Source organism: Hamadaea tsunoensis DSM 44101, assembly GCF_000428945.1.
Classification (GTDB): domain Bacteria; phylum Actinomycetota; class Actinomycetes; order Mycobacteriales; family Micromonosporaceae; genus Hamadaea; species Hamadaea tsunoensis.
In genome coordinates, this window is sequence record NZ_KE386821.1 from 117001 (window position 1) to 230200 (window position 113200).

110 protein-coding genes and 1 riboswitch (2 of these 111 running past the window's edge) are annotated in these 113200 nt (G+C 71.4%); of the genes, 69 read left to right on the forward strand and 41 right to left on the reverse strand.

The features are described from left to right. The 4 genes in view from G401_RS0139595 to G401_RS0139610 are tightly spaced (each overlapping or abutting the next) and all read left to right on the forward strand, a layout consistent with a single transcriptional unit that may run on beyond the window. Positions 1–359, forward strand: the 3' end of a protein-coding gene (locus G401_RS0139595; protein ID WP_027346834.1) for a putative FMN-dependent luciferase-like monooxygenase. 652 nt of this gene lie to the left of the window's left edge; 359 of the gene's 1011 nt are visible here — the last part of the coding sequence; the start codon falls outside the window, past its left edge; its stop codon occupies positions 357–359. After that, positions 356–961: a CMD domain protein gene (locus tag G401_RS58135; RefSeq protein WP_245602075.1), complete on the forward strand. Its 606-nt coding sequence runs from the start codon at positions 356–358 to the stop codon at positions 959–961. The genes G401_RS0139595 and G401_RS58135 overlap by 4 nt, the downstream gene beginning before the upstream one ends. Then, positions 958–1569 (forward strand): alkylhydroperoxidase domain protein, encoded by a 612-nt coding sequence (locus G401_RS58140; protein WP_027346836.1) that lies wholly within the window; start codon positions 958–960, stop codon positions 1567–1569. Before G401_RS58135 ends, G401_RS58140 begins: the two co-directional genes overlap by 4 nt. Further along, positions 1569–2237 carry a VOC family protein gene (locus tag G401_RS0139610; RefSeq protein WP_027346837.1) on the forward strand — a complete coding sequence of 223 codons (669 nt, stop codon included), beginning with the start codon at positions 1569–1571 and terminating at the stop codon, positions 2235–2237. The genes G401_RS58140 and G401_RS0139610 overlap by 1 nt, the downstream gene beginning before the upstream one ends. 17 nt (positions 2238–2254) lie before the next feature. On the opposite strand, the gene G401_RS0139615 is transcribed toward G401_RS0139610, so the two are convergent. Continuing rightward, positions 2255–3205, reverse strand: coding sequence for an NADP-dependent oxidoreductase (locus G401_RS0139615; protein WP_027346838.1), 951 nt, complete (start codon positions 3203–3205; stop codon positions 2255–2257). 50 nt (positions 3206–3255) lie between these two features. Here G401_RS0139615 and G401_RS0139620 point away from each other — a divergent pair, with 50 nt between their 5' ends. Beyond that, positions 3256–3882: a TetR/AcrR family transcriptional regulator gene (locus tag G401_RS0139620; RefSeq protein WP_027346839.1), complete on the forward strand. Its 627-nt coding sequence runs from the start codon at positions 3256–3258 to the stop codon at positions 3880–3882. 165 nt (positions 3883–4047) lie between these two features. Here the strand turns inward: G401_RS0139620 and G401_RS0139625 are convergent, their stop codons facing one another. Next, complete coding sequence (locus tag G401_RS0139625) at positions 4048–4479, reverse strand: nucleoside deaminase (RefSeq protein ID WP_027346840.1); 432 nt, start codon at positions 4477–4479, stop codon at positions 4048–4050. Continuing rightward, a complete protein-coding gene (locus G401_RS0139630; RefSeq protein WP_027346841.1) occupies positions 4476–5267 on the reverse strand; it encodes an LLM class flavin-dependent oxidoreductase in 792 nt (263 codons plus the stop codon). Before G401_RS0139630 ends, G401_RS0139625 begins: the two co-directional genes overlap by 4 nt. A gap of 119 nt (positions 5268–5386) precedes the next feature. Here G401_RS0139630 and G401_RS0139635 point away from each other — a divergent pair, with 119 nt between their 5' ends. Both G401_RS0139635 and G401_RS0139640 read left to right on the forward strand, forming a co-directional pair. Then, entirely contained in the window at positions 5387–5827 is a 441-nt protein-coding gene (locus G401_RS0139635) for an Lrp/AsnC family transcriptional regulator (protein ID WP_034594528.1), read from the forward strand. A gap of 60 nt (positions 5828–5887) precedes the next feature. Next, positions 5888–6334 (forward strand): nitroreductase family deazaflavin-dependent oxidoreductase, encoded by a 447-nt coding sequence (locus G401_RS0139640; RefSeq protein ID WP_027346843.1) that lies wholly within the window; start codon positions 5888–5890, stop codon positions 6332–6334. A gap of 183 nt (positions 6335–6517) precedes the next feature. Here the strand turns inward: G401_RS0139640 and G401_RS0139645 are convergent, their stop codons facing one another. After that, positions 6518–7201, reverse strand: coding sequence for a class I SAM-dependent methyltransferase (locus G401_RS0139645; protein WP_027346844.1), 684 nt, complete (start codon positions 7199–7201; stop codon positions 6518–6520). 197 nt (positions 7202–7398) lie between these two features. On the opposite strand from G401_RS0139645, the gene G401_RS0139650 reads away from it, so the two are divergent. Next, positions 7399–8058 (forward strand): hypothetical protein, encoded by a 660-nt coding sequence (locus G401_RS0139650; protein WP_027346845.1) that lies wholly within the window; start codon positions 7399–7401, stop codon positions 8056–8058. 214 nt (positions 8059–8272) lie between these two features. Further along, positions 8273–8797: a hypothetical protein gene (locus tag G401_RS0139660; protein WP_027346847.1), complete on the forward strand. Its 525-nt coding sequence runs from the start codon at positions 8273–8275 to the stop codon at positions 8795–8797. A gap of 58 nt (positions 8798–8855) precedes the next feature. Here G401_RS0139660 and G401_RS0139665 read toward each other — a convergent pair whose 3' ends face one another. Then, a complete protein-coding gene (locus tag G401_RS0139665) occupies positions 8856–9698 on the reverse strand; it encodes a dihydrodipicolinate synthase family protein (protein ID WP_027346848.1) in 843 nt (280 codons plus the stop codon). Positions 9699–9768: 70 nt separating this feature from the next. Between G401_RS0139665 and G401_RS0139670 the strand changes: the two genes are divergently transcribed. From G401_RS0139670 to G401_RS51600, 4 genes are all read left to right on the forward strand, one after another. Continuing rightward, a complete protein-coding gene (locus G401_RS0139670; RefSeq protein ID WP_027346849.1) occupies positions 9769–10698 on the forward strand; it encodes a LysR substrate-binding domain-containing protein in 930 nt (309 codons plus the stop codon). Continuing rightward, positions 10695–13121: an aminopeptidase N gene (gene pepN / locus G401_RS0139675; RefSeq protein ID WP_027346850.1), complete on the forward strand. Its 2427-nt coding sequence runs from the start codon at positions 10695–10697 to the stop codon at positions 13119–13121. Before G401_RS0139670 ends, pepN begins: the two co-directional genes overlap by 4 nt. Positions 13122–13157: 36 nt before the next feature. Then, the gene (locus G401_RS51595; RefSeq protein ID WP_034594530.1) at positions 13158–13808 is read left to right on the forward strand and encodes a CG0192-related protein; all 651 of its coding nucleotides are present in this window, start codon (positions 13158–13160) and stop codon (positions 13806–13808) included. Between the two features lie 150 nt (positions 13809–13958). After that, on the forward strand, positions 13959–15161 hold the full coding sequence (locus G401_RS51600) for an epoxide hydrolase family protein (RefSeq protein WP_051367934.1): 1203 nt from the start codon (positions 13959–13961) through the stop codon (positions 15159–15161). Between the two features lie 83 nt (positions 15162–15244). On the opposite strand, the gene G401_RS0139690 is transcribed toward G401_RS51600, so the two are convergent. After that, entirely contained in the window at positions 15245–17965 is a 2721-nt protein-coding gene (locus G401_RS0139690; RefSeq protein WP_034594532.1) for a helix-turn-helix transcriptional regulator, read from the reverse strand. Positions 17966–18196: 231 nt separating this feature from the next. Here G401_RS0139690 and G401_RS0139695 point away from each other — a divergent pair, with 231 nt between their 5' ends. Then, positions 18197–18520 carry a hypothetical protein gene (locus G401_RS0139695; RefSeq protein WP_027346852.1) on the forward strand — a complete coding sequence of 108 codons (324 nt, stop codon included), beginning with the start codon at positions 18197–18199 and terminating at the stop codon, positions 18518–18520. A 38-nt stretch (positions 18521–18558) separates the two neighbouring features. On the opposite strand, the gene G401_RS0139700 is transcribed toward G401_RS0139695, so the two are convergent. Together G401_RS0139700 and G401_RS0139705 are read right to left on the reverse strand one after the other, a co-directional pair. After that, positions 18559–19008: a hypothetical protein gene (locus G401_RS0139700; RefSeq protein ID WP_027346853.1), complete on the reverse strand. Its 450-nt coding sequence runs from the start codon at positions 19006–19008 to the stop codon at positions 18559–18561. A gap of 28 nt (positions 19009–19036) precedes the next feature. Further along, positions 19037–20452 carry a family 2B encapsulin nanocompartment shell protein gene (locus G401_RS0139705; RefSeq protein WP_027346854.1) on the reverse strand — a complete coding sequence of 472 codons (1416 nt, stop codon included), beginning with the start codon at positions 20450–20452 and terminating at the stop codon, positions 19037–19039. A 160-nt stretch (positions 20453–20612) separates the two neighbouring features. Here G401_RS0139705 and G401_RS51605 point away from each other — a divergent pair, with 160 nt between their 5' ends. Both G401_RS51605 and G401_RS0139715 read left to right on the forward strand, forming a co-directional pair. Continuing rightward, entirely contained in the window at positions 20613–21695 is a 1083-nt protein-coding gene (locus G401_RS51605; protein ID WP_051367935.1) for a terpene synthase family protein, read from the forward strand. A gap of 59 nt (positions 21696–21754) precedes the next feature. Continuing rightward, entirely contained in the window at positions 21755–22609 is an 855-nt protein-coding gene (locus G401_RS0139715; RefSeq protein ID WP_027346855.1) for a geranyl diphosphate 2-C-methyltransferase, read from the forward strand. An 82-nt stretch (positions 22610–22691) separates the two neighbouring features. Here G401_RS0139715 and G401_RS0139720 read toward each other — a convergent pair whose 3' ends face one another. From G401_RS0139720 to G401_RS0139740, 5 genes are all read right to left on the reverse strand, one after another. Beyond that, entirely contained in the window at positions 22692–23165 is a 474-nt protein-coding gene (locus G401_RS0139720; RefSeq protein WP_027346856.1) for a macro domain-containing protein, read from the reverse strand. Beyond that, positions 23162–23854: an SMI1/KNR4 family protein gene (locus tag G401_RS0139725; protein WP_027346857.1), complete on the reverse strand. Its 693-nt coding sequence runs from the start codon at positions 23852–23854 to the stop codon at positions 23162–23164. Before G401_RS0139725 ends, G401_RS0139720 begins: the two co-directional genes overlap by 4 nt. 202 nt (positions 23855–24056) lie before the next feature. After that, the gene (locus G401_RS0139730) at positions 24057–24974 is read right to left on the reverse strand and encodes an ADP-ribosylglycohydrolase family protein (protein WP_027346858.1); all 918 of its coding nucleotides are present in this window, start codon (positions 24972–24974) and stop codon (positions 24057–24059) included. A 22-nt stretch (positions 24975–24996) separates the two neighbouring features. Next, positions 24997–25323: a winged helix-turn-helix domain-containing protein gene (locus G401_RS0139735; RefSeq protein ID WP_027346859.1), complete on the reverse strand. Its 327-nt coding sequence runs from the start codon at positions 25321–25323 to the stop codon at positions 24997–24999. Next, positions 25320–26012 carry a hypothetical protein gene (locus tag G401_RS0139740; RefSeq protein WP_027346860.1) on the reverse strand — a complete coding sequence of 231 codons (693 nt, stop codon included), beginning with the start codon at positions 26010–26012 and terminating at the stop codon, positions 25320–25322. The genes G401_RS0139735 and G401_RS0139740 overlap by 4 nt, the downstream gene beginning before the upstream one ends. Before the next feature lie 113 nt (positions 26013–26125). Between G401_RS0139740 and G401_RS0139745 the strand changes: the two genes are divergently transcribed. The 8 genes from G401_RS0139745 to G401_RS0139780 all read left to right on the forward strand — a co-directional run bounded on the left by G401_RS0139745 (position 26126) and on the right by G401_RS0139780 (position 33597). Then, positions 26126–28279 carry a PrsW family glutamic-type intramembrane protease gene (locus G401_RS0139745; protein ID WP_027346861.1) on the forward strand — a complete coding sequence of 718 codons (2154 nt, stop codon included), beginning with the start codon at positions 26126–26128 and terminating at the stop codon, positions 28277–28279. 60 nt (positions 28280–28339) lie between these two features. Continuing rightward, a complete protein-coding gene (locus G401_RS0139750) occupies positions 28340–28666 on the forward strand; it encodes an ArsR/SmtB family transcription factor (RefSeq protein ID WP_027346862.1) in 327 nt (108 codons plus the stop codon). Beyond that, positions 28663–29136 (forward strand): SRPBCC family protein, encoded by a 474-nt coding sequence (locus G401_RS0139755; protein WP_027346863.1) that lies wholly within the window; start codon positions 28663–28665, stop codon positions 29134–29136. Before G401_RS0139750 ends, G401_RS0139755 begins: the two co-directional genes overlap by 4 nt. A gap of 448 nt (positions 29137–29584) precedes the next feature. Further along, positions 29585–30145, forward strand: coding sequence for an RNA polymerase sigma factor (locus tag G401_RS51610; RefSeq protein ID WP_034594615.1), 561 nt, complete (start codon positions 29585–29587; stop codon positions 30143–30145). Next, positions 30145–30834, forward strand: a complete 690-nt coding sequence (locus G401_RS51615) for a hypothetical protein (protein WP_051367936.1) — start codon at positions 30145–30147, stop codon at positions 30832–30834. The genes G401_RS51610 and G401_RS51615 overlap by 1 nt, the downstream gene beginning before the upstream one ends. Continuing rightward, positions 30831–31577: an ATP-binding cassette domain-containing protein gene (locus tag G401_RS0139770; RefSeq protein ID WP_027346864.1), complete on the forward strand. Its 747-nt coding sequence runs from the start codon at positions 30831–30833 to the stop codon at positions 31575–31577. Before G401_RS51615 ends, G401_RS0139770 begins: the two co-directional genes overlap by 4 nt. After that, the gene (locus tag G401_RS0139775) at positions 31574–32992 is read left to right on the forward strand and encodes an ABC transporter permease (RefSeq protein ID WP_027346865.1); all 1419 of its coding nucleotides are present in this window, start codon (positions 31574–31576) and stop codon (positions 32990–32992) included. Before G401_RS0139770 ends, G401_RS0139775 begins: the two co-directional genes overlap by 4 nt. Next, positions 32989–33597 (forward strand): hypothetical protein, encoded by a 609-nt coding sequence (locus G401_RS0139780; RefSeq protein WP_027346866.1) that lies wholly within the window; start codon positions 32989–32991, stop codon positions 33595–33597. Before G401_RS0139775 ends, G401_RS0139780 begins: the two co-directional genes overlap by 4 nt. 4 nt (positions 33598–33601) lie before the next feature. Here G401_RS0139780 and G401_RS0139785 read toward each other — a convergent pair whose 3' ends face one another. The 3 genes from G401_RS0139785 to G401_RS0139795 all read right to left on the reverse strand — a co-directional run bounded on the left by G401_RS0139785 (position 33602) and on the right by G401_RS0139795 (position 37471). Next, on the reverse strand, positions 33602–35950 hold the full coding sequence (locus tag G401_RS0139785; protein WP_027346867.1) for a hypothetical protein: 2349 nt from the start codon (positions 35948–35950) through the stop codon (positions 33602–33604). Between the two features lie 116 nt (positions 35951–36066). Then, positions 36067–36564 carry a hypothetical protein gene (locus tag G401_RS0139790; protein ID WP_027346868.1) on the reverse strand — a complete coding sequence of 166 codons (498 nt, stop codon included), beginning with the start codon at positions 36562–36564 and terminating at the stop codon, positions 36067–36069. A gap of 97 nt (positions 36565–36661) precedes the next feature. Next, on the reverse strand, positions 36662–37471 hold the full coding sequence (locus tag G401_RS0139795) for an NAD(P)H-binding protein (RefSeq protein ID WP_027346869.1): 810 nt from the start codon (positions 37469–37471) through the stop codon (positions 36662–36664). 108 nt (positions 37472–37579) lie between these two features. Here G401_RS0139795 and ligA point away from each other — a divergent pair, with 108 nt between their 5' ends. From ligA to G401_RS53915, 4 genes are all read left to right on the forward strand, one after another. Next, positions 37580–39631 carry an NAD-dependent DNA ligase LigA gene (ligA, locus tag G401_RS0139800; protein ID WP_027346870.1) on the forward strand — a complete coding sequence of 684 codons (2052 nt, stop codon included), beginning with the start codon at positions 37580–37582 and terminating at the stop codon, positions 39629–39631. Positions 39632–39669: 38 nt separating this feature from the next. Then, positions 39670–40113 (forward strand): VOC family protein, encoded by a 444-nt coding sequence (locus G401_RS0139805; protein ID WP_027346871.1) that lies wholly within the window; start codon positions 39670–39672, stop codon positions 40111–40113. A gap of 83 nt (positions 40114–40196) precedes the next feature. Then, on the forward strand, positions 40197–40685 hold the full coding sequence (locus G401_RS0139810) for a GNAT family N-acetyltransferase (protein WP_027346872.1): 489 nt from the start codon (positions 40197–40199) through the stop codon (positions 40683–40685). A 294-nt stretch (positions 40686–40979) separates the two neighbouring features. Continuing rightward, positions 40980–41528 carry a hypothetical protein gene (locus tag G401_RS53915; protein ID WP_027346873.1) on the forward strand — a complete coding sequence of 183 codons (549 nt, stop codon included), beginning with the start codon at positions 40980–40982 and terminating at the stop codon, positions 41526–41528. Between the two features lie 16 nt (positions 41529–41544). On the opposite strand, the gene map is transcribed toward G401_RS53915, so the two are convergent. After that, the gene (gene map, locus G401_RS0139820) at positions 41545–42333 is read right to left on the reverse strand and encodes a type I methionyl aminopeptidase (RefSeq protein ID WP_027346874.1); all 789 of its coding nucleotides are present in this window, start codon (positions 42331–42333) and stop codon (positions 41545–41547) included. Between the two features lie 101 nt (positions 42334–42434). Between map and G401_RS0139825 the strand changes: the two genes are divergently transcribed. After that, complete coding sequence (locus G401_RS0139825; protein WP_027346875.1) at positions 42435–42701, forward strand: helix-turn-helix transcriptional regulator; 267 nt, start codon at positions 42435–42437, stop codon at positions 42699–42701. A gap of 56 nt (positions 42702–42757) precedes the next feature. Here G401_RS0139825 and G401_RS0139830 read toward each other — a convergent pair whose 3' ends face one another. Beyond that, positions 42758–43753, reverse strand: a complete 996-nt coding sequence (locus tag G401_RS0139830; RefSeq protein WP_027346876.1) for a S66 peptidase family protein — start codon at positions 43751–43753, stop codon at positions 42758–42760. A 206-nt stretch (positions 43754–43959) separates the two neighbouring features. Here G401_RS0139830 and G401_RS0139835 point away from each other — a divergent pair, with 206 nt between their 5' ends. Continuing rightward, positions 43960–45411 (forward strand): hypothetical protein, encoded by a 1452-nt coding sequence (locus tag G401_RS0139835; RefSeq protein ID WP_157546798.1) that lies wholly within the window; start codon positions 43960–43962, stop codon positions 45409–45411. Positions 45412–45477: 66 nt separating this feature from the next. Here G401_RS0139835 and G401_RS0139840 read toward each other — a convergent pair whose 3' ends face one another. Together G401_RS0139840 and eno are read right to left on the reverse strand one after the other, a co-directional pair. Continuing rightward, entirely contained in the window at positions 45478–46053 is a 576-nt protein-coding gene (locus G401_RS0139840; protein WP_027346878.1) for a hypothetical protein, read from the reverse strand. Between the two features lie 110 nt (positions 46054–46163). Next, positions 46164–47450, reverse strand: coding sequence for a phosphopyruvate hydratase (gene eno, locus G401_RS0139845; protein ID WP_027346879.1), 1287 nt, complete (start codon positions 47448–47450; stop codon positions 46164–46166). A 326-nt stretch (positions 47451–47776) separates the two neighbouring features. Between eno and G401_RS0139850 the strand changes: the two genes are divergently transcribed. Beyond that, positions 47777–48679, forward strand: a complete 903-nt coding sequence (locus G401_RS0139850; protein WP_027346880.1) for a hypothetical protein — start codon at positions 47777–47779, stop codon at positions 48677–48679. Between the two features lie 40 nt (positions 48680–48719). Then, positions 48720–49094, forward strand: a complete 375-nt coding sequence (locus G401_RS0139855) for a nuclear transport factor 2 family protein (RefSeq protein WP_027346881.1) — start codon at positions 48720–48722, stop codon at positions 49092–49094. Here the strand turns inward: G401_RS0139855 and G401_RS0139860 are convergent. Then, the gene (locus G401_RS0139860; RefSeq protein WP_034594536.1) at positions 49091–49681 is read right to left on the reverse strand and encodes a TetR/AcrR family transcriptional regulator; all 591 of its coding nucleotides are present in this window, start codon (positions 49679–49681) and stop codon (positions 49091–49093) included. The genes G401_RS0139855 and G401_RS0139860 overlap by 4 nt on opposite strands. Before the next feature lie 87 nt (positions 49682–49768). On the opposite strand from G401_RS0139860, the gene G401_RS51625 reads away from it, so the two are divergent. After that, a complete protein-coding gene (locus tag G401_RS51625) occupies positions 49769–50137 on the forward strand; it encodes an ester cyclase (RefSeq protein WP_034594538.1) in 369 nt (122 codons plus the stop codon). 49 nt (positions 50138–50186) lie between these two features. Here G401_RS51625 and G401_RS0139870 read toward each other — a convergent pair whose 3' ends face one another. Beyond that, positions 50187–50717 carry a hypothetical protein gene (locus G401_RS0139870; protein WP_157546799.1) on the reverse strand — a complete coding sequence of 177 codons (531 nt, stop codon included), beginning with the start codon at positions 50715–50717 and terminating at the stop codon, positions 50187–50189. Between the two features lie 239 nt (positions 50718–50956). Here G401_RS0139870 and G401_RS51630 point away from each other — a divergent pair, with 239 nt between their 5' ends. Beyond that, positions 50957–51511, forward strand: a complete 555-nt coding sequence (locus G401_RS51630; protein WP_211240966.1) for a DUF1990 family protein — start codon at positions 50957–50959, stop codon at positions 51509–51511. Positions 51512–51927: 416 nt separating this feature from the next. Here G401_RS51630 and G401_RS0139880 read toward each other — a convergent pair whose 3' ends face one another. The 9 genes from G401_RS0139880 to G401_RS0139920 form a co-directional block, all read right to left on the reverse strand. Beyond that, on the reverse strand, positions 51928–54681 hold the full coding sequence (locus G401_RS0139880; protein ID WP_027346884.1) for a tetratricopeptide repeat protein: 2754 nt from the start codon (positions 54679–54681) through the stop codon (positions 51928–51930). Positions 54682–54849: 168 nt separating this feature from the next. Further along, positions 54850–58506 carry a GDSL-type esterase/lipase family protein gene (locus tag G401_RS0139885; protein WP_169734311.1) on the reverse strand — a complete coding sequence of 1219 codons (3657 nt, stop codon included), beginning with the start codon at positions 58504–58506 and terminating at the stop codon, positions 54850–54852. Between the two features lie 96 nt (positions 58507–58602). Then, positions 58603–59004 (reverse strand): hypothetical protein, encoded by a 402-nt coding sequence (locus G401_RS0139890; protein WP_157546800.1) that lies wholly within the window; start codon positions 59002–59004, stop codon positions 58603–58605. A gap of 73 nt (positions 59005–59077) precedes the next feature. Then, complete coding sequence (locus tag G401_RS0139895) at positions 59078–59878, reverse strand: GNAT family N-acetyltransferase (protein ID WP_027346887.1); 801 nt, start codon at positions 59876–59878, stop codon at positions 59078–59080. 60 nt (positions 59879–59938) lie between these two features. Further along, a complete protein-coding gene (locus tag G401_RS53920; RefSeq protein WP_051367937.1) occupies positions 59939–60670 on the reverse strand; it encodes a hypothetical protein in 732 nt (243 codons plus the stop codon). Between the two features lie 16 nt (positions 60671–60686). Beyond that, positions 60687–61328, reverse strand: a complete 642-nt coding sequence (locus G401_RS0139905; protein ID WP_027346888.1) for an HAD family hydrolase — start codon at positions 61326–61328, stop codon at positions 60687–60689. Between the two features lie 54 nt (positions 61329–61382). After that, positions 61383–61886: a hypothetical protein gene (locus tag G401_RS0139910; RefSeq protein ID WP_157546801.1), complete on the reverse strand. Its 504-nt coding sequence runs from the start codon at positions 61884–61886 to the stop codon at positions 61383–61385. Then, the gene (locus tag G401_RS53925) at positions 61843–62799 is read right to left on the reverse strand and encodes a pentapeptide repeat-containing protein (RefSeq protein WP_051367938.1); all 957 of its coding nucleotides are present in this window, start codon (positions 62797–62799) and stop codon (positions 61843–61845) included. The genes G401_RS0139910 and G401_RS53925 overlap by 44 nt, the downstream gene beginning before the upstream one ends. Positions 62800–62843: 44 nt before the next feature. Beyond that, positions 62844–63341 (reverse strand): GNAT family N-acetyltransferase, encoded by a 498-nt coding sequence (locus G401_RS0139920; RefSeq protein ID WP_027346890.1) that lies wholly within the window; start codon positions 63339–63341, stop codon positions 62844–62846. A gap of 137 nt (positions 63342–63478) precedes the next feature. Here G401_RS0139920 and G401_RS0139925 point away from each other — a divergent pair, with 137 nt between their 5' ends. The 3 genes from G401_RS0139925 (at position 63479) to G401_RS0139935 (ending at position 66091) form a co-directional block, all read left to right on the forward strand. Beyond that, complete coding sequence (locus G401_RS0139925) at positions 63479–64633, forward strand: MFS transporter (protein WP_027346891.1); 1155 nt, start codon at positions 63479–63481, stop codon at positions 64631–64633. Between the two features lie 116 nt (positions 64634–64749). Then, complete coding sequence (locus G401_RS0139930; protein ID WP_157546803.1) at positions 64750–65283, forward strand: hypothetical protein; 534 nt, start codon at positions 64750–64752, stop codon at positions 65281–65283. A 217-nt stretch (positions 65284–65500) separates the two neighbouring features. Next, positions 65501–66091, forward strand: a complete 591-nt coding sequence (locus tag G401_RS0139935; protein WP_051367939.1) for a dihydrofolate reductase family protein — start codon at positions 65501–65503, stop codon at positions 66089–66091. Here G401_RS0139935 and G401_RS51645 read toward each other — a convergent pair. After that, complete coding sequence (locus tag G401_RS51645) at positions 66088–66492, reverse strand: hypothetical protein (protein ID WP_027346894.1); 405 nt, start codon at positions 66490–66492, stop codon at positions 66088–66090. The genes G401_RS0139935 and G401_RS51645 overlap by 4 nt on opposite strands. Positions 66493–66575: 83 nt before the next feature. On the opposite strand from G401_RS51645, the gene G401_RS58470 reads away from it, so the two are divergent. Further along, the gene (locus G401_RS58470) at positions 66576–69290 is read left to right on the forward strand and encodes an AfsR/SARP family transcriptional regulator (RefSeq protein ID WP_027346895.1); all 2715 of its coding nucleotides are present in this window, start codon (positions 66576–66578) and stop codon (positions 69288–69290) included. Positions 69291–69301: 11 nt separating this feature from the next. Here G401_RS58470 and G401_RS0139950 read toward each other — a convergent pair whose 3' ends face one another. Beyond that, positions 69302–69772: a hypothetical protein gene (locus tag G401_RS0139950; RefSeq protein WP_027346896.1), complete on the reverse strand. Its 471-nt coding sequence runs from the start codon at positions 69770–69772 to the stop codon at positions 69302–69304. A 92-nt stretch (positions 69773–69864) separates the two neighbouring features. On the opposite strand from G401_RS0139950, the gene G401_RS51650 reads away from it, so the two are divergent. Beyond that, a complete protein-coding gene (locus tag G401_RS51650) occupies positions 69865–70521 on the forward strand; it encodes a TetR/AcrR family transcriptional regulator C-terminal domain-containing protein (RefSeq protein WP_034594541.1) in 657 nt (218 codons plus the stop codon). Positions 70522–70605: 84 nt separating this feature from the next. Here G401_RS51650 and G401_RS0139960 read toward each other — a convergent pair whose 3' ends face one another. Further along, a complete protein-coding gene (locus G401_RS0139960) occupies positions 70606–71037 on the reverse strand; it encodes a DoxX family protein (protein WP_245602077.1) in 432 nt (143 codons plus the stop codon). A gap of 65 nt (positions 71038–71102) precedes the next feature. Here G401_RS0139960 and G401_RS51655 point away from each other — a divergent pair, with 65 nt between their 5' ends. Together G401_RS51655 and G401_RS51660 are read left to right on the forward strand one after the other, a co-directional pair. Then, the gene (locus G401_RS51655; RefSeq protein ID WP_034594543.1) at positions 71103–71984 is read left to right on the forward strand and encodes an RNA polymerase sigma-70 factor; all 882 of its coding nucleotides are present in this window, start codon (positions 71103–71105) and stop codon (positions 71982–71984) included. Positions 71985–72001: 17 nt separating this feature from the next. Further along, the gene (locus G401_RS51660; protein WP_051367940.1) at positions 72002–73075 is read left to right on the forward strand and encodes a hypothetical protein; all 1074 of its coding nucleotides are present in this window, start codon (positions 72002–72004) and stop codon (positions 73073–73075) included. Between the two features lie 95 nt (positions 73076–73170). Here the strand turns inward: G401_RS51660 and G401_RS0139975 are convergent, their stop codons facing one another. Then, complete coding sequence (locus G401_RS0139975) at positions 73171–73602, reverse strand: VOC family protein (RefSeq protein ID WP_027346898.1); 432 nt, start codon at positions 73600–73602, stop codon at positions 73171–73173. 65 nt (positions 73603–73667) lie between these two features. Between G401_RS0139975 and G401_RS0139980 the strand changes: the two genes are divergently transcribed. Then, a complete protein-coding gene (locus G401_RS0139980) occupies positions 73668–74291 on the forward strand; it encodes a TetR/AcrR family transcriptional regulator (RefSeq protein WP_064741964.1) in 624 nt (207 codons plus the stop codon). Between the two features lie 731 nt (positions 74292–75022). On the opposite strand, the gene G401_RS0139985 is transcribed toward G401_RS0139980, so the two are convergent. After that, entirely contained in the window at positions 75023–75610 is a 588-nt protein-coding gene (locus tag G401_RS0139985; protein ID WP_034594545.1) for a TetR/AcrR family transcriptional regulator, read from the reverse strand. Positions 75611–75706: 96 nt separating this feature from the next. Between G401_RS0139985 and G401_RS51665 the strand changes: the two genes are divergently transcribed. Further along, positions 75707–76669, forward strand: a complete 963-nt coding sequence (locus G401_RS51665; protein WP_051367941.1) for an oxidoreductase — start codon at positions 75707–75709, stop codon at positions 76667–76669. On the opposite strand, the gene G401_RS58155 is transcribed toward G401_RS51665, so the two are convergent. Beyond that, positions 76666–76860, reverse strand: coding sequence for a YciI family protein (locus tag G401_RS58155; RefSeq protein ID WP_245602078.1), 195 nt, complete (start codon positions 76858–76860; stop codon positions 76666–76668). The genes G401_RS51665 and G401_RS58155 overlap by 4 nt on opposite strands. A gap of 21 nt (positions 76861–76881) precedes the next feature. Here G401_RS58155 and G401_RS51675 point away from each other — a divergent pair, with 21 nt between their 5' ends. From G401_RS51675 to G401_RS0140015, 5 genes are all read left to right on the forward strand, one after another. Next, positions 76882–77364: a zinc-binding dehydrogenase gene (locus tag G401_RS51675; protein ID WP_245602079.1), complete on the forward strand. Its 483-nt coding sequence runs from the start codon at positions 76882–76884 to the stop codon at positions 77362–77364. An 81-nt stretch (positions 77365–77445) separates the two neighbouring features. Further along, positions 77446–77865, forward strand: a complete 420-nt coding sequence (locus G401_RS0140000; protein WP_027346901.1) for an SRPBCC family protein — start codon at positions 77446–77448, stop codon at positions 77863–77865. A 69-nt stretch (positions 77866–77934) separates the two neighbouring features. Continuing rightward, positions 77935–79398 carry a multicopper oxidase family protein gene (locus G401_RS0140005; RefSeq protein WP_027346902.1) on the forward strand — a complete coding sequence of 488 codons (1464 nt, stop codon included), beginning with the start codon at positions 77935–77937 and terminating at the stop codon, positions 79396–79398. A gap of 63 nt (positions 79399–79461) precedes the next feature. Continuing rightward, entirely contained in the window at positions 79462–80811 is a 1350-nt protein-coding gene (locus G401_RS0140010) for a hypothetical protein (RefSeq protein ID WP_027346903.1), read from the forward strand. 81 nt (positions 80812–80892) lie between these two features. Then, positions 80893–81414 (forward strand): Calx-beta domain-containing protein, encoded by a 522-nt coding sequence (locus G401_RS0140015; protein ID WP_157546804.1) that lies wholly within the window; start codon positions 80893–80895, stop codon positions 81412–81414. A gap of 46 nt (positions 81415–81460) precedes the next feature. Here G401_RS0140015 and G401_RS51680 read toward each other — a convergent pair whose 3' ends face one another. Beyond that, positions 81461–84424 (reverse strand): AfsR/SARP family transcriptional regulator, encoded by a 2964-nt coding sequence (locus G401_RS51680; protein WP_169734312.1) that lies wholly within the window; start codon positions 84422–84424, stop codon positions 81461–81463. Between the two features lie 130 nt (positions 84425–84554). Between G401_RS51680 and G401_RS0140025 the strand changes: the two genes are divergently transcribed. The 14 genes from G401_RS0140025 to G401_RS0140095 all read left to right on the forward strand — a co-directional run bounded on the left by G401_RS0140025 (position 84555) and on the right by G401_RS0140095 (position 100444). After that, positions 84555–85145, forward strand: a complete 591-nt coding sequence (locus tag G401_RS0140025) for a hypothetical protein (RefSeq protein ID WP_027346905.1) — start codon at positions 84555–84557, stop codon at positions 85143–85145. A gap of 254 nt (positions 85146–85399) precedes the next feature. After that, positions 85400–85511: riboswitch (SAM riboswitch) on the forward strand. Between the two features lie 47 nt (positions 85512–85558). Continuing rightward, positions 85559–86140, forward strand: a complete 582-nt coding sequence (locus G401_RS53930; RefSeq protein WP_281174233.1) for a thioredoxin family protein — start codon at positions 85559–85561, stop codon at positions 86138–86140. Positions 86141–86212: 72 nt separating this feature from the next. Next, entirely contained in the window at positions 86213–87874 is a 1662-nt protein-coding gene (locus tag G401_RS0140035) for an ABC transporter substrate-binding protein (protein ID WP_027346906.1), read from the forward strand. Further along, on the forward strand, positions 87871–88887 hold the full coding sequence (locus G401_RS51690) for an ABC transporter permease (protein WP_084558129.1): 1017 nt from the start codon (positions 87871–87873) through the stop codon (positions 88885–88887). The genes G401_RS0140035 and G401_RS51690 overlap by 4 nt, the downstream gene beginning before the upstream one ends. After that, positions 88887–89777: an ABC transporter permease gene (locus G401_RS0140045; protein ID WP_084558131.1), complete on the forward strand. Its 891-nt coding sequence runs from the start codon at positions 88887–88889 to the stop codon at positions 89775–89777. Before G401_RS51690 ends, G401_RS0140045 begins: the two co-directional genes overlap by 1 nt. Continuing rightward, complete coding sequence (locus G401_RS51695) at positions 89774–91450, forward strand: dipeptide ABC transporter ATP-binding protein (protein ID WP_051367943.1); 1677 nt, start codon at positions 89774–89776, stop codon at positions 91448–91450. The genes G401_RS0140045 and G401_RS51695 overlap by 4 nt, the downstream gene beginning before the upstream one ends. Further along, positions 91447–92559, forward strand: coding sequence for an FAD-dependent oxidoreductase (locus G401_RS0140055; protein WP_027346908.1), 1113 nt, complete (start codon positions 91447–91449; stop codon positions 92557–92559). The genes G401_RS51695 and G401_RS0140055 overlap by 4 nt, the downstream gene beginning before the upstream one ends. Positions 92560–92641: 82 nt before the next feature. After that, a complete protein-coding gene (locus tag G401_RS0140060; RefSeq protein ID WP_027346909.1) occupies positions 92642–93838 on the forward strand; it encodes an LLM class flavin-dependent oxidoreductase in 1197 nt (398 codons plus the stop codon). A gap of 23 nt (positions 93839–93861) precedes the next feature. Next, positions 93862–94572 (forward strand): GNAT family N-acetyltransferase, encoded by a 711-nt coding sequence (locus G401_RS0140065; RefSeq protein WP_027346910.1) that lies wholly within the window; start codon positions 93862–93864, stop codon positions 94570–94572. Then, positions 94569–95774 (forward strand): LLM class flavin-dependent oxidoreductase, encoded by a 1206-nt coding sequence (locus tag G401_RS0140070; protein WP_211240968.1) that lies wholly within the window; start codon positions 94569–94571, stop codon positions 95772–95774. Before G401_RS0140065 ends, G401_RS0140070 begins: the two co-directional genes overlap by 4 nt. Next, complete coding sequence (locus G401_RS0140075) at positions 95771–97135, forward strand: NtaA/DmoA family FMN-dependent monooxygenase (protein WP_027346911.1); 1365 nt, start codon at positions 95771–95773, stop codon at positions 97133–97135. Before G401_RS0140070 ends, G401_RS0140075 begins: the two co-directional genes overlap by 4 nt. Positions 97136–97273: 138 nt before the next feature. Continuing rightward, positions 97274–98344 (forward strand): peptidoglycan DD-metalloendopeptidase family protein, encoded by a 1071-nt coding sequence (locus G401_RS53935; RefSeq protein ID WP_064741965.1) that lies wholly within the window; start codon positions 97274–97276, stop codon positions 98342–98344. Positions 98345–98510: 166 nt separating this feature from the next. After that, positions 98511–99752 (forward strand): sensor histidine kinase, encoded by a 1242-nt coding sequence (locus G401_RS51710; RefSeq protein ID WP_245602080.1) that lies wholly within the window; start codon positions 98511–98513, stop codon positions 99750–99752. Then, positions 99749–100444 (forward strand): response regulator, encoded by a 696-nt coding sequence (locus G401_RS0140095; RefSeq protein ID WP_027346912.1) that lies wholly within the window; start codon positions 99749–99751, stop codon positions 100442–100444. Before G401_RS51710 ends, G401_RS0140095 begins: the two co-directional genes overlap by 4 nt. A 337-nt stretch (positions 100445–100781) precedes the next feature. Here G401_RS0140095 and G401_RS0140100 read toward each other — a convergent pair whose 3' ends face one another. Next, positions 100782–101954: an ArsR/SmtB family transcription factor gene (locus G401_RS0140100; protein WP_322787797.1), complete on the reverse strand. Its 1173-nt coding sequence runs from the start codon at positions 101952–101954 to the stop codon at positions 100782–100784. 70 nt (positions 101955–102024) lie between these two features. Between G401_RS0140100 and G401_RS51715 the strand changes: the two genes are divergently transcribed. Continuing rightward, on the forward strand, positions 102025–103347 hold the full coding sequence (locus G401_RS51715; protein WP_157546807.1) for a SagB/ThcOx family dehydrogenase: 1323 nt from the start codon (positions 102025–102027) through the stop codon (positions 103345–103347). On the opposite strand, the gene G401_RS0140110 is transcribed toward G401_RS51715, so the two are convergent. Then, positions 103337–104074, reverse strand: a complete 738-nt coding sequence (locus G401_RS0140110) for an ABC transporter permease (RefSeq protein ID WP_027346914.1) — start codon at positions 104072–104074, stop codon at positions 103337–103339. The genes G401_RS51715 and G401_RS0140110 overlap by 11 nt on opposite strands. Then, positions 104071–104982: an ABC transporter ATP-binding protein gene (locus G401_RS0140115; protein ID WP_027346915.1), complete on the reverse strand. Its 912-nt coding sequence runs from the start codon at positions 104980–104982 to the stop codon at positions 104071–104073. Before G401_RS0140115 ends, G401_RS0140110 begins: the two co-directional genes overlap by 4 nt. Before the next feature lie 405 nt (positions 104983–105387). On the opposite strand from G401_RS0140115, the gene G401_RS55425 reads away from it, so the two are divergent. The 6 genes from G401_RS55425 to G401_RS0140145 form a co-directional block, all read left to right on the forward strand. Then, the gene (locus G401_RS55425; protein ID WP_084558132.1) at positions 105388–105558 is read left to right on the forward strand and encodes a thiazolylpeptide-type bacteriocin; all 171 of its coding nucleotides are present in this window, start codon (positions 105388–105390) and stop codon (positions 105556–105558) included. Between the two features lie 97 nt (positions 105559–105655). Further along, complete coding sequence (locus G401_RS0140125) at positions 105656–108196, forward strand: lantibiotic dehydratase (protein ID WP_027346916.1); 2541 nt, start codon at positions 105656–105658, stop codon at positions 108194–108196. Next, positions 108193–109314 (forward strand): lantibiotic dehydratase C-terminal domain-containing protein, encoded by a 1122-nt coding sequence (locus G401_RS0140130; RefSeq protein WP_027346917.1) that lies wholly within the window; start codon positions 108193–108195, stop codon positions 109312–109314. Before G401_RS0140125 ends, G401_RS0140130 begins: the two co-directional genes overlap by 4 nt. Next, positions 109311–110792 (forward strand): hypothetical protein, encoded by a 1482-nt coding sequence (locus G401_RS56980; protein WP_027346918.1) that lies wholly within the window; start codon positions 109311–109313, stop codon positions 110790–110792. Before G401_RS0140130 ends, G401_RS56980 begins: the two co-directional genes overlap by 4 nt. Further along, entirely contained in the window at positions 110789–112585 is a 1797-nt protein-coding gene (locus G401_RS51720) for a TOMM precursor leader peptide-binding protein (protein ID WP_051367945.1), read from the forward strand. Before G401_RS56980 ends, G401_RS51720 begins: the two co-directional genes overlap by 4 nt. Further along, positions 112582–113200: the 5' end (the start) of a thiopeptide-type bacteriocin biosynthesis protein gene (locus tag G401_RS0140145; protein ID WP_027346919.1), read on the forward strand. It continues 989 nt past the right edge of the window; 619 of the gene's 1608 nt are visible here — the first part of the coding sequence; the start codon lies at positions 112582–112584; its stop codon lies beyond the right edge, outside the window. The genes G401_RS51720 and G401_RS0140145 overlap by 4 nt, the downstream gene beginning before the upstream one ends.

Sequence of the window (113200 nt, forward strand, 5' to 3'; positions counted from 1 at the left end):
CGCGCGTCTTCGGCTCGCGCGGGCTGGTCGTGGTCGACGACGAGGCGGACGGCCGGCGGCTGGCCGCCCGGGGCATCGAACGGTCGCTGCCCATGGCCAAGGCGCTCGGCTACCAGTTGCCCGCCGGTGCCACCCCGGACGAGCTGCTGAAGATCTTCGACATCCACGTCGGCACGCCCGAACAGGTCATCGCCGAGCTCGGCACCGACCACGTCCTGGCCGCCGCGACCGACATCGTCTTCCAGGTCCATCCGGTCGACCCCCCGCACGAGCTGACGCTGCGGTCGATCGAACTCATCGCGTCCGAGGTCGCGCCGGCGCTCGGCTGGACGCCCGCATCCACAGGAGACACTGCATGACCATCAGTTCCGAGCCGGCGGACGTCATCGACCGCCTGGTCGGCGTACGGGCCGGGGATCCGATCGACGTCTTGCGGGCCGAACGCCCCGCGGCCAAGGCGAACGCGCAGGCCAGCTACGAAGCGCTGTTCGCGCCCGCGCAGCCGGGCGACATCTCGCCGGCCGAACGGTTCGCGGTCGCGGCGTGGGTCGCGTACCTGAGCCAGGCCCCGGCCGTCGCCGACTTCTACCGCGGCCACCTCACGGCCGTCGCCCCGGCGATCGCCGCCGCCGTCGACGCGGCCGTCGCGGGCGCGGTGACCAGCGGACCGTACGGCACCTACCCGGCCGGGCCGCTGTCGGCCGAGGACGTGCAGGGTCCGCACTGGCAGCCCGACGCCGACCTGCGCGCCGCCGTCGGCGACCGGCTCGCCCGTGCGCTCGCCCACGCCCACCTGCTCACCTACCGGCCGCGGGACGCCAGCCCCGGTGCCCTGCAAGACCTCGTCGACGCCGGCTGGTCCACGACCGGCATCGTCACCCTGTCGCAGCTCATCGCCTTCGTCCACTTCCAGCTCCGCGTCGTCGCGGGGCTGACCGTCCTTGCGGGAGCCCGCCGATGACCGGCACCGTCCAGCGGCCCGAGATCGAGCGGCCGAACGCCTTCACCCAGGCGCACCTCGGGTGGACGCCGTGGCTCGAACCGCTGCCCGAGGAAGAGCTGACCGAGGCCCACTACGCCGCGCTGGTGGAGCGCTCGCGGGCGCAGAGCCCCTACTTCCGGCTGCTCGTCCGCGACCCGGAGATCCTCGCGGCGCGTACGCGCACCGACAACGACATCTTCTACAACACCCACGCGGGGCTGCCGAGGGCCGAGCGGGAGCTGTCGGCCACGGCGGCTTCGCGTACCAACGGATGCCTGTTCTGCGCGTCGGTGCACGCGCGGTTCGCCGCGCACCACTCGCACCGCCCCGACGACGTCCAGCGCCTGCTCGACGAGGGCATCGACGGCGAGCAGGATCCACGATGGACGGCCATCATCGCGGCGTCCGCGGCGCTGACCGCCACACCGGGCACGTTCGGCCCCGAGCACGTGGCGGCGCTGCGGGAGGCCGGCCTCGACGACCTGTCCATCGCCGACGTCGTGCACGGCGCGGCGTTCTTCAACTGGGCCAACCGGCTGATGCTGTCCCTCGGCGAACCGACGCCCCCGGCGGACGGCGGCCGCTGATGCCGATCCCGTCCACACTGGACCACATCATGGTGGTCGTGCCCGACCTCGCCGCCGGCGTCGAGGCGTTCCGGGAGCTGACCGGCGTCACCCCGGTGCCCGGCGGGCGGCATCCGATCGGCACGGCCAACGCGCTCGTCGGGCTGCGGCGTACCGACGGCGGCGACGAGCGCGTCTACCTGGAACTGCTCGGGCCCGACCCGGACGCGTCCGCGGCGGCCTTCGACTCCGGCGGCCGTTTCCTCGTCGGGGACGCGTCCGGGCTGGTCGGCCGGACCTGGCTGATCCACCCCGCGGATCTCGACGCGACCGTCGCCGCCGCCGAAGCCGCCGCCGTCGACCTCGGCGACGTACGCCCGCTCTCGCGCGAGACCCCGTCCGGCGAGACGCTCTCGTGGCGGCTGTCGGTCGCGTACCCGCTGCCGTCGGGTGGCGCCCAGCCCGCGCTGATCGACTGGGGCACCACCCCGCATCCCTCGACCCGGCTCGCGGCGGAGGTCGTGCTGGAATCGCTCGACGTGCTCTCGCCCGAGCCGGATCGCGTACGCGCCGGGTTGGCGGTGCTCGGCACCGACGCCGTCGTGGTGGAGGGCGAGACCCCTGGCGTGCGCATCGTGCTCGGTACGCCGCGCGGCCGGGTGGTCATCGGCCCGGCCGGGGTCGAGTAGCGGCGGCCGTGACCGTGTCAGTGCACGAGCACGATACGGCCGCGGGCGTGGCGGGTCTCGCTCAGTTCGTGCGCGGCCGCCGCCTCGGCCAGCGGGAACGCACGGGCGATCGGAATCCGCAGGCGTCCCCGGCCGGCGAGGTCGACAGCGCGGGCCAGACCGTGCACCGCGAGCGGATCGGCGCTGGAGTCCAGCCGCTCGCCGGTGCCGTCCGCCGGTGCCCCGTGCGACAGGTGTACGCCGTGCGCCGCCGCCGTGAAGTCCGCGATGGTGACCACGCGGGCCGGATCGCCGGCCAGGGCGACGAGGTCGGGCAGCGCGCCGCCGGCACAGTCGAAGACCGCGTCGATGCCTTGGGGCGCAAGGGATCGGACCCGCTCGACGAGGCCGGGACCGTAGGTCGTCGGCTGGACGCCCAGCGACCGCAGGAAGTCGTGGTTGTGCTCGCCGGCGGTGCCGATGACGGTGGCACCGCGCTCGGCCGCGAACTGCACGGCGACGGTCCCCACCGCGCCGGCCGCCCCCTGCACCAGCAGCGTCTGGCCGGCGGCGACGCCGAGCCGGTCGAGGACCCGGGTCGCGGTCTCGACGCTGCCCGCGGCCCCGCCGGCCTCCTGCCAGGTCCACGCGGCCGGCTTCGGCGCCCAGGCGGTCAGGACGGCGTGGTCCGCGTTGGCCGCGCGGCGGGTCATGGCGACCATGCCGAACACCTCGTCGCCCGGCCGGACCCCGGTCACCCCGGCGCCGATCTCGTCGACGACGCCCGCCGCGTCGAAACCGGTGCGGTAGGGGAACGTCACGGGCACCAGGTCGCGCAGCCGGCCGGCCCGGATCATCGTCTCGCCGGGGGAGACGCCGGACACGCGTACGCTGATCCGGATCTCGCCGGGCCCGGCGTGCGGCGGCTCGATCTCGGCGACGTGGACGACGCCGGCCGGCCCGTACTCAAGGAATTGAACGGCTCTCATGGATTCGGACCGTAACGGACCGCGCGGTCCGGCTGGCTAAAGTGAGAGCGGTGACGGGTGAAGTGAGGCAGCCGGCGCGGTCGGACGCGCGGGACAACCGGGAGCGGATCCTGGCGGCGGCGCGCCTGGCGTTCGCGGGCGAGGGGCTCGACGTGCCGATCCGGGAGATCGCGCGGCGCGCGCAGGTCGGTGCGGCGACCGTCTACCGCCATTTTCCCACCAAGGAGGCCCTGCTGAGCGCGGCGCTCGCGGACCGGATGACCCTCTGCTCCTCGGTCGTCGAAGAGGGGCTGGCCGCCGCGGACCCGTGGGACGGTTTCTGCCAGGTCGTCGACACGCTCATACGGGTGCACGCCGTCGACGACCGGGGATTCTCGCGGGCGGTCACCGCGCGGCTGCCGGCTGCCGCCGGTGCCGCGGCGGACCGCGATCGTACGCTGCGCCTGTTCGCCCGGCTGGTGGAGCGGGCGAAGAAGACGGGGTTCCTGCGGGCGGACTTCGAGCTGGAGGACCTCGTCTTCGCGCTGATGGCCAACGAGGGCATCCGTGCCGAGTCGCTGCGGACCCGGGAGGCGGCGTCCCGCCGGGTCGCCGCACTGATGATCCAGTCTTTCCAGGCGCATCCGGTGGCGGCGCCGCTGCCGCCCGCCGTCCGGCTACCGCTCACGGTCCGATGAGACAGAGACGTACGCCGATCTACTATTCCTATGGAATTAGTAGACATTGATCACCCGGGCGACTACGGTGAACACAATGGACGCAGTTGAGATCGACTGGCCGTGCGCCGGCGTGTCCGCCCGCCGACGGGCCCACCAGTCGCCTCCACCGGTGAACGCCGGTCCTCAGCGCAGGTAGAAGGCCTCGATCGGGATGCGGGCCTCCTCGTAGAGCGCCGGCCCCTCCGGTCGGACGTCGGGCCAGTTGGAACCGGGGTTGAGCCCGATGAGCTGGTCGGTGCTGAGGGCGTACACGACCCGGCCGAGGCCGGACCGGACGATGCCGCCGGTGCACATGCCGCACGGCTGGCAGCTGGTGTACATCGTGGTGCGGGCCGCGACGGCGGGATCGAGTTCCCGGGCGGCCCAGCGGGCGAGCTTCAGCTCAGGATGGGCCGCGATGTCGTTGTCGCGCCTCACGGTGTTGTGCTCCTCGGCCAGGATCAGCCCGTCGGGGTCGGCGAGCAGCGAGCCGTAGGGTGCGTCGCCGATGGTGACGGCGTGGGCCGCGAGGGCGATCGCCCGGCGCAGGAGTACCTCGTCGGCTTCGGTGATCATGGGGTGCTCCTCCGGTGTTCGGCCAGTGCGGTCAGTGCCTGCCAGGCGACCTCGGGCCGCCGGGTCTCCTCGGGGTCGCCGTTGTACGGGTCGAGCACCACGGTTTCCGCGCCCAGCAGGCGCAGCTGTTCGAGGTCGTCGAGGACCTGCTCGATCGTGCCGACGCCGGCGAGCCGGTCGGCCCCGTCGGCGGGTTCGCCGGTCAGGCGCAGCGCGATCCGCGGGGCGAATCCGGCCGGGGCGTGCTCGGCGACGGCGGCGCGCAACCAGCCGATGGTGTTGCGCAGCGGATGCCAGGCGTCGCCGAACCGGGCGGCCCGCCGGATCGCGGCGTCGCTGTTGCCGCCCACCCAGATCGGCACGGAGACGGTCTCGCGCAGCACGGTCAGATGGGCGTCGGTCAGCCGGCCCCGTTGCGCGAACGGTACGCCGAGCGCCGCGTACTCCTGCTGGGACCAGCCGATCCCGGCGCCGAGCACGAACCGGCCGCCGCTGAGCTGGTCGAGGTTGGTGACCATCCGGGCGACGAGGGCCGGGTGCCGGTAGGGCAGGACGAGCACCGTGGTTCCCAGACGGACCCGGGTCGTCTGTCCGGCCAGCCAGGACAGTGCGGTGAACGGCTCGTAGAACGGCTCCGGGTAGCGCTGCGACACCTCCGGGGTCACGACGACGTGGTCGGACATCATCAGCAGCTCGAATCCCAGACCTTCGACGACCCGCGCCCACTCGCGCAGCACGCCCGGATCGGTACCGGGGCCGAAGTTCGGCACGTTCACACCCAGTTGCATGCCCATACGCTATCCCGGTGATCATGTACGCGGAACGGCATCCCCCCGGTCCCGTGGCTGTTTCGCGGTGAGTTTCACGGTAGAGTCGAGGAATGGCCGATAATCTCACCGGTGTCGATATGGATGACGTGGACTGGGCCATCGTCGACCAGCTTCAGCAGGACGGCCGCATCAGCCTCAGCGAGCTGGGCCGCCGGGTGAACCTCAGCGCCTCGGCCACGACCGAACGGGTCCGGCAACTGGAGGCCTGCGGAGTGATCGCGGGCTACCGCGCCGTGGTGGACCTGACCCGGGTGGGCTATCCCGTGCTCGCGGTCGTGCGGCTGAAGTATCCGGGCAACCAGCACCAGCCGCTGCACAAGCTACTCGCCGAGCGCCGCGAGATCCTGGAGTGCCTGCGTACCACCGGGGACGACTGCTACACGCTCAAGATCGCCGCGACCTCGATGGGGCACCTGGAGCGGCTCGTCGACGAACTGGCGGGGCTGGGCAGCACCACGACCAGCGTGGTGTACGGGCAGACCATGCCCTTCCGCGGGCCTCGCCGGCCCGAACGCTGAAGCTTCGGCCGGTGCGCCGGGAGACGGAATCACCGGCCGCGGAAGATCGTTGAACAGCACATGACTCTCTCTGGTGACTACGAGCCGAGCGCCACCGCCTGGGTACGCAACCACGTCGATCAGATCCTCAAGACGGGCACGACCGACGGAGTGACGATCCGGGGCCTGCCGACCGTGCTGCTGACCTATCGCGGCAAGGCGTCCGGCAAGGTACGCAAGACGCCGGTGATGCGCGTCGAGCACGACGGCGTCTACGCGGCGGTCGCGTCGCAGGGCGGCGCCCCCAAGAACCCCCAGTGGTACGCGAGCATCGTCGCGGATCCGGTCATCGAGCTGCAGGACGGCACCGAGTCCGGCCGCTACCACGCCCGTGAGGTGTCCGGTAAGGAGAAGGAGGCGTGGTGGGCGCGGGCCGTGGCCGCGTATCCGGACTATGCCGACTATCAGCGAAAGACCGATCGACAGATTCCGGTCTTCGTCCTCGAACCGGCTGATGCCGCATCGTAGTTTCGTCATAACTATATGTAGATACGTTGTACCTCGGCGCGGGCGGGCGCCGGTAAGGTCCAGCCACAGCACCTCAGGCGTCCCGGGAAGGGGCGCCGTGAGCGTGTCGCGGTCCGCGCCGCATCGGCGGCGGTGCGGGCCGCGTCACCGGCCGGCTTCACCTCGCGCTGCGGTCCGCGCCGGTCAGTGCGCGGGCTTCACGGCCGCGAAGGCGAAGACGTCGGGCACCGCGTCCTGCGGCGACGCCTCGACGGTGTCGACGATCCGCAGGCCCGCCGCCACGACCGCGTTGAGCAGTCCGGCCAGTGGCAAATGCCAGGCACCGACCCTGTTGCGTACGCCCTGGGTCGTGAAGGAGTCGAAGCGCCGCTCCGTCCGGTGGTATCCGCCGTCGACGATGATGCGGGCCGGATCGGACCGGTCGGCGAAGGCGCCGGTGAAGCACGGGTGGATGCCGATGTGCACGAAAAGCCCGCCGGGCCGCAGGACGCGCCCGATCTCGTGGATCACCGCCGGGTAGTCCGGGACGTCGGAATGGCCGAGAATGCAGGTGGCGACGGGCACCGAGGTCGACCGGACCGGCAGCGCGGTCGCGTCGGCCTGCACGACCGGCATCACTTCCCGGCCCCGCCGCAGCTGTCCCTGGGACAGGTCCACGCCGACGGGCCGCCACCCCCGGGCGCGAATCGCCGCCACATATGCCCCGGTGCCGCAGCACACGTCGAGGCACGTCCCGCCGCCGGGTTCCGCCGGCGGCAGCAGGCGGGCCAGCGCCGCCGTCACCCGCTGGGCGTACGCCGAACCGGCACCGGCGGCGATGTAGTCGGCGTACCAGTCGGCGATGGCGTCGTACGCGGCGAGAGGCATGACCACGACGCTATGACCTCGCGTCCGGCGGGTCAGCCCGGTTCGCGGGGAGCGAACGCCGGACCGGCGCGCCCGGCGCCCGACCGGCGTACCGCCGATGAACGGCCAGGCACGTGCCGTGACCTGTGCGTATGGACCCGGCCGGCGGAGTCCTTGATCCGACAGAACGTCCGTGGCCTGTGTGTACTTCTTGACGCGTGAAGGAATCCTCGACCAAGTGGGCGATCGGCACGGGCATCGCCGCCCTGGCGCTGATCCTCGGCGTGTTCCAGTGGCTGTACCCGCACGGTCCCGCGGACGGGACGCCGTCGGCGGGCTCGTCGGCCGGCTCGGCGTCCGCGTCGCACAAGCCGCAGACCGATCTCGAGAAGACACCGATGATCGGCTACGAATTCTGGCAGAACGGCGCCCGGGCGATGATGCGCATCGGGCCGGAGTCGCCCGCGTACGTGACCTACGTGAACCTCGCCCGCGCGCCTTTCGAGATCCACCTGCCCAAGCCGCCGGGCGACGAGGCCGTCCGCATCGCCGCGTGGTCGGACAAGTCCATCTTCGACGTCCCGCAGAACACCGCGTACGCCGACGACCGGCTGTTCGGCATGGGCCGCGGAATGGCCAACGGCGGATTCTTCGACGGTAACCTGTTCCTCAGCGACGAGGGTATGAACTACCTCGTCGGGAACCGGCTCACCGAACTCAGCTCCACCATGGACAAGATCCTGGTGTCCGCTTTCGGGGACACCAGGGTTCAGGAGCGCGCCGACCCGGTGTATCTCACGATCTTCATCGACGACGACCACGACGGGATCTTCGACATCACCGAGTACGAGTACGTCGTCCTCACCTTCGACGCGTGAAGGAGCCGTTCATACGGACTGCCGCGCGGGTCGGCCCGGCCGTCTTCTTCCGATCGATCGGAGATCTGATGCGCGTCGCCCTCCTGACCACGACCCGGCATGGTCACCGGAACCCGTACGTTCCGGCGGTCAACGCGCTCCAGGCCGCGGACGCCGAGGACGCGTTGCAGCTGCGAAAGGAGTCTGTCGCATCGGCGCGATAGCGTTGCCGCCCATGAGCGAGGCGATACTCGTCGGCGACGAATTGATCGATCACTGCGCACGGTGCGGCGCGCGTACCGTGGGACTCGTCGACGAGGCGCTTGTGGGAGATCGGATCGTGTGGTCGGTGTCGCTCCGCTGCGACGGCTGCGACAACGTGATCGAGGCGGACTACAGCGGTCGGATCTACCCGATCGAACGCGCCGCGCTCATCGCGCGCGCCGGCCTGGTCCGGCTGTGCGTCGCCCCGGAGGCCGCTCAAGGCCTCCGCCTGCCGCTGCTCACTTTGTTCCGGCGGCAGGGCATGACGTACGCCGAAGCGGCCGCTGCCCACGCCGCACTGATCGGCGAAGGGGTCGTCGGTACGCCGGCGGAGATGCAACTCCTGGCGAACCGGCTGGCCGTCCTCGGTGTGGCCGGCACGCGTACCGTTCGTGCCGCCGTCAATCCGAACACCGCTGCGGCCGGGCCCAGGACCGCTCCAAGATCCTGTTTGGATCACGGTTGCCACCCGAATCATGGCCCAAGATTCGGGTGATTTCCCTGATCCAAGCGGGATCAACGGGTACGCGGCGTACGGGATCATGAGGAGCCGGTCAGTCGAGGAGTGCGAGGACGGCGTCCACGTTGGACGGTGCGGCGGGCAGGAGGGGAAGGCGGACGTCCGGGGTCGGGATGCGGCCCTGGGCGTGGAGCACTCCCTTCACGACGGTCGGGTTCGGCTCGGCGAACACCATGTGGGACAGGTGCGCCAGGGGCAGGCCGAGTTCCCGGGCGGTCGGCACGTCTCCGTCGCGCCAGGCGGCGACGAGGCGCGCGTACCGGTGGGTGGACAGGTGGGCGGAGGCGAGGATGCCGCCGTGGGCGCCCATCGCCAGCAGCGGGGCGAGGACCACGTCGTCTCCGGCGAGAACCGAGAAGCCGGTCGGCGCGCTCGCCAGCAGGGCCAGGGTGTCGGCGTCGACGCGGCCGGTCGCGTACTTGATGCCGGCGATGTTGGGCAGCTGGGCGATGCGGCGTAGGGCGGGCGGGGAAAGCTGCTGACCGGTGCGGTACGGGATGTGGTAGACGATCAGCGGGACCGCGCTGTCGGCGGCGAGCCGGGCGAAGTACGCCTCGACGCCCGCCTCCCCGGCCCGTACGAACGGGGGCACCATGACGAGCGCGGCGGCGACCGGGCGTCGGGTGGCGGCCGCGCGGCCGGCGCCGACGATCATCGGGGCCCCGCGCTCCTCGCAGACGCGGCCGATCGCGTCGACGACGGCGTCCTGTTCGGCGGGGGTGAGCGAGCCGGGTTCGGCGGTCGTGCCGAGCGCCACGAGGCCGGTCGCGCCGTCCTCCAGCGTCTCGTACGCGAGCCGGATGAGCGCGTCGACCGCCACGTCTCCGTGGGCGTCGAAGGGCGTGATGAGCGGGACGAAGACTCCGGTGAGATCCATGATCCCAGGGTCCGCCCGGCTGAGCATAACTTCCAGTTCAGCTTTCTACGGGCGAGCATAAGATGAACTGATGCTGGATCCGAGACGGCTGCGGCTGCTGCGCGACCTGGCCCGGCTGGGCACGATCAGCGCGGTCGCCGATGCCCACACGTACACCGCCTCCGCCGTGTCGCAGCAGCTGAGCGCGCTGGAGCGGGAGGCGGGCGTACCGCTGCTGGAGCGCAGTGGGCGGCGGGTCGAGCTGACGGCGGCCGGGCATGTGCTGGTGGAGCAGGCCGAACTCGTGCTCGGTGCGCTCGAGCAGGCGGCGGCGGCCGTCGCCACGGCGGGGTCGGCACTGTCCGGGCCGCTGCGGATCGGCGCGTTCCCTACGGCTGTGCGTACGCTGCTGCCGTCGGCCCTGGTCGCGCTGGGCGTACGCCACCCGGGGCTGGAACTGCACGTGGCCGAGCTGGATCCGGCCGCGGTGCCGGACGCGTTGCGGGAACGCCGGATCGACGTCGGGCTCGTCCAGGACTACGACATCGCCCCGGTGGCTCCGGATCCGGCGCTCGGCACAGCGGACCTGCTGGACGAGGAGGTCTACCTTGCCGTCTCCGCGACCGGCCGGATCCGGCGTATCGAGGACGCCGCCGCCGAGATGTGGATCATGGCGAGTCCGGGGACGCTGTGCCACACCGCGGGACTGCGGCTCGCCCAGTCGGCCGGGTACGCCGCCCGCGCCCGCCACCACGCCGACGACTTCACGACCGTGCTGGCCCTGGTGGCGGCCGATCAGGGGGTCGCCATCGTGCCCCAGTTGGCGGCGTACCCCGTGCCGGACGGCGTACGCCTGATCGCGCTGGACACCCGGCGGCGCACGCGGGTCGCGTACCGGCGGGGGTCGGCGGGGCACCCGGCGATCGTGGCGGCTCACGCGGCATTGGCCGAAGCCGCCGGAAACTGGCGTGCCGGTGTCCCTACGATCAACCAAAGCCCACGAGGAGGAGACCGCCGATGACCGTCAAGAGCCTGACCCAGGCCGAAGCGCAGGAACGCGCCGCACTGCTGTCCGTCGAGGCGTACGCGATCGAGGTGGATTTCACCGGCCTGATCGACGGCAGCCGGGTCGCGTGCGTCTCGACGGTGACCTTCACCTGCCGGGAGCCGGGCGCGACGACCTTCGTCGACTGCGCGGCCGAGGTGGTCGGCGGTGACCTCAACGGCGCGCCCCTGCCCCCGGCGCGGGACGGCCGGATCGAGCTGACCGGGCTCGCGGAGCACAATGTCCTGCGGGTGCACAGCGTGCAGGACAACACGCGCGACGGCGAAGGTGTCCACAAGGCGGTCGACCCGGCCGACGGGGAGGTGTACGTCTGGACGAGCTTCGAGCCGGACGAGGCCCGGCACGTGTGGGCCTGCTTCGACCAGCCCGACCTCAAGGCGACGCACGCGCTGACCGTGACCGCCCCGGCGCACTGGACGATCACGAGCAACAGCGGCAACCCCGCGGTGGAGCCGGTCGACGGCGGCCGCCGCTGGAGCTTCGCGGCCACGCCCGCGCTGTCGACCTACAACATCGTCGTCAACGGCGGCCCGTTCGCGACCGTGCGCCGCGAGGCCGGCGGCTACGACCTCGGCATCCACGCCCGCAAGTCGCTCGCGGCGGTGCTGGAGCGCGACGCCGACGAGGTCTTCCGCGTCACCGAGCAGGGGCTGGCGTTCTTCGGCCGCGTGTTCGGCATGCCGTTCCCGCAGAAGATCTACGACCAGGTCTTCATGCCCGAGTTCGGCGGCGCCATGGAGAACTACGGCTGCGTCACCTGGTCCGACATGTTCCTGCGCCGCTCCACGCCGACGTACGCGGAGAACGAGAGCTTCGCCCGGGTCCTGCTGCACGAGATGGCGCACATGTGGTTCGGCAACATCGTCACCATGCGCTGGTGGGACGACCTGTGGCTGAACGAGGCGTTCGCGGAGTTCGCGGCCTACTGGGCGGCGACCCGGGCGACCGAGTACACCGACGCGCGGGCCGGGTTCGCGGTGTCGGAGAAGCTGTCGGCGTACCTGGCGGACCAGGGGCCGACCTCGCACCCGATCCGGCTGCCGATCCACGACGTGGCCCAGGCGATGTCGATCTTCGACTCGATCACCTACCCGAAGGGCGCGTCCGTTCTCTACCAGCTGATGTGCTACGTCGGCGAGGAGAACTTCATCCAGGGCATGACGGCGTACTTCGCCCGGTACGCGTGGTCGAACACGACCCTGCAGGACCTCGTCGACAGCCTGTCCGCCCACAGTGGACGGGACCTGGACACCTGGCGGCGGGGCTGGCTGGAGACCGCCGGCACCGACCGGATCACGTTGCGGCGTACCGATTCCGGCCTCGTCCTCGACGCGACCGGCCCCGATGGCGGGCCCCGGCCGCAGGTGCTCGCGGTCGCCGCGTACGAGCGGGACGGGGAACGGCTGCGGCGGTCGGCGTACACGGAGGTGGAACTGACCGGCGTCGAGACCACTGTGGACCTCGCCCTGGACGCGGACTTCTACCTGGTCAACGACGACGACCTGACCTTCGCGACCACCCGGCCCGACGACCTGGGCGCGCTGGTCGCGACGGCGCCGCAGCTGCCTTCGGCGCTGTCGCGCGCGGTGGCCGGCAGCACCGTCTGGGACATGCTGACGACCGGTGACGCCGGCGCCGCCGACGCGGTGGCCTGCCTGACCGGGCTGCTGGACGTCGAGGCGTCCGACGCGGTCGTCGAGCGCTACCTCGTGCTCGCCACCGAGGCCGCCGAGCTGTGGGCCGCCGACCGCCAGCGCCCGGACCTGATGGCCGTGGTCGCCGCGGCCAGCCGGGATCTGGCCGACCGGCCGGCCGTGCGCCGCCCCGCGCTGCGCGCGTTCGCGCGCATGGCGCCCACCCTCGAGGACGTGGCCTGGCTGCGCGAGCAGGCCGGCGACGACGTGGACCTGCACTGGCGAGCCCTGGTACGCCAGGCGGAGCTCGGCGGTTCGGTCGCCACGGACATCGCCGAGCTGCGGGAGCGCGACACCGACCCGGACGCCTGGGTACGCGCGGTGGCGGTCGCAGCCGCCCTGCCGGACCCGGAGGAGAAGGCCAACGCGTGGTCGGCGATGATCGTCGAGCGCAGCCTGCCGATCGCGTCGACCCTGATGGTGTCCAACGCGTTCTGGCGGCCGGGCCAGGACGAGATCCTGCGCCCGTACCTCGACCGCTACATCGACGCGCTGCCCGAGATGCACAAGGGCGGCATGATCCCGGCGATGTACTTCACGGGCCGGCTGTTCCCCGTGTACGCGCTCGACGAGGCGTACCTGGACCGGGTCGCGTCCGAGGCCGCGTCGGCCGCGCCGGTGGTGGCCAAGACGGCCGCCGAGCGCGTCGACTTCATGCGGCGGGTGCTGCGCTCGCGGGCCTGACCGGCCGGTGGGTGCGGGTCTGGCAGGATCGCAGCCATGGCGACGATCCACCGCGCGGACCTGCACCCCTCCAAGCTCGACCTGGTCGCCGGCTGGTTGCCGAACCAGCCCTGGTACACCGGCCCGGCCGGCGACCTGGAACGCGTCGCGGCGTGCCGCTTCGACGACCCGGCCGGCCGGGTCGGCATCGAGACCTTCCTGGTCCGCCACGCCGACGGCCCGATCGTCCACACGCCGATGACCTACCGGGACGCGCCGCTGCCGGGCGCGGAGGCGTACCTGATGGGGACGTCGGAGCACTCCGTGCTCGGCACCCGCTGGGTCTACGACGCCTGCGGCGACCCGGTGTACGCGGCGGCCGTCGCGGCCGCGATCCACACCGGTGCCGGTGAGGCGGAGGAGCTGACGGTCGCCGAGGACGGCACCACACAGAGCCGGCCGCCGCTGATGACGGTGTCCGGCTCGGGCATCCCCGGTACGCCGCCCCCGGCCGTGACCCGGATCGTCGACGTGTCGGCCGGCGACCCGTCGATCATCACCACGGACTCGGTGTCGCTGGCCGTGGTACGCATCGTCCACGCCGGGCGGGAGGGCAACGGGCCGGCGCTGACCGGGCGGTGGGCGGCGTTGACCGGGAAATGGGCGGCCCAGGCGACACCGGTGACGCTGGCGACCGTCGTCGACTGACGGTCGCCGGCCACTCGTGAGCCGAGGGCTTCGGGCTCCACTGCTGGGGACGGCATGGCAGGACCAGGGATTGTGACGGGTTCGAGGCCGTACCGCCGTCCGGGAGGCTTCCCCCAGAACGGTTTGCCACCCATGCAAGGAGGCTGGACCATGACCACCACCGCGACGACCGCCGGGACGGCGATTCGCCCCTTCCTGGCCGAGATCGCCCAGGAGGACCTGGACGATCTTCGTCGGCGCATCCTGACGACACGCTGGCCGGACCGGGAGACCGTGCCGGACGCGACGCAGGGCGTACAGCTGGAGACGATGCGGAAACTCGCCGCCTATTGGGGCATGGAATACGACTTCGACCGCGTTCAGCGCAGGATCAACGCCTTCCCGCAGTTCATCACCGAGATCGACGGGCTGCCCATCCACTTCATCCATGTCCGGTCGCAGCACCCGGGGGCGCTGCCGATGATCATGACGCATGGCTGGCCGGGTTCGGTGGTCGAGATGCTCAACGTCATCGGCCCGCTCACCGACCCGACGGCGTACGGCGGCGACGCCGCGGACGCCTTCGACGTGGTGGTGCCGTCGCTGCCCGGCTACGGCTCCTCCGGCCACGCGGTCACGCCCGGCTGGGATCCCGTGCACATCGCGCGCGCGTGGGTCACCCTGATGAAGCGCCTGGGCTACAACCGGTTCGTGGCGCAGGGCGGGGACTGGGGCGCGCAGATCACCGACGTGATGGGCCGGCAGGCGGCACCGGAACTCGCCGGCATCCACTCCAACATGCCCGGCACCGTTCCCGTGGACCTCGCCGCCGCGGCCGCCGGGGGAGTCCCGGTCCCGGCGAATCTGGCCGGCGACCAGCGGCGCGCGTACGAGCAGCTGCTGGTCGTCTACACCAAGGGCATCGGCTACGCGACCCAGATGAAGCTGCGCCCGCAGACCCTGTACGGGCTGGCGGACTCGCCGATCGCACTGGCGGGATGGATGATCGACCACGATGCCGACAGCTATGCCGACATCGCCTCCGCCTTCGACGGATACCCGGTCGGCAACCTGACCCGGGACGAGATCCTCGACAACGTCACCGTCACCTGGCTGACCAACACCGGGATCTCCTCCGGGCGGTTGTACTGGGAGAACACGCTCGACTTCTTCGCGGTCAAGGGCGCGACGGTGCCGACCGCGATCAGCGTGTTCCCACGTGAGCTGTATCAGGCACCGCGCAGCTGGGCGGAGGACGCGTACCCGGGGCTGGTGTATTTCAACGAGGTCGACCGGGGTAACCATTTCGCCGCGTGGCAGGAACCGGAGCTGTTCGTCAGCGAAGTGCGGGCCGGCTTCCGGCTGATGCGCTGACCGGTACGCGATCCGGGCGGGGCCGGGCGACTCCGGCCCGCCCGGCGTGTCGCGGCCAGGCCGATCGGAGTCGATCGGCGGCGTCAGTCGGCGGCGTGGCCGGGCCGGGCGTCGTCGGCCGGATCGGTCAGCGCCAGGCGCAACTGGCGCCGCGACGAGATGCCGAGCTTGCCGAACACCTTGCGCAGATGCCATTCCACGGTCCGGGCGCTGATGAACAGCTCCACGCTGATCTCCGGATTGGACAGTCCGGCCCGCGCCAGGCGCGCGATGTGCAGTTCCTGTGCCGTGAGATCGCTGCCCGTCTCGGTCCGCTTGCGGACGTTCGCACCGGTGGCGCCGAGCTCGCGCCGGGCCCGGCGGCCGAAGCCGTCCACGCCCGCCTCGGCGAACAGCTCCACCGCGGTCCGCAACTGCTCCCGGGCGTCGACCCGGCGGTGCACGCGGCGCAGCCACTCGCCGTACACCAGATGCGCGCGGGCCAGGTCCACCCGCAGTCGCGTCCGGCCGAGGCGTTCGACGGCCTCCCTGAACAGGTGCTCCGGGTTTCCCCGCGTCAGCGATACGGCCCGGGACCGGGCCTCGATCCCCAGCGCCCAGTCGGTCCCGGTGAACCGCGCGAGGTCGGCCAGCCGGCGCAGGGCAGTCTGTCCATCATGGACTCTGCCGGTACGGGCGGCGGCCTCGGCGAGCTCCGCCCAGGCCCAAGCGGCCGGGCCGGGCGTACCCAGACCGGTGACCGACCGGGCGACGGCGCCTGCTTCCGCGTACCGGCCGAGGCTGTTGAGCCCGACCGCCGTCGCCCAGCCGGCCGCCGCGTCGCCGGCCGGTCGTCGCCGGTCGTTCGCCGCGGAAGCCGCCTGGTCGACGCCCTGAAAGACGGCCAGGCACCGCGCGGTGGACGCCGCCGACCCGCTGCCGATCAGCCCGGTGACGGCCGCGATCTCGTCGACCAGCACGGCCGCCTCGGCCGGCCGGCCGCTCAGCAGCTCGACCGGAACCCGGCCGATGAGGGCCGCGACCAGGTCCGCTCGGGCGCCGGTCTGCCGGGCGTCGCCGACGAGGCGGGCGGTGACGCGGTCCCACGCTTCGTCATCCCACAGATGCAGCGCGGCCGCGGTGGCCGCCGCGCCGGACGTTGCGCCGTCGGCCGCCTCCCATGCGGTCACCGCGTCGCGAAGATGAGGGACGGCGTGCGCGTACCCTCGACTGTGGAGCGTCGCGAACCCGCTGAGCAGGAGGTCGGATGCCGATGGCCCGCGGCGGACGGTGAGTGAGTGCAGCGCCGCCCGCGCCGCCTCGGGAACGGCGGGATCCACCGGCGGTTCGGAGGTCGCCGGCGCGGCGCTCAGCGCGTCGAGGTACGCCGTCCGCGCGGCGTCGGGGTCGTGGCGTTCGAGTCGCCGGGCGGCCCGGAACAACGACCGGGTGGCGTCCTCGTGGCCGGTGACCCGCTGGAGCCGGGCGCGGAGGTGGTCCCCGCGGGCTGTCCGCGAAGGATCGGACGGATCCGCGGTGACCGTGGCGAGCAGGTCCGACGCGGCGCCGAAGCCACCGGCCCGCAGCATGGCGTCCGCTGCCGTGAGCGTCCGCCCGGCCCGCAGGTCGGGATCGGTGGTCAGAGCGGCGGCGCGTTCGAGGAAGGCGGCCGCCGCGGGCAGGCCGCCGCGCGCGCCGGCTTGATGGGCCCAGCGCAGGAGTTCCGCGGCGACCCGGTCGTCGGGTCCGGCCGCGGCCTGTGCCCTGTGCCAGGCACGGCGGTCGGCATCGCCGGCCGCGGTCATCGCGTCGGCCAGCGCCCCGTGGGCGGCACGCCGTTCATAGAGGGTGGCGTGACGATAGGCCGCGAACCGCGCGAGCGGATGGCTGAAGCGCACCCGCGTGTCCACGTGGAGCAGCCCCGCGTCCACGGCGACCGTGGTGACATCGTCGGGCAGGCCACGGTGCTCGGCGGCCGCGCGGATGAGGCTCGGCTCACCGATGGGCTCCGCCGCCGCGATCACGAGCAGTTGCCGTGCCTGCGTGGGCATCGACTCCAGGCGTACCCGGAACTCGGCCGCCAACCGGGCGGACGGCCCGGACGGCGGCTCGGCCTGCAGGTCGGCGGTCAGGTACGACCGCGACCGGTGGGGCGGGGAGTGCAGCAGCGCCATCGGGTTGCCGCGGGCCTCGGCCAGTACCTGGTCGCGTACGCGTTGGTCGACCGGCTCCAGCAGGACCGACCGGAGCAGCTGATCCGCCTCCTGCTCGGGCAGGCCCCGCAGGCCCAGTTCGGGTAGTCCGTCGAAGTCGCCGCCCGGCTCGCGGGCGGCCAGCAGGAGCAGCGTGGCCTCCGGCTCGAACCGGCGCGCGGCGAAGGCCAGGGCGCGCGCGGACGCGCTGTCCCACCACTGCACATCATCGACCAGGCAGACCAATGAATCCGGCCGCGACCCGGCCGCCAGCAGTCCGTGCGTGGCCAGGCCGACCAGGAAAGGGTCCGGGGCCGGCCCGGTCGTCAAGCCGAAGCACACCCGCAACGCGTCGCGCTGCGCGGGCGGCAGATCGTCGAGATGGTCGAGAACCGGCGTACAGAGACGGCGCAGCGCGGCGAAGGCGAGGGTGCTCTCCCCGGGCACTCCGCTGTCGCGGACGACCCGCAGACCGGTCGCCGACGCGGCGGCGTAGTCCAGCATCGCGGATTTCCCGATTCCGGCGTCGCCGTGGACGACCAGAGCGCCGCCGTGGCCCGAGCGTACGGCGTCCACCAGGTGATCGACGGCTTCGCGTTCAGAACTCCGGCCGATCAGCCGCGCGATCCTCATGCCCCCTCCGAGCCGGCGACCGTCACGTCCACCGGCTTGCCTCACGGGCGGCTTCACTCACGGGCAGTTCCACTCACAGGTGGCGGCCCGCGAGGCCACGATCCCACGAGCCTAACGCGAAGGCCGCCCGGACAGGCCTCATCGGCCCAAGCCGCCACACCCGCCCGCGTACGCGGATAGCCAGGGCGTTCGACCGGTGCGAACCGGTGCCGTGCGTGGGACGGTGACGGGATGGAGTGGGGACTCGCGTCCGGGGTGTGGAACCTCTGGGCGCCCGGCGTCTGGGAACCGCCGCCGGCCGCGCCGACCGAGCTGGAGATCGACATCATCGAGGCGGTCGCGGCGACGCTGGCGCAGACGCAGGTATGCGGGGAATGCGCGGCTCGCCTGAGTCGTCACGTCCGCATCGTGCCGTGCGCCTCGTCCGCTGCGGCCACGGGAACGTGGTGCCTGCTGCTCGCGACCGGATGTCTGGGCTGGCGGCATCACGGCAACATCGCCGTGGTGACGCCCGGCCCGGCGGACCTGGAGTTCGGCCCGTTCCGCAGCCGCTGAACGGCGGCCTCACCCGGGCGGAGCACCCGCGTCGGGGTTCACCGGAGTTCCGCGCCGGCGCGGGTGTCGCGCAGCAGCCGGCGTACCAGGACGAGGTGCGCCCGGGAGCCGATGACGGCCAGCCGGTAGAGCGCACCCGTCCAGCCCGGGAAGACGGCGTACGTGGTGGCGGTGACCTTCGTGCGGCTCCCCTCCGGACGCAGTTCCAGCAGCAGGGCATAGGTCGAGAAGTGATGGCGGCCGGCCAGGCGTACGCGCTGCTGCGCGACCACCTCGGCGAGGGCGAAACCGGGGATCTCCGCGCCCTGCTCCGGAATCGTCCCGGTGCTGCGGGCCGGCCGGGCGCCGACCAGCCGGGCGAACGCCGACGGCGCGGCGAAGCCCGGGAGCCGGTCGACGAGGGCGGACCACACCTTCTCGGGCGCGGCGTCGATCACGATCGCGTGCTCGTCCACATAGGGCAGTCCGTCGAGTTCGGTACGCGTCATCGCCTCATCATCGCGTACCGGTCCACGGTCATCGGTCGTGGTAGTGGGCGACCTGAACGTTCTCCAGCACGCCGAGCGCGTCCGGGGTCAGGATCGCGGCCGAGTAGTAGGCGCTGACCAGGTAGGACATCACCGCCTGCTCGTCGATGCCCATGAAGCGCACGTTGAGGCCGTCGGCGTACTCGTCGGGGAGCGTGGCGGGGCGCAGGCCGATGACGCCCTGGTCGTCCTCGCCGGTACGCATCGCGAGGATGGCGGTGGTGTAGGTGTCGCTGACGGGGATCTTGCCGCAGGGATAGATCGGTACGCCCCGCCAGGCGAGCGACTTGCGCCCGTCGATGACGGGGGTGTCGGGGTAGATGCCGCGGTGGGTGCACTCGCGGAAGAACGCGGAGATCGCCTTGGGATGGGCGAAGATCAGGTTCGTGCCGCGCCGCATGGAGATCAGCTCGTCGAGGTCGTCCGGCGTCGGCGGCCCCGTACGCGTGTGGATGCGCTGCTTGAGGTCGGCGTTGTGCAGCAGCCCGAAGTCGTGGTTGTTGACGAGTTCGTGCTCCTGGCGTTCGCGCAGCGCCTCGACGGTGAGCCGCAGCTGCTGCTCGGTCTGGTTCATCGGGTCGTTGTAGAGGTCGGCGACCCGGGTGTGGACGCGAAGGACGGTCTGGGCGACGCTGAGCTCGTATTCGCGGGGGCTCTGCTCGTAGTCGACGAACGTGCCGGGCAGGGGCTGCTCGCCCACGTGCCCGGCGGCCAGCGCGATCTCGGCCTCGCCGTACCTGTTCTGGGGCCGCTGGTCGGCGCCGAGCATCTCCGCCACGTGGACGCCGAGCGGTTCGGCCTGGTCGCGGAACCGGGCGAACTCCTGCGCGGACAGGGTCAGCACGGTCACGGGGGTGATCGCGCGGGCGGTGTAGTCCCAGATCGCGTCCGGTCCGGCGAGGGCCTGCTCGCCGAGGAACTGGCCGTCCGCGAGGATCCCGAGGCGGACGGCTGCGTCGTAGGCCCCGACTCCGACCTTGTCGATCTTGCCGTGTGCAATGAGCAGCACCTCGTCGACGACGGAGCCGAACTCCGCGATCACCTCGCCCGCCTGGTACTCGCGCTGCACGAACCGGCCGGCCAGCGCCGCGAGGATCTCCTCATCGTCGAAGCCGCGCAGGATCGGCAGCTCGGTCAGCTCGGCCGGCACCACCCGGACGGCCGTCCCCACGTTCGTGAAGGTCAGCAGCCCGTCGCCGAGGGTGTAGATGAGCCGCCGGTTCACCCGGTACGTGCCGCCGGGGACGGTCACCCACGGCAGCTTGCGCTGCAGCCAGCGGGAGGAGATCTCCTGCATCTGCGGGACGGACTTGGTCGTCGTGGCCAGGTTGCGGGCGGCCCGCGTGCTCAGACTCGACGGGGTCCGCGGGGCGTCGCCGGCCTGAGGCTCCACTGTGCTCGTCATGGCTCATTCCTCCCATTGCGCCTGGAACGTGCATTGCGCGTCAGTGTAGTGAGAAACGGACGATGAGAACAAGGATGGACATTAGGGCTACTACCTCGCATACTCGGCAATGACGGTCGAGCGGTTCCGTCGCCGCCCCCGACATCCCCCGGAGTGAGTCATGACGTACTGGTCACCGCCGATCCCGACCGGGCTGGGCACCGCCGCGTTCCGGGCGCTGCTCGGCGCCGAGACCGCCGCAGCCGCGGTCTCGCCGTCGCGGGCGGCGGACCCGTTCCCGGACCTGCACTGCCCGGAGCCGGTCCGGATCGACGAGGCGCTCGGCGCACTGGTCAACGAGCGGGTGCTGACCTGGGCCGCGGCACTCGGATTCCCGCCGTCGGTGATGACGATGCTGCGGGTGGCCGACTTCGGGCGGTTCGCGATGCTCGCCCACCCCGACAGCGACGACGTCGACCGGCTGTTCGCCACCGCGTCGTGGACCGCGGCACTGACGGTGATGGACGACTACTACTGCGACGACGAGGCACTCGGCGCGGACCCGGCCCAGCTGGGCTCCCGGCTGACCCTGGCCCTCGCCGCGATCGACCGCGGCCAGTTGGCCGGCGGCTACCAGGTTGAGCTGGACGCCGCCGTCGCCGCCGAGCCGATCCTGGCCGCGCTGCGCTCCAGTGTGGAGGAACTGGCCCGCTTCGGTACGCCCGCGCAGGTCGGACGGGCGATCCTGGAGAACGACCATTTCTTCATCGGCACCACCGGCGAGATGAGCTGGCGGGTCACCGGCCGGATGCCGCCGGTCTGGCAGTACCTCGCCGCGCGCCAGATCAACAGCTTCCTGCCCTGCATCACGACCACGGACCTCGTCTCCGGGTACGAGTTGCCGTCCGGGCTGTACTTCGAGCCCCGGATCCGGCGGGCCACCAAACTGCTCGGACTGACGACGGTGATCGTCAACGACCTCTACTCCATGGCCAAGGAGAGTGCCCAGGACACGCCCGACGGGGGTCTGCCCCTGGTGGTGTCCGCCGAACGCGGTTGCAGCCTCGACGAGGCCGCCGCGATCAGCGTCGACATCCACAACGAGGTGATGGCCGCCTTCGACGAGGAGTGCCGCGAACTGGCCGCCGTCCCCTCCGTCGAGCTGCACCTCTTCCTGGCCGGAATGCGCAACTGGGCCGCCGGCAGCCGGGAGTGGCACCGCAGCAGCGTCCGGTTCCGCGACACCGACCACCCCACCGAATGATCCGCCCCGCAAGTGATCCGTCCCCGCGGATGATCCGCCCACAAGTGAGGAGAATCGTGATGGCCTCCAGCATCCAAGACCTGGCACTCAGCGACTACCAGAGGTCGGTGGCCGACTACTGGCGGGTGCACACCACCGACCCGGTCAACGAGGAGCTCGGCAAGGTCGACGGCCTCTACCATCACCACTACGGCATCGGCACGCCCGACCCGGCGGTGGCCAGGGCGCCGTGGGCGATCCGCGACCAGGAGATCATCAAGGAGCTGCACCGCCTGGAGACCGCCCAGGCCGACCTGCTCCTCGACCAGTTCGGCCAGATCGAACCCACCGACCGGCTCTTCGACGGCGGCTGCGGCCGCGGCGGCACCAGCATCATGGCGCACGCCCGGTTCGGCTGCGAGGTCGACGGGATGACCATCTCCGAGGTGCAGGCCGACTTCGCCAACAAGCAGGCCGTCGACCGGGGCATCGACGGCCACGTCCGGTTCCACCTGCACGACATGCTGCACACCGGGTTCGACGACGGTTCCGTCCGTGGCGTGTGGACCAACGAGACGACCATGTACGTCGACCTGTTCGACCTGTACCGCGAATTCGCCCGGATCCTGCGCCCCGGCGGCCGGTACGTCAACATCACCGGCTGCTACAACGACGTGCTCGGCGACAAGTCCGCGGCCGTGCGGACGATCGACGCCCACTATCTCTGCGACGTGCACGCCCGCAGCACCTACTTCAAGGCGCTCGCGGCCAACGGCCTCGTGCCGGTCAAGGTGGTCGACCTGACCCCGCTGACCATCCCGTACTGGGAGCTGCGCCTGCAATCCTCGGTACGCAGCGGCATCGAGCAGCCGTTCCTGTCGTCCTATCGCGACACGTCGTTCCAGTACCTCATGATCGTCGCCGACCGGATCTGAACCGGCGGAACGGCCCCGCCGTCCATGAGATCGCAACACCGTCTATAGAGGATGGACGCGGTCTCATGGTCGGCGCGGCTGCTTACCGGTCGTAGACCGTGACCGGGATGTCCTGGGCGCACAACGTCCGGAGGATGATGGGCTCGATCCGGTCCCAGGTCCCACCGGCCAGACCACAGCCGATCCGCGGCATGTGCACCGACGCCCGCAGACGCTGCGCCTCGGCGGCGAGCACCGCCAGGCACCGCTCCACCGCCTCGTAGCGGATCGGCGGCCCGTTGCTCCCGGTCTTCGTGCCGTGCTGACCGATCATGTTGGCTACCCACAGGCCCGCTCCCACCGGGACGACGCGTACGGCGCCGAGCCCGAAGTCGCTGTGAGCCCGGTCGCGGTACCAGGCCCGGTAGTCGCGCTCCGGCTCCGCCCACCGCTTCGACACGGCCAGCACGAAGCCCTTGCCCCAACCGCCGCGGTCGTTGCAGATGTGGGCGATCACCTTGGGGCCCTTGGCCTGCGGGCTCGTCGCGTCACCGGCGACGATCGTCAGCGGGGTCACGGCCCGATCTCCAGCTTCGCCTCGACACCCAGCTTCGCCTCGGCCTCGCCGAGCCACTCCAGGTACCAGCCGCGGAAGGTCTGCGGGCGGTCGTCGTCCAGAACCGGCGCGAGGTCCGCGTCGTCACACCGCGGATCGGACCACATCGTGCCGCGGGCCGGCCCGCTCACGACCAACCAATCCCGGTACGCGCAACCAAAATGACTGATGCAGACGGCCCCCATGGTCAACGTGGGGTCGTCGAGCAGACCGTAGAGCCGATCGTGCCACGCCTCCATCGCCTCGTCGAAGGCAGCCTCGTCCTCGAAGTCCTCGTCGTCCGGGGACTCGCCGAGTTCGCCGATGCGGTCGTTGAGCGTACGGACGACGGGGAAGGGCTCGGCCAGCCGCTCCCGGTCGGTCATGTCCGCGCCGTCGCCCTGCCAGGCCCAGCCGGAGTCTTGATTCCGGACGACGGGGAAGACGCCGTAGCCGGGTCCGGCGCCGCCCGCGCCTACCTCGACCAGGAAGCTGCGGTATTCGTCGGGAAGGGTCACGCCGAGCCAGGCTTCGAGCTCGTCCAGCTCGCCGGGGGAGAGGGCCAGAGCGAGATCGAAGGCGTGACCGTCGGCGCCGAAGATGCCCGCCTTGCCTGGATGGGCGCGCAGCGCGGCGATACGATCGCGTACGCCGGTCCAGGTCGTGGTCATCGCGGGGCCTCCGATTCCGTCGAGGAGGACATGATGTCAGCCGCGTACGACAACGCCGGAGCAGGTTCGGCGGACGGCCGACGGTCCGCCCGCCTTCGGGAGGCTATCGGCCAGAGCGCCGCTGTTGTTCTTGGGCTTCCCCAGGTCAGGGATCCGGCATCCGCGATTCCCTGTGATCAAGTGATCGCGGATGCCGGTTCGCTTACGCCATCTCGTTGAGCCAGGTCGGCAGTTCCTCGCGGGACGCCAGCCAGTCGGCCGGGATCCCGGCTGTCCCCGTGTACGCGGACACCACCCCGCCGACGATCGCGGCCGTGGTGTCGATGTCTCCACCGGCGACGGCGCAGGCTCTGATGGCGGCCGGATAGTCGTCGAGGTGGCGGGCGGCGGCCCAGAGGGTGAACGGGACCGTGTCCTGGGCGGTCACGTTGGAGCCGTTGCCCAGCCGGTACGCGACTTCCTCAATGGACAGATGGAATGCCTTGCGGGCCTTCGCGATGCCGTCGCGTACCGTGCTGTGCGGGGTGTGGGCCAGGACGCCGTCGAGGAACGGGCCGGGCTTCGGGCGTACACCGGAGAGGCGTCCGGCCACGGCGAGGCTGGCGGCGACGGCGACTGCTATCGCACCGGAGACGCCTTCGGGGTGGGCGTGGGTGACCCGGGCGGACAGAGCGGCCTGCGCGGCGGCCTGTTCCGGCGAGTCGGGGTGGTACGCGCCGACGGGCGCGACCCGCATCGCGGCGCCGTTGCCGCAGGAGCCCTGGCCGTCGAAGGCGGCCCCGGCCGCGGCCTGCCATGACTCGCCTTGGCGGATGGCGTGCAGGATGACGAAGCCCCCGGCTCCGTAGCCGCGGTTGGGCTCGCAGCGCTGGGCGAAGACCTCAGCCAGCAGATCCTGGTCGATCCGCTGCTTCTCCTGGAGGGTCCAGTAGACCGAGCAGGCCATCTCGGTGTCGTCGGTCCATTCCCAGACCGGGGGCGGGACGATGCCCCGCAGAAGATCGTCGACCTTGCGGCCGACCATGAAATACTGCGCTCCCAGCGCGTCGCCGACGGACAGGCCGGCCAGACTGTCGGCGGCGTACGCCAGCCGGGTCGATTCGGATAAGACAAACCGCATGATGCGGCGATCATGCCCGAGGCTACGGTCGGTCGGCAACCGTCTCGACGCGCTGGATGAGCTGCTTCAGCTGGGCGATCTCCTCGGCGAGCGCGGTGCGGCCGGCGGCGGTGAGGGTGATCCAGGTGCGGGCGCGCTTGCCGGCGTACCCCTTCTCGACGGCGACCAGGCCGGCGGATTCGAGGACGTCCATGTGCCGGGAGAGGTTGCCGGCCGTGAGTTCCAGCTGCGTACGCAGATATCCGAACTCCGCCCGCTGCGCCTCGTGCACGATGGTCAGGATGCCGAGGCGTACGCGCTGGTGGACGACGTCGTCGAGGCCGGTGGTCGGGTGCGCGGGGTCGATCACCGCTGCCGCCGGCGGGCCAGGGCGAAGCCGATCGCGCCGAGCAGCAGGACGCCGCCGTCGATGGTCAGGGTGGGCAGGAACGCCCAGACCTGGGTCGCGCCGCCGAGGCGCCAGCCGAAGGTGACCGGGATCAGCACGACGGCCAGGTAGGCGGCGGTGAACAGCAGCAGGGCGAGGCTTCGTTCGAGCCAGGCGAGGACCAGCAGGCCGATGCCGATCGCGCCGCTCATCCCGATCAGGCGGAACGCCGTGTTGACGTACTCCGGCAGTGCGTTCGGCGGAGTCACCGTCAGGTTGTGCATGATCCAGACCTCGATCAGGGTCATCGCGACGGCGATTGCGGCGCCGGTCACCGCGTACGGCCGGATGCGGGTGCCCACACCTCGTTCGCGTGCGACGCGGACGTAGCCCGCGGCGATCACGGCGTACGCGGCCAGCAGTGCGATGGGCCAGTAGATGGCGGCCGCCGGGTGGGTGACCTTGCAGACGCGCAGGTCGCCGGTCTGGGTGCAGTCGATGTGGTGGGTGCCGTAGCGCATGACGGGGATGGCCGCGAACGTGACGACGGCCAGGACGAGCAGCGGAAGCCAGGTCACGCGCTGATCGACGCGGACGCGCCGGGCCAGGTCACGCGCCTCGGCGAGCAGGCGGTGCGGGTCACCGTCGGCGGGCAGGGATTGACTGGTCATGCCAATAGGTTTGCATAACAAACTGATTGGCGCAAGGGGACCGGGTGGGTTGCGGCGTTCTCCTACGCTGCACGCGACATCGTTGCCTGCCGATTCGTCGACAAGGACCCCCCATGTTCCTGTTCATGATGGTCGCCGCCTGTTACGGCGTGTTCCAGCTGGCCGTGCTGGGCTCGCCGACGCGCTCGGTGCGGATGGCCAACCTGCTGCTGGCGGTCACCGTCGGCCTCTACGGCTGCGGAGCCGTCGCCGTCGTCCTCCAGCTGCTGTACACGCGGGGCGTCGAGGCCCTCACCGGTACGCCGCTGTCCGAAGTGGTGCGTACGGCCAGCTACACGATGGACCCGGTCATCGAGGAAGTCGTGAAGGTGCTGCCGCTCCTCGTTCTCGTGCTGTTCCGCCGCATCCGCGCACAGTGGAGCCTGACCGACTTCCTGCTCGTCGGCGCGGCCACCGGTGCGGGTTTCGCGCTGGTCGAGGCGACCATGCGGTGGGGCGCCCAGGCCGGCAGGGCCGTCGGGAACCTGGGCGACGGGTGGCTGGTGGGGATCGGGCTGTTCGGGGGGCAGCACATCCCCGGCCCGTTCTCGATCATCCCGTCCTGGCTGCCGGCGCCGGTCGGCGACGCGGACGCGTACCTGGCCACGGGGTCGGTCGGGACGAACATGCACCTTGTCTGGAGCGCGCTCGCCGGGTTCGGTCTCGGCCTGCTGGTCCGGGGCCGCGGCTGGCAGCGGTGGCTCGGCGTGCTGCCGTGGGCGTACTCGGCCGTGGACCACATGGCCTACAACCACCACCTGGTGCACCCGGACGAGGGCGGGCTCTGGCTGCTGACCGAACCCGTACGCTTCTTCGAGCACATCCTGTGGCTGCTTCCCCTCATCGTGCTGGGGATCGCCGTGCTCCTCGACTGGCGCGTCCTGCGGGCGGGCAAGGCTGCTCTGCCGGACGTGCTGCTGCCGGCGGAGCGTACCGGTCAACCGGCGTTCGCCGTGCTCGGCCGGTTCGCCGGGGCCGGGCTGCCGTGGACGCCGTTCATCGCGATGCGGTTCGTGCTCGTACGCCGGGCGCTGATCTACTCCCGCATCGGTGCAGCCGCGCCGGCCGACGAGTTGTACGCGCAGGTGCGTACCGTCCGGGAGCAGATCGAGCGGTCCGCCGATCCGGCCGTGTGGAAGCGGCTGTCCGCCCGGCGTACGCAGGCCGCCCCGGTCGTGCCGGACAAGAGCTGGCTGCGGCGGTACTGGCAGGTGGGGGTGTCGCTGATCCTCGTCCTGCCGTCGCTGGTGTTCCTCATCGCGGGCGGGTTCCCGGCGACCTCGGGCCTGCAGCGGCTGCTCGCCACGCCGCTGGTCTTCGCCGTGCTGACCCTGTTCTCGATCGCCACGCTGGCGATGGTGGCGTGGAGTCTCGTGCGCGGTCTCCGCGAGGCACCGGCCGCCTTCCGCCAGCCGTACGCCGACCCGGCGATGACCGTGACGTTCCGGTCCGGGGTCGCGGCGGGCTCGCTCGGCGTTGGCGTGCTGTCCCTGTCGAAGGTGCTCACCGGCGGCGGAGCCAACGGCCATCCGGTGTCCAATGTGCACATCCTGGACGCGATCAGTGCGCTGACCAACGTGCTCGGCTTCGCGCTCCTGGCGCTCTCGCTGCTCGCGCTGTTCGCCGCGTTCATGGGCGGCACCGGCGGGTTCGGGGGACTGGCCGTGGCCGCCCTGGCACGGATCGGCGTACAGGAGTTGTTGCAGATGATCGCGATTTCCGGGATCTCGGTGCTGGGCGCGCTCGGTCTGATCCTCGCGATGGCCGGCGGTGGCGGATCGGGCAGCAGCAGCGGCTCCGGAGAGGGTTCCGGCGAAGGCTCGGGCGAGGGCGAAGGGCAGGGCGAAGGCGAAGGGCAAGGCGAGGGTGAAGGGCAAGGCGAGGGTGAAGGGCAAGGCGAAGGCGAGGGCGAAGGCGAGTCGGAGAGCGAGCGCGACGCCCGCGAGCAGCGGGAGCGGCGCGAGCAGTACGAGGACCAGTACGGCGACGAGGGTGAGGGCGAAGGTCCGGGCAACGAGCGCATCAGCGACGGCAACAAGATGGAGCTGGAGGACTCGGGCTGGCTGAAGAAGGAGGTGCCCGATCCGGGTGTGCGGCGGCAGTTCATGGACTGGCTGGAGCGCGGCCACCAGCTGGGGGAGGAGCACGTCCACCTGCGGCCGGGCTCGCGTGAGGCGGCCCGGATGCTGGAGCAGTTCTTCCAGGAGCACCCCGAACTGCTGCCCTGACTCCGCTGACATCCGTCGGGCGGGCTTGACACCGCATTGGTAAGCGAGTACGAACGGTTCGTGGAGACTAACGTTTCCGACGTCCTCGGCGCCCTGGGCGATCCGTCCCGGCGCGCCATCGTCGAAGTACTCGTCACCGGCGAGCTGTCGGTCGGGCAGCTCGCCGAACGGATGCCGATCAGCCGGCCGGCGGTCAGCCAGCACCTCAAAGTGCTGAAGCAGGCCGGAGTCGTGGTCGACCGCGCCGTCGGGACCCAGCGCGTCTACGCGGTCGATCCGGCCGCGCTCGCGCTGGCCCGGGCGTACCTGACGGACTTCTGGCAGCAGGCCCTGGAGTCGTTCGGCCGCGCCGCCCGTGAACGCTCAGCAGAGGAGGGCCAATCATGATCAATGAAAAGCTGCTCGCGCCCGTGCGCCGGCAGATCACCGTTCCGCTCGCACCGGCCGAGGCGTTCGAGCTGTTCGCCGAGGGCATCGACCGCTGGTGGATCCGCGGTCACAAGATCGGGGCCGCCCCGCTGCGGGCCGTCGTGCTGGAGCCCCGCGCCGGCGGCCGCTGGTACGAGATCGGCGACGACGGCAGCGAATGCGACTGGGGCAAGGTGCTGGTCTGGGAACCGCCGCACCGGCTCGTGCTGGCGTGGCAGCTCGACGCCGACTGGGCGTACGACCCGGATCTCGTGACCGAGGTGGAGGTCACCTTCGCCGAGACCGGTACGCGTACCACCGCGGTCACGATCGAGCACCGCGACCTCGACCGGTTCGGTGCCACCGCACCGCAGGTACGCACGTCGCTGGACAGCCCGAACGGCTGGGCCGGCCTGCTCGACGCGTACGCGGGGGTGGCGGGGCGGTAATCAGCTGGGAAATCAAGATCTTTTTAGGATTTTGTCCCGGGTTCGTCGATCTCACCTCCGCTCCTCCCGCGGGAGACCGTTCCGCCCCTATCGCTACGCTCCGGGGACTCCACTGCCAGCTGAGTGGGGCGACGCATCATCCACCGCGGTCTGGTGACTTGTACGTGTAGGCCCGGTTCCTGCCGTTCATGGTCCGCGATGGTGAAGGATCCTCCGGCCCGTGAGCCGCGGTCGCCTCTCCTTGATGGAAACGGTGAGTGGGCGACGGTGATGGATGCTCGCCCCACTCACCTGGCAGTGGAGGCCCCCCAGGGCCGGAACGGTCTCCCGCGCGAGGAGCGGAGGTGAGATCGACGAGCCCGGGACGGAATCTTCAAAAGATCTTGATTCTGAGGGATTTTCGTTCCGGCGGTGAACCCGGGAGCCCCCGAGCGCAACAGAGATGGTGATGGACGACGACGAGTTGATCGCCGCGGTGGCCCGGGGCGACGATACGGCGCTGCGGCAGCTGTTCCTGCGGCACGCGCCGTGGCTGGCCGCCCGGCTGCGGGCGGTGCTGCCGGCCGCCGACGTCGAGGACGTCCTGCAGGAGACGTTCCTCGCCGTGTGGCGGGGGGCTGCCGGCTGCCGGGGCGAGGCCGTCGGCGGCTGGATCTGGGGGATCGGCCGGCGGCAGGCCGCGCTGTGGCTGCGCCGGCGGGGGCGGGTCGAACTGCTGCCGCTCATCGATGGCGGGGCCTGGACCGAGGGCGAGGAGTTGTCGGCGGATCCGGCGGACCTGGTTGCCGCCCGGTCGGAGCTCGCCGACGCGCTCGGTGCCCTGGGCCCTGCGGGCAGCCCGCAACGCGAGACGTGGCGGCTGATGTATGTCGAGGACAGGACGGTGGCGGAAGTGGCCGAGCTGACCGGTGTTCCGGCGGGGACGGTGAAGAGCCGGGCCCATCATGCGCGCCGGCTGCTGCGCGCGGCGCTGGGGCTGGGCGGGGCGACGGCGGATGGAGGCCGGTGATGGGCGTACCCGATGATGTCGACCTCGACCGCGTCTGGGTCGGTGTGGCCGCTCAAGTCTGGCGCCGCCGGCCGCACCGGATCGAACGCCTTGCCGCGATCGTGCTGCGGTCACCGGGCCTGGCCCGGGCGTTGACCACCACTCCGTCGCTGCTGCCCGGCAGCCTCATCGCCACGGCGTTGATCCTGGCCGTCGGCAGTCTCGCCGCCCGGGAGACCGGTACGCCGTACGCGGCGCTCCTCGCTCCCGTGGCGGCGGCAGCGGGGATCGCGTACTCCTATGGGGCCGGCACGGATCCGGCGTGGGAGCTGATCCGGGCGACGGCGGTCAGCGACCGGATGATCCTGCTGGTACGCGCCCTGGCGGTGTTCGCGGTGAACGCGGTGCTGGGGTTGCTGGCATCCCTCGCGTCGGGCGCGGCCACGGTGCTGACGTTCGGCTGGCTGCTGCCCATGACGGCGGTGTGCGCGCTGGCGCTGGCGGCGGCGACGCTGGCCCGCTCGGCAACGGCGGGCCTGGCCGTCGGGACGGCCGCGTGGCTGGTGGACGTCGCGTCGCGGCGGCTGGCCGGCGGCCGGCTCGGCGCGGCGGTCAGCGACGCCGCGCTCTCGGTTCCCTATCTGATCGTCGCAGTCTGCTGTGCCGCGGTCGTCGTGTACGCGACCCGGACCGAAAGGGGGGTTTCATGAACGTCGAGGCCGCGGATCTGACCCGGCGGCTCGGGCGGACGCAGGCGGTGGCCGGGGTGACGCTGACGGTCGACCGGGGCGTCTACGGGCTGCTCGGGCCGAACGGCGCCGGGAAGACGTCCCTGCTGCGGATGCTGGCGACCGTCCTCGCGCCGTCGTCGGGGCGGCTGCGGCTGCTCGACGGCGATCCGGGCGATCACCGGCAGTGCAAGGCGATCCGGCGCCGGCTGGGCTACCTGCCGCAGAATCCCGGCTACTACCCGCGGTTCACGGTGGTGGACTTCGTCGAGTACTTCGCGCTGCTCAAGGAGATCCCGGCGGCGCGGGTGCCGCGCGCGGTGGCGGCCGCCGTCGAGCGGGTCGGCCTGGGGGACAAGGCGACCGCGCGGCTGCGTACGCTGTCCGGCGGCATGCTGCGGCGGGTCGGCATCGCCCAGGCGATCGTCAACGACCCGGACCTGCTGCTGCTCGACGAGCCGACGGCCGGGCTGGATCCCGAGCAGCGGGTCGCGTTCCGGGCGCTGCTGCGCGACCTCGGCCAGACCGCGACCGTGATCGTCAGTACGCATCTCGTCGAGGACGTCGGCGCGGCCTGCACCCAGGTCGGCCTCATGGACCAGGGCCGGATCGTCTTCTCCGGCACGCCGGACGAGCTGACCCGCCGTGGCGAGGGCACCGACGCCGCCGGTGACGCCCCGCTGGAACGCGGTTACAGCGCCGTTCTGACGGAGGCCCGGGCATGAGCTTCTCCTTCGGCACCGCCCGCCTGTTCCGCCTGGAGGTACGCCGCAGCGCGCTGCCGTGGCTGCTGCCCGTCGTCGCGATCCTGTTCTGGCTCATCGTCTACCGCCGCAGCGACCTCTTCCCTCCAGTGTGGAGCATCAGGGCGCGGGCGATGCAGACCGCGACCGTGTCGGTCTTCCTGCCGATCGTGGTCGGCGCGGCGGCCTGGATGGGCGGCCGCGAGGCCCGGCACGGGTTGACCGACCTGCTGGCGAGCACGGTCCGGTCGCGCTGGTACCGCCAGGTCGCCCTCTGGGCGGCCACCACCGCGTGGTCGGCCGTCGCGTACGCGGTGTGCGTCGGTGCGCTGTACGTGGCGATCGGCCGGCAGGCGAGCTGGGGCGGCCCGTTGTGGTGGCCGGTCGCGGTCGGCGCGGCCTGCCTGCCCGTGTTCACCGCACTCGGGCTGGCCGCCGGCGGGTTGCTGCCCGGCCGGTTCACGGCACCGCTGGTGTCGGTCGCCGCGTTCTTCGCGCTGGAGACCAGCGCGCAGCTGATCCACGGCGACCACTCGCCGTGGCAGATCTCCCCGCTCGTGGCCGGGCCGTGGAACGGCGGGGCGGATCAGGACCTGGCGACGTTCTACCCGTACCTGTCCGACCTGCCGCGCGTCCAGATCGCCTTCCTCGCCGGCATCGCGGTGGTCCTGGTCGCCGCCCTCGGGCTGCCCGCGACCGCCGGCAGCCGCCGTCAACGCCTCGCGGCCGCCGCTCTGACGATCGCCGGCCTGGCCACCGCCACCACAGCGGCCGCCCTGGCCGGCACGGGCCGGCTCGACCCGCACGGCATGATCGCCATTCCGGCCGTGCACGACGCGGCCGCCGACCGGCCCGTGCCCTTCACACCCGTGTGCAGCGCCGCGGCGGTCCCGGTCTGCCTGCATCCGGCGTACGCGTACGAGCTGGCGACCGTCGACGCGGCGCTGCGGCCGGTGCTCGACCAGCTGGCCGGCGTACCGGGGGCGCCGGTGCGGGTCAGCCAGGGCGCGGTGCGCTACTCCTCGGACGACGGCGGCGGCATCGGCGCCCGGCTGGACGGCCGGCAGCCCGGCGGCGATTCGCCGGAGTTCCGGATGGTGCTGCCCAACCAGCTGCCCGGTCCGCCGCTGAACGCCGAGAACCTGGCCGCCGCCGTGCGGGCGATGACCGCACGCGACATCGTGATGGCGGTCGTCTGCGGCGGCCGCGAGGTGACCGACGCGCAGGAGGCGGTGATCGGCGCGCTGACCGGCGACCCGCACGCGCCGCCCGGCAGCCCGGTCGCCCAAGCGGCGCAACGCTTCGCCACGCTGCCCGCCGCCGACCGGCACGCGTGGCTGGTCCGCAACGCCGCCGGTCTGCGTACCGGCGGGATCACCCTGGAGCAGTTGCCGTGAGCGTCGAAGCGGCGGCCCGCTCCCGGCTGCTGAGCCTCTTCCTGGCCGGCCGGCGGGTTCCCGCGGCCCTCGCCGCCGTCGCGGTCGCCGCGATCACCCTGCACCTGGCCCTCTACCGGCCGTGGAACACCTACGGGGCGCTGCAACTGCCGCTCATCGTCGAAGCGGCGTGCGCGGCCGCCATCGCCGGTACGCTCGCCAGCCCGTTCGGCGAACCCGAGCGGGTGGCCGGCAGTCGCCTTCCGTTCCTGCGCTCGACGATGGTCGTCGGGCTGACCGCGGCCGCGGCCTGCGCCCTGGCCGTCGCCACGGTCGGCGTCCCGTTGTCCGGCGGCGTCGCGGCGCTGGTGCGCAACCTCGTCGGCTTCGTCGGACTCGGCCTGCTGTGCGCGGCCGCGGTCGGCGGTGGCCTCGCCTGGACCGGCCCGGTCACGTATCTCATCCTCGGGGTGTACGCGCTCTACACCCAATGGCACGGCCCGGCACTGACCACGCCGTGGGTCTGGCCCGGGCGGCCGGGCCACGATCCGGGCGCGGCGCTGTGCGCGGGGGTGGTGTTCGCGATCGGACTCGCCGTCTACACGTGGCGGGGAGCCCGCGAGTGACAGGTCATACCGGCTCGCTGCGCCATCGCCACGAGCCGGGATGCCAGACCTCCCGCGCGTGCCCGTCCGGCGTACCCGGGTCGGCGAGGCGGGTCGCCCTTCCCTCCCACCGCAGCGCGCCGGCCTCGTCACCGGACGTACGCAGGCGTTCGGCGTACCCGCGCATGATGGCCAGATGCGGCTCGACGCCGGTCTCGTGGCCGTAGCCGCCGAGCAGGTCCGCCCGGTTCAACCGCAGGTTCTCGTACGCGAGCTCGGCCGCCCGGGCGCGCAGCCCGTCACTGTCGAGTAGATCGGCCGCTGCTGCCGCGCAGCGGGAGTCGCCGAGCTCGCCACCCCGCTGGAACCATTTCAGCGCTTCGTCGCGGTCGCCGTCGGCGAGGAGGACCCGGGCGTAGTCCAGGATGGAGTTGGAGATGCCCTCGTCGCCGGATTCGCCGGGCCAGGGACGGATGCGCCGGTCGTCCGCGAGCGCGAGCGCGTACCCGGTCTCGGCCGCCCGCAGCAGCCATGTACGCATTCCGTCGCCGTCGCCGCGCTCCCGGCAGACGACCGCCAGGTTCTGCATGGCGCCGGCGTGGCCGAGCCGGGCGGCGGCCAGGTTCCAGCGTTCGGCGCCGTCGAGATCCTCCCGCTTGAGGTGGGCGTAGCCGAGATTGGTCATGGCGTTGGCGTCGCCGCCCTCGGCCGCGCGGGCGTACCAGGACTCGGACTCGTCGTCACGGCCGTGCACCCGCAAGAAGAAGCCGATCTGGCCGAGGGCGTAGACGTCACCCTCGTCGATGGCCTGCAGCAGCAGCGCCTCGGCGGCCGCCGGCCGGCCCTCGTGCTCCTCGAGGGACGCGGCCAGCGTCATCGCCGCCGGGTCACGCGCCGCGACGCCGCGATCCAGCCACCGGCGGGCCCGCAGATGCTCGCCGAGCTCGTAGAGCAGCAGCGCGAGCCGGCGGGTCGCCAGCCGGTTGCCCCGGTCGGCGGCCTTGACCCAGGCGGACTCGGCGATCGTGGAAAGACCCCTGCGGTACGCCGCCGATCCGATGTCGCCGCACGCGTCGGGCGTGGCCACGTCGACGAGCTGCCGCCAGCTCGTCTCGTCGGCCAGCGCGCCGGCGACCTCGGGGTCGCGCTCGTCGAGCGAGTGCCCGACCAGGATGTCGGACACGTAGTAGCCGTCGATCCGCCCGGCCTGCGTACGCACCTGGCGTACCGCGGCGATCTGACCGCGTACGGGCTCCTCGGCCCAGGCGATCGCGGCCTTGAACCAGTCCGCGGTGAGCGGGGCGGCGCCGCGGCCGGCCAGCAGGGCGACCGCCAGCGCGGCGAGTACCTCTGCGGGGAGGACGTCGGGATGCCCGCACCGGCGCGCGAGGACGGCCGCGGTGATGACCGCCCGGCCGGCGGTGTCGGCGCCGTCGCCGGTCCAGTGCCTGATCAGCTCCGTGGCACCGGCCAGCGTCGGTATGACGGCGTGGTCGCTCGCGCGCTCGCTGGCGAGGGCGATCCGCGGATCGGCCCGGGCGATCTCGGCCGCCCTGGCCTGCTCGGCGGGGCTCAGACGGCCCGGCAGGTCGAGCCGGATCGCCGGCTCGGCACCGGCCTGCCGGCCCGACGGGCTGGCGAGCATCCGCATGACCTGGTAAGCGTCGCTGTTCATCTGCTGCCCGATGCCGGTCTGCGGTCCGACGATGGCCTCGAGGTCGACCGGCCTGATGGTGCCCGCCAGCAGTACGCGTCCCGCCCGGCCGGCGAGCAGGAACTTGACGGTGTCGGCGGTGAGCGGCCGGTTGGTGAAGTAGGTCTGCAACTCGTCGAGCAGGATCACGGTGTGGTCGAGCCTGGGTCGGTGGCGGACCAGTTCGTCGAGGTCCGCGCCGTCGGCCGGGATGTACAGGCGCCACCCGGGCAGCTCGTGGCGCAGCGCCTCGAACAGGGTCCGGCTCTTGCCGGCGGCCGTCGGGCCGACCAGGACCACGATCCCGGAGCCGTCGGCCCGGTGGCGCAGCCACTTTCGCAGCAGGTCGTCGAGGTCGCGCGGAATGTACTTCGGATACATGGCGGTCAGGCGGTCCGCGGGGGCGGCGAGCGGGATGGCCGCGTGGATGTTGAAAGTGATGCGATCCGTGACCTCGCGCACGTACGGCAGCCGTCGCCGCGGCCGGGGCTTCGGCGGCGGGGGCGATGCGGATCCGCGATCGAGGAGGACCGCGATGAGCGAGAAGATGGCGCTGCTCAATCCGCTGGTCGCGGTGACGACCCAGCCCGGCGACCCCCAGCTGCCGGAGGCGATGGCGGACACGACCGTGCCGACCAGGAAAAGGGCGGCCGCCGCCCACAGCCATCGGCGCTGCGACATATGTCCACAGTGGCGAGGGACCGAGATCCAATCAAGCGGTGCCCGTCAGGGGGACGCCGAACGGCTGTCGGCCGTCCCCGTTCGGCCACCGTCGTGACAGGACGGTGGACGTCCGTTCACCCTGCGCGCAGCCGCTTGTAGGTGTGCAGCGGCAGGTTCGACAGCGAGATCCAGAACCGGCGGCGCACCGTGAGGCCCGCCGGCCGGAGGGAGTCGAGGTGCTCCAGCAGCGCCAGCGTTCCCGGGGACATCGGAAGCCACAGTGTCCGGTCGCCCCGGCAGCGCAGGCGTACCGACTGCAGGAAGTAGCTCGCGCGGGCGTCGACGAGCTCGTCGAGGGAGACCGAGCCCCGGCTGAACAACGTGCGCCAGTGCACCGCGTGCCGGGTCACGGTCAGCGACACGACGGTGTACACCGAGCGCAACGCCGTCAGCGCCACGACGAGGAGGTAGAGGGCGAGGAAGAGAAGGTTCACGTCGCCCCGGACGAAGCTGATCGTGCCGAGGGCGAGGAAGAACAGCGGCAGGGCCTGGAAGATCCAGAAGAGCGGCGTGGGACGGAGAACCCCGGCCGGGTCGGGTAGTTCGGGGTCGAGCGAAGCGTCAGCGATCACAGCCGGACATCTTGGCACCCCTGTGCCACCGCCGCTGCCCTGCGTGATCAGAAGGCGCGAATCTCGTTGAACCGCCCAACCCGGCCGAGAACGGCGGCTACTGGAAAGCCGGCGCGTGCTCCGCGCACCAGTCGGCGAAGCTGCGCGCCGGGCGGCCCGTCAGATCCTCCACAGTGGAGACGACCGTGTACCCGATCTCCGGCGTGTTCCCGTACACCCAGACCAGGAAGTCGATGACGTGCGCGGGCAGGCCCTCGGCGGCCCACTTCTCGCGCGCCTGCGCCTCGGTCAGCTCGACGAGGGCGATGTCCCGGCCGACGGCCTGGCTGAGGATGGCCACCTTCTCGGGCACGGTCAGCGCCTCCGGGCCGGTGACGGTGTACGTCTTGCCGCCGTGCCCGTCCTGCGTGAGCGCGACGACGGCGACCGCCGCGATGTCCGCCTCGTGGACCATGGCGCTGCGCCGGCTGAGGAACGGCTCGCGGATGGTGCCCTCGCGGACGGCGGCGACCCAGGCGAACGTGTTCGACATGAACTCGACCGGCTGCACGAAGGTCCACGCCAGGTCGCTGTCCTGCACGGCCTTCTCGATGCTGGTCTCGTCGCCGCCGCGCAGCACGGTCACCCGCCGTACGCCGGCCGCGCGGACGAGTTCGACGAGGGCGGGGCCGGTGTCCAGCCCCTGCAGCCCACCGCCGTCGAAGTTGATGAGGTGCACGGCCTCGACGCCGTCCAGGGCCGGGATCAGGGTGTCCGGGCGGGAGAGGTCGCCGACCACCATCTCGGCGCCGGGCACCGAGGCCTCGGGATTGCGGGTCAGGGCGCGGACGGCGTGCCCCTGCTCGACGAGCTGGGCGACGATCTGGCGGCCGATGGTACCGGTCGATCCGGTGATCAGGATTCTCATACACACCACCGTATGCGGCCTTTAGGAAAGGTCCGTTCCTAATGCCGAGTCGGATCTCAGGGTAATTTCCTGCCGGGATTTGTCGGTGCGCCGGGGTAGGTTCCGATCATGACCGACAGGAAGCCCGTCGAGCCCGTGGTGGACGCCCAGCTGGCCGAGCCGTTCCCGACCCCCGCGGCGTACGCGGCGGCGATCGAGCAGGCCCGCGCGGCCGCCCAGGCCTACTTCGCCGGTGGCGAGCTGATGCTGGACGACGGCGACTACGACGCGCTGATGGCGCGGCTGTCGGCCACCGAGCGGGCCGAGCCGGACTGGAAGGCCGACGACTCGCCGACCTCCGTGGTGGCGGCCGGCATGGCGGTCGCCGGGGACGTCGTGCACAGCGAGCCGATGCTCAGCCTGGACAACATCTTCTCGGAGGACGGCCTGCGTACCTGGTCGACCCGGCTGGAGCGCATCCTCGGCCACCCGGTCGAGCGCTACACCGTCGAGCCGAAGATCGACGGCCTCGCGATCGCGGCCACCTACGCCGACGGCGAGCTCGTCCGGGTCGCGACCCGCGGCGACGGCCGCGCCGGCGAGGACGTGACCGCCCAGACCCGGCTCGTCGCCGGCCTGCCGAAGAAGCTGTCCGAGCCCGTCAGCATCGAGGTCCGCGGCGAGGTCTTCATGACCGACGCCGACTTCGAGGTCGCCACCGAGCGGCGTGTCGCGCACGGCGAGCCGCCGTTCGCCAACCCGCGCAGCGCCGCCGCCGGTTCGCTGCGCGCCCAACGGGTCTACGACGTCCCGCTGTCCTTCTTCGCGTACGCGGCGCACGGCCTGCCCGACTGGGCGCACTCGGACGGCCTGGACTACCTGCACAAACTCGGCGTGTCCACGGTGGCGCAGTCGTCGGCCGGCCTGGCCCTGTGCGACACCGTCGACGCCGTGTACGCGGCCGTCGGCCGGATCGGCACCGGCCGCGCGTCGCTCGGCTTCGGCGTCGACGGTGCGGTGATCAAGGCCGACTCCGCCGCCGACCGGTCCGCGGCCGGCGCGTCGAGCAAGGCGCCCCGCTGGGGGATCGCGTACAAGTTCCCGGCGGACACGCGTACGACGAAGCTGCTCGGCATCGAGGTGCAGGTGGGCCGCACCGGAGTGATCACGCCGGTCGCGGTGCTGGAGCCGGTGCAGGTCGGCGGCGTGACGGTGACCTCGGCGACCCTGCACAACTTCGCCGACCTCGTCGTCCGCGACGTCCGCGTCGGCGACACCGTCTTCGTGCGCCGGGCCGGCGACGTCATCCCCGAGATCACCGGGGCGAAGCTCGACGAGCGCGCGGCCGACGCGCCGGAGTTCACGCCGCCCGAGACGTGCCCGCGCTGTGGCGGCGAGATCGACCGCGCGCAGAAGCGCTGGCGCTGCACGAACGGACGGGCCTGCGGGGCGATGGAGTCCCTGACGTACTTCACCTCCCGCCCGGCGATGGACATCGAGGGCCTCGGCGGCAAGATCCTGCAGTCGCTCATCGCGGCCGAACTGGTCACCGACCCCGCCGACCTGTACGCGCTCGACGTCGCCACGCTGATCCCGCTCGACCGGATGGGACAGGTGTCGGCCACCAACCTCGTCACCGCGATCCAGAATTCGAAGGCGCAGCCGATGCACCGCGTCCTGACCGGCCTCGGCGTACGCATGACGGGCCGGTCGATGTCGCGCCGCCTGGCCCGCCACTTCGGCACGATGGACGACCTGCTGGCCGCCGACGCCGCGATCCTGCAGCACGTCGAAGGCGTCGGACCCGAGCGGGCCGCGATGATCGCCGCCGAGCTGGTCGAGCTCGCCCCGCTCATCCGCAAACTCGCCGCGGCCGGGGTGAACATGACCGAGCCGCGGACCGCCGTGACGCCGTCGGCCGACCGCCTGCCGCTGCAGAAGGACGACGGCAGCCCGATGACGGTCGTCGTCACCGGATCCGTGCCGGGACTGTCGCGTACCGAGGGCAACGAGGCGGTCGAACGGCTCGGCGGCAAGTCGTCGGGTTCGGTGTCGAAGAAGACCGACCTCGTGGTCGTCGGCGAAGGCGCCGGCTCGAAGGCGGACAAGGCCGTGGAGCTCGGCGTACGCGTCATGACGGCCGAGGAGTTCGCGGAGCTGGTGGCCGCGGCCGAGGACTGAGGCCGAAAATGTCGGACCCCGCGGGCAAGGTCTAACGCATGAAGTTTCAGCTGACGATCGACTGTGCCGACCCGGACCGCCTCGTTCCCTTCTGGGCGGCCGCGCTCGACTACCGCCCGCAGGATCCGCCGGAAGGGCATGCGACCTGGCGCGACTTCTACGTGAGCGTGGGCGTGCCGGCGGAGGAGCTCGGTGACGGCGACTGCGCGGACCGGCTCCTCGATCCGGCCGGCAACGGGCCGTCGATCTGGTTCCAGGTCGTTCCCGAGAAGAAGACGATCAAGAACCGGCTGCACCTCGACGTGATGGCGGGCGGCGGCCGCTCGGTTCCCCTGCCGGAACGCCGCGAACGCGTCGACGCCAAGGTGGCGGAGCTGGTCGGACTCGGCGCCACGGTGCTGCGCAAGCACGACGGCGAGACGTCCGACCACTACGGGGTCACGCTGGCCGACCCGGAAGGCAACGAGTTCTGCGTCGCATGAGCCGGGAGCCCCACGACCTGGAAGCCCCACGACCTGGAAGCCCCACGACCTGGAAGCCGCATGACCTGGAACAGGAGAGTTCGATGACCGAGGTGGCATTGCGGCCGATCGAGGAGGCCGACCTCGACGCGATCTTCGAGCAGGGTAGGGATCCCGAGTCGGCCTGGATGGCGGCCTTCGTCGTCGAGAACCCCGACGACCGCGCCGCGTTCGACCTGCACATGGCGAAGATCCGGTCGCTGCCGGACGCGACCCAGCACGTGATCACCGTCGACGGACGGTTCGCCGGCACCGTCGGCAGCTACGTGATGGACGGCGACACCGAGGTCACGTACTGGGTGGACCGGTCGTTCTGGGGGCAGGGCATCGCCGGCCAGGCGCTGGCGCTGCTGCTGGAGACGGTCAAGGTTCGGCCGCTGTTCGCCCGCGCCGCGAGCGACAACACGAGATCGCTCAGAGTGCTGCAACGGGCCGGATTCCGGATCACCGGCACCGACCGCGGGTACGCGAACGCGCGCAAGGCGGAGATCGAGGAAACGATCCTGCGCCTCGACGAACAGGTTGGCGAGTAGCGGCGGCTGGTCGGTCTGCCGACCAGCCAACCGATGCCCGGCGGCGTGATCGTTCGCGGCTCGGACGTAAGTCCTGCTCGACGTGCCTTGATCATGTAACCCGTATATGTCGAAACCGGTTCTCCTGCAACGTATATGCGTTACATGATCAAGGCCTATCGACCGTGCTCAGGCGCCGAGCCCGAGGCGACCGGAGCGAGAGGTCCTCGCATCCTGTCGGCGCCGCGACGCGTACTCCCGCATGGCAAGCGGAAGGACGACGGTGCGTGACCGCTCAGGGTTCTACGCTGTGGCGTGGACGTTCCCGGGTATCTCGAAGACTTCGCGCCGCCGCCGAGCACGGTCCTGATTGACGCGATGGCATGGCTTGAGGACGAGTTGTTCTGGCCCGCGTTCCTCGCGCAGGTCGGCATGGCGCGGTTGGCGCCCGCAGCGTTCGACGCGGACCTGGCGGACCTGTCCGCATACGTGGAGCGCTTCGAGCGCACCGACCAGTGGCCCGTGTTCTCGGTCTCCGTGGGCGGTGGGCTGTTGTACCTGATCCTCCGCAACTACCCCGACGATGCCGGCATCGACTGGCAGCTCGACGCCACGGCTACTGATGCGGTGGACCGGCAGGCCGCGGAGATCGGCGGATATCGGCCAGGTCCGGGGCTGCCCTGGGAACTTCTGCCTACCGAGGCCGACCAGCTGCTGCTGGCCCTGCCCGCCGTCGGTGATTCGGCGGTCCCCGATGGCGTCGCCGATCGGGTGGCCCAAGCGCTTCGGGCGGTGTCGGCGGTGCGCGTCGATGAACTCGCGGAGGAACTGCTCAGCTGTCGCGCTTGTATCGTCCTGCAGTGACGCCCCCGTGCGCGGCTCACCCTTCGGTGCTGGTCTCCGGCTCTCGCCGGGTCAAGACCAGGGCTTCACCTTCGGTGATGGCGATCGTGTGCTCGGAGTGGGCCGTGCGTGACCCGTCGGCCGACCGGATCGTCCAGCCGTCGGGGTCGTACTTGATCTGGTCGGTGGTCCGGGCCAGCCACGGTTCGAGCGCGAGCGTCAGTCCCGGTCGCAGCGTGAGCCCTCGCCCCGCCCGGCCTTTGTTGGAGACGTGCGGCTCCTCGTGCATCGTGCGGCCGAGGCCGTGGCCGCCGAACTCGGTGTTGACCGGGTAGCCGTGGCTCTGGGCCACCGCGCCGATGGCCGCGGACAGGTCGCCGATGCGGTTGCCCGGACGGGCGATCGCGATCGCCGCCTCCAGTGCTTCCTCGGTGGCACGGATGATGCGGAGGTCTTCCTCGTCGGCCTTCCCGACCACGACGGTACGCGCCGAGTCGGCGACCCAGCCGTTGATGCTGACGGCGATGTCGGCGCTGAGGACGTCGCCGTCGCGCAGCGTGTAGTCGTGGGGGAGGCCGTGCAGGACGGCGTCGTTGACCGACAGGCAGATGACGTTGCGGAAGGGGCCGCGCCCGAACGACGGCGCGTAGTCCCAGTAGCACGACTCCGCTCCGCGGCGCTTGAGCATGCCGCGCGCGTGGTGTTCGAGGTCCAGCAGGTTGACGCCCACGTCGGCGAGCCGGCCGATCTCGGAGAGCACTTCCGCGACGAATCGTCCGGTCACGTGCATGCGCTGGATCTCTGCCGGCGTCTTCAGCTCGATCACGACAACCTCGCCTCGCAGGGTGATGGTATTACTATACCGGCACCGTAACACTTGCCGGTATAGTAATACCAAATTCTAGCCCGGTCGCCTATCCTGGTCGCATGGTCCGCCACCCGCTCACTCCTGAGCAGATCGAAGCCGGCAGGCGTCTCGGCGTACTGCTGCGCCGGGCACGTGCGGAACGCGAGCTGGTCGAGGTCGCGCGGGCGGCGGGGATCTCGCCGGAGACCCTGCGCAAGATCGAGACCGGCCGGCTGCCCACCCCCGGCTTCGGCACCGTCATCTGCCTCGGCGAGGTGCTCGACCTGCCTTTGCAGGAGTTGGCGGCCACCTGGCGCGGCAGCGACCTCTCGCTGGGCCTGGCCTGAGGCATCCGCCGAGCCGGTGAGCCCCGACGTCAAGAGCGGCTGACCGACTGGATCGCCTACGCGGCTACCGCCGGTTCGAGCAGTGACAACGTCCGCTCCCGTGCGTCGAGGCCGGCGCGGATGCCGATCGGCATCGGCAGGTTCGGGCCGGCGTGGCCGAACTCGACGTTGCCCAGGACCGGGATGTCGCGGTCGCCGAGGACGTCCAGGACTATCTCGGGCAGGGTCGGGGACGCGCCGGGCTCGAGCCCGGCGATCTCGCGGGGTATGCCGACGACCAGGCCGGAGATCCGATCGAGGATGCCGCTGTGCCGCAGCACCTGCAGGTAGCTCCACACGTGCGAGGCCAGGCCGCCCATCTCTTCCCAGAACAGCACGGCACCGTCGAACCGGTCGAGCGGCAGCGCGTACTGCGTCGCCTGCGCGAGGACGATGCGATTGACGACCCCGCCGATCAGCCGGCCTTCGGCCCGACCGGGCCGCCAGCACTCCCACGACGGGCTCGCGGGCAGGTCGCCGATCGCCTCGGTGCCGGTGAGCAGACGGCGGTAGAGGTTCTCGAGTTCCGCTTGGCGTGCCGCGGGCGCGGCCTGCCAGTGGCCGCCGAAGCCGGGGACGGCCATGTCGGCGTGGAACCCGACCAGGCCCGTACGCGCGTACAGCACCAGGTGCAGCAGGGAGATGTCGCTGTAGCCGAGGATCGGTTTGGGGTCGGCCCTGATCGCCTCGACGTCGATCAGGTCGAGGTAGCCCAGCACCGTCTGGCCGCCGTCGCTCGCGACGATCGCGCGTACCTCGGGGTCGCGGAGCAGGCGGTTGAACTCCTCGGCGATCTCCGTCGGCGCCGCCGCGCTCCACCAGTGGTGCCGCCCGGCTTCGAGCAGCGGAGCCCGGCGTACGCGGAATCCCATCCGTTCGAGCACGACCACCGTCCGCTCGATGTGGGACTCGTACGCGGCCGGCAGCGGACCGGACAGCGCCGCGAGGACGACGAGATCTCCGGGCTTCAGGGCACGCGGGCGAAGCAGGCCGGGCGGTGCGGAACCGATCATGACCCCCAGTGTGGCCGGTGCCGGTGGCGCGGTCATCCGACTTTCGCGCGCCGGCTCCACTGTCGACGGACGGTGGCGGCGCCGTTCGGCCGTCCCCGAACGTGGCCGGGTTCCGGATGCTCGCGCGGCTGGATCTCGGACAGCTGCGCACCGCACGCCTCCGTACGGTCATCGCATTCCACTTCGTCGATCCGAGAGGGAATCCGATGCTGTCCGACTTCTTCCTGTCCAGCAAGGGCCACGGCGGCCGCGACGTCGTCTACTTCGCCCGGGAGAACGCCGTCCTGGACGCCGACGAGCTGAAGACCATCACCCGGCTCGCCGAGGCCGGCCCGGACGTCAACCTCGACATCGTCGGTACCGCCTCGGACGACGAGTGCTATTCGCGTACCGATCTGACGGTGGGGGAGCTGGTCGACGCCCGGGTCGTGGCGGTCGTGGAAGCGCTGAAGACGGCCGGCTGGAAGGGGAAGCCGGCTGTGCTGTCGGTGGTCAAGAACACCGAGTACGCCACCGATCCGAGGGGCCTGCGCCGGGTCACCATCGCCGCCACCAAGGACCAGTCGTCGGCCTCCGGCACGGCGGCGAAGCCCGAACCCCCGCACCGCAAGGCCGCCAAGGAGATCACCGACGCCCAGGGCCAGGCCGAGGCGTACGTGGACAAGGTCGTCGGAATCCTGGACGCCAAGGCCGGCGACGAGGAGTACATCAAGGTCGTCGCCACCGCGAAGCTGCTGTTCTCCGACCGGGTCGACCTGCGGTCGCTGAGCACCGACCTCAAGACCATCGGTGCCTTCCTGCGCAAGCTGCGCGAACGCGAGCCGGGCGGCACCGCGCACAAGCCCGGGTTCCGGTTCGTCGCGTACGGCGGCAGCAGCCTGGCGGTCACCAAGGGACACAAGGATGAGGCGGTCATCGACTTCGGCCCCGACATGCTCACCGCCCGGGCCGACAGCAAAGCCCTCACCTTCGTGCACGAGTCGGCCCACGCCGTGCTCCGGGCCAAGGACATCGCGTACGCGGACCGGCGGTTGTTCTGGAAGCTCGACCAGGCCCAGGCGACCCGGAACGCCGACAGCTACGGCCTGTTCGTGCTGATGGCGGCCCGGGACTACGAGCCGTCCAAGCTGCCGCCGCAGGACGACACCCGCGAGCTCAAGGTCGATGCCGAACTCGACCGGCCGAAGCTGGCGGTGGAGGCGCTCGCGTACGCCGAGACCTATCTGGGGCTGGCGGCGCACGACGTCGACCACGCCTACCGCCGCGTCTGGAGGCACGTGCTCGACGACGGGATGTGGAGCGACAGCTACGAGGGCATCCTGAAGCAGGTGCGTATCGCCTTCCCGGGGGAGTTGACCCGGGGCAGCAGCCCGGCCCGGCCGGACGACATCGTGCTGACCGGCATCCACCGGCGGCTGCGGCGTATGCGCGACCCGATCGTGGGCAAGGTGGTGACCTTCGAGCCGGGCTCGTCGGCCCGCTTCGCGGACGGCACGCTGACGCTGCCGTCCGCGTTCTTCACCCAGAGCCTCGCCAAGCGCGTCGAGGCGGTCCTGCTCGCGCTGGCCGCCGCCGAAAGCTCCGTTCCCAGTGCGATGAGGCAGCAGTACGCGACTCTCGTGGTGAACCTGGCCGCCCAGGAGCGGTACGCGCAGTGACGCGTACCGGCAGTGACGCGTACCGGCAGTGACGCGTACAGGCAGTGACGCGTACAGGCGGATGCCTCAGACGGTAGGCGGCACCGGGACCGGGACGTGCAGCTGGAGGCGCTCGGTGACGGCCTGGCAGAACGCGGGGGCGGGCCGCTTCACCTGGATGTACGCCCCGTCGTTGGTGAGCCAGGCGCGCGCGACGCGGGCGGGGTCGGCGAACCAGAAGGACGCGGCGCCGCCGATGAAGAAGGCGACGGCCAGCACGAAGGAGAGCCAGCCGACGACGGCGCCCAGGTCGGCGCCCTTGGCCAGGATCGACGGGCCGGCGCACGAGGCCGGGACCATGAGCAGGGACAGCGTGCCGATGAGCTTCAGCGTCTGGGCCTGCTTCGTGCACTGTGGACAGACTGGCCACAGCGGCGCCTGCACCCGCTTGGTCATCGCCGCGGCCACGATGATGTAGGGCAGGGCGCCCAGCAGGAGCAGGAGGTAGGTCCACTTCGGCGGGCTGGACTCGATTTTGGCCTTGACGCCGACGGGCCCGGGCGCGCCGTGTGGAGCGCACACCGGCGGCATGCCCAGGCCCGAGGTCACCAGCCACGTGGGGAAGAAGAACTGCGGGATCACGGGTGTGGCGGGGGCGGTCATGGTCTCGTCCTCGGGGCCGTCGTCGTCTGGGTGCAGCGGAGCCTATGCGAGTCGACGACGGCCCGTGGGGCGGAAACCGGTTTGATCATCTTGGGCGTTCGGCCAGGTGGTCACCGGGCCGTCCGGCTGAGGACCGCACCCCCGGCGTACGCGGCTGCGGCGCCGAGTTCCTCCTCGATGCGGATGAGCTGGTTGAACTTGCTCGTCCGGTCGCTGCGCGACAGCGATCCCGTCTTGATCTGGCCGCAGCCCAGTCCGACGGCCAGGTCGGCGATCGTCGTGTCCTCGGTTTCGCCGGAGCGGTGCGACATCACGACTCCGTAGCCCGCGTCCTGCGCGACGCGTACCGCTTCGACGGTCTCGGTGAGGGTGCCGATCTGGTTCACCTTGATCAGGATCGCGTTGGCGATGCCGTCGGCGATGCCCTGCCGCAGCAGCGCCGGGTTCGTGCAGAAGACGTCGTCGCCGACGAGCTGGCAGCGGCCGCCGAGCGTACGCGTCAGCTCGGTCCAGCCGGCGACGTCGTCCTGGGCCACACCGTCCTCGATGGACACGATCGGGTACGCCCCAGCCAGCTCGACCAGGTACGCGACGTGCTCCTCGACGGTGCGTACCCGCTGCTCGCCGGTGTAGGAGTAGACGCCGTCGCGGAAGAACTCCGACGCGGCCGGGTCGAGGGCGATCGCGATGTCGGTGCCCGGCTTGTAGCCGGTGTCGATGATGGCCTGGGTGACGAAGGTCAGCGCCTCCTCCGCGGTACGCAGATCGGGCGCGAACCCGCCCTCGTCGCCGACGTTGGTGTTCTGCCCGGCCTTGCGGAGCGCTCCGCGCAGCGTGTGGAACACCTCCGACCCCATGCGCACGGCGTCGAAGAAGGACGCGGCGCCGATCGGGGCGATCATGAACTCCTGGAAGTCGAGCGGATTGTCGGCGTGCACGCCGCCGTTGACGATGTTCATCAGCGGCAGCGGGAGCAGGGTGGCGTCGTCGCCGCCGAGGTACCGGTAGAGCGGCCGGCCGGCGCTCGCCGCGGCGGCCTTGACGACCGCCAGGGAGACGCCGAGGGTGGCGTTCGCGCCCAGCCGGGACTTCGTGGCCGTCCCGTCCAACTCGGTCAGTACGCCGTCGAGCCCGGCCTGGTCGGTGGCGTCCCGTCCGGTGACGGCGGCCAGGATCTCGCCGTTGACCGCGTCGACCGCCCGGCGTACGCCCTTGCCGTGGAACCGGCCGGTCTCGCCGTCGCGGAGTTCGACCGCTTCCCGCGTACCGGTGGAGGCGCCGGACGGGACGGCGGCGCGGCCGAAGGAGCCGTCGTCGAGCACGGCGTCGACCTCGACGGTCGGGTTGCCGCGGCTGTCGAGGATCTCGCGGGCGTGGACAGAGCTGATCGTGGGCATGCGTCTCCTCCTGGTGCCGCGTGGACGGCGGCGGGTGCGTCGGATGGCAGACGTGGTCGACCGCGTCGTCGGTCACGAAGAAAAGGAGTTCCCATAAGAAACTCAACTCGTCACGAACCTATCAGACCGACGTTCGGGCCGCTTACCCGCTATGCCGGCAGCTTCGGGGGGAGTGGATAGGACGGTGTCAGCCGTGCGGGGTAACCGATGTGATGGACCCTCGCCGGATCCCCGACACACACTCCGTGATCCCGTGTGAGCGTGCGGTAATCGGCTGGGCGGGTCGACCGCCGGACATCAGCCTCCACTCACGACAGGAGCGGTTCATGACGCAACCGGACACGCCGGACGCCCTCAAGGTCGTCGCGGCCGAACTCCCGCAGCAGGCCGGGCTCCCGCAGGGGGCCGGGCTTCCGCAGCAGGCCGGGCTTCCGCAGGAGGACGGGCTTCCGCAGGGGGGCGGGCTTCCGCAGGAGGACGGGCTTCCGCAGCAGGCCGGGGGAGACGTGGACGCGCCGCCCCCGCCGCCTCCGCCCATGGACGACGACGGGCCCGAACTGCCGTACCGCCAGCAGCCCTACGTCCTGCAGCGGATCGGCGGCTGGCGGGAGAGCTACGAGGCGTGCCTGGCCAAGGGCCGCGAGCGGATCGCGCTCATCGAACATCAGCCCGAACCGCAGCCGAAGGAGGCGGCGCAGTTCGCGGCGTCCTACACCACACAGACCGTCGCCAACCCCGACTCCCCGACCGGGTTCGCGATGCTCAGCCGGTGGAACGACTGCCCGCCGGAGCACGAGGCCCACGGCTTCAAGAACACGCCGCTGCCCGCGCAGGGAATCCTGCGCTCCTGGCAGAACTCGGTCCACGCCGGCGAGCCCTTCACGAACGCCGACATCTACTTCCACCAGTACCGGTTGGCGTTCCTGGAGCAGAACCCCGACCTCGTCGGTGAACCGGTGTTGCCGAAGCTGCGGGTCCTGCGTCGCCAGAACGCGGGCAACGCGCTCACGGCCGACGTCCTGGCGTACCTGTCCTGGGAACGCGACGATCCGGCGGTGCCGCTTGGCGTACACCTCCCGCAGAGCGACGCCTTCGCCGCCCTGCTCGGCACGCCGAACGGCTCCGCGGCCGCGTACCTGGTGATCCAGTACGGCCCGCAGCTCGACATCACGACCATCGCCACCATCGAGGTCGCCACCGGGCAGGACCTGGTCTTCACCTTCCACTGAGCGGCGCGCCGTCGGCCGCCCGCCGTGCGAGGCTGTCGGGGTGGACTCACTCTCCGACAGCCTCCGGGCGGCCGAACGCCGCCTCCAGGTCGCGCAACTCGCGGCCGACGCCGACACGCTCGACGAACTCCTCGACGACCGGCTCGTCTTCACCGGACCCGGCGGCACCCTGTACACCAAGGCGGACGACCTGGCGCTGCAGCGATCCGGCCGGCAGCGGCTGACCGAGGTCACCGAGGAGGACCTGCGCGTCGTCGCCGACGGCACCACCGGCGTCACCTTCTTCCTCGGTACGCTCTCCGGCGCCTTCGAAGGCCAGGAGTTCACGGCACGGCTCCGCTACACGCGTACCTGGGTTCTCGGCGAGCGGGGCTGGCGCCTGCTGGCCGCCCACGTCAGCGACGCACCTCCTTAAGGCGGGCCCGCTCGGCGGGTCGTGCCGTGCGCCGGCCGGAGGCCGTCCAGGACAATGTCCAGTAGTCGCCGGCCGGCGGCGTGATCGGAGCCGGCGGCGTGACCGACGGCGGCGGTCAAGGCCAGCACGTCCGTCCATCGCGCGTCGGACTTGATCAGGCCGCTGCGCTGCGCCCGGGTGAACAGCGGCTCGGCCGTCGCGGCGATCCGGTCGTGCCATTCCCGGATCTCGACCGGGGTGTGGTCGGGTTCGAGCGCGTGGGCACCGGCCAGCCCTTCGCGCAGCCCCCGGTTGGCCTGCATGTGTTCCACCACGCCGCCGAGCCAGACCAGGAGTGCGTCGTCGGCGCCGGACTCGATCCGCTCCAGCGCGTCCGAGCACATCGCGTCGATGCTCTGTGCGTACACGGCGGTCAGCAGGCGTTCGCGGGTCGGGAAGTGACGGTAGAGGGTGGCGTTGGCGACGCCCGCGGTGCGGGCGATCTCGTCGAGCGCCGCGTCCGTGCCGTCCCGCCGGAAGACCTCGCCGGCCGCCTCGACGAGGCGCTGCCGGTTGTAGGTCGCGTCCTTGCGTTCCGTAGGAGTCAACGGACACCTCTCATTGCGTTCCGGGGATGCTCCCCGTATCGTCGCACACAATGAAACGGGGACAGTCCCCGTTTAGAGGAGGCTGCGATGCACCCGACAGGCCCGGCGGAGACGGTGCGACTGATCAACGCGGCGCGGGAGGCCGGCGACTTCGAGGCCGCGGTCCGCCACATCGCCGTACGCTCGCTCGACCAGGGCCGCGAGGCGACCCACGAGGACTGGCTGGGCAAGTGGCGGGCCATCGTGGCCGGCGTACCGGACTTCGCCGTCACCGCGCTGCAGAGCGTGGAGAGCGGTGAATGGGTGTCGACCCGGTACCGCATCGCCGGAACGCACACCGGCGACTTCTTCGGCCGTCCGCCCACCGGTGCGGCCTTCGAGGTGTCCGGGATGGACATGGTCCGGGTCGTCGACGGGCTGCTGGTCGAACACTGGGTCTACGCGGAGCCGTTCTGAAGGCGGCGGGTGCCCGGACGACACTGCGACCCGGGCACCCGCCCACCGGTTACGGGACGATCAGGATGTTGAACGGCGCCGTGCGGACCGAGCCGAGCGGGCTGGACAGCTTCTCCGCGCCCAGCCGGTAGTTGCTGCCCGCGGGCAGGCCGTACAACGCCTGGTAGAACCCCTGGTAGTAGCTGTCCTGGTAGTACCGCGAGCTGGCCGCGGAACGCACCGTGTAGGCCCCGTTCGCGATCCGCGGGTGTACGCCGGACTGCGACGAACTGGTCCGGTGGTAGTAGGTCAGCGCCAGCGACGAACCGCTGGCACCGCGCGGCAGCGTGAACTTGAAGTACCGCAGGTTGTACCCCGATCCCGAGGACAACGCCGGGCAGTTCTGCACCACCGTGCGTACGCTGATCGTGCCGAGCAGTTTCGGATTGCTGTAGCTTCCCGATCCGGCGAGCGTCGCGCAGTTGAGGTACCGCGTCGTCGCCGCCTCGGCGGGAGTCGCCGAGGCGACCGTGCCGGCGATCGCGACGCCGAGCGCGGCGACGCCCATCGCGAGCCGCCGGAGAACGGGGGAACGTCTCATCCTGTTCCTTCCTGGTAGTGGTAGCGCCAATGCGCTGAAAGTAGGCGAGGACCCGCAGCTCAGGAGCGTCTCCTACACCAAATCGGAGATTCGTTGGCGAAGCTCGACCGGATCGAGGCCCGAAAACAAGCCGGGTCGCGCCCGCATACGCCGATCAGTCGCCCGTCGGTACGCTTTTCGCGGGTGGTGATCGTGGTGATGAAAGGTCCGACGGCGAATGGCTTCGACACGATGAGGAAATGCGGGCGTCGCCGATGCATCGGCTGACGATCGACGAACTCGGCGCGCTTTCGCTGTCGTACCCGGAGGTCGGCGCCACGGCCGGTGACGTGCTTCCGGCCGGCTACCGTCACGTCCGTCGACGGCTCGCCCTCGGGCGCGGCCCCTTGGTGTTCGCCCACGTCGCCCGTTCGTTGAAGTCCTGGGAGATGCACCGGCGGGCCGGTATCCGGGTGATCGCGCACGGGGCGGTCGCCACTCCGGGACAGGACGTGCTTCTGGGGGTGTCCATTGTGCAGGCGCCATGCAGAATCGTCTATGTTCTCGACGACGGACAGGCGAGCGGATTCGCGTACGGCACGCTCACCGGGCATCCCGAATCCGGCGAGGAGTCGTTCGTCGTCCGCATGGATCCGGACGGCCGCGTCGAGTTCGAGATCACGGCGTTCTCCCGCCCCGGCACGACGCTTTCGCGCCTGGGCGGCCCGATCGCGAGAATGGTGCAGGACCGCCTGACGGACCGGTACGCGGCCGCCATGACCGCATTGGCGAAAGAGGCGCGTACATCTGAATGACGTCGATCTCAGAGGGTACGCAATCGATGATCGCGAGATTCGATGGGTTCCAACTTCGTGCTGGTGCCGAGGAAGCTGTGGAAGCGGTCGAGCAGGCCGCGGTAGCCGGTCGCGAGTTGAGCTTCCCCCAGGGTGGAAACTCACCCTGGCCAAACGCTGCCGACCCGACCCAGGCAGGCCGAAGGGCCGGACATCGACACCCGCGGTCCGACATCCGGCCCTGAAGAACGAGGCCGTCAAGCCTCTGAACTGCTGAAACCTGTCTTAAAGAAAGCTAATAGACGCGTGGTAAGCAGATACTGACCAGTCGGCATGGCGGACGGACCGGATGCAAACCTTCTCCACGGCGATGACCGGTACACGTCGGGCCGAGAATCAGGCCGTTACTGAAAACCGGCCCGCTCGCGGCGAGGAGTCTAGTCCCGCGTCTCATCGTCTGCCCCGATCTCCGCTAGTCGCCGCGCCGCCATCGGCGCCAGTTCAGGGTGGTTGCTGTCGATCGCCCGTTGGTAGGCGGTCCGGGCACCCGCCGTGTCACCCTGTTCGTTCAGCAGCTCCCCCAGGTTGATCGCGGCCATCGCTGCCGCTTCGGAGTGCTCGCTGTCGATCGCCATCTGATACAGCGCCTGCGCACCCGCCGTGTCGCCCTGCTTGCTCAGCAGCTCTCCCAGGTTGATCGCGGCCGCCGGCGCCGCTTCGGAGTGCTTGCTGTCGATCGCCATGTGAAATGCCGCCTGCGCACCCGCCACATCACCCTGATCTTCCAGCATCAGTCCTAGGTTGTTCGCCGCCCTCGGAGACGCATCGAGGTGGTTGCTGTCGACAGCCAGCTGGTAGGCAGCCTGCGCGCCCGCCACGTCGCCTTGTTCGCTCAGCAACATCCCCATGTTGAACAGCGCCGTCGGCGCCTTGTCGGGGTCGTTGCTGTCGATCACCCGTTGGTAGGCGATTCGGGCACCCGCCGTGTCGCCCTGCTCCTGCAGCAGGACCGCAAGGCTAAACGTGGCTAGTGGCACCATCTCAGGTTCATTGCTGTCGATCACCTGCTGGTAGGCCGCCTGCGCGCCAGCCATGTCACCCTGCTCTGTCAGCAGTCCCGCCAGGCCGATCGTGGAGATCGACACTATCTCAGGCTCATTACGGTCGATCGCCCGCTGATATGCCGTCTGTGCACCCGCCGTATCACCCCGCGCTGTCAACAGCGTCCACAGGCCGAGCGCCGCCATCGGCGCCATCTCAGGGTGGTTGCTGTCGATCGCCCTCTGGTATGCGGCTAGCGCGCCCGGCACGTCACCCTGCTCTTCGAGCAACTCTCCCAGGTGGTACGCCGCCGTCGGTGCCATCTCAGAGTGGTCGCTGTCGATCGCCAACTGGTAGATCTCTTGGATGACCGACGGTGGGGCTTCCTCGCGTAGCAACTTTCCCAGATGGACCGCTGCCGTCGGCGCCATTTCCGGGTCGTCGCTGTTGATCGCCACCTCGTAGGCTTCCAGCGCGCCCGTCACATCGCCCTGCTCGACCAGCAGCGTCCCCAGGACGACCGCCGCAGCCGGTGCGATTTCGGGATGGTCGCTGTCGACCGCCACCTCGTAGGCTTCCAGCGCGCCCGTCACATCGCCCTGCTCGACCAGCAGCGTGCCCAGGTTGTACGCCGCCATGGGCGCCGCTTCGGGGTGGCTGCTGTCGGCCGCAAGTCGGTAGGCCGCTCGCGCCCCCGCGATGTCGCCCTGCTCGACCAGTAGCACCCCCAGGTTGAACGCCGCTGCCGACGTCGTGTCAGGATCGTCGGCTGCCATGGCCTTGCGAAGGCCGTCCCGGGCGGCATCATGCTGGCCCGCGAAGTAGGCGGCCAGACCGACATAGTAGGCCTCGACTGCCTCGACCATCCCGATCAACGGCTGCCACAGCCGTTCTGGCACTGGGCGAGGCTCATGCTCACGCTGACCTTCGTCGACGGCTTCCAGGTACGGCAGCACCGACCACGCTGACCCGGCCGGGTCGTCCGCAACGGCCGTGAGCAGCGCCACTTGCGACGACACCGGAGTACGCGCCCACGCGATTCCCGCCTCGAACGCGTGCGGCGACGGCGCCGCCACGGTGATCTCCGCAGCGTAGGCGGGCAGGAGCGCCGTCAGCTCAGCCTCGCGGACCGGACGAGCCAGCCCCGCGCGCCGCAGGTCGACCGCGATACGCACCACAGCCTGTCCCATAGGGGACTCCACATGACCGTTGCGATATCGGTCCACCAGTGCCACACCGGCGATCAACGTCTCACCGATACTGCCGCTGATCTTCTCGTCCGGATACAGCCGTGACGCCTCCGCCAACTCCGGCGCACTCGCCGCGAACGGCAGGTGGAACTCCTCGCCGGCAGCGCCGCCCTTGGCCAGCGCCGCCACCGCCACCGCGCCCACCTCACCCGGCGCCGCCAGCACCTTTGCGCGTTCAGCCGTGGTCAGGGTCCCCACCACCACCGCACGCGCCCGCAGCCACTCCAGCAACGGACCGGTCAGCTGACCCAACTGGACCGGCGAAAGGTTGTCCAACCAGACCACCGCCGGCACCCCCACCTCCAGCGGTGGCTGCAGCAACATCAGCTCTTCGAGCGCGTTGCGGTTCAGCACGGGCAGCAGCACCTCCGGATCAGCTGCACCGAACACCGCCCGCACCGCCTCCACCGCCGTACGCGACTTGCCCGCCTTCGAGTCCCCCCACACGATCACGAACGGAAACGGCGGCCCCGCCGGCAGCAGTGCCGCCCGCAACCGCTCATCAAACCCGTGCCGCGGCACATACCAGCCCGTACCAGCGGCGGTGTATCGCGTCGCCGTGGCACCCAGGTCCGAGTCCGCCAACTGGGACAGCCGTGGCAACCCGCCCCCGGGCAACTCGCGAAGAAGGGTAGCCACCCGCATCCGCCAGACCGCGTCATCGGCTCGGTCCGCCCGCCGACGGCTCGCCCACCACCCGACGACAGCAGCCACCAGCCCGAGGACCACCAGCCCGGTCGACAGCAGGACCGCCACTCGCTGACCATGGGGGCTCAACCCGTCCTTCCACAGGCCCAGGACCTCCACCGCCAACGCCGCCGCAGAGCCCACGGCGCCCGAGACCAGCCCCACCCACATCCACACCCGGCCGTTCTCGACCGCCCGCACAGCCTGGCCCACGACACCACCATCCGATCCGCTCACAAGACACCCGCGGATGCTGATCAAATCACCGACCGCATACCCGGTACCGCTCCCCGAACGGACAGATACTGGGGTGGCCAAGCCGTGCGGGGCGAGTCAGGTTCTCCCATCCTGTCGCCCCGCACCGCTCTGGTTGTCCGCCTTTTAACTCCAGTAGTGGGCTTCCTTGATGTTGGAGGCCGGGCCTTCCGTGGTCCCGTTGATGGACGTCATGTAGAACTCCCAGCGCCAGCCGTAGGGCGTGAACCAGATCTCGCCCTGGGTGTAGCCGGGGTACATGATGCCGACCGACTCCCAGAGCGTCCGCGATCCGTCCGGGTTGATCTGCCGTCGCCAGACCCGGTAGCCGACGGCGGCCTGCGGCGAATTGGTCCAGTGCAGGATCACGATGGCGTCGTGGTAGGTGCTCCAGACGACGTCGTCGAGGGAGGGCGGGGACGGCGTACGCACACCCGCGTACACGTTGGGGGCGGCGCCGGGGAAGCCGCTGCCGTAGGTGTTCACGGCGCCGATCACGATGTTGTACGTATGGCCGACCGTGCCGGGGAAGGTGGTCGACAGGCCCCAGACCCGTTTGTTGCTCAGGACCTGAGTGGTGTTGTCGTACCAGTACAGGTCGTACGCCGAGACGGTGTCGGCGCCGTATCCGGTGGGCGCGATCCAGTCGACGTTGACCGTGCCGCTGCCGTCGTTGGCGAAGGAGTGGATGATCGTCGGACCGTCGGCGGTCGACGGGTTGGCGACCGCCGTAGCGGTGCCGCTCTTGGCGAGGTTGGTGTCACCCTTCGAGGCTGCCACCGCGTACTCGTAGGTGTGTCCACGTTGGACCCAGTTGAACAGCCAGTGGTCGGTGGTGACGGGGAGGGGTAGTTGTTCCTGCGCCTGGCCGGCGGTGACGTCGCGCTGGTAGAGGTAGTAGCCGGTGGCGCCCCAGACGTGCGACCAGGACAGCTGGATGCCGCCCGCGACGGGCGTGACGGTGATGGCCGGGGCGCTGAGGGTGATCTCGGTCGTGGCCGGGATGCTGCCGAAGACCGGCCCGACGCCGAAGGCGTTGAAGGTGCCGGCGACGGCGCGGGCGATGCGGAACTCGCCTTGCGTGTTGGGATGGATCGGGTCGTACGCGTAGCTGTTGGGGTCGTACGCGCTCGCGAGGTCGACGAGCTTGACCGGTGAGGTGCCGGTGGAGAGGCTCGGGATCGCGGCCCTGAGCCGGGAGTTGTAGTCGAGGATCTGCGTACGCTGGAACGTGGTCGGGTTCTTGTTGACCGGCACGGTGCACAGCAGCAGGCGGACGTTGGACTTGCCGGCCCGGGCGTTGGCGACGAACTGGGTGAGGACGGTCATCAGGTCGGCGCCGCTGACCCCGCCCCAGGCGATGTCGTTGAAGCCGAGCTCCACGACGAGGTACTGGGGCTGGTAGGTGGCGACCTTCGCCTGGATCTCGTTCTTCTCGTCGTTCATCTGCCGGCCCCACAGGGCGTCGTGCTCGGTGTCGGCGGCGTCGGCGGCTCGGTAGCCGTTGGGGTCGTCGTTGCTGGTGCCGTCCTGCACCGACCACATGTTGTAGACGCCGCGGCGCGGGCCGACGAAGTCGGCGTTGACCCCGTTGGCCGCGAAGTGCTTCTGCAGCCGGTAGCGCCAGGTGTAGTCGCCCTGGGTGCCGTGGCTGATCGAGTCGCCGGCGATCATGACGCGGGTGGTTCCGGCGACACCGGTGGTCAGTGTGATCCATTTGCTGGGGTAGGGGCCGGTGGCGGGCGAGGCGCCCTCGCTCGCGTCGACCTCGACCAGGGCGGTGCCCCAGCCGCTGATCGCGGTCTTGTCGGCGGCCGTGAGCGTGTAGGAGGTGGCGGTGGTGGTGACGGCGGCCATCTCGGCCCGGGTGTTGATGTTGAGGAAGCGCAGCCGGTAACTGTTGGGGTGGCCGCCCATGCCGCTCGCGGTCCAGCTGATGGTGTAGGCCTTGGCCGGGTCGACGACCTGGTCGCCGCTGGTGATCTTCGAGGCGACGCCGTGCTGTTCGAGGACCTGGGCGGCGTTCTGCACGACGCTGACGTCCCGGCCGCCGGTCAGGGCGGTCCAGGCGGCGCCGAACGTGGTCGGATGGGCCGACAGCATGCGCCCCAGGATGTCGCCGAAGGTCCAGGAGATCGACTCGCCGTCCGCATTGGCGTCGTAGAAGTCCCACAGGGCGCGGCTGACGGCCAGCTCGCTGTCGTCGCCGCGCGGCGAGCACATGCTCGCCGGATCCTCCATGCTGTAGGAGAAGTTCGCACCGCCGTAGTAGGGCGGACCGGGCCGGTCGCTGTACGTCGCGTCGGCGAGGTTCGGGGTGCCGGCCGGGATCGCCTCCTCGTGCAGGGCGACGGTGCCGAAGAACGTGGCCCACCCTTCCGACCAGGCCAGCTTCATACCGGCGCTCTTGCTGCCGCTGACCGACCAGGCGCCGTTGCAGATGTCGTGGGCGCCGCCGGAGCTGTCGTCGAAGCCGCCGTGCCGGGCGACGATGTGACCGGTCTCGTGCGCGATCACCGGCCAGTCGTAGGCGTCTTCCTGGCACGGCTGACCCGTGCCGCACAACGCACCGCCGCCGCTGATGTGGATGTGGCCGTCCTGGGCACCGACGTAGCTGCCGTCGGCCGGGTAGGTCACCTCCAGCTGGCTCGGCCAACCCGACTGCCGGTTCTTGGTGTAGAAGCCGCCGATGGTGAACAGCGCGTCCAGGACCGCGAACGCGTTGGTGCGCAGTCCGGCTGCGTCCTGCGTCTGGTTGCCCAGCGAGAGGTCAACGTTCGTCCAGGTGTCACCCGGCTGCAGGACCTTGGTTGGCGTGGCCGCCACGTACTGCTGGCTCGCTCCCAGGATCAGCGCGTACGCGTTGGAGGAGCTCAACTCGACGTGGTAGGTGTGCGACGCGTCGGCGGTCACGTTGAACGTGTAGTCGCCGTTGCCGTTGGTGGCGCCGACCGCGACCGTCAAGCCGAGGTCGTTGACGACGAGGGCGACGCGCGCGTTGCGTACCGGGGTCCAGGTGGCGTCGGAGCGCTGGTACTGAACGTGCCCGTAGACCGCGACGGGACCGGACGCGGCCAGGCTCGCGGGCCCGTGACTGACCGACGCTCCGGGCACGGGTACGGCGTTGAGCGCCGCCGACTGATTCCGGTAGCCGATCGGGTCGAGCCGGCCGGCGGCATGGTCGGCCGCCAGGAGCGCGGCGGGCAGAAGAACCCGGCTCGGCGCGAGGACCAGAGCGCCGTGATGCAGCTGGGCGGCCCGTGATCCGGTGGCGATGGTCGTACCGCGCTGACGCAACTGCACTGTCAGGACGACGGCGGCATCGGCCGGCCGTACGACCGTCCACGTGCGACGGGCGGTGGCCGCGGCGGCGAGATCCGGCAGGGAAGCGGTCAGCTTCGCCCGTCCCGCGCCGGACAGCACCAGGGTGAGGCCGCGCAGCGGGACCGCCGCCGTGACGGCGACGGTGACCCGAGGGCCGTCGGCGGTGAACTCGATCTCGGCGTCCTGACCCTCCCGCGCCACGACACGGGACATCGCGGTCGCGGCGGGCGTGCTGCCCGATCCGGTGGTCGTGAGCGGAAGCGCCGCGGCCTCGTGCGGCTGGCTGAAGGCCGCCGAAGGCGAAGCGGGCGCCATGGCAACCGTAGGGGCAGGGTTCGACGGGGCCGTTGCGAGAGATGCAGTCGGTGGTGTGGGCGGCCCGGCGACGGCGGGCGCCGGCACGGTCGCGGCCAGCGTCAGGGCGACGCCGAGCGCGATCCAGCGTGAGGGGTTCAGCATGCGCATATGAGATCTGCCGAGGTGCCGTTTTCCGGCCGGCCGGGACAACGCTGGACAACGTTGTACGGTTACCGTCGTCAGGCTGAGAGACACCTCTCAGAGGTCGCCGTACGACCAGTGCACCGCGACGTCGGGCTTCATACGTACCCACAGGGTGTCCGCCGGTGAACCCTCGGGGAACTCGATCCGCAGCAGTTCCCGTCCGTGGACGCGGTCGATGCCGACGGTCCGTACCCCGCGCAATTCGAGGTCGAGCAGCTCCGCCGTATCCGGGCCGGTCCGCAGGCGGAGCCGGACGACCTCATAACCCGGCTCGATGTACATCTCGATGTCGTAGCCCGACCGCGCCGTCCGGAACGTCACCGCCGTGTACGGCCACAGCTCACGCCAGTCGAACTCGTAGCCGGCGGCGCGCTCGTCTTCGGCGTACCGGTAGGTGGGTTCGGCCTCGAACAGCCAGATCAGGTCTTCCCGGCTGGGAACGGGCTCCATGACCATCAGGCGACCTTCTCGCGGCGACTGGAGGGTCGGTCCCGCGCGATTCTGCGACCAGACGGGAGCAAGGACCGCGTCATGCCCGCGAGCGGAGCGAGATCGTGTAGGGCGTGGTCGTGGAGACCTTGACCAGGCCGGAGCGTTCGAGGATCGGACGCGAGTACTCCGTCGAGTCGCTGTTGATGAGCGTCTTACCCATGCCGAGCGCCGACTGTGCCCGCGCCGCGGTCAGCGCGCGGTAGATTCCCCGTCCGCGCCACTCGTCGCGGGTCGCACCGCCCCAGATGCCCGCGAAGTCGGTTCCTTCCACCGGCTCCAGCCGGCCGGCACTGACGATCCGTCCGGCGGCCTCGGCGACCCACAGTTCCATGCCGTCCTTGCGGGCGAGGCGCCGTAGCAGGGCGTTCGCCGTGTCATCGCTGACCGGGTCGCCGAAGACCTCGTCCTGCATCGCGGCCATCGCGCGGACATCCGCCTCCTCGGTGACCCGGCGCAGCGTCACGCCCTCGGGAAGCGGTACGTCGACAGCGAGGAGGCGCGCTTCGCCAAGCATGATCGACTCTGGTTCCTCCGGGATGAAACCGTTATCCAGCAACGCCTCGGGCAGTCCGGGGGCGTGGTCGTGCCCGCGGGTCTTCCATTCGACCCGGCTGATCTCGGGATCCGCCCGATAGTGCGCGAGCGCTTCGGGTACGAGTCGGCGGATCGCCTCGGCGTCGGCACCGCCGAGATCGCGATAGGTGACGAAGCCCCGGCCACCGGCGAAGGTCACCAGCCGGAGGGGGCCGAGCCGGGTCACCGAGACGGCGCTCGGCGTTTCGGCATCCGTGCGGAGCTGCTCGTCATAGGCCGCGAGGAGGCGGGCAGAGTTGATCATGCCCTCACGGTGCAGCATCGACGCCGGCAGGGCAAGCGGTTTTCACACATTTGTGTACAGTTAGGTGTCGGACCACACCGGCGCTGGTCCGTCTGCGGCGCCGTAGAACAGGTACGGCCGCAGTTCGGGAGACGAAGCCAGGATGCGATGGAGCCTGAGCGGATTGCCTGTGGCGGCCAGGAACGGCTGCTGGTCGAGCAGGCCGCGGAGGCTGGCGAACGGCCACGAGGCGCCGAGCAGCCGCCGGATCTGAACGATGATCGCCACCGCGTCCGGCGGCACTCGGTCGACGAAGATGTCCGCGCTGGTGGGCAGTTCCCAGCCGGCTGGCGTCCCGCTGTGCCGGCAGCCGCGCAGGTGGTCGATTGCGGGGTCCGCGGCGTCCGTCCCGGGCAGGCTGCGCCACCAGCCCAGATCGATGCGCAGCGCCCCCGTCCGCAGCAGGTGCCCGAGCCGCTCAGGATCGACGAACGGTGCCGCGCCGCGTACAGCGAGGTCGGTGAACTCGTCCGGCAGTCGGACGCCGTGCTCCTCGACGTAGTGCGCCAGTCCCTCTGGCCAGGCGAAATGCTCTCCATCAGTCAGCTCAGCGCTGCCGTTGGCGGCACCGCAGAGCCGGCAGATCGAAACGCCCGCCGCGGCGATGAAGACGGTGCCGGACCGCAGATACGCGGCAACGCGTTGACGCATCGGGCGGTAGGCATCGGCGTCGACAAAAGCGCAGACATCGGGCAGGCCGTCGGTTGCGACCGGCCCGTCCCAGTACCCGATCAGCCGGAGAGCATCGGTCACCTCGGGTACGGGTCTTTCAGGCTGCGCCAAGGATGATGTCCTTCAGTTCGATCAAGGTGTCGATCCTGTGGCTGGCCTGCGAAAAGTCTTGTGTCTTCGTGAACTCGTTGTGGACGACGACGCACTCGATACCGGCGGCCACCGCCGAGTTCAGTCCCCGGGACGAATCCTCGACGACCAGCGTCTCCTCCTTGGCTGCCCCGAAGCGCTTCAAACCGGTCAGGTACGGCTCCGGGTGCGGCTTGGCGAGTTCGTAGTCTTCCCGGACGAGGACGAAGTCCATGAACTGCCGGATCTGGCGCTTCTCGTGGATGATGTCGAAGTCCGTACGCTTCGCGGTCGTCACGATGGCCATGCGGACGTTCTTCGACAGCTCGGCGAGCGTCTCGACGACGCCTTCGATCTCGATGGCTTCCGTCCGCAGGTATTCCTGGTAGTAGTCATCGCGGACCTTGCGCCGCCCGCTGATCGTCCGCTCGTCGACACCTGCTGCCCTGACCTGTGCCCACGTGCCCAGACCCTGGCTCATGTCCCGGAGGTACCGATCCTTGTCCAGGGGCAGGCCGATGTCCGCCAGGGCGCGTTCTCCGGCCTTGTAATACCAGTGTTCGGTGTCCACCAGAACGCCGTCGTGATCGAAGAGTACGTACCTTTTCATGCAGCCTTCCCAGGAGAAATGATGGTCCACATGCGACCCGTGATGTCGGACCTGTCACCAGGGCCATTCGCTGCCCAACTCCTCGGCTGGCTCACCCGGCCACACCGCGAACGCGTCGGCCGAATCGTCGAACACCAACTGGGGGCCGGACTGCGCTGCCAGGGCACAGACCGCTCTCAGCACTGCCGCGGTGTTCGGCTTCCGGAACGTGACCGTCTGGACCGTCGCATCCGCCGCGACGGGTAGTCGGCTGGTCGTCGCGCCGGCGGTGTACAGGCTGACCTCACCGAGGTCCAACCCTCCCGTACTCGCGCAGGTGGCCGGGTTCCGGCACTCCGGTAACCGCGAGCCGACCGGCTCACCGACGATCTCGAACCAGTTCGTTCCATGACAGCCCGCCGCTTGGAACGCCGCCAGCGCCGCGGCCGCCGAGGGCCGCGGCAGAGCTTGCGGTGCCTTCTCGGGTACGCCTCGCGTGAACCCGGCCGACGCGATCCACTCGGCCATGCCGGTCTCAGCGAGGGTGTCCAACGGCACCACGAAAAGCGACCAGCTCACGACCCCAGTGTGGCATCCGTGAACCGCCGCGCTGCGCTGACGGGGTGAGCTGTTCGACCACCGCGGCGAGGAGCAGCACGGCTCCGTAGCCGGGCAGCTGGGCGAGTGGCCGGGCGATCCACAGTCCGAGCACGTTGAAGACGAGCGGTCCGACGATCGCCAGGGCACCCGCACCGGCGAGGAGTGCCGTTCCCACCTTCCTCAGCATCGCCCTGGCGGACGGCACGGCCGGAACCTTGCCGGCCGGCGTACGCGCGAGGGTCCAGGTACGCCGGACCATCCGGTACGCCAGGACGAGCGCGGCGAGGAACGTCAGTTGGACGACGCCGCGCTCGACGACGCCGATGCGCGTACTCCAGGTGATGGCTTGAATGTTGTAGGTCCACCAGACGGCGGCGCCGCGCAGGTCGGTGCCGCCGAGTTCGGCCTGGATGAGGGAGGCGTTGAAGAGGTTCGCGCCGCGCAGGTCGGCGTCGACGAGGGTGGCCTGGCTGAGCCCGGCCGACGTGAGGTCGGCGTCGCGCAGGTCGGCGCCGGTGAGGTCGGCCTGGGTGAGGTCGGCGTCGTGCAAGTGCGCGCCGCGGAGGTCCGCGCCGGTCAGGTCGGCCTGCGTGAGGTCGGACCGGCGGAAGGAGGCGCCTTCGGCGTGCGCGCCCGTCAGGTCGGCCTGGATGAGCTCGACGCCGTCGAACACCGTCCCGGTCAGGTCTCCGCAGCGCAGGTCCGGTACGCGATCACCCGGCTGGAAGTGGCGTCCGGCCACACGCGCCGGGTCTTCGGGGCAGTCCGACGGGGCGGCGGCCGGGGTGTGCGGCGGGGCGGCGTAGGAGGTGACGAGCCAGATCGTGAGGACGCCGAGGGCGGCTGTGGTCAGGAGGACGCAGACCGTCCATCGTGGTGCCAGGCGGGCCATGCGGCCATCATGGCGGCCGCGGTCAAGGCGAAGGCGAAGACCTGCTACGGCGCGGCGTCGAGGCGTACCTCGTAGAGGCGGAGGTCGCCGTCGGTGCCGATGTGCCGGAATCCGGCGCGTTCGAGCGTGCGTTGCGAGGCGACGTTGTCGTGGGTGGTATCGGCGATGACGCGGGACAGCCCATGACCGGTCGCGACGTTCAGCAGCGCGGTGAGCGCCTCCGCCGCGTAGCCGTGGCCACGCGCCGACGGGGACAGTCCGTAGCCGACCTCGACGCAGCCCTCGTCCGGCTGGCCCTTGAAGCCGATGCCGCCGATGGCCAGCCCGTCGGCGGCCCGGCTGATGCGGTAGTGCCCGAAGGGGCGCTGGTCCCCGTGGGCGGCCGTTGCCCGCAGGAATGCCGAGACGCCGATGACGTCGCCGTCGAAGGGGTAGTCGTCGGCCCAGGCGTCCCCGGCTTCGGCGCGCCGCCCGACGATGCGTTCGCCTTCGGCAGCGTCGATGGCGTGCAGGCGCAGTCGCGGCGTCTGAAGATCAGTCACGGCAACAGCGAAGCAGCCTTCGGGAGTCCGCACAAGCCGATTACCGCGCTCCCGGTGGCAGGTACGGCTCTCCGTGACGCCGTCGAGTGCGTGAGAATTCGATGTCGTGGGGGAGATCCGGCCGGTACGAAGATCGCGTGCCCTTTCTCGCGCTCTTCGCCGCCGTCCTCCTGCTCGGCATCGCGGACTCGATGGTCAACTCCTACATCGTCCTGTTCGGAGCCGACGCGGCCGGGCTGACGCCGCTGCAGATCGGCGTCTGGTCCTCGGTCTTCGCCCTCGCCGGCATCAGCGTCAGCTGGTGGCTGGGCCGGTTGTTCGACCGTCGGCCCGCGCGGGCGTACGCGATCGTCGTCATCATGCTGGGCTCGGCGGGTTACGCGATCCTGGCGCGGGTGTCGAGTTTTCCGGTGCTGCTGCTGATGGCCGCGACGGTGCTGGGTTGCCTGGGTGCGGCCTTTCCGCAGTTGTTCTCCCTGGCCCGCGCCGTGCTCGGCGACGGGGCGGCCGGGCAGCGTTCGGCGCCGCTGCTGCGCGCGGGCTGGTCGCTGGCGTGGTCCGTCGGGCCGCTGCTGGGCGCGCTGGTGCTGTCCCACGGCGGCTATTCCTGGCTGTTCTGGACAGGCGCCGCGGTGTTCTTCGCCGCGGCGCTCGCCGTCTTCCTGGTGCCGCGGCCGGGGCCGGTGACGGCGTCGAGCCCGACGCGGGGTGACACGCCGGTCCTGCTCACGACAAGCGTGATGCTGTTCTTCGCCGCGATGTTCGCCGGCGGGCTGGCGCTGCCGCTGTTCGTCACGCGCTCCCTGCATCTGCCGCCCGCGGTGATCGGCGTGCTGTTCAGCGTGTGCGCCGCGGTCGAGGTGGTGGCCACGCTGGGGCTGACCGTGCTGCCCGCGTGGATCAGCCAGCGGGCCCTCATCCTCGGCGGCTTCGCCACTTTCGCCTGTTACTTCGGGCTGACGGTCGTGTCCTCCGGCCTGGCGGTGCTGGTGATCGCGCAGGCGTTGCGCGGTGTGGGGATCGCGATCGTCGGGGCGGCCGGGATCCGCTACTTCCAGGATCTGCTCGCCCCGGCGACCGGCCGCGCCACCACGCTGTTCACCAATGCGACCACGGCGGGCCTGCTGGTCTCCGGCATCCTGGCGGGGCTGGCGGTCGAACGCTTCGGCTACCTGACGACGCTCCTGCTCTGTGGGGTGACGGCCGCGGTGGGCGGGGTCGCCTTCACCGTCGGTTCCCGCCGCCATACGGTGGCCGGCCCGCAGGAGGACAAGGCGCGCGTCAGCGTCTGAGCGGTTCACCGACGGGGGTATCGAGAAGGACGGCCCGATCGGGCAGCATCCGGATTGCCGGACTTCATGCGAACCTGGGCCACGAGATCGATGAACGGCGGCGGCCTGGAGGGATCATGCGAGCACGGTGCTGGACGTCGGCGATGGCGTCGCTGGTGATGGGGATGACCTGTGCGGTCGTGCCCGCGGCCGAAGCGCAGGCGGCGCCACCGCCGCCGCCCGTGTCGGCGAGACACCTGCTGCAGTGGTGGAATGCCGCTCGCGGCGACTATTACGCCTCGGGTACCTACGACGGCGACGTCAGCGCAGGCACGAACGGATATCAGAACCTGCGGACCGAAGGCAATGTGGTCACCACTCAGATCGCGGGGACCGTCCCGCTCTATCTCTTCTGGAACGGGTCGCGCGCGGACAACTACACGACGGCGACGGCCGCGGGCAGCAGCAGCGCTATCAATTACTTCTACCAATACGTGCGCGTCGAGGGATACGTGTTCACCACGCAGGTCGCCGGAACGGTGCCGCTCTACACGTACTGGAGCGCTGCCAACGCCGACAATCTGAGCGCGGCCAACCCTGACACCATCAACGAGGCCGTGGCCAGGGGTTACGTGCTCGTCCGCCTGGAGGGCTACATCTTCCCGGCCTGACCAGATCGCGGTCAGGGAGGCCCGCGTCCCGGCGGGGACAGGAACTGCTCGCCCGGACCGGCACCGGTACGCGAGCCCTGCCCCGATCGTTGGGCAGGCCGGACGGCGTACAAGAAATCCTGGCGTGGTGTGTCGGATCGCGGGGGCGGCGTTCGTAGCAGGGGTGAGCGGCGGCCCGGGAAGCGGCCGCCGGCCGGCGGGAGATGAGGATCCGGAAATGGCAAAGGTCATCGCGATCATGTCGGTGTCGCTCGACGGCTACGTCGCCGATCGCAACCACGGTGTGGACGAGGTCTTCGACTGGTACACGGCCGGCGACCTGGTCGTGCCCTCCGGCGACCCGGACATGACGTTCCGCGTCTCCGCGCCGAGCGCGGAGCATCTGGGCAGCCTGATGGGCGGGCTCGGCGCGCTGGTCGCCGGCCGCCGCACGTTCGACAAGGCCGGCGGGTGGGGCGGCCGGCACCCGTGGGGCCCGGCGTTCGTGCTCGCGCACGAGGTGCCCGACGGGTGGCCGCGGCCCGGTTCCACCGTGCATTTCGTCAGCGACGGGGTGGAGAACGCGGTGGCGCAGGCGAAGGCCGCCGCGGGGGACCGCGCGGTGGCCGTGCACGGCGGCGACACCATCCGGCAGTGCCTCGACGCGGGGCTGCTGGACGAACTCCAGGTGGACCTCGTCCCGCTGCTGCTCGGATCGGGGATCCCGCTGTTCGGGCCCGCCCGCAACGCGCCGGTGGTTCTCGGCGACCCGGTCGTCGTCGCCGGAAAGGGCGTCACCCACCTGCGCTATCCGGTACGCAAGAACTAACTGGACGGCGAGGTGGCGTCAGCCGCCGGGCGGAAGACCAGCAGCGCGGTCAGCAGCAGGAGAGCCCCGCATACCGCCTGCTCGACGACCATCCACTTCGGCAGGGCGAGGAAGAACAGCACCCCGACGACCGCCACGAGCAGCACCGCGACGACGATGCGCAGCCGCAGCAGGGCCCGCGGCCGGCCCTGGACCGCCCGCTGGGCGAAGACGAAGGTGAGGATCGACGTCAGGGCGACGATGGTGGCGCGGACCTCGGCTTGCGGCGTGACCTGGTCCGGGCGCTGCTTCGCCAGGTAGACGATCGCCGCGACGGTGGCGATGCTGACCGCCATGTACGCGGCGACCAGCGTCCGCGCCGTACGCAGTGTCGTCGGCCGGGGGTTGTCAGGAAGAGGCATGCGAAATGTCCTTCGTGGTGGGAAAGCCCAGTGTGCGTCGGCGGTCCTCACATTCACCTCACACGGTGGTAACGTCGTCCCTTGTGGAGTTCGGGATCCTCGGTCCCGTGCAGGTCAGGGTCGCCGGGCAGGACGCCACCCCGGCCGGGACACGGCTGCGGCTGCTGCTCGCGATGCTGTTGCTCCAGGCCGGTCTGACGGTTCCGGCGGACACCCTCGTCCAGGCGCTCTGGGAGGACGACGCGTCGCAGGCCCGGCTGGCCGCCCTGCCCACCTATGTCATGCGGCTGCGCCGGGCGGTGGGCGTACAGGTCGCCGCCCGCATCGTCACCCAACCCGGCGGGTACGCGATCACGGTCGCCCCCGACGAGCTGGACCTGCACCGGTTCCAGAAGCACTGGGACGAGGGCCGGGCGCAGGCCGCGCGCGGTGACCTGGCCGGCGCGCGGACGAGTCTTTCGGCCGCGGTGCGGCTGTGGCGCGGCGAACCGCTGGCCACGCTGCCGGCCGGCAGGGTCGTGGCGAACGAGGTCGAGAAGCTCGCCGGCCGCCGGGTCGCCGCGTACCGGGACCTGTTCGAGGTGAGCCTGAAGCTCGGCCGGGCCGCCGAACTGCTGCCCGACATCGCCGCGCTGGCCGCCGCGTACCCGTTCGACGAGGAGCTGCGCGGCTACTGGATGCTGGCGCTGTATCGCGGTGGCCGGACCGCCGAGGCGTTGCGCGTCTTCGCCCAGACCCGCGCGATGCTGGCCGACGAGCTCGGCGTCGAGCCCGGCAAGGCGTTGCAGGACCTGCACCAGCGCATGCTGACCGGCGATACCGAGCCGCGCCGGGAACCGGCCGTGCCCCGGCAGCTGCCCGCCGGCCTGCGGGGTTTCGTCGGGCGCGCCCGGGAGCTGGCCGAACTGGAGAAGCTGGCCGGCGACGACGCCGGGGTCATCGCGATCTCCGCGATCGGCGGCACCGCGGGCGTCGGCAAGACCACGCTGGCCGTCCACTTCGCGTACCAGGTCGCCGACCGGTTTCCGGACGGGCAGCTGTTCGCCGACCTGCGCGGGTTCGACCCGTCCGGCGTACCCGCCGACGCGGCGACCGTCGCGTCCGGGTTCCTGCTGGCGATGGGCGTACCGGCCGAGCAGATCCCCGCCGACCTCGACGCGCGCCTGGCGCTGTACCGGACCAGGCTGGCCGGCACGCGTACCCTCGTCGTGCTGGACAACGCGCGCGACGCGGAGCAGGTGCGCCCGCTGCTGCCCGGTGGCGCGGGGTGCCTGGTGGTGGTCACCAGCCGGGCCCGGATGCCGGGCCTGATCGCGCGGGAGGGCGCGGCGCCGCTGCCGCTCGACGTCCTCGACGAACACGACGGCCTGCGGTTGCTGGCGCAGCGCCTGGGCGACCGGGTCGCGGCCGAGCCCGCCGCGGCCGCCGCGCTGGTCCGCCAGTGCGCGGGCCTCCCGCTGGCGATCGGCGTGGTCGCCGCGCACGCGGCGCTGCGGCCCGGCCGCACGCTGGCGGCGATCCTCCAGGAGCTGCGCACCCACGGCCTGGACCAGCTCGCCGACGTGCGCACCGTCCTGTCGTGGTCCTACCGCGCGTTGCCCGACCGCGCCGCGCACCTCTTCCGCCTGCTGGCCCTGCACCCTGTCAACGACATCAGCGAGTACGCGGCGGCGGCGCTGACCGGAACCTCGGTGGTGCTCGCGCGGGGCGCGCTGGCGGAACTGGCCGACGCGCACCTGGTCACCGAGTACGCGCCCGGCCGGTATACGCAGCACGACCTGCTGCGCGCCTACGCGGCGGAGCTGATGGCGGCGGACCCGGCGGCGATCTCGCGTCTCGTCGACCACTACCTGGCCCATGCCGGGCGGGCGGCGAAGCTGTCGTACGGCAGCGACAACAGTTTCCGGCCCGTCGCGTTGCCGGCGCCGCCCGGCGGCGCCGAACCCGTCGACGACCGCCCGTCGGCGATGGAGTGGTACGCACGTGAGCACGTCGCCGCCATCGCGACGATCGCGCTCGCGCCGCCGGACCGGGCCTGGAGCCTGGCCGCGATGCTCGTCGGCTACCTGCACCGGGCCGGGCGGTGGGAGCAGTGGGAGGCGGTCTCCGAAGCCGCCCTGGCCGCGGCGCTGCGCACGGGCGACCTGTCCGGCCAGGCGCACGCGCTGCGCTGGCTCGGCGAGGTACGCCGTTCCCAGGACGACCAGGACGCCGCGCTCCTGCGGCTGGAGCAGGCGCTGGCGCTGTTCGAGCGGACCGGCGACCACAAGCTCCAGGGGGAGACCCTGGCCGACATCGCGATGACCCACGGCGAGCGGCACGCGTACGCCGACGCGGTGGCGGTGTCGCGGCGGGCGCTGGAGCTGTTCGCCGGTCACGACGACGCGATGGGCCAGGCCCGGGCGCTCAACCAGATCGGCTGGTACCTGGCCCAGGACGGCGATTACGCGGCGGCGGTCGGGTACTGCCGGCGGGCGCTGGACCTGGCCCGGGCCTTCGGCGATCCGCGGGCCGAGGCGGCCACCTTGGACAGCATCGGCTTCGGCTACCACCACCTGGGCGCGTACCGGGAGGCGATCGCCTACTTCGAGGAGTCGGGCGGCATCCGCCGGGCTCTGGGCGACTATTTCCTGGAAGCGGAGACCCTGACCCACGTCGGCGACAGCCGGCTGGCGCTCGGCGAACCGGCGGCGGCCCGGCGGGCGTGGCAGCAGTCCCTCGACATCCTGACCGAGCTCGGCCACCGCGACGCGGCCGGCGTACGCGCGCGGCTGGCGGCGCTGCGCCCGGACGAGTGACGCCCGGGACCTCAGAGGGCGGCCGCGGCGGCGAAGGTGGTGATCGCCGCTGCGAGGATCAGGCTGTGCAGGATCATGTGTTCCAGGTTCGGCCGGGGCCGGTCGCCGATGCGCGGCAGCACGATGATCGTCTGCGCGTACGTGCGGCTGTGCAGTTCGGACCACGTGACACCGGTGCCGGCGGTCGCCCAGGGCGCGGTACGGCCGGCCAGGTAGGGCATCCACCAGAGGATCAGCCCGCCCGCCACGATGAGCGCCTCCAGGGCTCCGGCGGCGTACCCGAACGCGGGGGAGGAGATCGCGGCGGCCAGGGCGAGCAGGACGGCGGGCAGGGTCATGACGGGCGCGTTGGCCAGGATCTCGGTGCGCTGCTCGGCCCGCCGGGCGTCGCGGACGTTGTTGAGCGGGTAGAGGTCGACCAGCGTGGTGACCACGAAGTACGCCACCGCGGCGAGGATGAGGATCAGTGCGGCTGCCAGCATTTCGTGCCTCCGGAAGACGGATGTTTACGGTGTAAGCATGCGGTCGGACCGAGTATTGCTTACGCTGTAAGCATCGTCAAGGGAGATCAGGGATGAGCGACCGACCCAGCGGCGCCAAGGCCGGACTGACCAGGGAGAAGGTGCTCGACGCCGCGCTGGACTACATCGACGCCCACGGCCTGCCGGCGCTGTCCATGCGCAAGCTCGGCGCCCAGCTCGGGGTCGAGGCGATGTCGCTCTACCGGCACGTGCCCAACAAGGACGCGCTCCTTGACGGACTCGTCGACCGGGTCATGCAGACCGCCTTCGGCGACCTCGGCGAACCGGTCGGCGGCTGGGCGCCCTGGGTACGCGACTTCGCGCACGCGCTGCGGTCGGCGCTGCTCGCCCATCCCGGAGTGCTGCCGCTGGCGGCGACCCGGCCGGTGAACTCGCCGGAGGCGCTGCGGATGTCGGAGCGGTGGCTGGCCGCGATGCGTACCGCGGGACTGCCGTTGGGGACGGCGCTCGACCTGGTGAACGTCATCGCCACGTTCACGATCGGGCACACCCTGGCGGAGGTCGGCCAGACGCCCGGGCACGAGGGCACCGAACCCGACCTCGACCAGCGCGCCGGCGAACTGGACCCGGCGGAGTTCCCGAACCTGACCGAGGTGATCGCGACCCGGGCCGGCCTCGACTTCGACAGCCGCTTCACGCAGGCGATCGACATCATCGTGGCGGGGTACGCCGCCCAGGCCGGGGTCTGAGCCATCCGGGGGCTCGCGGAGTCCGTTGCCTGAGCCTTTCGGGACCGGGGCGCGATCCGTCGCGGCCGAGAATCCCGGCGCGGGTCAACCGGCGAAGCGGCCCCAGGCTACGAAGATCGCCATCGCGAGGTAGACGACGTCGGGAGTGATCGTGGCGCGTTCGCCCCGGCGCAGGCGCATGACGACGGCTCCGACGAAGAGCGCGGCCACGCACGTCGCCGTCACCGGCACCATGACCGGTGCGATGTCCAGGACGGCCGGCAGGATGAGCCCGAACACCGCCAGCAGTTCAAGACTGCCGATGATCCGCAGGGCGGTGGGGCTGAAGTCGAGGACCCATTGCCCCGCGTGCCCGCCCAACGCGGCGATCTTCTCCCGTGGAAAGATCATCTTCGAGGTGCTGATCAGAAGGACGGCGGCGAGGATTCCAGTGATGATCCACAAGGTGACGTTCATGGCCATGGAGATGCCGCCCACGCGTACGCCGTGACGTCCCGTCCCGGTGACGTGGAACACCGGGCGCGGATGTCACACCGCGGCCGTGGCCGGCATCGGATGGCAGGAGGAGAGGGGAGCCACCGATGAACGAGAGCACCGACGCCTTCGTCGCGCACCGCAACCTGCTGTTCACCGTCGCGTACGAGATGCTCGGATCGGCGGCCGACGCCGAAGACGTCCTGCAGGAGACCTGGCTGCGCTGGTCGGGCGTCGACTTCGCCACCGTCGAGGACCCGCGCGCGTACCTGGTGCGGATCACGACCCGGCAGTCCCTCATGCGGCTGCGTACGCTGCGCCGGCGCAAGGAGTCCTATGTCGGCACGTGGCTGCCCGAACCGCTGGTGACCACGGCCGACGTGGCCGACGACGTCGAACTCGCCGAGAGCGTCTCGATGGCGATGCTGCTGGTCCTGGAGACCCTGACGCCGACCGAGCGGGCCGTGTTCGTCCTGCGCGACGTGTTCGACCTCGGGTACGAGGAGATCGCCGCGGCCGTCGACAAGACCCCGGCCGCCGTACGCCAGATCGCGCACCGGGCCCGCTCGCACGTCGCCGCCCGGCGACCGCGGGGATCGGTGTCGGCGGCGCAGTCCCGTGGTGTCGTCGACGCGTTCCGCGCGGCCACCGAGACCGGCGACCTCCAGGGGCTGCTCGACCTCCTCGCCCCCGACGTCGTCCTGCTCGGCGACGGCGGCGGGGTCAAGTCGGCGATCCCCCGGCCCGTGCGCGGCGCGGACAAGGTCGCCCGGGTCCTGATCGGCGGCCTGGCGCGGCTCGACCAGACGATGACGACCCGGGCCGTCCAGATCAACGGCTCACCGGCGGCGCTGCTGCTGCTCGACGGCGAACTCGACACCGTGCTGGCGGTCAGCGTCCACGACGGACGGATCACCGGACTCTACGGCGTACGCAATCCGGCGAAACTGTCCCGTGTGGATGGAGAGACCGCGATGAGCCGTCGGTGATCTGAGATCATCGCCTGATGACGATCACGCCGACCCTCCGCGCGACCGTGAACCTTCCCGCGGACCGGTTCCAGGTGACGACGGTCGACCGGCGTACGCGCCTCCTCGTCCCCGGCGACGACGCGCTGCGCGTCTACGATCTCGGCGCCCTGGCGGACGGCCGCAGCGAACCCGAGGCTGAGTTCCCGGCGCCCTGGCCGCACCGGGCCGGCGGGCCCGCGGCGGTCAGCCCGGACCTGGAGTTCGCGGTGTTCCCGGGAGTACACGCCCTGCGCGCGGTCGACAGGTTCGGCGGCACACGCTGGGAACTGTCGCACTCCTGCTGGCAGGCCTCGTGCGTGAAGATCCACGCCGAGTACGCCGACTATGCGGGCGTGCCGGACCACAAGTACCCCGACAGCGGATCGGCGTGGGTCGGCGCTGACGGTTCGATCGTCTGGGCGCACGTGCGGGGGCCGCTCGCAGGCGACGAGCTGCACGAAGACTTCGATCCGTTCGACGACGCCGACGAACGGTGGCTGGTGCTGTCGGCGGCGGACGGGCGCGTACTCGGCTCGGTCCGGACGGAGACCGCCGCGCACGGATCCCGTCACCTGCCACATGATGATGCGCGGGCGATGGCGCTCGGCATCGGCGAGGGCCAGGACGGGGCGCCGTTGTTCCTGGGACGGTTCGACGGCGAAACGCTGACCGCCGAACGTATCGGTGCTGATGAGTTCATCGGTCTCGCGGTCGCGCCGAGCGGCCGGGTTCTGATCAGCGTCGGGCACTCCCGCCGCGGGGAGCTCAACATCCACGAACTCCCCGGCGGCGCGGTGATCGGCAGCTTCTTCGCCGAGCTGGTCACCGGTCGGGAGGACCACCGCTGGGACCTGTACGGCCTCGGGTTCGTCGACGGCGACCGGCTCGTGGCGGCCACCAGCGAGGCCGGTTACGCCGAGAGCGGCGGGCGGCACTGGCTGCTGGACACCCGGCGGCTGACGTTGGCGGAGATCGACTATCCGGAACCGGTCACCGGACGGCCGATCGGTCTCGGCGACGGAACCTGGATCACGGTGGCAGGTACGCGCCTGCGGATCTGGACCGTCTGAAGCGCGACCTCACGATGGTGGACGGGGCCGTGGTTCGGCTCGGCCACACGTGTGTGCGCCGAACGTGATCGAGGGCGCCCGCGTCCCGTCAGGAATCAGGCGAACATCGCCGCGACCTGGGCGGCCAGCTCCTCCGCGGGCACGTCGCGCAGGTGCTGGTTGACCGCCCAGCGGTGGCCGGACGGGTCGAGGAACTGCGCCGTGCGGTCGCCCCAGAACGCGTCGTGGGGCGGCTCGAACTCGGTCGCTCCGGCGGCGATCGCCCGCGCGTGCACGGCATCGACGTCGGCCACCGGCAGATGGAACGCCGCCGGGGTGCCGCCCATCGTGGCGGGCGTACGCAGGCCGCGATCGGGCCATTCGCCGGCGACCGCGAGCACGGTGTCGCCGATCAGCAGTTCGACGGTCAGCGGCCGGCCGTCGGGCAGAGGAAGGCGGCTGGTTTCCTTGGCGCCGAGTACTTCGGCGTACCAGGCGGCCGCGGTGTCGGGATCGTTCACCACGAGATGTACGGCGAGCTGTGTCATGCGCCGACCATACATGCTGTCTGGTCACCGTGTCTAGACGATCCGTGCGGTACGCTGCGTCCGTGATGGCGCGACGTGATGAGAACCAACCGAGCGGTGCTGAGCTGCGCGTACGCATTCTCGACGCAGCCAGGGAACTGCTGAAGGAGCGCAGCTTCGACGCGCTCAGCGTGGCCGAGATCATCACCGCCGCCGGGGTTTCCCGGGCCAGCTTCTACTTCTACTTCGCGAGCAAGCAGGCGGTCCTGGCCGAGCTTGTCCGCCGGGCCGTCGGCGCGGGACACGAGGCCGCCGAGCCGTGGGTGCAGGCCTCGGCCGGCCCGCGGGAGACGCTGCGGGCGGGCATCGAAGGAGGCGCCGATCTGTGGCTGTCCAACGCGGCCGTCCTGCGGGCGATCGTCGAGAGCTGGGGATCCGACCCGCAGCTCCGTGAGCTGTGGCTGGCCCTGATGGGAACGTTCACCGACGCCACGATCGGCCGGATCGAGGCCGACCGGGCCGCTGATCCGGCGATGGCGGCGCGGCTCGAAGGCGTCGACGTTCCCGCGCTCGCCGCCACCCTGACGTGGACCGGCGAGCGCCTGTACTACCTCGCCGCCTGCGGGGTGCCGCCGTTCGACGACCGGAAGGTCCTGGTCGACACCCTGATGCACCTCTGGCTGTCGGCGCTCTACGCCATGGACAGCTGATTTTGGGCTCTTCACCTGCATATGTGGGTCGATGACGGTGAGGGTTCGCGTACCGCCGATGGTTCTTCGGGGCTGATCGGTGGATGATCGGATCGAGATCATGATCAATTTATGGCCCGGGTTCGTCGATCTCACCTCCGCTCCTCGCGCGGGAGACCGCTCCGGCCTCTCCGCTTCGCTCCGAGGCCTCCACTGCCAGGTAGGTGGGGCGGCGCATCGCCCGCCGCCCTTCGGGCACGGGTTCACCCCGACACGCGCCGTCCTGTGCCACCCAGACTTTGTCGCGACTGTCCGATATGGAGCCGTGGCGTGTCCGGCGGCTTGATCATGTGATGTCATTCCGGCGGCCGGACCGTCCTGGCCTTGATCATGTGATGTGTATATGTCGAAGTGGATGGCCAAGCCTTGATCATGTAACTCATATATGTCGTAGCGGCCGTATTTCGACATATATGAGCGACATGATCAAGGCCTATATGCGCACGCCCGGTTCCGGCCTGATGGGGGCGAGACGGTCGCGACAAAGGCCGGACCGAGACGGGGCTGCAGGGGCTGGGGGAAACCGCAACGGAACCGCGGTGGATGATGCGTCGCACCGGAAACCTGGCAGTGGAGTCCCCGGAGCGCAGCGATAGGGGCGCAACGGTCTCCCGCGCGAGGAGCGGAGGTGAGATCGATGAACCCGGGACAAGAACATCTTGAGTTTGATCTTGACTGCATCCTGGTGGTCGTCACCGGGCGGGGCGGACGAGCAGGCCGTCGCGGGCGATGGCGATCATGCGCTGCCGGGCGGCCGGATCCGCGTGGCCGCGTTCGCGGGCCAGGCAGCCGGCGACGAGCGCCTGGATGTCGGCGACGTCGACGTCGGGGCGTACGGCTCCGGCCCGCTGCGCGGCCGTGAGCAGCCGGCCGAGCGCGCCCATGAAGTCGTATTCGGACCGGGCGGCGGCCGCGACGATGTCGAATCCCCCGCCGACCAGCGCTTCGGCGAGTGCCTGGTCGACCGCGCCCTCCTGCGCCAGGTACGCGAAATAGGCGAAGAACGCCGCCGCCGGATCCATGGTCTCGGCCAGCGTCCGGGCCGTGCCGACGCACCGCTCGATGCGGTCCAGCACGATCGCCTGGAACAGCGCGTCCTTGGTGGGGAAGTGCCGGCTGACGGTCCCCGTGCCCACACCTGCGCGGCGGGCGATCTCCTGGACCGACACTCCGGGCCCCTCGCTGCTGAAGGCGGCTGCTGCGGCCTCCAGTACGAGCTGCCGGTTGCGCCTGGCGTCGGCGCGCAACGGCCGTTCGCTCTGAGCGGCGGGGTCACTCATCGACAGGGCTCGCTTTCTTATGGGCGATTGACAAGCGGGACGGCCGTCCCGTATTTTTCGAAACGGGACGGCTATCCCGATTATAGAGGGGGAAGCATGAGCACACGATGGAGCGCCGACGACGTGCCCGACCAGGGCGGCCGAACGGTCGTGATCACCGGCGCCAATACCGGGATCGGCTTCGAAACGGCCGCCGTACTCGCGGCGCGCGGAGCCACGGTCATCCTGGCCTGCCGCGATGCCGGCAGGGCCGAGACCGCAGCCGGCAGGCTCCGCTCGGCCGTGCCGGGCGCGCGCATCGAGACGTTGCGGCTGGACCTGGCCTCGCTCGCCGCCGTACGCGACGCGGCCGAGCAGTTCCGTGCCGGCCACTCCAGGCTGGACCTGCTGATCAACAACGCCGGAGTGATCCATCCGGGATACGCCCGGACCGAGGATGGCTTCGAACTGCACTTCGGCACCAATCACCTGGGCCACTTCGCCTTCACCGGGCTGTTGCTGGACCGGCTGCTGGCCACCCCCGGCTCCCGCGTCGTCACCGTCAGCAGCAGCGGCCACCGGCGCGGCGACATCCACCTCGCCGACCTCACTCTCCAACAGGGATACGGACTCAACGCCGGCTACGGGCAGTCGAAGCTCGCCAACGTGATGTTCACCTATGCGTTGCAACGGAAGCTGGCGGCGGCCGGTGCCGCGACCCTCGCGGTCGCCGCGCATCCGGGGAACGCGTACACCGAGGTGGGGCGGCACATGCCGGGATGGGTACGCGTCGCGCTGAGTCCCCGGCTGCGACTGGTCAACTGGTGGCTCCTGCAGAGCGCCGGCGGCGGTGCCCTGCCTACACTGCGAGCCGCCACCGATCCCCAGGCGACCGGCGGGACGTATTACGGACCGTCAGGACCGGGCGAGTTCACCGGCTCGCCCGCACTCGTCGCGTCCAGCCCCCGCTCGTACGATGTCGACCTGCAGCGACGCCTCTGGGCGGAGTCCGAACGGCTCACCGGTGTCCGGTACGAGCTGGCGGCGGCACACGGTGAACCGGCGGCAGCCGACCGCTAGCGGCGCCCGCCGAACCGCCAGTTGTGCACCTCGACCTCCGCGTACCGGGTGGGGGTCAGGATCGACCGGGCGGCGGTCGGGTCGGGTGCCTGGACGAGCGCCGCGGTGCCCAGCCAGGCCGAGCCGTCGTCGGACAGCAGCGGACCGTACGCGATCAGCCCCGAACGGTCGGCCGGGACGGTGTCGTCCACCGGCCCGGAACCGAAGCCGAGGTGACCGCCGGCCAGCGGGTGCTGGTCAACGGCGCGGGTGGTGGGGTCGGCGGCTTCGTCACGCAGGTCATCGCCACCGCCAGCACGCGCAGCCTCCCGGCCGTCCGCGCCTTCGGGGCGGACCAGATCGTCGACTACACCGCCGGTCCCGTCGCCGATGCTCTCGACCGGCCGGTGGACACCCTGCTCAATCTCGTTCCCCTCGACCCGGCCGCCGCCGCGGCACTGGCCGCCACGGTCCGGCCGGGCGGCCGCGCCGTCTCGGTCGCCAGCCCCGTCGAGCCGCCCACCGGCGCCGGCGTCACCGCGCTGCACATGGTCGCCCGCAACGACGTGGCCGATCTGGCGGCGCTCGCCGCCCTCGTCGAGGCCGGTGAGATCAGGCTCGACGTCAGCGCCTCGTACCCGCTGTCCGAGCTTGCCGAGGTCCACCGCCGCAGCGAGGCGGGCCTCGTCCGCGGCAAGGTCGTCATCATCCCCTGAGCCGGGTACGCGTCCACATCGGCGAGTACGCGCGGTCTACGCTGCCCCGAGATGCGACACGGCGTACGGGGGAGGGGCGGCATGGCCACGGTTCGGGTCGAGGCGACGATCAAGGTGCCCGCGCGGGCTGCCTGGGACGCCGTCGCGGACGTCGGTGCGGTGCACGAACGCCTGCTCCCCGGCCGGGTCGCGAGCGCCCGCCTCGACGGTGGTGTTCGCATCCTGACGATGCCCGACGGTTCGGAGATCCGCGAGTTGATCATCTCGGTCGACCACGAACTCCGGCGCCTCGCGTACGCGGTGGTGGAAGGGCAGAAGCTGCCGCTCACGTACCACCACGCTTCCTTCGAGGTGTACGCCGAAGGGGACGGGTGCCGGCTGGTCTGGTCGACCGATCTCCTCCCCGACGGGCTCGCGGAAGCGGTGCGGGCGCGTACGGAACGAGGGATCGTCGAGATCAAACAGAACCTGGAAGCCGCCTCCCTTGCGGGATGTCCCTGAGTCGACCGTCATGAAATGCGGGGACATCTCCCCGATGGCCGGCCGGCGCCCGGCTGACACGATCTTGATATGCGACGTCGAACCTTCTTCACGCTGGCCGCCGTCCCTGCTCTCCTGACCGCCTGTGGCCCCGGAGACCTGAGCGGCGGGCCGGAACCCCAGGCGAAGCTGTCCTTCCGCAACCGGCTGCGCATCCCGCCCCTGGCGCCCTCCACCGTGGACAAGGACGGCGTACGCCGGTTCGAGCTGACGATGCAGCGGGGCCGGACCGAGCTGCTGCCCGGCAAGCCGACCGACACCTACGGCTTCAACGGCTCCTACCTCGGCCCCACCGTACGCGCGCGGCGCGGCGAGACCGTCCGCATGGTCGTACGCAACGAGCTCGGTGAGCAGAGCACCGTCCATTGGCACGGTATGCGGCTGCCCGCCCGGATGGACGGCGGCCCGCATCTGCCGATCGCGCCCGGGGCGACGTGGAGTCCGCAATGGACGATCACCCAGCCCGCCGCGACCTCGTGGTACCACCCGCATCCGCACGGCGCGACCGCGATGCACGTCTACCGTGGACTGGCCGGCCTCTTCCTGCTCGACGAGCCCGGCGGGCCCACGCTGCCGTCCGCGTACGGGGTGGACGACGTGCCGCTCATCCTGCAGGACAAGAACCTGGCGGCGGACGGTTCGCTCGCGGGCGACCCGCTCAAGGGCACCTTCGGCATTCTCGGCAACACGGTGCTCGTCAACGGCACCTACGATCCGTACCTGGCCGTCGAGAGCCGGCGCGTACGGTTGCGGATTCTCAACGGCTCCAACGCCCGCATGTACGACATCCGGTTCGCCGACCGCCGCCGTTTCCACGTGATCGCCAACGACGCCGGCCTGCTCAACGCCCCGGTCGAGGTCGACCAGGTGTCCCTCAGTCCCGGTGAGCGGGCCGAGATCGTGGCGGAGTTCGCCCCCGGCGAGCAGGTGGTGCTGCGCAGCATCGGCGGCTCCGCCGACATCGACGCAGGAGACCTCGACCTGCTGAAGATCGTGGCGGCGAAGCAACTGAAGGCGTCACCGCCACTGCCGGACCGGCTGGCCGACCGGCACATCGACGTGCCGGCGGGGGCGAAGGTCCGCCGGTTCAAGCTCAACGGCCACGACTCCATCAACGGCCAGGAGATGGACATGACCCGCATCGACGAGGTCGTCGCGGCCGGCGCCCGCGAGATCTGGGAGATCGTGAACAACGTCTACTCGCACAACTTCCACATCCACGAGGTCGCCTTCCGGGTGCTCGACGTCGACGGCGCGCCGCCGCCCGCGTACGCGACCGGGCCCAAGGACACGGTGTTCGTACCGGGGAAGTCGACGGTCCGGCTGGCGGTCGAGTTCGGCCAGGACACCGACCCGAACTGGCCGTACATGTACCACTGCCACATCCTGCGGCACGAGGATTCGGGCATGATGGGCCAGTTCGTCGTCGTCCCGCCGGGTACCGAGTCCGTCGTTCCCCGGGTCCTCGGCGCGCATGCGGGACACAGCATGTGAGTGGAAGCCCGTTGCGGTGGCCGGTTACAGTTCCGGACGCCGACATCGGATCCGGGGGGCCGCATGCCATCGATCGTCCTCGTGCTCCTCATACCGTTCTACCTCGTAGGCCTGGCCTTTTTCCTCGCACCGGTCGGGCCGTCCCGGCTGGCCTGGCTGAGCACGCCGGACAGCACCGACGAGGACCGGTGGCGGCTGCGGGCGTACCTGGTGGCTCGGCGGCGGATGTGCACGGCCGGGGTCATGGCGGCGGGTACCGCGAGCATCGTGGCGTCGGTGGGACAGCAGCGGCTGTCGTTCTCCTTCGTCCAGCTGCTCATCGGTTGGCTGGCCGGTGCGATCGCGGTCGAGGTGTGGTACCGGCGCGATCTGCGGTCCGACGAGCGCGTACCTCTGCCCTACTGGTGGCGGTTCCTGCCGTGGGCGGTCGGCGCGGCGGCCGCGGTGTCCACTGTGGTCGCGGGGCGGATCCGCAGCGCGGCCACCGATCCGTCGGCGATCACGGGATGGGGGCTCGCGGCGGTCGCGGCCGTCCTCGTCGTCATCCTCGCGACCTGGTTCGTCGCCGGGCGTACGCCGCGGGGCCTGTCCGGGGTCCGGTGGCGCTACGTCACCGTCGAATCGGTACGCGGCCTGACCGTCGCCGGCTGCGCGCTGGCGCTGGTCTGCCTCGTTCCGATGTGGCTGGCGGCGGTGCCCGGCCCCTACGAGGAGCCGCCGACCGGTGGGTGGGCCTGGCTCGCCCTGGCCGCGTTCCTGTTCCCGTTGATCCTGCCGCTGCCGCCGGTACGCCTGGTCCTGCGCATCGTCGCGGGTGTGACCGCGTTCGTCCTCGTGCTCGGCGTGCCGCTCGCATGGGCGTGGCCCACCCGGGCCGCCCAAGACCCTCCCTTCACGGCGGAGCAGCTGCGACCGGTCGCGCATCTGCGGGTGGTGACCGGCGACGGGCTGCCCGGCGCCCTGACCGACCTCGGTCTGCTGGACGTGTGGCCGTCGCGTGTCGACGCCTTCGGCGCCGACACCGAGACCTTCATCGGCCGGATCGACATCGCCCGCGCCCTGCCGCCGGGGGACTACCTGGAACTCCTGGTCATCGATCGGCGGACGGGGCGGGTGGCACCGATCCAGGACGGGGACGGCGGCGGTTGGTTCGGGAACTGGAGCACGGTTCTCGCCGACCGCTATCCGTGGCTGTCGGAGCTGCGTCCCCGGACCAGCGTCTCCGGCGGCATGGTCGACAACGCCGAAGGTGTGTCCCTGGGCCGCCGCGACGGATCGGGGCCGTTGTGGTTCTCCAGCGGTCCCTTCGGCCGTCCCGGCACGTATGCGGCGGACCAGCTGGAACTCGTGCTCGTCTACGTACGCTCCGACGAGTACATCTACTGGGCGACGCGCGTACCCGTGAGCAGCTGACCGGGGCGCCACAACAGTTCCACAACAGCGGGCGCGTACACCTGGGGCACGGGCATCGGGCCCGGCGAAGAAGGAGTGGACGTGCGTGAGGAACGTGGGCGGCTGGCCCTGGCGATGACGGCCGCGGTGGCGATGGCGGCAGGCGCCCTCGTGGTGACCGGTGTGGCGGCGGTCGCCGGCACGGATTGCGCCGGCACTCGCGATGTGCTGGTCACCAGCCTCGCCACGGCCGAGGGCACGCAGCGCGACGGTCTGACCCGGCTGACGCTGACCGTGGTCAGCCGTGGTTGCGCGTTGCCGGGCTCGGTCGGCTACGCGCTGAAGCCGGTGACGACCGACGACAAGGATCTGACCTATCGCGGCGGGACGCTCACCTTCGCCGAGGGCGACCTGAAGGATCAGGCGCTGACCGTCGACGTCCGCGCCGACGACGTGGTCGAGCCGGACGAGCAGTTCGCGGTGGTGCTGACCGAGCTGCGCGGCGCGACGCGGGCCTGCGACACGATGGCGGTCGTCACGGTCGTCAACGACGACCCCGGCAAGTACATCCCGCCGACCATCACGCCCAGCATCCTGCCCTGCGAGCTGCACAGCTCGCGGTAGGTCAGACCAGGCAGGCCAGCGCGTCGGCCTCCGCGTCCGCGCCGGCCTAGCGGAACAGGGCGGCCGCCGCGCTCCACCGGGCCTTCGCCCCGTCCAGGTCCGAGCGTCTGCGCTCCAGATCTCCGGCCGTACGCAGAGTCGTCGCGTACTCGAAGGCGTCGGGTACGCGTGCCCGCAGTGCGAGCGCCTCGTCGAGCAGCCGCCCGGCGGTGCCGAGGTCGCCGCCGGCCATGTTCGCCGCGGCGAGGTTGGTCAGGGCGGTGGCGAGCAGGTGCTCGTCGGCGAGGTCGCGGCTGATCGCGCACTGCTCGGTGAACAGCGCGACGGCGTCGCCGGACCGGTGCTGGCGCAGGGCGATCGTGCCGAGCTGGCCGAGCGTACCGGCCTGGTAGCGCCGGTTGCCGGTGGTGCGCCGCAGTTCCAGCGCCCGTTCGAAGCAGTCGCGGGCCGCGTCGTCGTCGCCGCGGATGGCGTGGGTCTCGCCCAGGCCATGCCAGACGGCCGAGGCCAGCCGCAGGTCACCGTCGGCGTCGGCGATCGCGAGCCCCTGTTCGAGATGGGCGAGGCTGTCCGCGGTACGCCCCACGCGGGCGTGCAGGTGTCCCAGGTTGTTGTGCGCCAGCAGCATGCCGAGCCGGTGCCCGGCGGCCGTGTGGACGGCGAGCGCCCGCTCGCAGGCCTCGATCGCGGCGTCGTAGCGGTGCAGCCGGCCGAGCGCGGCGGCGATGTTGTTGTGCACGTGCCCGAGTCCGCGCTGGTCGCCGGTCTCGGTGAGGACGCCGAGCGCGGCCCGCAGGTGGACGAGGGCCTCCTCGTAGCGGTGGGCCGCCGTGCAGGCGACGCCGAGCCCGCTGAGCATGAGGCCCTCCGCGACGCGGTCGCCCCGGCCGGCCACGGCGGCGTACCCGCGCTGGTAGACCTCGACGCGGTCGCCGGTCCGGCCCCGGGACTCGAAGTACCCCGCGACCAGGTACGCCATCTGCCACGCGTGATCGGCGTGGCCGGTGCGGGCCGCGTACGCGATGACGGGCACGAGGTTCGCGTGTTCGCCGTCGAGGTACGCGAGCACGGCCTCGGGCGTCGCCGCGAACGGTGCCGTGAACTCCCCGCCCGGCGCCGGTACGCGGTCGCGCGCCGGGTCGAGCACGGCGTTGGCGGCGTACACGAGGTGCCGGTACCAGTCGAGCAGCCGCCGTCCGGTCGCCTCGCGATCGGCTTCTGCGTCCTGAGTGGACAGTTCGGTCGCGTACACGCGGATGAGGTCGTGCATGGCGTAGCGGCCGGAGGAGACCTCGGTGAGCAAGTGCGCGGAGGCCAGCTCGTCGAGGTCGCGGCGGGCGTGCCCGGCGCCGCGGCCGGCGAGGGCGGCGGTGAGCCCGGCGCCGACCGTGCGGCCCGGATGCAGCCCGGCCAGGCGGAACAGCCGGGCGGCCGGTTCGCTGAGCGAGTCGTACACGGTGGTGAGGACCTTGCGGACCGACCGGCTGTCGCCGTCGGCGGCGAGCAGGTCGAGGCGGTCGTCGCCGGACAGGTCGGCCACGAGGTCGACGATGAGCCGGCGCGGCCGGGCGGCGAGCCGGGCCGCCGCGAGGCGCAGCGCGAGCGGCATGCCGGCGCAGAGTTCGGCGAGGCGGCGGGCGGCGTCGGGCTCCTGCGCGACCCGCTGCTCGCCGAGGACGCGGCGCAGCAGTGCAGCCGATGCGTCGGCGGGCAGCGCGTCGAGCTCGACCTGGTGGACCTCGTGATGGGCGCCGAGCGCGGTCAGCCGCCGCCGGGTGGTGACCACGAGCAGGCTCGCCGGCCCCGGTGGGACGAGGGGCAGCACGTGGTCGGCGGTGCCGGCGTCGTCCAGCAGCAGCAGCGTCCGCCGGTCGGCCAGCAGCGTCCGGTAGAGGCCGAGCTGCTCCCCGTGGGTGACCGGCATCCGATCGGCCGGTACGCCCAGGACGCGGAGCACGGCGGCGAGCGCGTCGCCGGGGGTGAGGGAGGCGTCGGGGTCCTCGCCGCGCAGGTCGAGGAAGATCTGCCCGTCGGGGAAGCCGGCGGCGACCCGCCGGGTCCACTGCGCGGCGAGGGCGGTCTTGCCGATGCCGGGCGGCCCGCAGATGATCACGACGCGCTGGTCGGTGCCGCCCGCGGCGGCCCAGCGGTCGAGTCGATCCAACTCGCCGTCCCGGCCGGTGAAGTGGCCGACCGGCGGCGGAAGCTGCGCGGGCACGACCGCCGTCCGCAGTGGACGTTCGACGGTTTCCGCACCGCGTTCCTCACCGCGCAGGATCCGGGCGTGCAGTGCGCGCAGCCGCGGATCGGGGTCGATGCCCACCTCGTCCGCGAGGCGTACGCGCAGCTGCTGGTAGCGGTCCAGCGCGTCGGCGCGCCGGCCGCTGCGGTTGAGGGCCAGCATCAGCAGCTCCACGAGGCGTTCGCGGGCCGGCTCGGCGGCGGTCAGCCGCTCCAGTTCCGGCACGGCCGGCCCGTGCTCGCCCAGCGTCAGGCGGTCGGCCCACATCTCCTCGTACGCGCGCAGCCGCAGCTCCCGCAGGCGTACCACCTCGGCCTCGGCCCAGTCGCGGACGGCCGCGTCGGCGAGGACGTCACCGCGCCACAGGGCGAGCCCGGCGGTGAGCGTACCGGCCGCGCGGGCGACGTCGCCGGCCTCCCGCTGCTCGCAGGCGAGGCGTACGGCCTCTTCGAAGGCGTACACGTCGACCTCCGCCGCCGGTACGCGCAGCAGGTAACCCGGCTCCCGGGTGAGCAGGACATCCGGCAGGCCGGCGCGCTCGAACGCCTGCCGGATCCGGGAGACGTGACTGTGCAGGCTGCGCAGGGCCGTACGCGGCGGATCGTCGCCCCACAGCGCGTCGGTCAGCCGGTCGCTGGAGACCACCGAACCCGCGTGCAGCACCAGCAGCCCGGCCAGGGTGCGCTGGACCCGGCCGACCAGCTCGGCAGTACCCGCCGGACCGGTGATCCGGACCGGACCCAGCACCCCGAAACGGGTCCGGCTCACCGGCGACGCCCCCCACAAGCGATACACAACGCGGCCACAACAGGTGCCGTCCACAGTAGCCACATGATCGCGGAGGGGCCCGGTTCAGCCGGACATCCGACGATCCGTCCATCGTTGTGGAGGAGTTCCCATGAAGAAGCTACGTCTCGCCCTGGCCGCCCTCGTGGTCGCCGGCGCGGCGCTGGCCGTCGCGCCCGCGTCACCGGCGGCGGCCAGCCCCTCGATCGAGTGCTACACGATCGTCGACGACTACGGACAGGTGCACTACCACTGCTACGTGGTCGGCGCCCTGGAGGAGATCTGCTTCTGCAAGACCTGCCCGTGGATCGTCGACATCCGCGAGCAGATCGTGCTGCCGGAGTTCGACGAGCAGATCCTGACCGCCGTCGACCTGCTCAGCCAGGCCGCGTACGCCGCGGATCCGCGTACCGGGGCGGCCCTGCACGACCGGGCCGTCGCGCAGTTCACGGCCGCCGCCCAGTCCCTGAAGGGCACGCCGGTGACCGCCGGGTTCGTCGGCTACCACGACATCACGACCGGCAAGGACGTGGCGACCCGGACAGCCTGGCTCGCCGCCGCCAGCCAGGATCTCGCCGACGGGGTGACCCTGCTGGAGAAGTCGTTCGGCAGCGGCGACTCGGCCGCCCTGGTCCGCGCGGCCACCGCTCAGTTCGACGAGGCGTTCCAGGAGATCAACCAGAAGGCGGCCATCGGCGGCTGACCGGTACGCACAGGGTGAAATGGTTGCCGCCAGGGCGTTCTTCAGCCCTGGCGGCCATCGGCATGGAGTGACTCGGCACGGCCCTTTTCTCGTTGGTCCGATCTCGCCGGGGGCGGCGGCGACCGCTGGCGGCTCCCGTTGCACCGCCGAAGAGGCGGCGCATCTGCTACAACTCCTATGGGATTAGTAGACATTCGCGCCGCGTTGATCTATCGTTGCGGCAACTGATCCACTGGTTCGCCACGGATCGCCTGTGTTACGAGCGCCAACGTTCAGCCCCGGCTTGTTGGCCGGCAACCCTCCACCGCGGCGGGGTGCCCCGGGTGACGACACGACCGCACAACGACTGTGCGGTAAGACGGTGTAAGACTCACGAAAAGAGCACGACTGTGCCCATCTCTGCCCAACGGCGCGTGGAAGCCCTCGCGCAATCTATAACCTTCGATGAGTTTGTGGCAACGTCCCGCAACTTCACCGCGGAGTTCCGGGAGAACTACGCCGGCACCCGACTCGACGACCGCGATCGCGCCGTCCTGGAACGGATCGCCGAACCGATCGAGGTGCTCGCGATCGTCGAGGACTGGTGCCCGGACGTCGCGGCCAATCTGCCGATCCTGGCCCGTATCGCGGACGACAGCGGAAAGATCCGGCTGCGCGTACTCGTGCGGGACGACGCCAGCCGGGACGTCGCCGACGCGTACCCCTACGAAGGTCGCAGCCACGTCCCGACCTATGTCTTCAGCAGCGGGGCCGGCGACGAACTCGGCGTCGTGGTCGAGCGGACCCCCGTGATCCGCGAACGGGTCGAGGAGTATCTCGTGTCGTTCTTCGACGCGCATCCCCAACTGGACCGCTCGACCTTCCCGGCCGGCCTCACCGACGAGCTGAAGGCCGAACTGGTCGCCCTGCGGTTGCAGCACGCGCTGCGCGGACCGGAACGGGCCAGCTTCGTCGAGGTGATCGGCGAACTCGCCGCCCACGCGACCGCCGCCTGACTTCCCCCCGTCCGACCTTCCCCCATCTGTCACTTCCTGTCTGACATCACCTGTAAGGAGCGGCACCCCTTCATGCGTACCTTCCGTAGATCCCTGCGCTCCAGAGCCTGGGGCGTGGCCCTGACCGCGTCGGTCCTGGCGGGCCTGTCGGCCTGCGCCGGGGCGGACCCGGGCGACTCGGCCGCGTCCGGTACCACGACGCCGGTCAGCGGCGGCACTCTCACCTTCGCCGTGAACACCGACGGATCCTGCCTGGACCCGCACCAGAGCCCGGCCGACGTGGACGGCCTGTTCGCCCGGCCGATCGTGGACTCGCTGGTGTCCCTCAGCGCCGACGGCTCGCTGCATCCGTGGCTGGCCACCGAATGGTCGGTCTCGGCCGACCAGCTGACCTACTCGTTCACCCTCCGCGGAGACGTGACCTTCAGCGACGGCGAGAAGCTCGACGGCGCGGCGGTCAAGGCGAACCTGGACCACATCGTCAACCCGGCGACCAAGTCGCAGCTGGCGGCGGGCACCATCGCCACCTACAACGGCACGACGGTCGTCGACGCCACCCACATCCAGGTGCACTTCAAGGCGCCGAACTCCGCGTTCCTGCCGACCCTCGCCTCGGCGTACCTGGGGATCGAGGCTCCCCAGACGCTGACCAAGGCGCCGGCGGACCTGTGCACCCACATCGTCGGCAGCGGCCCCTTCGTGAGCGCGGACGGCTACAGCAAGGGCAAGGGCATCGAGTACGCCCGCAACGACGCCTACAACTGGGCGCCGCAGACCGCCCAGCACAGCGGAGCGGCGTACCTGAGCAGGTTGAGCATCCGGATCGTCCCCGAGGACGCGTCCCGCTACGGGGCGCTGACCAGCGGCCAGCTCGACGCGATCGCCAGCGTGCCGCCGGTCAACGTGGCCCAGCTGAAGAAGACCCCCGGTTTCCAGGTGCAGTCCGCGGCGGCGCCCGGCGGCAACTACAACTACTACCCGAACACGGTCAAGGGCGTCTTCGCCGACGTCAACGTCCGCAAGGCGTTCCGCGAGGGCATCGACTGGCAGACGATCGTCGACAAGCTCTACTTCGGACAGTTCCAGCCGGCCAAGGGTCCGATCTCACCGGCGACCGTCGGCTACGACAAGTCGATCGAGGCGGCGTACGCGTACAACGCCGAGGACGCCGGCAAGCTGCTCGACGCGGCCGGCTGGACGGGCCGCGACAGCGCGGGCTACCGCACGAAGGACGGCAAGCGGCTGACCGTCGTCCACCCGTTCCTCAAGGCGTACGCCCGGGAGCAGCGCGACACGCTGGCCGACCAGATCCAGGCGGCGGCCAAGCTGATCGGCATCGAGGTCGTCGACACCAACCCCGACATCGGCACCTTCTTCGCCAACCTCGGCACCGGCGCCTACGACCTGATCGACTTCAGCTGGCAGCGGTCCTCACCGGACTCCCTGCGTACGCTGTTCGGCACGGAGAACCTGCCCAAGGGCGGCTTCGGCACGAACGCGGCGGGCGTGAGCGATCCGGCGATCGACAAGGACTTCCTCGACGCGCTGGCCACCACCGACCTCGTGAAGCAGGGCGCGCTCTACGGCGACGCCCAGCACCGGGTCACCGACGCCGTCGCGGTCTTCCCGGTGTACGTGTTCAACTACCTGCTCGGTTCGAGCTCGAAGGTCCAGGGCGTGACCTTCGAGCCGCAGGCGTTCCCGACGTTCTACGACGCCTGGAAGCGTCCGTGACCGTCATACCGGCCGCCGGCACGCGCAACCGGAGCGGCCTGCGCGCCGCCTCCGCCCGCGTGCCGGCGGCCGCCCTCCTGCGCCGGGCGGGGGCCGCGGTCGTCGTGCTCTGGGGTGCCGTGACGATTACCTTCGCGGCGCTGCATCTCATTCCCGGCGGCATCGTCGATGCGATCATCGGCCAGTCCCGGGTCAGCCCGGAGATCCGCGCCCAGATCGTCAAGGACTACGCCCTGGACAAGCCGCTCTACGTCCAGTACGCGGAGTACTTCGGCCACCTGCTGCGCGGCGACCTGGGGCACTCCTACAACCAGGGTGTGCCCGTCGCGACGGCGATCGGCCAGCAGGCCGGGTCGACGTTCGCGCTGCTGCTCGGCGGCATCGGATTCGCCCTCGTGGCTGCGGTGGTCGTGGCGGTGGCGACCGCCAACCGGCCCCGGTGGATCCGGGGAACGGCGGCCACGGCCGAGATCGTCAGCGTGGCGGTCCCGTCCTTCTGGCTCGGCATCCTGCTGCTGACCGTGTTCTCCTTCCAGCTGCACTGGTTCCCGGCGATCGGCGCCGGCGGCCTCAGCGGCCTGGTACTGCCGGCGATCGCGCTCGGCCTCGCGCCGGCCGCGATGCTCAGCCAGGTCCTGCGGCAGGGGCTGGAACGCGTACTCGACGAGCCGTTCATCACCACCGCCCGGGCCCGGGGTGTCCGGTCGGCGGGCGTGCTGCTGCGCCACGCGCTGCGCCACGCGGTGATGCCGGTCATCACCCTGACCGGCTGGCTCATCGGCGCGTTCGTCAGCGGCGCCGTCGTGATCGAGAGCGTCTTCTCCCGGCAGGGACTCGGGCAGATGACGGTCGCCGCGATCGCCCAGCGGGACTTTCCCCTGGTCTCGGCGATTGTGCTGATCTCGGCGCTGGTGTACGTCGTCGTCAACTTCGTCGTCGACGCGGTCTACCCGCTGCTGGACCCGCGCCTGCGCAGGCCCGAGGCGGCCGCACCGCGGGAAAGGAGCGAGTGATGGCCCCGACCGTCGACGGCGAAGCCCGCGTACGCGCCTCGTGGCCGGTCCGCGGAATCCGGGGGAGCGGGCTCAACCTGGCCCGGTGGCGGCCCGGCGTCGCACTGAGCTTCGCGTTCATCGCGGTGCTGATCCTGGCCGCGCTCTGGCCGCACCTGTTCTCCTCGACCGACCCCAACGCGGCCGACATCCAGCACACGCTGGAGGCGCCGAGCGCCCAGCACTGGTTCGGCACCGATCAGAACGGCCGGGACATCTTCGCCCGGCTGGTCACCGGCGCCCGGCTGTCGCTGCTGATCGGGCTGGCCGCCTCCGTGCTCGCCCTCGTGGGCGGTTCGCTCATCGGCGTCCTGGCCGCGCAGGGCGGGCGGCTGGTGAACACGGTCGTCAACCGGTTGCTCGACATCTTCCTGTCGATACCGGGGCTGCTGCTGGTGCTGCTGCTCATCGCGGTGCTCGGCCCCGGCGTACGCAACGCGATCATCGGACTGGCCGTCATCACCACCCCGGGCTACGCGCGCGTCGTACGCGGCGAGGTGATCCGGATCCGCGGCGCGGTCCACCTCGAAGCGGCCCGCGCGCTGGGCTGGTCGCGCCCGCAGGTCGTCGTGCGCCACCTGGTACCCAACGCGCTCGGCCCGGTCCTGGTCCTGGCCACCATCGGGGTCGGCGCGGCCATCGGGACGGGGTCGTCGCTGAGCTTCCTCGGCCTCGGCCCGCAGGCGCCGACCGCGGAGTGGGGCGCGATGTTGTCCAGCAGCCGCGCGTACTTCACCGTCGCGTGGTGGCCGGCCATCTTCCCGGGACTGGCGATCACCTTCACCGTCCTCGCGATCACCGTCGCCGGGCAATTCCTGCAACTGCGCGTCGAAGGGCGTACCCGGTCATGACCACGGCTGAGCCGGCGCCACACCTCGTGGACGTCGAGAACCTGCACGTCACATTCGGATCGGGCCGTTCGGCGGTGTACGCGGTCCGCGGGGTCTCCTTCACCGTCGACGCCGGCCAGAGCGTAGCCGTCGTCGGGGAGTCCGGCTCGGGCAAGAGCGTCACCGCCCGCAGCCTGATCGGCCTGGCGGGCCGGGGTTCCGCCGTCCGGGCCGACCGGCTGCGCATCGAGGGCACCGATGCGCGGGCGCTCCCCGAAGGCAGGTGGCGCCAACTGCGGGGAAAGCACGTCGGTTTCGTCCTGCAGGACGCGCTGGGGTCCCTCGACCCGGCCCGTCGCGTGGGCGCCGAGGTCGGCGAGACGCTGCTCGCCCACCGCACGGTCGCCCGGTCGGCCGTCCCCGGGAAGGTCGTCGACCTGCTGCGCCAGGTCGGCGTCCCGTCCCCCGAGGCGCGCGCCAGCCAGTTTCCGCACCAGCTGTCGGGCGGCCTGCGCCAGCGGGCCCTCATCGCCTCGGCGATCGCGGCCGATCCCGCGCTGCTCATCGCCGACGAGCCGACGACCGCGCTGGACGTCACGGTGCAGGCGCAGATCCTGCAACTGCTCGCCCAGCGCAAGGCCACCGGGATCGCGCTGCTGCTGATCAGCCACGACCTCGCCGTCGTATCCACTGTGGCCGATCACGTCCTGGTCATGAAGGACGGCGTGTTCGTGGAGCAGGGCCCCACCCGGCAGGTCCTCGACGACCCGCAACATCCCTACACCCGCCAACTGCTGGCCGCCGTCCCGGTCGCCCACGCGCGCGGCACCCGGCTGTCCCCACGGGCGGGCTTCACCGCCCAGCCCCGGCCGGTCGCGGGCCAGGAGGTCGTCCTCGAAGCCAAGAACCTGGTCAAAACCTTCCAGGTGCCCGGCCAGGGCTCGCTCACCGCCGTCGACGACGTCTCCTTGCAGCTGTACGCGGGTGAGACCCTCGGCATCGTCGGCGAGTCGGGTTCGGGGAAGAGCACCACGGCCCGGCTGCTGCTCGACCTCGACCGCCCGGACTCCGGCACGGTGGACGTCGACGGTACGCGCTGGAGCCGGCTCGACGCCCGTGCGCAACGCGTCCTGCGGCAGCGGATCCAGGTGGTGTACCAGGATCCGCTCAGCTCCTTCGATCCGCGGTACCCGGTCGAGCGGATCGTCGCCGAGCCGCTGGCGGTCGCCGGGCAGCCGCGTACGGGGCGGCGTGCACGAGTCCTCGAACTGCTCGACCAGGTCGGGCTCACCGCGGACGTGCTCGACCGCCGGCCGGCGCAGCTGTCGGGGGGACAGCGGCAGCGGGTCGCGATCGCCCGGGCGCTGGCACCGCGGCCGCGGGTCATCGTGTGCGACGAACCGGTGTCCGCGCTCGACGTGTCCATCCAGGCCCAGGTGCTCGACCTGCTGGCCGACCTGCAGGCGGAGTTGGGGATCTCCTACGTGTTCATCTCCCACCACCTCGGTGTGATCTACCACGTCAGCGATCGAGTGCTCGTGATGAAGGACGGCAAAGTGGTCGAGTCCGGAGACGTCGAACAGATCTTCCACCACCCCCGGCACGCGTACACCAGGAATCTGCTCGCGGCGGTGCCGACGCTGGAAGGCGCGGCCCTGCGGCCGCGCGCCGCCGAGCCGCAGGTGACCCGATGACGGAGACGGTGGACGTGGTGGTCGTCGGCGGGGGAGCCATGGGCTCGGCGGCGGCCTGGCAGCTGGCCCGGCGCGGCCTGGACGTGGTGCTGCTGGAGCAGTTCGAGGCCGGCCACGCCCGGGGCGCCTCGCACGGCACGTCGCGGATCTTCCGACTGTCCTATCCGGACCCGGTGTACATCGGGCTCGCGCGGGAGGCGCAGCGGACGTGGCAGGAGCTCGAAGACCTGACCGGTACGCGCCTGCTGACGGTGACGGGCGGCGTGGACCACGGCGACCACCCGCATCTGCGGCTGCTGGCAGACGGCCTCGCCGCGGCGGGAGTGGCGCACACCCGGCTCACCCCGGCGGAGGCGGCCGAACGCTGGCCCGGGATCCGGTTCGACACCGAGGCGCTGTTCCATCCTGACAGCGGGCGGTTGCACGCCGACCGGTCGGTCGCGGCGCTGCAGGCGGCGGCCGGCAAGGCGGGCGCGCTCGTGCGGCACTCGACCCCGGTCACGTCGATCGAGGTGCTCGGCGAGGACGCCGTCCTCGTGCGCACCGACGGCGGCGACTACCGCGCCCGCCGGGTCGTCGCGGCGGTCAACGCCTGGGCGGCCAAGCTCGTCGGCGGGCTCGTGCCGCTGCCGCCGCTGCGCGTCACCCAGGAGCAGCCCGCCCACTTCCACGCCCGCCTTCCCGAGGACGGCTGGCCGAGCTTCGGCCACCTGTTCGCCGAAGGCTCGGCCGACGCGAGCGCGTTCCACGGCGGGATCTACGGGCTCGCGGCACCGGGTGACGGCATCAAGGTCGGCTTCCACGGCGTCGGCCCCGAGGTCGACCCCGACCACCGCGACTTCCTGCCCGAACCCGGCCAGCTGGCAGCCCTGCGGGAGTACGCGCGGCGCTGGCTGCCCGGCGTGGACGCCGACCGGGCCGACCCCATCAGCTGCACCTACACCACGACCCCTGACACCCACTTCGTACTGGACCGCCTCGGTCCCGTCGTCGTGGCGACCGGCTTCTCGGGGCACGGCTTCAAGTTCGTGCCCGCCGTCGGACGGGTTCTCGCCGACCTCGCGATCGACGGGACCCGCCCGGACCGGCGATTCGGGTTCGCCCGATGACCGTGTCGCCGTCTTCTTCGCCGGCCGTCCTGCCGGGCGTCCCGCAGTGCCTGTACCGAACCATCGCCGCTGGAGGAAACCCGTGAGCACAACACCTTTGGCCGTCCTCGACCTCGTCCCGCGCAGCAGCGGAGACGGCGTCGCCGCCGCGGTACGCAACGCCGTCGACCTCGCCCGGCAGGCCGAGCGGTTCGGCTACCACCGCTACTGGTTCGCCGAGCACCACCTCAACCCGGGAGTCCTCGGCGCTTCCCCGGCCCTGTCGATCTCACTGATCGGGGCGGCGACCAGCACCATCCGGCTCGGTTCGGCCGGAGTCCAGCTCGGACACCGCCAGCCGCTGGCGGTCGTCGAGGAGTTCGGTCTGCTCGACGCCGTCCACCCGGGCCGGCTCGACCTCGGCCTCGGCCGCTCGATCGGGCGCCAGAAACCGGCCGACCCGCCCGGCGACGCCACGGCAGCCCCGGCTCCGGTGGCGGTCGCCGCGTCGGCGTACGCCGCGAACCGGGGCGGCGCTGAGCACGCCGTCGAGCAGCGCGCCGACAACGGCCTGCTGCTGCCCAAGCAGTACGACTTCAGCAAGCTCATCGCGACCTCCGGCGCGAAGATCGCCGCGCTGCTGGACCTGCTGCAGCAGCCGGGCGCGTACACGCCCGACTACGACTCCCAGATCAGCGACATCCTCGCCTTCCTGGCCGGCACGTACGTCTCGCCCGGCGGGGTGGCGGTCCACGCGTACCCGGGCGAGGGCGCGGCGGTGCAGGTGTGGATCCTCGGCGCCTCCGGAGGTTCCAGCGCGACCGTGGCCGGTGCCCGGGGGCTTCGGTTCGCGGCCAGCTACCACCACAGCCCGAGCACCGTCCTCGACGCCGTCACCGCGTACCGGGCGGCGTTCGTGCCGTCGGCGGACCTGGCGCAGCCGCACATCTCGGTGTCCGCGGACGTGGTCGTAGGGGAGACCGACGAGCAGGCGGCCGTCCTCGCCGCCGGCTACCCGCTGTGGGTACGCAGCATCCGCACCGGCGCGGGCGCGATCGCGTTCCCGACGCCGGAGGAGGCCGCCCGGCACGAGTGGAGCGACGAGGACCGCGAACTCGTCCGCGACCGGGTCGACACCCAGCTCGTCGGCTCGCCCGCGACCGTCGCGGACAAGCTTGAGCAGCTGCGGGACGCGACCGGCGCCCACGAGCTGGCGATCACCACCATCACCCACCAGCACGCCGACCGGGTGCGCTCCTACCAGCTGCTCGCCGACGAGTGGGCCCGGCGAGGCAACTGACCTATGTGGACGGAGAGTAGCCGATGACGACCGCCGAAGCCGGCGTACACCTGCTGGACCAGGCCGCCTGGGCCTCGCTGACCGGCCCGCACGCCCACTTCGCCGAGGGCACCGGGCGGGCGCTGCGCTACCCCGCCGACGTCTCACCGATCATGGCCGTTCCGCCGGTCCAGGACGAGCAGGTCTGGGCGGACCTGCACCGGCTCGCCGGTCCGGGCGCGCTCGTCCTGCTCGCGGGGGACCTGTCGGAGCGGCCGGACGGCTGGGGGTCGGAGTTCGAGGGCGACGGGCTCCAGCTGGTCGCGACCGACGCACTGCGATCGCGGCCGTCCGACGAGGTCGTCACGCTCGGTGCCGCCGACGTGCCGCAGATGCTGGACCTGGTCGCCCGGACCCGGCCCGGGCCCTTCGAGGCCAAGACCTACCAGCTGGGAACCTACCTCGGCGTCCGGCGCGACGGCGTACTCGTCGCGATGGCCGGCGAGCGCCTGCATCCGCCGGGCTGGACCGAGATCAGCGCGGTCTGCACCGATCCCGCTCATCGCGGTCGGGGCCTCGCGACGACCCTCGTCCGCGCGGTCGCCCACAACATCCGCCAACGCGGCGAGATCCCGTTCATGCACGCATCGGCCGACAACGTCAACGCCGTCCGGCTCTACCGGTCGATCGGATTCGAGATCCGCCGGCAGGTCCGGTTCTCGGCGTTGCGCAGCCCCGAAGGAGAGACATCGTGACCGAGCTTCATCTCGCCGTCGCCCTGGACGGCGCCGGCTGGCATCCCGCCGCCTGGCGCAGCCCGGCCGCCCGCCCGCGGGAGCTGCTGACCGCCGCATACTGGAAGGACCTGGTCGCGCAGGCGCAACGGGGCCTGCTCGACTTCGTGACGATCGACGACTCGCTCACCCTCCAGTCCGGCGACCACTTCGCCGCCGACGACCGGACCGACCAGGTCCGGGGGCGCCTGGACGCGGCCCTCGTCGCGGCCCGCGTCGCGCCCGCTTCGGAGTACATCGGCATCGTGCCGACCGTGACCGCGACGCACACCGAGCCGTTCCACGTGTCCAAGGCCATCGCGACGCTCGACTACGTCAGCACGGGCCGGGCGGGGGTCCAGATCCGGGTCGGCGGCCTGGGCGGCGAGGCGGCGCTCTTCGGCCGCCGGCAACTGCCCACCCTGGACCTCGAAGCGCTCCAGCGGCCGGAGATCCAGCAGCTCATCGCCGAGCGGTTCGACGAGGCCGCCGACTTCATCGAGGTGCTGCGCCGGCTGTGGGACAGCTGGGAGGACGACGCCGAGATCCGCGACGCGGCCACCGACCGGTTCGTCGACCGCGACAAGCTGCACCACATCGATTTCGAGGGCCAGTGGTTCTCGGTACGCGGACCCTCGATCACGCCGCGGCCGCCGCAGGGGCAGCTGCTGGTCAGCGTACTGGCGCACGCCACGGTGCCCTACCGGCTGGCCGCGCGGCAGGCGGACGTCGTCTTCGTCACCCCACACGACACCGCGTCCGCGCAGGAGATCCTCGCCGAGCTCCGGCACGAGACCGCCGCGGCCGGGCGGGCGGACGATCTCCGCGTCTTCGCCGATCTGGTGGTCTTCCTCGACACCGACGCCGCCACGGCCGCCGGCCGCAAGGACGAGCTCGACGACCTCGCCGGAGCCGCGCTGTTCTCCGACGCCCGCATCCTCGCCGGCACGGCCGAGAGCCTGGCCGACCACATCGAGGAACTCCACCACCTCGGCTACGCCGGCGTACGCCTGCGGCCGGGAGTCCTGCCGACCGACCTCACCGCGATCACCGAATCGCTCGTGCCGCAGTTGCAGCGCCGCGGGCTGTTCCGGACCGCGTACGAAGGCACGACCCTGCGCGGCCGGCTGGGCCTCACCCGTCCCGCCAGCCGCTACCTCCTCACGAACGGAGCGGCGCGATGACCCGACCCAGAAAGCAGATCATCCTCGGCGCCTACCTCGGCGGCGTCAACCACCAGACCGTGTGGTCGGACCCGGCCGCCGGCAGCCAGATCGACTTCGCGTCCTTCCGGCACGCCGCCCAGACCGCCGAGCGGGGGAAGTTCGACTTCTTCTTCCTCGCCGAGGGACTGGCCCTGCGAGAACGGCAGGGGCAGATCTTCGACCAGGACGTCCTCGGGCGGCCGGACACCCTGACCGTCCTCGCCGGGCTGGCCGAGGTGACCGAGCATCTCGGCCTCGTCGGCACCCTGAACGCGACCTTCAACGAGCCCTACGAACTGGCCCGGCAACTGGCCACCCTGGACCACCTGTCGGGCGGGCGTACCGGGTGGAACATCGTCACCTCCTCCGACGCCTTCACCGGGCAGAACTTCCGCCGGGGCGGCTTCCTGGCCCGAGAGGAGCGCTACACGCGCGCCGAGGAGTTCCTCAGCCTCGCCCGGCAGCTCTGGGACTCCTGGGCCGAGGACGACATCGTCGCCGACAAGGAGTCCGGCCGGTTCCTGCGCCGGGGCGACGCGGGCGCCTTCGCGTTCCAGGGCCGGCAGTTCGACGTCAGCGGCCGGTTCACCGTGCCCCGCAGCCCGCAGGGCCAGCCGGTGATCCTGCAGGCGGGCGTGTCCGCCGAAGGCCGGGAGTTCGCCGCGGGCGGCGGCCCGGACGCGATCTTCTCGCCCTACCACACCCTCGCCGAGGCGCAGCCGTTCTACCGCGACATCCAGGAGCGCTCGGCCCGGCACGGCAAGCCGGACGGGTCGGTGAAGGTCCTGCCCGGCGCGGCGTTCGTCCTGGGCGACACCGAGGCCGAGGCGGTCGAGCGCCACCGCGAGATCGCCCGTACGCAGATCAGTGGCCGCGGCGCGCAGATCCTCCTCGAAACCGTGTGGAACCGCGACCTGTCCGGCTACGACCCCGACGGCCCCCTTCCCGACGTGGACCCCGATCCCGAAGGGGCGCCCGTCATCCAGGGCCGGGCCCGCATCCACCAGAACCCGTTCGACACCGTCGCCCGGTGGCGGGCCGTCGCGGCGGACAACAAGTACTCGCTGCGTCAGCTGGCGATCCACGTGTTCGGGCACGTGGAGTTCGTCGGAACACCGGCCCAGGTGGCCGAACGCCTCGACTCGTTCGTCCAGAACGACGGGTCCGACGGCTTCATCCTCGGCTCGCACCTGACCCCCACCGGTCTCGACGAGTTCGTCGACAAGGTCGTGCCTCTCCTGCAGGAGCGGGGCGCGCTGCGTACCGAGTACGACGGGTCGACGTTGCGTGACAACCTGCGCATTCCCGCGCCGGTCGAACGTCAGGCAGCGGTGGTGTAGGCCGCCTCGGCGGATCGGGCGGCCGCCGCCGGTCGCCCGATCCGCCGGCAAGTTCGCGGATTCGTGGGGTCACAGCGCACCTGCCCGAGGACACGATGAGCTGTCCAACGTGGTCACTTCACGACCTGAGGAGGAAACGTGGGTCTCACCCCCGACCGCGCCCCCCGGATCTCGCGCCGCGGTCTCGTTCTCGGCGGTGCCGCGGCTGGCGGCGGACTGCTCGCGAGCGTGTGGCTGCCGGCCGCCGCGTACGCCGGTCCGGCCGTCTACAACCCGTTCAGCGCCTATCCGATCACCGGGCCCTGGGATCCGCCGAACCACAACGGCGTCGACTTCGGGATGGCGGTGGGCACGTCGCTGCCCGCGTGCGGGGCCGGGACCATCGAGAACATCCCCTACAACGGCACCGGCGGTCACACCGTCACCATCCACCTGGGCGGCGGTTACCGCAGCCAGTACATGCACCTGTCGAGGTTCCTGCTCGCCACCGGGACGGCCGTGTCCGCGGGGACGATCGTCGGGCTGTCCGGCGGCGCGGCCGGAGCCGACGGCGCGGGCAACTCGACGGGACCGCACCTGCACTGGCACCTCATCGATCCCAGCGGCGTACGCCTCAACCCCCTCGCGTACGCGGGTGGCGCGTCGACCTCGTCGGAGGGAGCCATCCTGCAGAAGATCGGCAACGCGGGCGGCTACACCGGGCCCATGGACGGCGTACCGGGCGCCAACACCTGGATCGGAGTGCAGACGGTGATGCGCGGCTACGGCTACTCGGGGCCCATCGACGGCGTACCGGGGACGAACACCTACGCGGCCCTGCAGCGGCTGGCCCAGAAGGGCGGCTACAGCGGGCCGGTGGACGGGGCGCTCGGCGTCAACTCGTGGAAGGGCCTGCAGACCGTGCTGCGCAGGTTCGGCTACACCGGGCCGATCGACGGCGTGCCCGGAGCGAACACCTACGCGGCCCTGCAGCGGCTGGCCAAGCTGGGCGGCTACACCGGCCCCGTCGACGGGGCGCTCGGGGTGAACTCGTGGAAGGGCGTACAGAAGGTCCTGTCCGGGTTCGGCTACGCCGGGCCGATCGACGGCGCACCCGGTGTCAACACGTACGCGGCGCTGCAGCGCATGGCGACCCTGGGCGGCTACACCGGACCGGTCGACGGGCTGCCCGGTCCGAACACCTGGGCGGCGCTCGGCCGGCTGGTGTGATCTCCGGTTCCTCCCACCCGTTCCCGCGTACGCGGACGGGCTGAGCTTCCGGCCTGTCGGCCGCGCCCGGGCTGAAGTACATTGATCGCGCGCTTTGTCCGGGTCGGGCCGGTGAAGCATGAAGCAGCCGTTCGCGCCCAGGGGCAGACGGCCACTGGGAGGCGCGATGGTGGGGCGCAACGCGCGGTGGCGGGTCGCTGACCTGCCGACGACCAAGGTCGGCGTGGAGCGGGTGTTCACCTACTTCATCGCCGGCGTGCGGTTGGGGACGATCGCCCAGATGGTGCCCGCCGTCCGGGTGGGCGCCGCGGCCGCGCCCCATCACGTCGCCTATCTCGCCTGCTGGCTGGCCGCGGCCAGCGCGTCGATCGCGGTGTCCGTCGTGACGCTGGCCCGCCGCCGCCCCGTCGGTGCGGCGGCGGCCACGGCCGATTTCGCGCTGGCCTGCCTCCTGCTCGTCTTCGCGCCGTACGTGGTGCTGCCGGGCGCGCGCTTCGGCACCTGGGTCGCCTTCGAGCCGGGGTACGCGCTGTCGGTGATCATCACGGCCAGCGGCGTACGCAGCCTCGTCCTGTGGGCGGGCGGACTGGTAGGCGTCGTCGTCTGCTACGCGGTGTACCTCGGCAACGTGGCGACCGGGATGGTCACGACCGCCATGGGCAACGAACTGACCTTCGTCGTGTACGCGGTGGTGGCACGGATGCTGTTCAACTACATCCGCCGCATCGCCCACGACGCCGACGCCTCCCGTGCTCTCGCCGCCGAGCTGGCCCGGCGCGAAGAGGAGCGCCGGGCCCGGGTGCTGATGCACAACGGCGTCGCCATCATGCAGCTGCTCGCCCACCCCGGTCTCGGCGGGTCGCAGTCCGGCCTGGTGGATCAGGCCGAAGTGGAGCTGCAGCGGATGCGTGCCTACCTGCGCGGCGCGACCTCGCCGGAGGCGGCGTCCCGGGAGGGGCCGGACGAAGGCGGCGGCCAGCTGCGGCTGGCCGAGCTGGTGGCGCGGGTGTGCGATCGTTTCGCCGATCTGCGCATAGATCCCCTGCTGGATCTCGGTAAAGCCGTCCGGGTGCCGGTCGAGGAGGCGACGGCCGTCGAACGGGCGCTGGAGAGCCTGCTGCTCAACGTCCGCGCGTACGCGAAGGCGGAGAATGTCGTCGTCCACCTCGACCAGGACGGCGGGGGAGTGTGGGCGCTGACGGTGAGCGACGACGGCGTCGGGTTCGATCCCGCGTCGGTGGCGCTGGGGGTCGGATTGCGTGACGTCGTGGTCGGGGAGCTGGGGCAGCGCGGGCTCGGGGTCGTGATCACCTCGGCGCCCGGCGAGGGGACGACCGTGACGATCAGCCGGCGGATCCCGCCACCGGGACGGCGCGACGGACTCGGTCTCGTGGCGGACGCCCGATGAGGCCGAGGGTCGCGGTGGTCGACGACGCGTCGGTGATCCGGGCTTCGCTGGCGCTGCTCATGACCGACCTCGAGGTCGTGCTGGCGGCGGCCACGGTGGAGGAGCTCGTGCGGGCCGGCCCCGCGGTGGACCTGGTGCTGCTCGACCTGCATCTGGTCAATCAGGAGCAGCAACCGGACGTCCGGCAGGGCATCGCCGCCATCCGTGCCCTGACCGCGCGCGGCTACCGGATCTGCGTCTACAGCCAGGAGGAGCGCAGGTTCGTCCTGGCGGCGTGCATCGCCGCCGGCGCGAGCGGCATCGTCTCCAAGGCCGTGCCGACGGACCGGGCCCAGCAGCTGTTCCTGGAGGTCGCCGCGGGTGGAACCGCCGTGTCGCAGTCCGTGGTCGGCATCCTGGAGGTCCTCGTCCGGCGGGACTGCATCACCGTGCTCAGCGAACGCCAGCGCCAGATCCTGCACGGCCGGGCCCGTGGACTGACCTACGCCCAGGTGGCCAGGCAGCTGTTCGTCAGCGAGTCCACCCTGCGCGGCTACTGGCAGGACCTCACGAAGTCGCTGTCGGAGTCCCTGCGCGATCTGACCGCCGCCGAGATCGAGCGCGCCCTCGGTCTGGCCCCCGGCGACCTGCTGGAATTCTGGTCGGGAGACGACACCGACGCCGCCGACTGGTGGCGTGTCCATCGCCCGTGACGGCATCCGCCGGCTGAACGCCGCGGAACCGCGGAATGAATGTCACATTGTCGTCGACTGAGCATTGCGTGCGCGCCGCCCGGCGTACATCAGTGACGCGGGCGTCGATGATTCGCGACGCCGGGCGGCGCTCATTCCATGGTCTTTGTCGGTAGTCGGGGCCCCCATTCGGGTACGTTTCTCTTCCGGCCTCGCGAGCGTCGCCGCCTTATCCAGGAATTTTGCCGCGATCATGAAATTCTGCGGATTCGTGGGGTATCGGCGGAGCCGAGGATCGGGATAATACGGCGGCTCTCGTAAGGCGTGGCGATACGTTAATCGCGGGAATGTCGCGGAGTCAGCGCGGTGTCGGCGCCGGCCCGCTGCCGGTGTCCCCGGCGGGCCGGGTGAGCAGCCCGTTGAGGCCGTGGAAGATGCGTTCGAGACTGCTGGGAACCAGGCGATAGAGCACGTACGCCCCCTCGCGGCGGGATTCGACCAGCCCGGCGGCGGCCAGGAGCCGCAGGTGCTTGCTGGCGGCGGCCTGGCTGATCCCCAGCAGCGGGGCGAGTTCCTGGGTGCTGCGCGGTCCTTCCCGGACGAGCCACAGGACCCGCAGGCGGGTGCTGTCGTCCAGCCCGCGCAGCAGCGGCAGCAGGTCGGCCAGCGGATCGGGCTGGGCCGGCGGTGCCGCTCCCGCCGCCACCGGGTAGATGACGCACACCGTGCCGGGTACGCCGTGGACCACGCACGCGTGCGGCCAGAGGTGGGCGCTGGCGAGCAGGGCCGGCTTCGACTCGTCCGTGCAGGGGACGGGCAGGTCGAAGGCGGCGCCGGCACAGGTCGTCGCGGCCGAGGCCAGCCGCTCCGACAGCAACGCGAGCAGGCCGCGGGTTCCCGTGCCGTTGACGGCCAGGCTCGCCGCCGTGGCCGCCTCGACCAGCTGTGGTTCCACGGCGGCCCACTGATGCCGGAAACCGACCCGGTTCCAGTAGTCGTCGAGCAGGTCCAGCAGGCGGTCGCCGAGCCGGCCGGGATCGGCGAGGCCGACCTGGACGAGCTGGAAGGCCACCGGTCCCAGCCGGGCGCTGTCGCGCAGGATGACCGCCTGCACCATCGGGTCGTGCAGGTCCTTGCCCTGCGTGCGTTCCACGCCGGCCAGCGCCCGCAGGATCTGCCGGCCGAGCTCGTCGCGGTGCGAGCGCAGGAGCTCCAGCTCCGCGTCGAACCCCAGCGGGGACCCGCCCAAGGTCGATCCGACCGCGGGCACCAGCACGGCCGCCAGGAAGGCGGCCGCACCGAACCGGAAGCCCGCGGTCTCCTGTCTCATCGGTGCGGTCATCCGCCGCCGCACCGTACGCAGCCAGTCGTGATGCATCGGGTGGTGCCTGGGCTCGGCCATGGCGTGGAGTGCTGCCATCGCTTCGACCATCGGAGAACGTGTAGGTGCCAACGAATTCCTGTTTTCCCTTATAGACGCAACGGTGCTCAACGATGCTGTCCCCCGTATCTGCATGCCGGACAAAGCCATGTCAACATATCGTCAGGCGGGGATCAATGGATAGCGTGGACCGCCGGCCTGTGGATAAAGGAGCTCTCCTGTGAATCGTGTCGTGCATCGGTGGACTTCACTGCCGGGTACGCGTTTCGCCCGAGACGCCGAAGGGCACGTGTGGGCGGTCGGAGCGCGCCGGCAGCGACTCGGTCCGGCGGAGCCCGCCTTGCTCGCGGCGTTGCGGTCGCTGTCCACCGAGGACGGCGACGGCCTGCTCGGACTGCCCGCCCCGCTGGACGTCCTGCACGGCGGTGGCTGGCTGGGTGTCGAGGTCTCCTGCGACGGCAAGCCGCTGCTCGCCGAGTTCCCGCTGGGCGGCGTACCGCTGCCGGCGCACGTGGATCCGCCGCGCCCGCCCGGTCCGGCCCGGCTGTCGCGCTTCGCGGTGCTGCGCAGGGACGGCGACGTCTTCGTCATGGAGTCCCCGCGCGCGCGTTCCACGGTACGCATCGCGTCGGCGGCGGTCCTCGACGTCGTGATCGATCCGGACTCGACCGCCCTGCCGGAGCCGGTACGCGCGGCCGTCCTCGATCGCCTGGCCGCCGCCGGGTTCCTCGGCGGTCCGGACGAGGAGGCGGACTTCCGGCTGCGCCAGTGGGGCCCGCACGAACTGTGGTTCCACGCCCGCAGCCGGTGGGGCGGCGGCGCGTCGGCCGACCCGGTCGGGCCGAGCACCTGGGCCCGCGACGTGTTCGCCCCGCTGCCTTCGCAGCACGCCGCGGTCCCGGGGGAGAGCCGGATCGCGCTGGCCGCCCCGGACCGGCCGGCCACGGCTCTCGGCGCGCTCCTCGACGAGCGCGTGTCCGTCCGTGCCCACGACGACGCCCGTCCGCTCACCCTGGCGGTGTTCGGCGAGTTCCTGCACCGCTGCGCCCGCGTACGACGGACGATGATCTACGACGACGTCGAGTACACGGCCCGGCCCTATCCGAGTGGCGGGACGGCGTACGAGCTGGAGATCTATCCCGTGGTACGGCTCGTCGAGGGCCTCGCGCCCGGGCTCTACCGGTACGAGCCGCACGACCATGAGCTGGTGGTGCTGCCCGGCGTCGACCCCGGGATCTGCGACGAACTGCTCCGGCAGGCGGCCGTGACGGCGATGGCCGCCGAGCCTCCCCAGGTACTCCTCCTGGTGGCGGCCCGGTTCGGCCGGATGCTGTGGCGCTACGAAGGGATGGGCTACGCGACGACCCTCAAGAACGTCGGCGCGCTCTACCAGACCATGTACCTCGTGGCCACCGAGATGGGTCTCGGGCCGTGCGCTCTGGGCAACTCCGACCCGCGTTTGCTGGCCCAGGCGGCCGGGCTCGATCCGCTGGTCGAAGGGACGGTCGGCGAGTTCCTGATCGGCAGCCGGGTCAGGCCGTGAGCCGCCGGCCGGCCCGCCGGTAGAGGATCAGCGCCGCGACCGCGAACAGCAGCCCCCAGTACGCGAGGATGCCGATCCCCTGGATGTCGGGCGCCTCGCCGGCGAGCGTCCGCCAGCCCAGTTCCGCGTAACGGTAGGTCGGCAGGACCTGGGCGACCGCCCGCATCACCGAGGGCATGAGGCTGGCGGGGAACCACAACCCGCCGAGCAGTGACAGTGTCATGTAGACGGCGGTGATGACCGGCTGGGCGGCGTCGCCGCCCACGAGGTAGCCGAGCGCGACGCCGAGGGCCGCGAAGGGCAGGATGCCGATCACCAGCAGGAGGACCAGTTCCACCCAGCGCAGCGCCGGGAGCGTGACACCGTTGGTGAGCGCGCCCGCGAGGAAGACCAGCCCGATCGTCGGCAGGGTCGTCAGCATCGCCACGACGACCTTGACGGTGAGGTAGTCCCGTCCACTGAGGGCGGTCAGCCGGAGCTGGCGCGCCCACCCGATCCGGCGTTCCACGGCGATCCGCGTGCCGATGAACAGCGCCGCGCTGACGGCGCCGAAGGCGGCCATGGACACCATCGAGTACGCGTTGCCGGTCGTCCCGGCGATCCGCCCGTTCGTGACGCCGACGTGGCTGAACACGAGGTAGATCACCACCGGGAAGCCGACGGTGAACAGCAGGTACATCCGGTTGCGCCAGACCCGGCGCAGCTCGATGGACAGATAGGTGCTCATCGCACGCCCTCCGTGATCGCAATGAACGCGTCCTCCAGGGTCGCGCCCACCACCTCGATGCGGGTCGCCCCGGGATTGCGGTCGAGCAGGGTCCGCAGGGCGCGGTCCGAGTCCGTGCAGCGCAGGACGACATGGTCGCCGGAGATGCGGACCTCGGCCACGCCGGGCAGCGACTCCAGTTCGCCGCGGTCGGCGGGCGACAGCCGGCAGCGGATCTCGCGGGTTCCCACGACCTCGGTCAGGGCGTCCGCCGGGGCGTCCGCGATCACCTTGCCGCCCGCGATGACCACCACGCGATCGGCGTAGTTCTCGGCCTCGTCGAGGTAGTGCGTGGCGAACAGGAGGGTCCGGCCCAGGCCGGAGGCAGTCTCGCGGCGTTGCCAGAACTCGCGGCGGGCACTGACGTCCATCGCGACCGTCGGCTCGTCGAGGATCAGCAGCTGCGGATCGGAGCACAGGGCCATCGCCAGTTTGACGCGCTGGGCCTGGCCGCCCGAGAGGACGTCGGTCCGGCGGCCCAGGAACTCGGTGACGCCGGCCTCGTGGGCGATCTGCTCCAGCGGGGCGTGCCGCGGGTAGCAGGCGCACACCAGGCGGATCAGCTCGCCGACGGTCACGTCGGGCAGCAGGCTGCCGGTCTGGAGCATGGCGCCGACCGCACCGGAGCGCAACGCGTCCTGCGGTTCCTGGCCGAGCAGGCGGGCGGTGCCGGCGTCGGCCTGCTGCAGGCCGAGAAGGATCTCCAGCAACGTCGTCTTGCCGGCGCCGTTCGCGCCGAGGAGGGCGACGATCTCGCCGGGTCGCACGGTCAGGTCCACTCCGGACAGTGCGACGACCTCGCCGAAGGCTTTGCGTACGCCGGCCGCGCTGAGCGCATCCGCGGACCCCTCCGAGCGTTCATCCCGCATCGCCCCGTGTCTCCTCATCGATAGCGGTACACCCCGTTGCCGCGGCGAAGACTATCACGCGATCCCTTTCGGACAAGGCTTCGCGGCCGGCGGCTCGCGGCGGTCGTGTCATAGCCGACAGGCGCCGGTCCGACGCCTGTCGTAGATCAATTAACCGCATCGCGAATTCCGTGAATCGCTTGCCGGATCGCGAATGCGAAATGGTTATCAGGTATGGGTGAACTGCGTCAGGGATGCCACGAATCCGCTGCTCGGGAGACTGCGCGAATCCCCAGATCGATACCAGCGGCCAATGTGGATCTTCCTTGATCGTTCATAAGTTGTTCTCGTCCGGCCAGTCCGGCCAGACCGTGTCGATCCCATATCCGGCCGGCAGTCCGGCCGGGCCGACCAAAGGAGGGGCACATGCCCACGCAGGACCTTGAATTGATGGACCTCGACCTCGACCTGGAGATCGTCGAGATCTCGTCCGTGCGCGACGCGGTCGCGCTGCCGGAGTCGGGCGCCTCGTCCGGCACCAGCAGCTGCGGCTCGTCCTCGTGCTGCGGCAGCTGCTCCTGCTGCTGCTGCCTGTAACACCCACCGGGGCAGCCTGCCCGCCGCGCCAGGCCTAGTGGCGCGGCAGGCAGGCCGCTCTTTCCATAGTGGCAGGTCCGGACGGAAGGGATGCGCGGTGGTGGACGTCGAATTCGCGCCGTACGCGCTGGTGCGGTTCAACCCGATCGCCGGCCCCGCGCCGGTCGGCCGCCACCACGCCGTGTTCGACGAGATCGACCGCCTCGCCGTGGAGCGGCGGCGGCTGACTCCGGCCGTCCTGGAGCGCTTGTACGCGCTGGCCGCCGAAGTCCCCGACGACGTCCGCCTCCAGGTGGTGCTGCCGTCGTCGCGAGCCGTGTTCAACGACCGCGACCCGCGCGTGCCGCCCGAGCGGCTCGCCGCCGAGGTGCCCGACCTCGTGCGGTGGCACGAGCTGCGGCGCGCCGAGCGGGAGCGGCTGGACGAGGCGGAGGCCCTCGTCGCGGCGGTGCTCACCGAGGAGCGCGATCTCCTGCGGGCGGTGCTCGGCCACGAAGACTTCCTGCGCGCCGCCGCGATCTCCAGCCCGGATCTGGCCCGCAGCGCCGCCCGTTACGCCGCCACACCGCCGGCGCAGCAGCCCAAGCGGGTCCGCAAGTCCGAGCCGAAGCTGATCCGGTACGCCTTGCGCGCGATCGCCAAGACGAGCCCGTTCAGCCACTACACGGTCATCGGCATGGGCCGCTGGCGACCGGGCGCGCCACCGGATCCGGCCGACCGTGCGGTGCGGGTCGAACCGAGCCTGCTCCTGCTGCTGCGGTTGCTGGACGCCGCGACCGCCGATCCGGCCGCGCTGCCCGTCTCCGTGCGGCTGGCGGAGGGGGTCGTGCGGACCGACGCGGGATTCGAGTTCGAGGTCATGCGCGACGACCCGCAGCGCTCCCGCGTCTACCGCACCCGCCGGTCGAGGGTGTGCGTCCCGGCATCGGGTGCCACGCGCTACCTCGTCGACGGCGTCGGCAGCGGGGCCCGTCCCGTGCAGGAGCTGGCCGCGGCCCTCGCCCAGCGTTCCGGGCAGCCGGTCGCCACCGCGTACGCGTACATCGGGCGGTTGCTGTCGGCCGGGCTGCTGACCGTGGATCTGCGCGTCGACCAGCACGCGTCTGATCCGGCCCTGCGACTGGCCGAGGACCTCCGGGCACTGGGCGCGCCGGCCGCCGTGGAGCTGGCCGAGTGCGTGGCCGGGCTGCATCGGCGTACCGTGGCCGTGGCGGGCATGGAATCCGGTGACCGACCGGCGGCGATCGACGCCCTGCGCGCCGCATGGGACGCCGCCTTCGCCCGCTACGGCACGAGCTCCCTCACCGACAGCCCGTTGTACGAGGACGTGGCCCTGGCCGGGAGCGTCGACGTCGACCCCCGACGCTGGGCGGCCGTCCGCGACGATCTGCGGTCGCTGATCCCCGCGCTGGAACCGCTCAACATGGACCACCCCGGTCAGGCGCTGATGACGCTGAAGGTGGTCGACAAGCTCGGGCCGGGCGGCTCCTGCGCCTACCCGGAGTTCGTCGCCATGCTGCCCGACGTCTTCACCACCGAGCAGGTCACGCTGGCCGCGATGCTCGCCGAGATCGGCGGCCGCGATCCCGGGCTCGACGAGCTGCTGGCCGTGCGCGAGCGGTACCTGCACCAGGTCGCCACCGCCGACGGGCCGGAGGTCGTCCTCAGCCCCGAGTTCGTCGCCGGCATGGCCGCCGGCGTCCCGCGGCGATTCCGGCGCGAGCACGCTTCGTTCAGCGTCTTCGTGCAGGCCGTGTCGGAGAAGGACGCCGTCGTGGACCGTGCGGCCGTCAACGCCGTCCTCGACGGCAACGGCGGGTTCCTGTCGAGGTTCCTCGAACTCGACGACGACGGCATCACCGCCACCCTGCGCGAGCATCTGCGGCGTACGCTGCCGGCCGGGGCGACCGAGCTGCGTCCAGTGCAAGGCTTCAACGCCAACGTGCACCCGGCCCTGCTGGACCGGCAGTTCCGCACGTTCGACGGGGCCGACGGCATCGATCCGGGCACGTTGCGCGTACGCCACGATCCGGTCGAGGGCCGGCTGGTACTGGAGGACGCCGACGGCCGGCGGGTCCTGCCGAAGTACCTCGGCTTCCTCGTGCCCTACCTGTTGCCGTGGGAGCTGACCGGCCTGTATCTGCTCAGTGCGCCGAGCCAGCTGCGGATCGACGCCGCGGGCGAACTCGAGCGGCGGCTCGGCGAGGCGGATCGCACCGGCATCCGGGCCTACCCCCGGGTCCGGTACGGCTCGCTCATCCTCAGCCGCCGCCGGTGGATCGTGCCGGCGCCGCTGCTGCCGGTGCAAGGCCCCGCCGAGTCCGACGCCTGGTTCCTGGCCCGCTTCGACGCCTTCCGGGCCGCGCACGGCATACCCGCCCGCGTCTTCGTCGCCCGGCTGGGCACGGCGCCGGACGGCGGTGAGGCCGACGCCCTCGGCCGCCCCAAGCCGATGTACGCCGACCTGCGCTCCCCGCTGCATCTGCGCTGCCTGCCGGCATGGGTGGCCGACGCGCCGACACTGCGGATCGAGGAAGCGACGCCCGATCCGGCCGCACCGCCGGCCGATCCGCTGACCGGCCGGCGCGCGACGGAGTACCTGATCGAGTGCAGCCAGACCGAAGGCGGTGACCGGTGATCCGAGCCCTGGTGGCCAGCCACCACGACGCCGACAAGCGGGCGCTCCTGCGGGACTGCCTCGTCCCGCTGGCCCGCGGCGTACCCGGTGCCTTCCTCGAACGGCACTGGCTGCGCGGTCCGCACGTCCGTCTCGCCGTCCCGGCCGGTACGCCGGAGGCGCCGCTGCTGGCAGACGTGGCCGGATACCTGCGGCGGAACCCGTCGCGCCAGCCGGTCGACCCCGTGGCGTACGCGCGGCTGAGCCGGGAACTGGGCCGCTCCGAACTCGTCGCGGGACCCTACGAGCCGGTGCGGGCCGACAACACGGCGGTCATGGAGGACTACCCCGAACAGGATTCCGTGGCGCTGCTGGGCGAGGCCGGATTCGCGCTCAAGCGCCGGATCCTGGCCCGCGCGGTCGAACCGCTCGCGCACGGCCTCGAAGCACTCGACCGGGGACGGCACCGGGTCGTCGTGGCCATGGGCGCGCTGATCGCCAACGCCACCCGGTGGCCGATCGGCGGCCTGGCGACCGGCCAGCTGAGCTACCGGTCCCATCTGGAGGACTTCCTCGCGAACAACGACGCCGACGGCCAGGTACGCACTCTGCTCGCGGCCCGCTTCGCGGCGAACGAGGACTCGTTGCGGGCAGCCTTCCGGGCGCAGGTGTCGGCCACCGACCACGGCCGGTACACCGGTGACGATCCCTATCCGCGGGCCTGGTCCGAAGCGTTCGACGACGTGTGGCCGGCGCTGCTGGAGGCCTCGCAGGCGGGCGAGGTCACCGAGGACGTCGGTCCCGGATACCTCAGCGCGGCCCGGGAATTCGACGAGCGGACCGAGCGGCAGTGGCGCTTCGGACCCGACCGGCCGAGCAGCGACTTCCACCACGAACTGGGCAAGCTGCGCGACCTTCCCGAACGGGTGCACGTCAGCGAGTTCGCCGCGTACCGGTTCGTCACCAATCAGGTCACGCGGTGGCTGCCGCTGCTGGGGATCTCACCCGTCGAGCGGTACTTCGCGTCCTTCGCGGTGTGCGAGCTGACCGAGCAGGAGTTCGGCGTGAGCTGGCGTGATCAGCTGGCCGCGATCCGGCGGGATCCCCACGCCCGCATCAGCGAAGGCAACCCGACATGAGTATCGTCCTGCGCCCCGGCGCCGCCGTGTACGCCGTCGACGAGGGCCTGCTGTTCAGCGGCTGGTCCAGCGGCGGCCTGATGTCCTGTTCGGCGGGTGTGGTGAAGCTCTGGCGGACGGTCGAGCCGATGCTGCGCGCGGGGGCGGACCCCGATGCGTTGCGCGGACGCCTGCCCGAGAAGGCCGGTGCGGTGTTCGACCAGATCCTCGGCACCCTGACGGCGCACGACATGCTCATGTCGCTGCCGAACGTCGCCGTGCCGCCGTACCTCGCCTGCATCGCACCCGATCCGGTGGCCGCGGCCCGGGTGGCCGCGTCGGTACGCCTCCGGCTGACGGGCGCTGCCGCCGACGTCTCCGGAGTCGGGCCGGCGCTCACCCGGGCCGGTCTGCACATCGATACCCTCCGCGCGGATGCGGAGCGAGAAGACGGTCCGGCCGCCGGGGAGAGTCCCGTGTGGACCGTCTACGTCGGCGGGCCCGCAGGCGCGGCCGGTGCGGATGTCGCCGTCCTCGTCCTGAACGACGTGCTCCTGGTCGGCACCGCCGACGTCCTGGCCGACCCGACCGTGGCCCACCATCTGAAGGCGGACCCGATCGTCGTCCACCACCTGAAGGCGCAGGCCGCAGCGAGCCCGGCCGGCGCGGGAGCGGCGGAGACAGCGGGGACGGCGGAATCGGGGGCCGGTGCGGACCAGCCGGGGCCGGGCGAGTGGGCGATGGCGCGCGCTGTGGTGGTGGAGCGGGTCCTGCGCCTGTGCGCCGGGCTCACCCCGCCGCCGGTGATCATCCGCGGCGGCACGGCCCTGCCGATCACGGAGACGCCTGAGCCCGAACCCGGCGACCTGCCGCAGCTGCCGCTGGCCCAGCAACGGGTTCGGCTGGCCGGGCAGGAAGCCGTGGGGGCGGGCGCGGACCAGACCGCCGCGGCCGGGGACGCGCGGCGGGCGGCGATGCGGGCATGGACCGGGACCCTCGCCGCGGACGGCTGGTCGGTCGGCCCGATCGGCGCGGCCGGCGGCGATCCGCTGGACCTCTGGACGGACGCGGTCGGCCGGATCCTCGTGGCCCAGGCCGGCCGGCCGACCGAACCGGCGCCGCCGGACCTGCCCAGATCGGTGCGCTGGCGGCGTTCGATAGCCCGCCGCGACGGGCGCGAACCGACTGTCTCCTGTGGAGTGACAAGCGTCGGCGCGGCGATCGCGGTGGCCTCGTCGGCACAGCGCGAATCGTGGGGCTACGGAGCCGATCGGGCGAGCGCCGTCGAGCACGCGCTGCGCGGTCTGCTGGTCGATGCGCCGCCGCCGGGCCGGATCTCGGTCAGCCACGACGCCGAAACGGTGCGGGCACTGGAGCCGCTGCTCGGCGACCGGCGCCGGGTGGCGGAGGCGATACCCGGCCTGCGGTTCGAAATGTGCGAAGAGGTGGGCGCAACCGCAGACGGCGACATTCTCGCGGGAAGGATCGGGATCGCGTGAGCACCGACGTCATGTCCGCCGCCCCGGTGGTGGCCGACGATCCCACGCTGGACCTGGCGGGCCTGGTGGAACGGCAGCGCGCCGCGCACGCCGACGGCCGGCCGTTCCTGCCGGTCCGGTTCAAGGGCGCCGCCATCGAGATAGGACCGCTCGTGCGTCCCGGCGTACCCGGCTGCGTGGCGTGTGCCGAGGAACGGCACCGGTCGGTCGCGTCGACCCCGCCGATGCACGCGTACCTGGCGCAGGAACCGAGCCGGCTCACTTCCGAGACCCACTGGAGTGTGCTGGCGGCCGAGTTGGTCGCGGCCCGGCTGGCCGGTGGCGCCGACGACGACGTCATCCAGGTCGTCTCCGCGGCGCGCGGCGAGATCCAGCTGCACCGCCTCACCCCGGTGCCCGACTGCGAGGTCTGCTCGGTGCTGCCCGACGACAGCGCCGATCTCGCCCGCTGGTCCTGGACCACCCAGCGGTCGGCCGAGCCGGAACGGCTGCGGGTCAAGCCACTGCTGCCGCTGTCCGACCTCGCCCACATGCATGACCACCGCTACGGGCCGGTGGCGCACGTCTACCGCGACCCCATCGCGCCGATGGCGTTCACCGGCGTGGAGCTGGCCACCCTGCGCCACCGGCCCCGGATGTACGCCTTCGGCCGGTCACGGGACTTCGAGAGCTCCCGCCGGGTCGGCTTCCTCGAAGCGGTGGAGCGGGAGTCCGGCTCCTGGCCGTCGGCGCGGCGTACCAGTGTGGTCGGCAGCTACCGTTCCCTCGCCGACGTCGCCCTCGATCCGGCGCTGCTCGGCCTGACCGATCCGGCGTACGACGGGCATCGGCATTCGCTGCTGACGCCGTACTCGCCCGACGCGCAGACCAGCTGGGTCTGGGGGCACGACGTGGCGTCCGGCACGCCTGTCCTGGTGCCTGAGCACGTGGCGTACTACGGCGTTCCGGGTCGCCCCGGGCGGGCCCGTTTCCTCTACGAGTGCTCCAGCGGCTGCGCGGTCGGCGGCTGCCTGGAGGAGGCCGTCCTGTACGCGTGCCTGGAGACCATCGAACGCGACGCGTTCCTGCTGGCCTGGTATTCGCAGACCCCGGGGACACCGCTCGACCCCGGCGGCGTGGTCGACCCCGACGGCTGCGACCTGCTCGACGTGCTGGCCGGCGAGGGCTACGAGACACGGCTGTTCGACATCACCAGCGATGTCGGCGTACCCGTCGTCTGGGCGCTCGCCCTCGACCCGGCGAACCCCGACGGGGCGAGCCTGTCGGCGGCGGCCGCCCATCCCGATCCGGAGCGGGCGATCACCGGGGCGCTGGTCGAGGTCGCCGCGATGGCCGTGCTGGGCAACCGGCGTACCGACCATCCGTCGGCCGAGGACCGCCGAGCGATGCTGGCCGACCCCACGCGGGTGGTGTCCCTGGACGATCACGTCGCCCTCTACACGCTGCCCGCCTCGCTGGACCGCTTGGCCTGGCAGCTGGAGGCCGGGCCGCCGGTCGACGCGGCGACGCATTTCGGGGACTGGCGCAGCCGCTGGATCCGCCCCGACCTGACCGACACCATGCGGCTCGTGACCGGCGCGATGGCGGCCGCCGGACTGCCGCCGATCATCGTCCGCCAGACGACGGCCCGCGATCATCGGCTCGGTGTCGAGGTGGTCAAGGCGATCGCGCCCGGCGCGCTGGCGATGACCTTCGGCCACGTCCACCACCGTACGCGTGGCCTGCCGCGCCTGGACGCCGCGCGGGCGCGTACCGGCGTCGACGGCCCGATCCTGCCGCACCCGTTCCCATGAGCTGGACGTCGTTGCACGCCTTCGCCCACGGCGGCCGGGAGCACACCGACACGTTCCTGGCCGAGTGCGTCGCACCGGAGGCCGACCGGCTGACGGCGGCCGGGGAGTGTCGCGGGTGGTTCTTCATCCGCTACTGGCAGGGCGGCCCGCACGTCCGCGTCCGGCTCCGCGACGCCACACCGTCCGCTGTGGACGAACTCGCCCTGCGGATGGAGTCGTGGCTTCTGGACCATCCCGAGCCCGCGCTCGAACCGGCGGCCTACTACGGCACGCGTACGCCGGATGCGGCCTGGCACAAGCACGGCGAGGTCACCCGGGAAGCCTACGAGCCGGAGCTGGACCGGTACGGCGGTCCGAGCGCGATGGCGGCGGCCGAGGACCTGTTCGTCGTGTCCACCAGGGTGGCTCTGACGGCGTTGCGGCAGCCGCGGCTGGGGGTGGCCTACAACCTGCTGGCCGCGTTCGGCGCGGCGGTCTGCGACGGGCCGGCCGCCGAGGCGACCATGTTCCGCCGGTACGTCCTCAGCGCCCGGTTCAACACCGAGGACCCGTCGGACGTCGACGTGCGGACGATCCGCGGGCGGGCCGAGTCGGACTTCCAGGCCCGTCGCGAGT

Bases quoted from the DNA above. Each gene is read 5' to 3' on its own strand.
- G401_RS0139795 (WP_027346869.1), bottom strand. From the start codon at position 37,471: ATGAGAATCCTGATCACCGGATCGACCGGTACCATCGGCCGCCAGATC.
- G401_RS51595 (WP_034594530.1), top strand. From the start codon at position 13,158: ATGGCGACGATCCACCGCGCGGACCTGCACCCCTCCAAGCTCGACCTG.
- G401_RS0139745 (WP_027346861.1), top strand. From the start codon at position 26,126: ATGTTCCTGTTCATGATGGTCGCCGCCTGTTACGGCGTGTTCCAGCTG.
- G401_RS0139785 (WP_027346867.1), bottom strand. From the start codon at position 35,950: ATGTCGCAGCGCCGATGGCTGTGGGCGGCGGCCGCCCTTTTCCTGGTC.
- G401_RS51645 (WP_027346894.1), bottom strand. From the start codon at position 66,492: ATGCCTCTTCCTGACAACCCCCGGCCGACGACACTGCGTACGGCGCGG.
- G401_RS0139640 (WP_027346843.1), top strand. From the start codon at position 5,888: ATGACTCTCTCTGGTGACTACGAGCCGAGCGCCACCGCCTGGGTACGC.
- G401_RS0140075 (WP_027346911.1), top strand. From the start codon at position 95,771: ATGACCCGACCCAGAAAGCAGATCATCCTCGGCGCCTACCTCGGCGGC.
- G401_RS0140000 (WP_027346901.1), top strand. From the start codon at position 77,446: ATGGCCACGGTTCGGGTCGAGGCGACGATCAAGGTGCCCGCGCGGGCT.
- G401_RS0139810 (WP_027346872.1), top strand. From the start codon at position 40,197: ATGACCGAGGTGGCATTGCGGCCGATCGAGGAGGCCGACCTCGACGCG.
- G401_RS51615 (WP_051367936.1), top strand. From the start codon at position 30,145: ATGGGCGTACCCGATGATGTCGACCTCGACCGCGTCTGGGTCGGTGTG.
- eno (WP_027346879.1), bottom strand. From the start codon at position 47,450: ATGCCCACGATCAGCTCTGTCCACGCCCGCGAGATCCTCGACAGCCGC.
- G401_RS0139695 (WP_027346852.1), top strand. From the start codon at position 18,197: ATGGAGTGGGGACTCGCGTCCGGGGTGTGGAACCTCTGGGCGCCCGGC.
- G401_RS0139885 (WP_169734311.1), bottom strand. From the start codon at position 58,506: ATGCTGAACCCCTCACGCTGGATCGCGCTCGGCGTCGCCCTGACGCTG.
- G401_RS0140035 (WP_027346906.1), top strand. From the start codon at position 86,213: ATGCGTACCTTCCGTAGATCCCTGCGCTCCAGAGCCTGGGGCGTGGCC.
- G401_RS0140065 (WP_027346910.1), top strand. From the start codon at position 93,862: ATGACGACCGCCGAAGCCGGCGTACACCTGCTGGACCAGGCCGCCTGG.
- G401_RS0139755 (WP_027346863.1), top strand. From the start codon at position 28,663: ATGATCAATGAAAAGCTGCTCGCGCCCGTGCGCCGGCAGATCACCGTT.
- G401_RS0139905 (WP_027346888.1), bottom strand. From the start codon at position 61,328: ATGAAAAGGTACGTACTCTTCGATCACGACGGCGTTCTGGTGGACACC.
- G401_RS0139740 (WP_027346860.1), bottom strand. From the start codon at position 26,012: ATGACCAGTCAATCCCTGCCCGCCGACGGTGACCCGCACCGCCTGCTC.
- G401_RS0139895 (WP_027346887.1), bottom strand. From the start codon at position 59,878: ATGATCAACTCTGCCCGCCTCCTCGCGGCCTATGACGAGCAGCTCCGC.
- G401_RS0139830 (WP_027346876.1), bottom strand. From the start codon at position 43,753: ATGATCGGTTCCGCACCGCCCGGCCTGCTTCGCCCGCGTGCCCTGAAG.
- G401_RS51630 (WP_211240966.1), top strand. From the start codon at position 50,957: ATGCGGGCGTCGCCGATGCATCGGCTGACGATCGACGAACTCGGCGCG.
- G401_RS51665 (WP_051367941.1), top strand. From the start codon at position 75,707: ATGAGCACACGATGGAGCGCCGACGACGTGCCCGACCAGGGCGGCCGA.
- G401_RS0139980 (WP_064741964.1), top strand. From the start codon at position 73,668: ATGGCGCGACGTGATGAGAACCAACCGAGCGGTGCTGAGCTGCGCGTA.
- G401_RS0139985 (WP_034594545.1), bottom strand. From the start codon at position 75,610: ATGAGTGACCCCGCCGCTCAGAGCGAACGGCCGTTGCGCGCCGACGCC.
- G401_RS55425 (WP_084558132.1), top strand. From the start codon at position 105,388: ATGCCCACGCAGGACCTTGAATTGATGGACCTCGACCTCGACCTGGAG.
- G401_RS0139625 (WP_027346840.1), bottom strand. From the start codon at position 4,479: ATGATCACCGAAGCCGACGAGGTACTCCTGCGCCGGGCGATCGCCCTC.
- G401_RS0139975 (WP_027346898.1), bottom strand. From the start codon at position 73,602: ATGACACAGCTCGCCGTACATCTCGTGGTGAACGATCCCGACACCGCG.
- G401_RS0139660 (WP_027346847.1), top strand. From the start codon at position 8,273: ATGAGCGAGGCGATACTCGTCGGCGACGAATTGATCGATCACTGCGCA.
- G401_RS0140095 (WP_027346912.1), top strand. From the start codon at position 99,749: ATGAGGCCGAGGGTCGCGGTGGTCGACGACGCGTCGGTGATCCGGGCT.
- pepN (WP_027346850.1), top strand. From the start codon at position 10,695: ATGACCGTCAAGAGCCTGACCCAGGCCGAAGCGCAGGAACGCGCCGCA.
- G401_RS0139670 (WP_027346849.1), top strand. From the start codon at position 9,769: ATGCTGGATCCGAGACGGCTGCGGCTGCTGCGCGACCTGGCCCGGCTG.
- G401_RS51600 (WP_051367934.1), top strand. From the start codon at position 13,959: ATGACCACCACCGCGACGACCGCCGGGACGGCGATTCGCCCCTTCCTG.
- G401_RS0139730 (WP_027346858.1), bottom strand. From the start codon at position 24,974: ATGCGGTTTGTCTTATCCGAATCGACCCGGCTGGCGTACGCCGCCGAC.
- G401_RS56980 (WP_027346918.1), top strand. From the start codon at position 109,311: ATGAGTATCGTCCTGCGCCCCGGCGCCGCCGTGTACGCCGTCGACGAG.
- G401_RS51625 (WP_034594538.1), top strand. From the start codon at position 49,769: ATGCACCCGACAGGCCCGGCGGAGACGGTGCGACTGATCAACGCGGCG.
- G401_RS51660 (WP_051367940.1), top strand. From the start codon at position 72,002: ATGACGATCACGCCGACCCTCCGCGCGACCGTGAACCTTCCCGCGGAC.
- G401_RS0140115 (WP_027346915.1), bottom strand. From the start codon at position 104,982: ATGCGGGATGAACGCTCGGAGGGGTCCGCGGATGCGCTCAGCGCGGCC.
- G401_RS0140100 (WP_322787797.1), bottom strand. From the start codon at position 101,954: ATGGCTTTGTCCGGCATGCAGATACGGGGGACAGCATCGTTGAGCACC.
- G401_RS0140055 (WP_027346908.1), top strand. From the start codon at position 91,447: ATGACGGAGACGGTGGACGTGGTGGTCGTCGGCGGGGGAGCCATGGGC.
- G401_RS0139835 (WP_157546798.1), top strand. From the start codon at position 43,960: ATGCTGTCCGACTTCTTCCTGTCCAGCAAGGGCCACGGCGGCCGCGAC.
- G401_RS0139870 (WP_157546799.1), bottom strand. From the start codon at position 50,717: ATGAGACGTTCCCCCGTTCTCCGGCGGCTCGCGATGGGCGTCGCCGCG.
- G401_RS0139840 (WP_027346878.1), bottom strand. From the start codon at position 46,053: ATGACCGCCCCCGCCACACCCGTGATCCCGCAGTTCTTCTTCCCCACG.
- G401_RS0139700 (WP_027346853.1), bottom strand. From the start codon at position 19,008: ATGACGCGTACCGAACTCGACGGACTGCCCTATGTGGACGAGCACGCG.
- G401_RS0139690 (WP_034594532.1), bottom strand. From the start codon at position 17,965: ATGAGGATCGCGCGGCTGATCGGCCGGAGTTCTGAACGCGAAGCCGTC.
- G401_RS51710 (WP_245602080.1), top strand. From the start codon at position 98,511: ATGGTGGGGCGCAACGCGCGGTGGCGGGTCGCTGACCTGCCGACGACC.
- G401_RS0139805 (WP_027346871.1), top strand. From the start codon at position 39,670: ATGAAGTTTCAGCTGACGATCGACTGTGCCGACCCGGACCGCCTCGTT.
- G401_RS58140 (WP_027346836.1), top strand. From the start codon at position 958: ATGACCGGCACCGTCCAGCGGCCCGAGATCGAGCGGCCGAACGCCTTC.
- G401_RS51650 (WP_034594541.1), top strand. From the start codon at position 69,865: ATGAGCGACCGACCCAGCGGCGCCAAGGCCGGACTGACCAGGGAGAAG.
- G401_RS0139935 (WP_051367939.1), top strand. From the start codon at position 65,501: ATGGCAAAGGTCATCGCGATCATGTCGGTGTCGCTCGACGGCTACGTC.
- G401_RS51655 (WP_034594543.1), top strand. From the start codon at position 71,103: ATGAACGAGAGCACCGACGCCTTCGTCGCGCACCGCAACCTGCTGTTC.
- G401_RS0139725 (WP_027346857.1), bottom strand. From the start codon at position 23,854: ATGACCACGACCTGGACCGGCGTACGCGATCGTATCGCCGCGCTGCGC.
- G401_RS0139635 (WP_034594528.1), top strand. From the start codon at position 5,387: ATGGATGACGTGGACTGGGCCATCGTCGACCAGCTTCAGCAGGACGGC.
- G401_RS0139705 (WP_027346854.1), bottom strand. From the start codon at position 20,452: ATGACGAGCACAGTGGAGCCTCAGGCCGGCGACGCCCCGCGGACCCCG.
- G401_RS0139930 (WP_157546803.1), top strand. From the start codon at position 64,750: ATGCGAGCACGGTGCTGGACGTCGGCGATGGCGTCGCTGGTGATGGGG.
- G401_RS0139770 (WP_027346864.1), top strand. From the start codon at position 30,831: ATGAACGTCGAGGCCGCGGATCTGACCCGGCGGCTCGGGCGGACGCAG.
- G401_RS0139715 (WP_027346855.1), top strand. From the start codon at position 21,755: ATGGCCTCCAGCATCCAAGACCTGGCACTCAGCGACTACCAGAGGTCG.
- G401_RS0139825 (WP_027346875.1), top strand. From the start codon at position 42,435: ATGGTCCGCCACCCGCTCACTCCTGAGCAGATCGAAGCCGGCAGGCGT.
- ligA (WP_027346870.1), top strand. From the start codon at position 37,580: ATGACCGACAGGAAGCCCGTCGAGCCCGTGGTGGACGCCCAGCTGGCC.
- G401_RS53925 (WP_051367938.1), bottom strand. From the start codon at position 62,799: ATGGCCCGCCTGGCACCACGATGGACGGTCTGCGTCCTCCTGACCACA.
- G401_RS51605 (WP_051367935.1), top strand. From the start codon at position 20,613: ATGACGTACTGGTCACCGCCGATCCCGACCGGGCTGGGCACCGCCGCG.
- G401_RS0139630 (WP_027346841.1), bottom strand. From the start codon at position 5,267: ATGCAACTGGGTGTGAACGTGCCGAACTTCGGCCCCGGTACCGATCCG.
- G401_RS0140110 (WP_027346914.1), bottom strand. From the start codon at position 104,074: ATGAGCACCTATCTGTCCATCGAGCTGCGCCGGGTCTGGCGCAACCGG.
- G401_RS0139665 (WP_027346848.1), bottom strand. From the start codon at position 9,698: ATGGATCTCACCGGAGTCTTCGTCCCGCTCATCACGCCCTTCGACGCC.
- G401_RS0139775 (WP_027346865.1), top strand. From the start codon at position 31,574: ATGAGCTTCTCCTTCGGCACCGCCCGCCTGTTCCGCCTGGAGGTACGC.
- G401_RS58135 (WP_245602075.1), top strand. From the start codon at position 356: ATGACCATCAGTTCCGAGCCGGCGGACGTCATCGACCGCCTGGTCGGC.
- G401_RS0139645 (WP_027346844.1), bottom strand. From the start codon at position 7,201: ATGCCTCTCGCCGCGTACGACGCCATCGCCGACTGGTACGCCGACTAC.
- G401_RS0140045 (WP_084558131.1), top strand. From the start codon at position 88,887: ATGGCCCCGACCGTCGACGGCGAAGCCCGCGTACGCGCCTCGTGGCCG.
- G401_RS51610 (WP_034594615.1), top strand. From the start codon at position 29,585: ATGGACGACGACGAGTTGATCGCCGCGGTGGCCCGGGGCGACGATACG.
- G401_RS0139850 (WP_027346880.1), top strand. From the start codon at position 47,777: ATGACGCAACCGGACACGCCGGACGCCCTCAAGGTCGTCGCGGCCGAA.
- G401_RS0140025 (WP_027346905.1), top strand. From the start codon at position 84,555: ATGAAGAAGCTACGTCTCGCCCTGGCCGCCCTCGTGGTCGCCGGCGCG.
- G401_RS0139610 (WP_027346837.1), top strand. From the start codon at position 1,569: ATGCCGATCCCGTCCACACTGGACCACATCATGGTGGTCGTGCCCGAC.
- G401_RS0139615 (WP_027346838.1), bottom strand. From the start codon at position 3,205: ATGAGAGCCGTTCAATTCCTTGAGTACGGGCCGGCCGGCGTCGTCCAC.
- G401_RS0140010 (WP_027346903.1), top strand. From the start codon at position 79,462: ATGCCATCGATCGTCCTCGTGCTCCTCATACCGTTCTACCTCGTAGGC.
- G401_RS51695 (WP_051367943.1), top strand. From the start codon at position 89,774: ATGACCACGGCTGAGCCGGCGCCACACCTCGTGGACGTCGAGAACCTG.
- G401_RS0140005 (WP_027346902.1), top strand. From the start codon at position 77,935: ATGCGACGTCGAACCTTCTTCACGCTGGCCGCCGTCCCTGCTCTCCTG.
- G401_RS0139950 (WP_027346896.1), bottom strand. From the start codon at position 69,772: ATGCTGGCAGCCGCACTGATCCTCATCCTCGCCGCGGTGGCGTACTTC.
- G401_RS0139890 (WP_157546800.1), bottom strand. From the start codon at position 59,004: ATGGTCATGGAGCCCGTTCCCAGCCGGGAAGACCTGATCTGGCTGTTC.